General features: G+C 73.3%; 107 protein-coding genes, 4 pseudogenes and 1 riboswitch (2 of these 112 only partly in view). Of the genes and pseudogenes, 49 read left to right on the forward strand and 62 right to left on the reverse strand.

The genetic code is table 11. The features are described from left to right. A protein-coding gene (locus MicB006_RS25235; protein ID WP_116509464.1) for a hypothetical protein crosses the window boundary here: on the reverse strand, window positions 1–1295 show its beginning. Its footprint begins 1978 nt before the window's first position; only the first 1295 of its 3273 coding nucleotides appear in the window; the start codon lies at window positions 1293–1295; its stop codon lies beyond the left edge, outside the window. A gap of 240 nt (window positions 1296–1535) precedes the next feature. On the opposite strand from MicB006_RS25235, the gene MicB006_RS25240 reads away from it, so the two are divergent. Further along, window positions 1536–2411, forward strand: a complete 876-nt coding sequence (locus MicB006_RS25240; RefSeq protein WP_116509466.1) for a sulfotransferase domain-containing protein — start codon at window positions 1536–1538, stop codon at window positions 2409–2411. A gap of 21 nt (window positions 2412–2432) precedes the next feature. Beyond that, entirely contained in the window at window positions 2433–3143 is a 711-nt protein-coding gene (locus tag MicB006_RS25245; RefSeq protein ID WP_116509467.1) for a helix-turn-helix domain-containing protein, read from the forward strand. Here the strand turns inward: MicB006_RS25245 and MicB006_RS25250 are convergent. Together MicB006_RS25250 and MicB006_RS25255 are read right to left on the reverse strand one after the other, a co-directional pair. Continuing rightward, entirely contained in the window at window positions 3125–3703 is a 579-nt protein-coding gene (locus MicB006_RS25250) for a dihydrofolate reductase family protein (protein WP_116509468.1), read from the reverse strand. The genes MicB006_RS25245 and MicB006_RS25250 overlap by 19 nt on opposite strands. A 54-nt stretch (window positions 3704–3757) precedes the next feature. Next, window positions 3758–4222 carry a rhodanese-like domain-containing protein gene (locus MicB006_RS25255; protein WP_116509469.1) on the reverse strand — a complete coding sequence of 155 codons (465 nt, stop codon included), beginning with the start codon at window positions 4220–4222 and terminating at the stop codon, window positions 3758–3760. A gap of 62 nt (window positions 4223–4284) precedes the next feature. Between MicB006_RS25255 and ftrA the strand changes: the two genes are divergently transcribed. Then, a complete protein-coding gene (gene ftrA, locus MicB006_RS25260; RefSeq protein WP_116509470.1) occupies window positions 4285–5277 on the forward strand; it encodes a transcriptional regulator FtrA in 993 nt (330 codons plus the stop codon). On the opposite strand, the gene MicB006_RS25265 is transcribed toward ftrA, so the two are convergent. The 5 genes from MicB006_RS25265 to MicB006_RS25285 all read right to left on the reverse strand — a co-directional run bounded on the left by MicB006_RS25265 (window position 5250) and on the right by MicB006_RS25285 (window position 7742). Then, entirely contained in the window at window positions 5250–5612 is a 363-nt protein-coding gene (locus MicB006_RS25265; RefSeq protein WP_116509471.1) for a nuclear transport factor 2 family protein, read from the reverse strand. The genes ftrA and MicB006_RS25265 overlap by 28 nt on opposite strands. Further along, the gene (locus MicB006_RS25270; protein WP_116509473.1) at window positions 5590–6066 is read right to left on the reverse strand and encodes an SRPBCC domain-containing protein; all 477 of its coding nucleotides are present in this window, start codon (window positions 6064–6066) and stop codon (window positions 5590–5592) included. The genes MicB006_RS25265 and MicB006_RS25270 overlap by 23 nt, the downstream gene beginning before the upstream one ends. Further along, window positions 6063–6395 carry a helix-turn-helix transcriptional regulator gene (locus MicB006_RS25275; RefSeq protein ID WP_116509474.1) on the reverse strand — a complete coding sequence of 111 codons (333 nt, stop codon included), beginning with the start codon at window positions 6393–6395 and terminating at the stop codon, window positions 6063–6065. Before MicB006_RS25275 ends, MicB006_RS25270 begins: the two co-directional genes overlap by 4 nt. Before the next feature lie 85 nt (window positions 6396–6480). Further along, window positions 6481–7296 (reverse strand): NAD(P)-dependent oxidoreductase, encoded by an 816-nt coding sequence (locus tag MicB006_RS25280; protein WP_116509475.1) that lies wholly within the window; start codon window positions 7294–7296, stop codon window positions 6481–6483. Then, complete coding sequence (locus MicB006_RS25285) at window positions 7293–7742, reverse strand: MarR family winged helix-turn-helix transcriptional regulator (RefSeq protein WP_116509476.1); 450 nt, start codon at window positions 7740–7742, stop codon at window positions 7293–7295. Before MicB006_RS25285 ends, MicB006_RS25280 begins: the two co-directional genes overlap by 4 nt. Before the next feature lie 170 nt (window positions 7743–7912). Here MicB006_RS25285 and MicB006_RS25290 point away from each other — a divergent pair, with 170 nt between their 5' ends. Further along, window positions 7913–8650: a hypothetical protein gene (locus MicB006_RS25290; RefSeq protein WP_225980498.1), complete on the forward strand. Its 738-nt coding sequence runs from the start codon at window positions 7913–7915 to the stop codon at window positions 8648–8650. Here the strand turns inward: MicB006_RS25290 and MicB006_RS25295 are convergent. Both MicB006_RS25295 and MicB006_RS25300 read right to left on the reverse strand, forming a co-directional pair. Then, window positions 8544–9221, reverse strand: a complete 678-nt coding sequence (locus MicB006_RS25295; protein ID WP_225980499.1) for a hypothetical protein — start codon at window positions 9219–9221, stop codon at window positions 8544–8546. The genes MicB006_RS25290 and MicB006_RS25295 overlap by 107 nt on opposite strands. Window positions 9222–9239: 18 nt before the next feature. Beyond that, window positions 9240–10379 carry a zinc-dependent alcohol dehydrogenase gene (locus MicB006_RS25300; RefSeq protein WP_225980848.1) on the reverse strand — a complete coding sequence of 380 codons (1140 nt, stop codon included), beginning with the start codon at window positions 10377–10379 and terminating at the stop codon, window positions 9240–9242. Window positions 10380–10541: 162 nt separating this feature from the next. Between MicB006_RS25300 and MicB006_RS25305 the strand changes: the two genes are divergently transcribed. After that, complete coding sequence (locus MicB006_RS25305; RefSeq protein WP_116511793.1) at window positions 10542–11495, forward strand: FAD-dependent oxidoreductase; 954 nt, start codon at window positions 10542–10544, stop codon at window positions 11493–11495. 8 nt (window positions 11496–11503) lie between these two features. Here the strand turns inward: MicB006_RS25305 and MicB006_RS25310 are convergent, their stop codons facing one another. Further along, on the reverse strand, window positions 11504–11929 hold the full coding sequence (locus tag MicB006_RS25310; RefSeq protein WP_030499653.1) for an iron chaperone: 426 nt from the start codon (window positions 11927–11929) through the stop codon (window positions 11504–11506). Window positions 11930–12073: 144 nt separating this feature from the next. On the opposite strand from MicB006_RS25310, the gene MicB006_RS25315 reads away from it, so the two are divergent. Next, window positions 12074–12811, forward strand: a complete 738-nt coding sequence (locus MicB006_RS25315; RefSeq protein WP_116509480.1) for a VOC family protein — start codon at window positions 12074–12076, stop codon at window positions 12809–12811. 5 nt (window positions 12812–12816) lie between these two features. Here MicB006_RS25315 and MicB006_RS25320 read toward each other — a convergent pair whose 3' ends face one another. Next, window positions 12817–13194 (reverse strand): ADP-ribosylation/crystallin J1, encoded by a 378-nt coding sequence (locus MicB006_RS25320; protein ID WP_116509481.1) that lies wholly within the window; start codon window positions 13192–13194, stop codon window positions 12817–12819. Between the two features lie 160 nt (window positions 13195–13354). On the opposite strand from MicB006_RS25320, the gene MicB006_RS25325 reads away from it, so the two are divergent. Then, window positions 13355–13969: a dihydrofolate reductase family protein gene (locus tag MicB006_RS25325; protein ID WP_116509482.1), complete on the forward strand. Its 615-nt coding sequence runs from the start codon at window positions 13355–13357 to the stop codon at window positions 13967–13969. A gap of 59 nt (window positions 13970–14028) precedes the next feature. Here MicB006_RS25325 and MicB006_RS25330 read toward each other — a convergent pair whose 3' ends face one another. The 6 genes from MicB006_RS25330 to MicB006_RS25355 are packed head-to-tail and all read right to left on the reverse strand — an operon-like array spanning window position 14029 to window position 16852. Further along, window positions 14029–14565, reverse strand: a complete 537-nt coding sequence (locus MicB006_RS25330) for an SUKH-4 family immunity protein (RefSeq protein ID WP_116509483.1) — start codon at window positions 14563–14565, stop codon at window positions 14029–14031. Continuing rightward, window positions 14562–15098, reverse strand: a complete 537-nt coding sequence (locus MicB006_RS25335) for an SUKH-4 family immunity protein (protein ID WP_116509485.1) — start codon at window positions 15096–15098, stop codon at window positions 14562–14564. Before MicB006_RS25335 ends, MicB006_RS25330 begins: the two co-directional genes overlap by 4 nt. Beyond that, window positions 15095–15622, reverse strand: a complete 528-nt coding sequence (locus tag MicB006_RS25340; protein ID WP_073827408.1) for an endonuclease — start codon at window positions 15620–15622, stop codon at window positions 15095–15097. Before MicB006_RS25340 ends, MicB006_RS25335 begins: the two co-directional genes overlap by 4 nt. Next, window positions 15615–16109, reverse strand: coding sequence for a hypothetical protein (locus tag MicB006_RS25345; RefSeq protein ID WP_073827409.1), 495 nt, complete (start codon window positions 16107–16109; stop codon window positions 15615–15617). The genes MicB006_RS25340 and MicB006_RS25345 overlap by 8 nt, the downstream gene beginning before the upstream one ends. Window positions 16110–16112: 3 nt before the next feature. Continuing rightward, window positions 16113–16442, reverse strand: coding sequence for a hypothetical protein (locus tag MicB006_RS25350; protein WP_116509486.1), 330 nt, complete (start codon window positions 16440–16442; stop codon window positions 16113–16115). Next, the gene (locus MicB006_RS25355; protein WP_116509488.1) at window positions 16439–16852 is read right to left on the reverse strand and encodes a YbaB/EbfC family nucleoid-associated protein; all 414 of its coding nucleotides are present in this window, start codon (window positions 16850–16852) and stop codon (window positions 16439–16441) included. Before MicB006_RS25355 ends, MicB006_RS25350 begins: the two co-directional genes overlap by 4 nt. A 147-nt stretch (window positions 16853–16999) precedes the next feature. On the opposite strand from MicB006_RS25355, the gene MicB006_RS25360 reads away from it, so the two are divergent. Further along, window positions 17000–17944 carry an FAD-dependent oxidoreductase gene (locus MicB006_RS25360; RefSeq protein WP_116509490.1) on the forward strand — a complete coding sequence of 315 codons (945 nt, stop codon included), beginning with the start codon at window positions 17000–17002 and terminating at the stop codon, window positions 17942–17944. Between the two features lie 63 nt (window positions 17945–18007). Continuing rightward, window positions 18008–18547 (forward strand): hypothetical protein, encoded by a 540-nt coding sequence (locus MicB006_RS25365; RefSeq protein ID WP_116509492.1) that lies wholly within the window; start codon window positions 18008–18010, stop codon window positions 18545–18547. A gap of 40 nt (window positions 18548–18587) precedes the next feature. Here the strand turns inward: MicB006_RS25365 and MicB006_RS25370 are convergent, their stop codons facing one another. Further along, on the reverse strand, window positions 18588–19292 hold the full coding sequence (locus MicB006_RS25370) for a hypothetical protein (protein WP_116509494.1): 705 nt from the start codon (window positions 19290–19292) through the stop codon (window positions 18588–18590). 195 nt (window positions 19293–19487) lie between these two features. Here MicB006_RS25370 and MicB006_RS25375 point away from each other — a divergent pair, with 195 nt between their 5' ends. Genes MicB006_RS25375 through surE form a run of 3 tightly spaced genes read left to right on the forward strand, consistent with a single transcriptional unit; the run spans window position 19488 to window position 21507 of the window. Then, on the forward strand, window positions 19488–19700 hold the full coding sequence (locus MicB006_RS25375; protein WP_116509496.1) for a hypothetical protein: 213 nt from the start codon (window positions 19488–19490) through the stop codon (window positions 19698–19700). A gap of 42 nt (window positions 19701–19742) precedes the next feature. Then, window positions 19743–20684 (forward strand): 1-phosphofructokinase family hexose kinase, encoded by a 942-nt coding sequence (locus MicB006_RS25380; RefSeq protein WP_225980500.1) that lies wholly within the window; start codon window positions 19743–19745, stop codon window positions 20682–20684. Continuing rightward, window positions 20674–21507: a 5'/3'-nucleotidase SurE gene (gene surE, locus MicB006_RS25385; protein WP_116511795.1), complete on the forward strand. Its 834-nt coding sequence runs from the start codon at window positions 20674–20676 to the stop codon at window positions 21505–21507. The genes MicB006_RS25380 and surE overlap by 11 nt, the downstream gene beginning before the upstream one ends. A 52-nt stretch (window positions 21508–21559) precedes the next feature. Here the strand turns inward: surE and MicB006_RS25390 are convergent, their stop codons facing one another. Both MicB006_RS25390 and MicB006_RS25395 read right to left on the reverse strand, forming a co-directional pair. Further along, window positions 21560–21787 (reverse strand): hypothetical protein, encoded by a 228-nt coding sequence (locus MicB006_RS25390; RefSeq protein WP_043330397.1) that lies wholly within the window; start codon window positions 21785–21787, stop codon window positions 21560–21562. 66 nt (window positions 21788–21853) lie between these two features. Beyond that, window positions 21854–22681 carry an alpha/beta fold hydrolase gene (locus MicB006_RS25395; protein ID WP_116509498.1) on the reverse strand — a complete coding sequence of 276 codons (828 nt, stop codon included), beginning with the start codon at window positions 22679–22681 and terminating at the stop codon, window positions 21854–21856. A 95-nt stretch (window positions 22682–22776) separates the two neighbouring features. Here MicB006_RS25395 and MicB006_RS25400 point away from each other — a divergent pair, with 95 nt between their 5' ends. Then, a complete protein-coding gene (locus tag MicB006_RS25400; protein WP_116509500.1) occupies window positions 22777–23811 on the forward strand; it encodes a sigma-70 family RNA polymerase sigma factor in 1035 nt (344 codons plus the stop codon). A gap of 30 nt (window positions 23812–23841) precedes the next feature. Here the strand turns inward: MicB006_RS25400 and MicB006_RS32845 are convergent. Further along, window positions 23842–24168: pseudogene (locus MicB006_RS32845) on the reverse strand (hypothetical protein); the annotation flags it as partial. Window positions 24169–24336: 168 nt separating this feature from the next. Between MicB006_RS32845 and MicB006_RS25410 the strand changes: the two are divergent. Further along, a complete protein-coding gene (locus MicB006_RS25410; protein WP_225980501.1) occupies window positions 24337–24846 on the forward strand; it encodes a winged helix-turn-helix domain-containing protein in 510 nt (169 codons plus the stop codon). A gap of 198 nt (window positions 24847–25044) precedes the next feature. On the opposite strand, the gene MicB006_RS25415 is transcribed toward MicB006_RS25410, so the two are convergent. Continuing rightward, complete coding sequence (locus MicB006_RS25415) at window positions 25045–29442, reverse strand: S8 family serine peptidase (RefSeq protein WP_116509504.1); 4398 nt, start codon at window positions 29440–29442, stop codon at window positions 25045–25047. A 261-nt stretch (window positions 29443–29703) separates the two neighbouring features. Between MicB006_RS25415 and MicB006_RS25420 the strand changes: the two genes are divergently transcribed. After that, entirely contained in the window at window positions 29704–30294 is a 591-nt protein-coding gene (locus MicB006_RS25420; RefSeq protein ID WP_116509506.1) for a winged helix-turn-helix domain-containing protein, read from the forward strand. A gap of 209 nt (window positions 30295–30503) precedes the next feature. After that, the gene (locus MicB006_RS25425; RefSeq protein ID WP_116509508.1) at window positions 30504–33734 is read left to right on the forward strand and encodes an Ig-like domain-containing protein; all 3231 of its coding nucleotides are present in this window, start codon (window positions 30504–30506) and stop codon (window positions 33732–33734) included. Between the two features lie 64 nt (window positions 33735–33798). Here MicB006_RS25425 and MicB006_RS25430 read toward each other — a convergent pair whose 3' ends face one another. From MicB006_RS25430 to MicB006_RS25440, 3 genes are all read right to left on the reverse strand, one after another. After that, a complete protein-coding gene (locus MicB006_RS25430; protein WP_116509510.1) occupies window positions 33799–34845 on the reverse strand; it encodes a zinc-dependent alcohol dehydrogenase family protein in 1047 nt (348 codons plus the stop codon). A 554-nt stretch (window positions 34846–35399) separates the two neighbouring features. After that, window positions 35400–36119, reverse strand: a complete 720-nt coding sequence (locus tag MicB006_RS25435; RefSeq protein ID WP_225980849.1) for a hypothetical protein — start codon at window positions 36117–36119, stop codon at window positions 35400–35402. 5 nt (window positions 36120–36124) lie between these two features. Beyond that, window positions 36125–36628, reverse strand: coding sequence for a SigE family RNA polymerase sigma factor (locus tag MicB006_RS25440; RefSeq protein WP_116509512.1), 504 nt, complete (start codon window positions 36626–36628; stop codon window positions 36125–36127). Window positions 36629–36764: 136 nt separating this feature from the next. On the opposite strand from MicB006_RS25440, the gene MicB006_RS25445 reads away from it, so the two are divergent. Next, window positions 36765–37559: a DUF3152 domain-containing protein gene (locus MicB006_RS25445; RefSeq protein ID WP_116509514.1), complete on the forward strand. Its 795-nt coding sequence runs from the start codon at window positions 36765–36767 to the stop codon at window positions 37557–37559. Between the two features lie 128 nt (window positions 37560–37687). Here MicB006_RS25445 and MicB006_RS25450 read toward each other — a convergent pair whose 3' ends face one another. From MicB006_RS25450 to MicB006_RS25470, 5 genes are all read right to left on the reverse strand, one after another. After that, window positions 37688–38515: a DUF72 domain-containing protein gene (locus tag MicB006_RS25450; protein WP_116511801.1), complete on the reverse strand. Its 828-nt coding sequence runs from the start codon at window positions 38513–38515 to the stop codon at window positions 37688–37690. 29 nt (window positions 38516–38544) lie between these two features. Beyond that, window positions 38545–39174 carry a hypothetical protein gene (locus MicB006_RS25455; RefSeq protein WP_116509515.1) on the reverse strand — a complete coding sequence of 210 codons (630 nt, stop codon included), beginning with the start codon at window positions 39172–39174 and terminating at the stop codon, window positions 38545–38547. Continuing rightward, window positions 39171–39509: a hypothetical protein gene (locus MicB006_RS25460; protein ID WP_152037889.1), complete on the reverse strand. Its 339-nt coding sequence runs from the start codon at window positions 39507–39509 to the stop codon at window positions 39171–39173. The genes MicB006_RS25455 and MicB006_RS25460 overlap by 4 nt, the downstream gene beginning before the upstream one ends. A gap of 94 nt (window positions 39510–39603) precedes the next feature. Then, the gene (gene prfH, locus MicB006_RS25465; protein WP_116509519.1) at window positions 39604–40209 is read right to left on the reverse strand and encodes a peptide chain release factor H; all 606 of its coding nucleotides are present in this window, start codon (window positions 40207–40209) and stop codon (window positions 39604–39606) included. Continuing rightward, a complete protein-coding gene (locus MicB006_RS25470) occupies window positions 40206–41354 on the reverse strand; it encodes an RNA ligase RtcB family protein (protein WP_116509521.1) in 1149 nt (382 codons plus the stop codon). The genes prfH and MicB006_RS25470 overlap by 4 nt, the downstream gene beginning before the upstream one ends. A 218-nt stretch (window positions 41355–41572) precedes the next feature. On the opposite strand from MicB006_RS25470, the gene MicB006_RS25475 reads away from it, so the two are divergent. Both MicB006_RS25475 and MicB006_RS25480 read left to right on the forward strand, forming a co-directional pair. Continuing rightward, window positions 41573–42331 (forward strand): peptidylprolyl isomerase, encoded by a 759-nt coding sequence (locus MicB006_RS25475; protein ID WP_073827430.1) that lies wholly within the window; start codon window positions 41573–41575, stop codon window positions 42329–42331. Window positions 42332–42401: 70 nt separating this feature from the next. Further along, window positions 42402–43379, forward strand: coding sequence for a DUF2804 domain-containing protein (locus tag MicB006_RS25480; RefSeq protein ID WP_116509523.1), 978 nt, complete (start codon window positions 42402–42404; stop codon window positions 43377–43379). 45 nt (window positions 43380–43424) lie between these two features. Here the strand turns inward: MicB006_RS25480 and MicB006_RS25485 are convergent, their stop codons facing one another. The 10 genes from MicB006_RS25485 to MicB006_RS25535 form a co-directional block, all read right to left on the reverse strand. Then, entirely contained in the window at window positions 43425–44798 is a 1374-nt protein-coding gene (locus tag MicB006_RS25485; RefSeq protein WP_116509525.1) for a glycosyl hydrolase family 18 protein, read from the reverse strand. Between the two features lie 121 nt (window positions 44799–44919). Further along, a complete protein-coding gene (locus MicB006_RS25490) occupies window positions 44920–46020 on the reverse strand; it encodes an L-dopachrome tautomerase-related protein (RefSeq protein ID WP_116509527.1) in 1101 nt (366 codons plus the stop codon). Window positions 46021–46105: 85 nt separating this feature from the next. Beyond that, window positions 46106–48367 (reverse strand): catalase, encoded by a 2262-nt coding sequence (locus tag MicB006_RS25495; RefSeq protein ID WP_116509528.1) that lies wholly within the window; start codon window positions 48365–48367, stop codon window positions 46106–46108. A 321-nt stretch (window positions 48368–48688) separates the two neighbouring features. After that, window positions 48689–49513 (reverse strand): metallophosphoesterase, encoded by an 825-nt coding sequence (locus tag MicB006_RS25505; RefSeq protein WP_116509529.1) that lies wholly within the window; start codon window positions 49511–49513, stop codon window positions 48689–48691. Continuing rightward, on the reverse strand, window positions 49510–50514 hold the full coding sequence (gene pip / locus MicB006_RS25510) for a prolyl aminopeptidase (protein ID WP_116509531.1): 1005 nt from the start codon (window positions 50512–50514) through the stop codon (window positions 49510–49512). The genes MicB006_RS25505 and pip overlap by 4 nt, the downstream gene beginning before the upstream one ends. A 46-nt stretch (window positions 50515–50560) precedes the next feature. Beyond that, window positions 50561–50935: a hypothetical protein gene (locus MicB006_RS25515; protein WP_073827436.1), complete on the reverse strand. Its 375-nt coding sequence runs from the start codon at window positions 50933–50935 to the stop codon at window positions 50561–50563. A 123-nt stretch (window positions 50936–51058) separates the two neighbouring features. Continuing rightward, entirely contained in the window at window positions 51059–52531 is a 1473-nt protein-coding gene (locus tag MicB006_RS25520; protein WP_116509532.1) for a hypothetical protein, read from the reverse strand. Between the two features lie 135 nt (window positions 52532–52666). Further along, window positions 52667–53629 (reverse strand): sensor histidine kinase, encoded by a 963-nt coding sequence (locus tag MicB006_RS25525; protein ID WP_116509533.1) that lies wholly within the window; start codon window positions 53627–53629, stop codon window positions 52667–52669. Beyond that, a complete protein-coding gene (locus MicB006_RS25530; protein WP_116509535.1) occupies window positions 53626–54453 on the reverse strand; it encodes an MEDS domain-containing protein in 828 nt (275 codons plus the stop codon). The genes MicB006_RS25525 and MicB006_RS25530 overlap by 4 nt, the downstream gene beginning before the upstream one ends. A 23-nt stretch (window positions 54454–54476) precedes the next feature. Next, complete coding sequence (locus MicB006_RS25535; protein ID WP_073827783.1) at window positions 54477–55586, reverse strand: hypothetical protein; 1110 nt, start codon at window positions 55584–55586, stop codon at window positions 54477–54479. Between the two features lie 175 nt (window positions 55587–55761). Between MicB006_RS25535 and MicB006_RS32490 the strand changes: the two genes are divergently transcribed. Next, window positions 55762–55932 (forward strand): hypothetical protein, encoded by a 171-nt coding sequence (locus tag MicB006_RS32490; protein WP_225980502.1) that lies wholly within the window; start codon window positions 55762–55764, stop codon window positions 55930–55932. Then, window positions 55929–56234 (forward strand): GNAT family N-acetyltransferase, encoded by a 306-nt coding sequence (locus MicB006_RS32495; RefSeq protein ID WP_255419507.1) that lies wholly within the window; start codon window positions 55929–55931, stop codon window positions 56232–56234. The genes MicB006_RS32490 and MicB006_RS32495 overlap by 4 nt, the downstream gene beginning before the upstream one ends. Before the next feature lie 837 nt (window positions 56235–57071). Here MicB006_RS32495 and MicB006_RS31880 read toward each other — a convergent pair. Beyond that, entirely contained in the window at window positions 57072–57221 is a 150-nt protein-coding gene (locus MicB006_RS31880) for a hypothetical protein (RefSeq protein ID WP_161565957.1), read from the reverse strand. Window positions 57222–57279: 58 nt separating this feature from the next. Then, window positions 57280–57795, reverse strand: a complete 516-nt coding sequence (locus MicB006_RS25545) for a 2'-5' RNA ligase family protein (RefSeq protein WP_116509536.1) — start codon at window positions 57793–57795, stop codon at window positions 57280–57282. A gap of 101 nt (window positions 57796–57896) precedes the next feature. On the opposite strand from MicB006_RS25545, the gene MicB006_RS25550 reads away from it, so the two are divergent. After that, window positions 57897–58403: a DinB family protein gene (locus MicB006_RS25550; RefSeq protein WP_116509538.1), complete on the forward strand. Its 507-nt coding sequence runs from the start codon at window positions 57897–57899 to the stop codon at window positions 58401–58403. On the opposite strand, the gene MicB006_RS25555 is transcribed toward MicB006_RS25550, so the two are convergent. Next, window positions 58390–59361, reverse strand: coding sequence for a glycoside hydrolase family 88 protein (locus tag MicB006_RS25555; RefSeq protein ID WP_116509539.1), 972 nt, complete (start codon window positions 59359–59361; stop codon window positions 58390–58392). The two genes, MicB006_RS25550 and MicB006_RS25555, sit on opposite strands and share 14 nt — an antisense overlap. A 133-nt stretch (window positions 59362–59494) precedes the next feature. Here MicB006_RS25555 and MicB006_RS25560 point away from each other — a divergent pair, with 133 nt between their 5' ends. After that, on the forward strand, window positions 59495–59869 hold the full coding sequence (locus tag MicB006_RS25560) for an SCP2 sterol-binding domain-containing protein (RefSeq protein WP_116509540.1): 375 nt from the start codon (window positions 59495–59497) through the stop codon (window positions 59867–59869). Continuing rightward, window positions 59866–61944 carry a glycogen debranching N-terminal domain-containing protein gene (locus MicB006_RS25565; protein WP_116509541.1) on the forward strand — a complete coding sequence of 693 codons (2079 nt, stop codon included), beginning with the start codon at window positions 59866–59868 and terminating at the stop codon, window positions 61942–61944. Before MicB006_RS25560 ends, MicB006_RS25565 begins: the two co-directional genes overlap by 4 nt. A 56-nt stretch (window positions 61945–62000) precedes the next feature. Here the strand turns inward: MicB006_RS25565 and MicB006_RS25570 are convergent, their stop codons facing one another. Next, entirely contained in the window at window positions 62001–62732 is a 732-nt protein-coding gene (locus MicB006_RS25570; protein WP_116509543.1) for a Pr6Pr family membrane protein, read from the reverse strand. Between the two features lie 25 nt (window positions 62733–62757). Next, window positions 62758–63450, reverse strand: a complete 693-nt coding sequence (locus MicB006_RS25575; RefSeq protein WP_116509544.1) for a hypothetical protein — start codon at window positions 63448–63450, stop codon at window positions 62758–62760. Between the two features lie 145 nt (window positions 63451–63595). Between MicB006_RS25575 and MicB006_RS25580 the strand changes: the two genes are divergently transcribed. Continuing rightward, window positions 63596–64486, forward strand: coding sequence for a DUF72 domain-containing protein (locus MicB006_RS25580; protein ID WP_116509545.1), 891 nt, complete (start codon window positions 63596–63598; stop codon window positions 64484–64486). Window positions 64487–64522: 36 nt separating this feature from the next. Beyond that, on the forward strand, window positions 64523–64732 hold the full coding sequence (locus MicB006_RS25585; protein WP_073827448.1) for a GTPase activator: 210 nt from the start codon (window positions 64523–64525) through the stop codon (window positions 64730–64732). A gap of 9 nt (window positions 64733–64741) precedes the next feature. Here the strand turns inward: MicB006_RS25585 and MicB006_RS25590 are convergent, their stop codons facing one another. From MicB006_RS25590 to MicB006_RS25610, 5 genes are all read right to left on the reverse strand, one after another. Beyond that, window positions 64742–65161, reverse strand: a complete 420-nt coding sequence (locus MicB006_RS25590; protein WP_116509547.1) for a hypothetical protein — start codon at window positions 65159–65161, stop codon at window positions 64742–64744. Between the two features lie 103 nt (window positions 65162–65264). Then, a complete protein-coding gene (locus tag MicB006_RS25595; protein ID WP_116511803.1) occupies window positions 65265–65894 on the reverse strand; it encodes a hypothetical protein in 630 nt (209 codons plus the stop codon). Window positions 65895–65964: 70 nt separating this feature from the next. After that, the gene (locus MicB006_RS25600) at window positions 65965–66822 is read right to left on the reverse strand and encodes an alpha/beta fold hydrolase (protein WP_116509548.1); all 858 of its coding nucleotides are present in this window, start codon (window positions 66820–66822) and stop codon (window positions 65965–65967) included. An 80-nt stretch (window positions 66823–66902) separates the two neighbouring features. Then, window positions 66903–68120 carry a glycosyltransferase gene (locus MicB006_RS25605; protein ID WP_116509549.1) on the reverse strand — a complete coding sequence of 406 codons (1218 nt, stop codon included), beginning with the start codon at window positions 68118–68120 and terminating at the stop codon, window positions 66903–66905. A gap of 315 nt (window positions 68121–68435) precedes the next feature. Then, window positions 68436–69647: a globin domain-containing protein gene (locus MicB006_RS25610; RefSeq protein ID WP_116509551.1), complete on the reverse strand. Its 1212-nt coding sequence runs from the start codon at window positions 69645–69647 to the stop codon at window positions 68436–68438. Window positions 69648–69802: 155 nt separating this feature from the next. Between MicB006_RS25610 and MicB006_RS25615 the strand changes: the two genes are divergently transcribed. Beyond that, window positions 69803–70240: an Rrf2 family transcriptional regulator gene (locus tag MicB006_RS25615; protein WP_116509552.1), complete on the forward strand. Its 438-nt coding sequence runs from the start codon at window positions 69803–69805 to the stop codon at window positions 70238–70240. Further along, window positions 70240–70872, forward strand: a complete 633-nt coding sequence (locus tag MicB006_RS25620; RefSeq protein ID WP_116509554.1) for a methyltransferase domain-containing protein — start codon at window positions 70240–70242, stop codon at window positions 70870–70872. Before MicB006_RS25615 ends, MicB006_RS25620 begins: the two co-directional genes overlap by 1 nt. An 82-nt stretch (window positions 70873–70954) precedes the next feature. Here the strand turns inward: MicB006_RS25620 and MicB006_RS25625 are convergent, their stop codons facing one another. Continuing rightward, window positions 70955–72211, reverse strand: a complete 1257-nt coding sequence (locus MicB006_RS25625) for a hypothetical protein (RefSeq protein WP_116509555.1) — start codon at window positions 72209–72211, stop codon at window positions 70955–70957. Between the two features lie 289 nt (window positions 72212–72500). Here MicB006_RS25625 and MicB006_RS25630 point away from each other — a divergent pair, with 289 nt between their 5' ends. The 4 genes and pseudogenes from MicB006_RS25630 to MicB006_RS32860 all read left to right on the forward strand — a co-directional run. Then, a complete protein-coding gene (locus tag MicB006_RS25630; RefSeq protein WP_192900134.1) occupies window positions 72501–74615 on the forward strand; it encodes a type IIA DNA topoisomerase subunit B in 2115 nt (704 codons plus the stop codon). A 32-nt stretch (window positions 74616–74647) separates the two neighbouring features. Beyond that, window positions 74648–75059: pseudogene (locus tag MicB006_RS32850) on the forward strand (DNA gyrase subunit A); the annotation flags it as partial. Between the two features lie 56 nt (window positions 75060–75115). After that, a pseudogene (locus MicB006_RS32855) lies at window positions 75116–75949 on the forward strand (LAGLIDADG family homing endonuclease); the annotation flags it as partial. Window positions 75950–76342: 393 nt separating this feature from the next. Then, window positions 76343–78424 (forward strand): annotated as a pseudogene (locus MicB006_RS32860) (DNA gyrase subunit A); the annotation flags it as partial. Between the two features lie 577 nt (window positions 78425–79001). On the opposite strand, the gene MicB006_RS25640 reads toward MicB006_RS32860, so the two are convergent. The 3 genes from MicB006_RS25640 to MicB006_RS25650 all read right to left on the reverse strand — a co-directional run bounded on the left by MicB006_RS25640 (window position 79002) and on the right by MicB006_RS25650 (window position 82441). Further along, complete coding sequence (locus MicB006_RS25640; protein ID WP_116509558.1) at window positions 79002–80342, reverse strand: uracil-xanthine permease family protein; 1341 nt, start codon at window positions 80340–80342, stop codon at window positions 79002–79004. 95 nt (window positions 80343–80437) lie between these two features. Continuing rightward, window positions 80438–81049, reverse strand: a complete 612-nt coding sequence (locus MicB006_RS25645; RefSeq protein ID WP_116511807.1) for an alpha-ketoglutarate-dependent dioxygenase AlkB — start codon at window positions 81047–81049, stop codon at window positions 80438–80440. A gap of 66 nt (window positions 81050–81115) precedes the next feature. After that, complete coding sequence (locus tag MicB006_RS25650; RefSeq protein ID WP_116509559.1) at window positions 81116–82441, reverse strand: polysaccharide pyruvyl transferase family protein; 1326 nt, start codon at window positions 82439–82441, stop codon at window positions 81116–81118. A 156-nt stretch (window positions 82442–82597) separates the two neighbouring features. Here MicB006_RS25650 and MicB006_RS25655 point away from each other — a divergent pair, with 156 nt between their 5' ends. The 5 genes from MicB006_RS25655 (at window position 82598) to MicB006_RS25675 (ending at window position 87614) form a co-directional block, all read left to right on the forward strand. After that, a complete protein-coding gene (locus tag MicB006_RS25655) occupies window positions 82598–83806 on the forward strand; it encodes an acyltransferase (protein ID WP_116509560.1) in 1209 nt (402 codons plus the stop codon). A gap of 79 nt (window positions 83807–83885) precedes the next feature. Further along, window positions 83886–84218, forward strand: coding sequence for a hypothetical protein (locus tag MicB006_RS25660; RefSeq protein ID WP_116509562.1), 333 nt, complete (start codon window positions 83886–83888; stop codon window positions 84216–84218). Between the two features lie 140 nt (window positions 84219–84358). Further along, window positions 84359–85123, forward strand: a complete 765-nt coding sequence (locus MicB006_RS25665; protein ID WP_116511809.1) for a hypothetical protein — start codon at window positions 84359–84361, stop codon at window positions 85121–85123. Window positions 85124–85431: 308 nt separating this feature from the next. Next, window positions 85432–85572, forward strand: a riboswitch (cyclic di-AMP (ydaO/yuaA leader). 205 nt (window positions 85573–85777) lie between these two features. After that, entirely contained in the window at window positions 85778–86611 is an 834-nt protein-coding gene (locus MicB006_RS25670) for a C39 family peptidase (RefSeq protein ID WP_116511811.1), read from the forward strand. Between the two features lie 256 nt (window positions 86612–86867). Further along, window positions 86868–87614, forward strand: coding sequence for an alpha/beta fold hydrolase (locus tag MicB006_RS25675; protein ID WP_116509563.1), 747 nt, complete (start codon window positions 86868–86870; stop codon window positions 87612–87614). Window positions 87615–87621: 7 nt separating this feature from the next. On the opposite strand, the gene MicB006_RS25680 is transcribed toward MicB006_RS25675, so the two are convergent. The 4 genes from MicB006_RS25680 to MicB006_RS25695 all read right to left on the reverse strand — a co-directional run bounded on the left by MicB006_RS25680 (window position 87622) and on the right by MicB006_RS25695 (window position 92620). Next, window positions 87622–89298, reverse strand: coding sequence for a CDP-glycerol glycerophosphotransferase family protein (locus MicB006_RS25680; protein WP_116509564.1), 1677 nt, complete (start codon window positions 89296–89298; stop codon window positions 87622–87624). A 19-nt stretch (window positions 89299–89317) separates the two neighbouring features. After that, window positions 89318–90820, reverse strand: a complete 1503-nt coding sequence (locus tag MicB006_RS25685) for a bifunctional cytidylyltransferase/SDR family oxidoreductase (RefSeq protein WP_116509565.1) — start codon at window positions 90818–90820, stop codon at window positions 89318–89320. Window positions 90821–90924: 104 nt separating this feature from the next. Beyond that, window positions 90925–91725 carry an ABC transporter ATP-binding protein gene (locus tag MicB006_RS25690; RefSeq protein WP_073827467.1) on the reverse strand — a complete coding sequence of 267 codons (801 nt, stop codon included), beginning with the start codon at window positions 91723–91725 and terminating at the stop codon, window positions 90925–90927. Beyond that, on the reverse strand, window positions 91718–92620 hold the full coding sequence (locus MicB006_RS25695) for an ABC transporter permease (RefSeq protein ID WP_073827468.1): 903 nt from the start codon (window positions 92618–92620) through the stop codon (window positions 91718–91720). Before MicB006_RS25695 ends, MicB006_RS25690 begins: the two co-directional genes overlap by 8 nt. A gap of 154 nt (window positions 92621–92774) precedes the next feature. Here MicB006_RS25695 and MicB006_RS25700 point away from each other — a divergent pair, with 154 nt between their 5' ends. The 3 genes from MicB006_RS25700 (at window position 92775) to MicB006_RS25710 (ending at window position 95724) form a co-directional block, all read left to right on the forward strand. Next, on the forward strand, window positions 92775–93407 hold the full coding sequence (locus MicB006_RS25700) for a TetR/AcrR family transcriptional regulator (RefSeq protein WP_018784870.1): 633 nt from the start codon (window positions 92775–92777) through the stop codon (window positions 93405–93407). A gap of 149 nt (window positions 93408–93556) precedes the next feature. After that, window positions 93557–94666 carry a DegT/DnrJ/EryC1/StrS aminotransferase family protein gene (locus MicB006_RS25705; RefSeq protein WP_116509567.1) on the forward strand — a complete coding sequence of 370 codons (1110 nt, stop codon included), beginning with the start codon at window positions 93557–93559 and terminating at the stop codon, window positions 94664–94666. Between the two features lie 17 nt (window positions 94667–94683). Beyond that, on the forward strand, window positions 94684–95724 hold the full coding sequence (locus MicB006_RS25710) for a Gfo/Idh/MocA family protein (RefSeq protein WP_116509568.1): 1041 nt from the start codon (window positions 94684–94686) through the stop codon (window positions 95722–95724). 43 nt (window positions 95725–95767) lie between these two features. On the opposite strand, the gene MicB006_RS25715 is transcribed toward MicB006_RS25710, so the two are convergent. Beyond that, on the reverse strand, window positions 95768–97414 hold the full coding sequence (locus tag MicB006_RS25715) for a glycosyltransferase (protein WP_116509570.1): 1647 nt from the start codon (window positions 97412–97414) through the stop codon (window positions 95768–95770). 119 nt (window positions 97415–97533) lie between these two features. Between MicB006_RS25715 and MicB006_RS25720 the strand changes: the two genes are divergently transcribed. Genes MicB006_RS25720 through MicB006_RS25735 form a run of 4 tightly spaced genes read left to right on the forward strand, consistent with a single transcriptional unit; the run spans window position 97534 to window position 101321 of the window. Beyond that, entirely contained in the window at window positions 97534–98748 is a 1215-nt protein-coding gene (locus MicB006_RS25720; protein WP_225980503.1) for a glycosyltransferase, read from the forward strand. A gap of 28 nt (window positions 98749–98776) precedes the next feature. Continuing rightward, the gene (locus tag MicB006_RS25725) at window positions 98777–99340 is read left to right on the forward strand and encodes a hypothetical protein (protein ID WP_116509572.1); all 564 of its coding nucleotides are present in this window, start codon (window positions 98777–98779) and stop codon (window positions 99338–99340) included. After that, window positions 99337–100719 carry a glycosyltransferase gene (locus tag MicB006_RS25730; protein ID WP_073827473.1) on the forward strand — a complete coding sequence of 461 codons (1383 nt, stop codon included), beginning with the start codon at window positions 99337–99339 and terminating at the stop codon, window positions 100717–100719. Before MicB006_RS25725 ends, MicB006_RS25730 begins: the two co-directional genes overlap by 4 nt. Continuing rightward, complete coding sequence (locus MicB006_RS25735) at window positions 100716–101321, forward strand: hypothetical protein (RefSeq protein WP_116509574.1); 606 nt, start codon at window positions 100716–100718, stop codon at window positions 101319–101321. Before MicB006_RS25730 ends, MicB006_RS25735 begins: the two co-directional genes overlap by 4 nt. A 75-nt stretch (window positions 101322–101396) precedes the next feature. Here MicB006_RS25735 and wecB read toward each other — a convergent pair whose 3' ends face one another. After that, window positions 101397–102485, reverse strand: coding sequence for a non-hydrolyzing UDP-N-acetylglucosamine 2-epimerase (gene wecB / locus MicB006_RS25740; protein ID WP_116509576.1), 1089 nt, complete (start codon window positions 102483–102485; stop codon window positions 101397–101399). 176 nt (window positions 102486–102661) lie between these two features. Here wecB and MicB006_RS25745 point away from each other — a divergent pair, with 176 nt between their 5' ends. Then, window positions 102662–104122: a hypothetical protein gene (locus MicB006_RS25745; protein ID WP_152037890.1), complete on the forward strand. Its 1461-nt coding sequence runs from the start codon at window positions 102662–102664 to the stop codon at window positions 104120–104122. 11 nt (window positions 104123–104133) lie between these two features. Next, window positions 104134–106011 carry a hypothetical protein gene (locus MicB006_RS25750; protein WP_116511815.1) on the forward strand — a complete coding sequence of 626 codons (1878 nt, stop codon included), beginning with the start codon at window positions 104134–104136 and terminating at the stop codon, window positions 106009–106011. A gap of 9 nt (window positions 106012–106020) precedes the next feature. Here the strand turns inward: MicB006_RS25750 and MicB006_RS25755 are convergent, their stop codons facing one another. Then, window positions 106021–107187 (reverse strand): hypothetical protein, encoded by a 1167-nt coding sequence (locus MicB006_RS25755; protein ID WP_225980504.1) that lies wholly within the window; start codon window positions 107185–107187, stop codon window positions 106021–106023. A gap of 322 nt (window positions 107188–107509) precedes the next feature. On the opposite strand from MicB006_RS25755, the gene MicB006_RS25760 reads away from it, so the two are divergent. From MicB006_RS25760 to MicB006_RS25770, 3 genes are all read left to right on the forward strand, one after another. Next, complete coding sequence (locus MicB006_RS25760; protein WP_116509580.1) at window positions 107510–109075, forward strand: glycosyltransferase; 1566 nt, start codon at window positions 107510–107512, stop codon at window positions 109073–109075. Next, window positions 109072–110355, forward strand: coding sequence for a nucleotide sugar dehydrogenase (locus MicB006_RS25765; RefSeq protein WP_116509581.1), 1284 nt, complete (start codon window positions 109072–109074; stop codon window positions 110353–110355). Before MicB006_RS25760 ends, MicB006_RS25765 begins: the two co-directional genes overlap by 4 nt. A 185-nt stretch (window positions 110356–110540) precedes the next feature. Next, on the forward strand, window positions 110541–111555 hold the 5' portion of the coding sequence (locus tag MicB006_RS25770; RefSeq protein ID WP_116511819.1) for a CDP-glycerol glycerophosphotransferase family protein. It continues 734 nt past the right edge of the window; only the first 1015 of its 1749 coding nucleotides appear in the window; the start codon lies at window positions 110541–110543; its stop codon lies off the right edge, out of view.

A 111555-nucleotide genomic window follows, 5' to 3' on the forward strand; every position in this document is an offset into this window, starting at 1 on the left:
GCGGTGAGCAGCGGCGCCACCGTGGCGAGCGCGGTGAGCGCGGCGGCGCGTACCGGGTCCTGCTCGTTGCGCAGCCGGCCGAGCCGGACCACCACCTGGGCCACCGTGCGCGGGTCACGGGAGCGTCGCGCGGCCGCCACCAGCAGCCGCCAGCCGTCCGCCCGGTCGTCCGCGTCGCCCGAGCGCAGCGCCGCGCTGGCCGACGCGGACGCCGCCGGCCACGGCAGGTACGCGCTCCAGAACCGCACCTGCTCCTCCCGCTCGCGTACCGCCGGCAGGGTCAGCACCCGGGCCGCCTCGCGTGCCCGCACCTCCGAAGGCAGCACCTCCATCACCGCGGCGCCGGGTAGCAGCGCCGTGGTGTCGGTGTCGGCCAGCGCCCCGTCGTACAGCTCGGCGCGGCGGCTCGGCGCGACGGCGCGCAGCAACGCGGCGAGCGCGTGATCGTGCTCCCGCAGCCGGGCGGCAAGCGGGACCAGCTCGCCCGTGGGCAGCGCGGCGAGGCGGCCCAGCAGCGCCCGGGGCAGCGTGCTCCGTGCCAGCCAGGCCGCCCGGGCCGGCGGCGTGAGCAGGCGTACAACCCGGCGCGCGTCGTGCGCGGCGAGCCGCCCGTACGCGACGAGCGGGCCGGGCAGCGACTCCTCGGGCGCGTACCGGTCGAGCAGGTCCAGCGCCTGTGCCGGATCACCCCGCAGTACCGCGCCGGCAACCTCCGCCCAGATCCGCCCGCGCGACTCGGGCAAGGCCGCGGCCAGCCGCTCACCGGCGCGCGCCAGCACGATGCCGGGGTGTGCCCGCATCAGCCGTTCCGGGTTCAGCGCGTGTTCCAGGTCGGGCAGCCAGGCCCGTACCGTCTCGGGGCCGCAGGCCGGCAGCAGCGCGACGGCCTCGTGGTCGCCGAACCGGTCGCGCACCGCGGTGATCAGCGCGTCGGCGACGGCCGGCGCCGGGTTGCGGCGCAGCGCCCGGTAGACGCGCCGCCGCGCGTGCGCCGGCCGGTCGGTCAGGTCGGCGGGCGTCACGCCGGCGCGCACGGCGGCGGTCAGCGCGGTGGCGGCGATCGAGGGCTCCGGGTCGAACGTCGCGGCCAGGACGGCCGCGGTGTCCCGGGTCGCCAGCGCGGCGAGCAGCGCGAGACGCCGCTCGTAGGGCCCGTGCCGGCGCAGGTCGGCGCAGACCTGCGCACGGTCGGGCGCGGTGCGTGCCCACGCCACGAGGCGCCGCGCCCGGTCGCGGTGGGGCAGCGGGTCGAGGGCGGTGAGCAGATCGCGGGTGGCGGTGAGCACGGCGCTCATTGTGCCGGTGCGCGAGTCGCCGCGGGTGCCCGTGCCTATTCCGCAATTCCTATGGAAATTGTAGATTTTCAGCGTTCTCTCAGCCGCCCGGGATTGACATCAATCGGACCGTCGGGGATATTCCTAGCGGCGCGTCGGGGCGCGGGGCGGAGCAGGCGAGGTCTGCGGACTTCACCTGCGTGACGTGCGGAAAGGTGTTCGTGCTGCCCCTGCTCCGCGGGGTCCGGATGAGGTTGGGAAATGATTAATCGGGCCGTCGAATTCGCCAAGCACAATTCGCCGAATTCTCTGCGCGTAAAGGCCCGGCGGGCGCAGATGGAAGCGCGCAACGCCCGTATGCGACTCACCGTTCCGGTGGTGGCCCGTAGCGAGTTCGACAACATCTTCCACTGCACCGTCCGTAAGACCGGCAGCCAGTGGATCAAGGCGCTGTTCAGCGACCCGGCCGTCTACCGCCACTGCGGGCTGCTGCCCTACGACCCGCGCTTCTACTCCGGCGGGGCGACCGCGCCGGTGCCGGCCGGCCGTGTCGGCCTGGCCATCTTCCTCTCCCACACGCGGTTCGAGGCAGTGCCCAAGGCCGGCAGCTACCGCGCGTTCTTCGTGATCCGCGACCCGCGCGACGTGGTCGTGTCCAGCTACTTCTCGCTGCGCAACTCGCACGCCCCGATGGGCGACATCCCGCAGGCGCGCAAGGCCCTCCAGGAGCTGCCGAAGAAAGAGGGCATGCTCTACGTCATCGACCGGCTGCGCGACAAGAAGCAGTTCGGGCAGATGCGCTCCTGGGCGATCGCGCCGAGCGACGAGACGTTCCGGCTGTTCCGCTACGAGGACCTGACCGGCGAGCGGCAGGCCGAAGAGGTCGACCAGCTTCTGCGGCACTGCGGGATCACGCTGCCGCCGGCCGAGCTGGAGGCCCTGCTGAACCGCTACAGCTTCACGAAGATGAAGAAGTCGAAGGAGACCCCGGGGCGGATCTCCCACTACCGCAAGGGCGCGTCCGGCGACTGGCGCAACCACTTCGACGACGACATCTACGCCGCGTACACGGCCGCCGCCGGTGACCTCGCCGAGATCCTCGGCTACCCCGCCCGGGACGAGACCCCCGCCCGCTGACGATCGCCGTATGCTCCTGCCGTGGAGCTGCGGTTCACCACGCGGGCGTCGGACTCGGCCTGGATCGACACCGTGTGGACCTGCGTCAGCGACCGGGTCGACGAGATGACCTCGGTGGCGACGCCGTGCTGGGGACTCGTGTTCTGGCGGCGTGACGGGCGCTCGTACGCGGCCGTCTCGGGGCCCGAGACCGCGACCGGCACCGCGCCGGTGCCCGAGGGCGCCACATTCGTCGGCATCGAGTTCGCGGTGGGCACCTCGCTGCGGCTCGTACCCGCGCCCGAGCTTGTCGACCGCGGCGCCGAGCTGCCCGACGTGAGCCGCCGGACGTTCCGGCTCGACGGCGGGCGCTGGGAGACACCCGGCCCGGACGACGCCGAGGCCCTGGTCGAGCGGCTGGTCCGCGCCGGCGTGGTGGTCCGCGACCCGCTCGTCACCGAGACCCTGCGCGGCGGCCGTCCGCCCGCCTCACCACGGACCCTCGAACGCCGCTTCCGCGCGGCGACCGGGCTGACCCGGGGCGCGGTGCGGCAGATCGAGCGCGCGCGCCGCGCCGCCGTGCTGCTGGCCGCCGGCGGCCCGCCCGCCGACGCGGTCACCACCTTCGGGTACGTGGACGAACCGCACCTGGCCCGCGCGCTGCGCCGGTACGTCGGACGGACGGCCGGTGAGCTGCGCGCGGGCGCCGGTGGCGCGATAGCGCTGGACCCGGCTCAGCGGGTCACGTCGTAGATCAGCTTGACCACGCCGTTGGGGTAGGCGGCGCTGTCGCGCAGATGCAGCGTCTGCCGGTCCCGGTCGGCCTGGCTGAACAGGCCCTTGCCGGCGCCGAGCAGCACCGGGAAGACGAGCAGGTGGTACCTGTCGATCAGGTCCGCGTCGGCCAGACGGCGGGCGAGCTCCGCGCTGCCGTGGATGAAGATGTCGCCGCCCTCGCCCTGCTTGAGCGCGGCGACGTCGGCGGTCGAGCGCAGGATCGTCAGCGGTCCCCAGCCGTCGACCAGCGCGTCGTCGGGCAGGCTGGACGACACCACGTACTTCGGCAGGTCCCGGTAGGCGGCGTGGTCCTCGGAGTCGCGCCAGGTGGGCGCGAACGCCTCGTAGCTGCGCCGGCCGAACATCAGCGCGCCGGGCTGCGCCAGCTCCTCGCCCTTGAGTGAGAACGCCTCCGGCAGGAACTCGACGTCCTTGACGACCCAGCCGCCGCTGCGGTGCTCCTCGCCCGGGCCGCCGCCGGGGGAGTCCACCACGCCGTCGAGCGACATGAATCCGGTGTACACAAGATCACGCATGCGGCCATGCTAGGAACGCGCGCGACGTGGTGTCTTGTACGGAACCGACACGCCTCAGCAGCCGCACGACGCCCCGGCCGGCGCGGTGAGGTCGTCGGCGGGCCGCCGGATCAGCCCCGCCCCGGTGCGTACCGGGAAGCCCTCCCGCACCCAGTACTCGTATCCGCCGATCATCTCCTTGACCGGCCGCCCGAGCCGGGCGAACTCCAGCGCCGCACGGGTGGCGCCGTCGCAGCCCGGCCCCCAGCAGTAGGTGACCACTGTGGCCTCCGCCGGGACCAGCTCGGCGGCCCGCTCGGCGACCTCCGAGGTGGGCAGGTGGACGGCGCCGGGGATGTGCCCCTGCCGCCACGCCGGAAGGGAGCGGGAGTCGACCACGACCAGGCCGGTCACGCCCGCTTCCAGGTCGGCGTGCACGTCGCTGACGTCGGCCTGGAAGGAGAGCCGCGCCGCGTAGTGGGCGACGGCGTCGGCGGGGCGGGCGGCGGGGATGCGCAGGACGTTCGACATGGCACCCATCGTGCCGACCGTCGCCCGGCCGCCCCAGTGGCGTGAGCGCCGCCCTTCGCTAACATCCCGCCATGAACCGTGCCACCGTGTCGGTGCTGGCGTACGAGGGCATGTCGGTGTTCGAGACCGGGATCGTCACCGAAGTCTTCGGCCTGCCCCGCCCGGAGTTCGACGTCGGCTGGTACGAGCTGACCGTCTGCGCGGAGACGCCCGGCGCGGTGCGGCTGGTCGGCGGCGCCACGCTGCACACCGACCACGGCCTCGACGTGTTCGCCGCCGCCGACACGCTGATCGTGCCCGGCGTCGCCGACGTGCACGCCGACCCGTCACCCCGGCTGACCGGCGCGTTGCGTGCCGCCCACCGGCGTGGCGCACGGATCGTGTCGATCTGCTCGGGGGCGTTCGCCCTGGCCGGCGCGGGCCTGCTCGACGGCCGCCGCGCCACCACCCACTGGCGGTACGCCGACCTGCTCGCCCGGCGGTACCCGGCGGTCCGCGTCGACCCGGACGTGCTGTACGTGGACGCCGGTGACGTCCTCACCGGCGCGGGCAGCGCTGCCGGTCTCGACCTCTGCGTCCACCTGGTACGCCGCGACCACAGGTCGACGATCGCCAACGCGGTCGCCCGCCGGCTGGTCGTGCCGCCGCACCGCGACGGCGGCCAGGCGCAGTTCATCGAGGCGCCGGTCCCGGACGACCCCGGCGACGACCGGCTCGCCGCCAGCATGTCGTGGGCGCTGGCGAACCTGACCGCCGAGATCACCGTGGCCCGACTGGCCCGGCAGGCGCACATGTCGCCCCGCACGTACCTGCGGCACTTCGCGCGGGCCACCGGCACCACCCCGATCCGCTGGCTGATCGACCGGCGCGTCCAGGCCAGCCTTCCGTTGCTGGAGACGTCAGGCGCGCCGATCGAGGAGATCGCCGTCGCGGTGGGGTTCGAGACGGCGGTGACGTTCCGGCACCACTTCACCGCCGCGATGCGGACCTCGCCGTCGGCGTACCGCCGGGCCTTCACCGGGGCGTCAGGCGGTGCTTACGCCCCGGGCAGCGGGACGACGTAGGAGTCGACGCGGGCGATGAGCCCGTCCCGGAACGTGAACAGGTCGTTGAAGGCGAAGCGGAACGGCCCGTGCGCGACGCTGACGCCCCGGCCCTCGCCGGTGACCGCGACGACCGGCCCGTCCTCGATCACGCGCTCGACGTCGAGCCGCGGGCTGCCGGTGAAGGCCGGGTTCTCGATCTCGCCGTCGAACTCCGCCCGGCCCCGGGTGGTCCGGTGGCCGTGGATGACCCACTCCACGTCGTCGGTGAGGGTCGCGAGGATGCGCTCGTGGTCGCTCGCCCGGAAGCCGGCGAAGTACTCGGCTACCAGGTCACGCTGGGTCGTTCGGGGCACTGTCGCCTCCGTCGTCGTCGGGTCGCAGATGTGCGGCGAGCGCGTCGAGGATGGACGCGAGCCCGTCGGCTGCCTGGTCGGTACGCAGCTCCGGCGGAAGCTTGCGCTGGTGCACCGTGAGATCCGTGCCGTCGCGTGCCGGCCGGAGTGTGACTGTCGTGCGCAGGCCGGTGACCGGCTCGTCGAAGACCAGTTCGCGCGGCGGGTCCACGCTGACGTAGACGAACCGGAGTCGCCCGGTGCGGCCGTCCGGCGCGCGTGTGTCGAGAGCGAACTCCCCGCCCGGCCGCAGGTCGACGGTCACCGAGCCCGGCGGCACGCTGGCGTGCGAGCCGCCCCAGAACGCCGCGATGCTCGCCGGTGAGGTGAAGGCGGCCCAGACCCGTCCGGGCGCGGCGGGCAGGTGCCGCCGGGCGATCAGCTCGTCGCCGTGCCGCTCGGTGCGCGCCCTCACCGGGTCGCCTCCGGCCCGGCGAGGTGTTCCTCCAGCGCGTCGAGACGGTCGTCCCAGGCCCGGCGCTGCTCGTCGATCCACGTACTCAGCCGGGTGAGCCGGTCGACGCGCAGCCGGCAGGGCCGTCGCGTGCCCTCCCGCCGCTGCTCGACCAGCCCGCACCGGCGCAGGACGCCGACGTGGTGGGAGATGGCCTGCGGCGTCAGGTCGAACGGCTCACCCAGCTCGCCGACGGTGGCCTCACCACGGGCGAGCCGGGTCACCAGGGCGCGGCGGACCGGGTCGCCGAGCGCGGCGAAGGCGAGGTCGAGGTCCGGATCGGACTGCATGCCCTCACGCTACCGCAAACACCCGTTTGCGCAAACAATGCTTTGCAGATGAGCGTTCCACTGGCGGGCCGCAGCGCGGGTGGCGTCAGAGCGCGCCGATGCGGACGGCCTCGTAGATGGTGCTGATCGTCGGTGTGAAGCCGAGGCTGCGGGCGAGGCTGACGTCCATCTGCCCCCTCCACGGCTGACTGAGCGGTTCGGCGGAGGAGCCGTAGGAGTAGCCGACGAGCTGGGACACCTCGTAGATGCTCAGGGGCGACTCGTCGGCGATGTTGACAGTGCGGTTGTCGAACGCGCCCGTGAGGGCCAGTGCGAACGCCGTGGCGATGTCGGCGTGGTGGCAGACGCTCAGCCTCTGTGCCGGGTGCCACCCCATGCCGGCGGCGAGTTCGGGCAACGATTCGAGGTGCCCGTCCCGGTCTCCGTAGATGAAGGGAAGCCGCAGGATGCCCCAGGTGAGCCCGCTGGCCCGCAGCAGTTGCTCGGCTTCGATCTTGCTGGCGGGGTAGGCGAGCGTCGGCGCGACGGGGTCGTCCTCACGCCCGGGGTGCGTGCTGTCGGCGCCGTAGACGTTGGAGGTGCTGGCCAGCAGGAACCGGGCCTGGGGCGCGTGCTTCTCGACGGCGGCGATCAGGTTGCGGGTGCCGTCCCGGTTGATGGTCCAGATCTGGTCGTCGTCGCGGGTGCGGAAGACGGCGGCCAGGTGGATGATCGCGGTGATGCCTTCCACGGCTGCCGGCAGGGATTCGGGGCTGAGGACGTCACCCTCGACGCGCCGTACGCCCTGGGGCACCGCTTTTCCGGGACGGACGAGGGCGCGGCACTCGATACCCGCCGCGGTGAGTCGCCCGAGCAGGCGGGGGCCGACGAGGCCCGTTCCGCCGGTCACGAGAACGGTCATGATCCGTGCTCCTTCCGGTAGTCGATGAGTCGTCTGGTCGCGCCGCTGAGGACGCGATTCATGGTCTCGATGTCCGCGGGGTCGACTCCGCCGAAGGCGACTTCCGCGATCAACGCCATCGGATCGGGGAGCGAGTTCCACAGGTTCACGCCGGCCGGCGTGATGTGCAGCTGTTTCTGGCGCTGGTCGTCCGGGTCGGGCACCTGTTCGATCAGCCCTTTGCGTACGAGCGCTGCGATGACCGCGCTGAGGGTCGCCCGTTCGACCTCGAGTTCGCGGGTGAGGGTGCGCTGGCCGACCGGCCGGCCCTCACTGAGCCGGTACAACACGTACCACTGGGTGTTTCCGAGATCGTAGGGGCGCAGCACGGACTCCATGAGGGCCCGGCTGGCGAGGAAGTACTTCTTCGCCCAGACGCCCGGAGCGTCCAGCTCGTAGGCGTTCATTTCGTTAGGCACCTGACAACATTGTCAGGTGCCTAACGAGATGTCAAGAGGCGGTGCGCACCGAAACGCGGCAGGGTGCCCGGCAGTTGGGGGAGCAGGGGACGGGCGCGCCGTTTCGGGCGGCGTGGCATCGGGAACGTCGTCGGGACGGGCACGGGACGGAGGTCGACATGAGGACACCGAGTCGCCGTTGGCGGATGCTTGGCGTACCCCTGCTCGTCACCACGCTGCTGGCTGGCGCCTGCGGCGACGGCGGCGGGAACGACGGCGGCGCCGCGGACCCGGGCGCGACCCCGGCGACCACCCCCGCGACGCCGCAGGCGTCGCAGTCGTCCGGCGGACGCGTGACGATCCCGACGTCCGCCTTCGCCGACCTGCCGCCGGAACTGCGCAAGACCGACGCGCAGCCGATGGAGGTCACCGACGCGCTGCCCGAGTTGTGCGACCAGGAGTTCCGCAGCGGCGGCCGGTCGGTCACCGCGAGCGCCGCCATGACGAGCGCCTACAAGCAGCCGAAGGACCCGCCGGAGAACGTCCCCTACGGCACGCTGCACCAGACCGTCTTCGCCTTCGAGGGCACCGGCGCCGCCGACTACCTGCGCCGGGTCCGCGGTGCGATGGATTCCTGCCAGTCGTTCAAGGAGGCGGGCGGCACCGTCACCGTCCGGTCCGAGCCGATGGCCCGGACCGGGAGCGAGGCGCTGCTGGTGACTGTCACCCGGCCGGCGACCGGCCTCGACGGCAGCCCGGCCGAAGGGCAGGCCACCAGCCAGATCATCGTGATCCGGGTCGCCGACGCGGTCACCGTCGTGCACGACCAGGGCTGGGAGGGGACGAGCAACGACCCCGCCCTGATCGACGACATCGCCGCGGCCGCGGTCCGCGGCCTCGACTCCTGGCAGCGCTGACCGCCTGACCGCGTCGCGCCACCCGGCGTACGAGCAGGTACGCCACGCCGCCGGCCAGCAGCCACGGCGCGGCGACCACGATCGGGTCCAGCGGGTGGTGCACGCGGTCGACCCGGTTGCCGCGCCGGGACGACAGCCCGTGGTGGGTGAACTCGCTGCGTACGCCGGTCTCGGCCACCAGGTTGTCCGGGTGGCGGCGCAACAGCGACCCCAGCCTGCTCTCCGCCGTGTCGACCCGGTCGGCGGCGAGCAGCAGCAGCCAGTGCGCGGCGCGGCCCTCGCTGAACCGGCGGTACGAGTAGCGGCGGATCACACCGGAGAGCCCCTTGGGTGGGCAAGAAGTGCCGAAGACCGGGGTGAGGAACTTGTGCTCGATCGACCGCTCGCGCGGCCACTTCTCCGGCTGCCGCTCGGGGAACTCCCAGTGCGCGCCGGTGATCTCCGGTGCGTAGCGCTCCTGCGGCACGGAGGGCCGGTCCGCCGGGTCGAGGTCGGCGCCCCACCCGGGGATACGGGCCCGCAGCTCGTCCGGGGACTCGGTGAGTTTCGGCTTGTCCGGCGTGTACGGCATGGTCGGCCCCCGGTCCTCTCAGGCGGCGTTCGGGACGATGAGCGGCTTGATGCAGCCGTCGAGCTTGGCGGAGAACATGTGGTACGCCTCGGCGACGTGCTCCAGCGGGATGCGGTGGGTCACGATGTCGCTGGGCTTGAGGTAGCCGTTGCGGATGTGCTCGAACAGGCGCGGCCACTGCCGCTTCACCGGGCACTGGTTCATCCGCAGCGTCAGCCCCTTGTTCATCGCGTCACCGAACTTCACAGCGCTGAACATCGGCCCGTACGCGCCCATCACCGAGATCGTGCCGCCCTTGCGCACCGAGTCGATGGCCCAGTTCAGCGCCACCGGCGAGCCGCCCTGCAACTTCAGCTTCGCCGCGGTGACGTGCTGCAGCAGGTTGCCGTCCGCCTCCGCGCCGACCGCGTCGATGGCGACGTCCGCGCCCAGGTGGTCGGTGATCTTCTTCATGTGCACGACGATGTCGTCGTACTCGGCGAAGTTGTACGTCTCGGCGTGGGCGAAGGACGCCGCCTTCTCCAGCCGGTAGTCGAGGTGGTCGATGACCATGACCCGGCCGGCACCCATCAGCCACGCCGACTTGGCGGCGTAGAGGCCGACCGGCCCGGCACCGAAGACCACCACCACATCCCCCTCGGCGATGTCGCCGAGCTGCGCGCCGAAGTAGCCGGTGGCGAGCGCGTCGGTGAGCAGCACCGCGTCGTCGTCGTCCATCCACTCCGGAATCGGGCTCGGCCCGACGTCCGCGAACGGCACCCGCACGTACTCGGCCTGGCCGCCGTCGTAGCCGCCGCACGTGTGCGAGTAGCCGTAGATGCCGCCCACCGCCGTGGCGTTCGGGTTCACGTTGTGGCAGTTGCTGTAGAGACCCCGGGCGCAGAAGAAGCACGACCCGCAGTACACGTTGAAGGGCACCATCACCCGGTCGCCCGGCTTGACGTTGCGCACCGACGGCCCGACCTCGTCCACCACGCCGACGAACTCGTGACCGAACGTCATCCCGACGCGGGTGTCCGGCATCATGCCGTGATAGAGGTGCAGGTCGGAGCCGCAGATGGCGGCCCGCGTCACCCGCACGATCGCGTCGTTGGGGTGCTCCACGACCGGCCGGTCCTTCTCCTGCACCCGCACCCGGTAGGGACCGCGGTAGACCATTGCTCGCACTCGACGCCTCCCGGATGCCCGTGTCGTTGTTCGACTCGCCCCGGATCGTCCGGTGCACCGGAAGGGCTACCCCCGAAGATGAGGGGCAAACGGGAGCGGGATCGCCGGGCAGAATGGGCGGGCGACCGCAGCCGCGACGCGATGGGGGCCGCCATGACCGCACGTCCGGACGTCGTCGTCCTCGGAGCCGGCGTGAGCGGGCTCAGCACCGGTATCCGGCTGGCCGAGAGCGGCGCCCGGGTGCTCGTCCGCACGGCGGCGCCGCCCGCCCGGACCACCTCGGCGCTGGCGTCGGCGCTCGTCGGCCCGAACCTGTCGCCGCCCGGCGACCCGCAACGCGCCTGGACCGACGAGACGCTGCGGGTGCTCGGCGCCGAGCCGATGCCGGGCGTGACGTGGCGCGACGGCACGCTCGCCGCCCGGCCGGAAGGGGCCACGCCCCCGTACGCCGAGCAGACGCCGGGCTTCCGGCAACTGGACGACGACGAGCGGCCGGCCGGCTTCGGCACCGCGTTCACCGTCCGGCTGCCGCTGGTCGACATGCCGGTCTACCTCGCGTACCTCCTGGAACGCCTGCGGGCGGCGGGCGCCGAGGCGGGCCAGGAGCCGGTCGGCTCGCTGGACGAGGCGGCGACGCTGGCCCCGGTGGTGGTCAACTGCGCCGGGCTGGCGGCGCGGACGCTGACAGGCGACACCGGCCTGTACCCGGTGCGCGGCCCCCGGATCGTGGTGCGCAACCCCGGCCTGGAACGGTTCTTCATGGAGGCGCCGATGGCGCCGGCCTGGGCGTCGATCTTCCCGCACGGCGACCACGTGGTGCTCGGCGGCGGCCAGCGACGCAGCGACGACACCACCCCCGATTCGGCGGAGGAAGCCGACGTCCTCGCCCGGTGCGTCGCGATCGAACCCGCCCTGGCCGCCGCCGAGGTCCTCGAACACACAGTCGGGCTGCGTCCCGGCCGGGTGGCGCCCCGGGTCGCGGCCGAGCCGCGCGGCGACGCGCTCGTCGTGCACAACTACGGCCACGCGGGCAACGGCGTGATGCTGTCCTGGGGCTGCGCGCGCGCCGCCGCCGCGCTCGCCCTCGACGCCGCGCCGACCGCCTGACGGCACGGTCAGGACACGGCGGTACGCACCAGCTCGGCGACCTTCTTCTCCACCTCCGGGCTCCACCGCACCAGCGCGAACGACGCCGGCCACATGTCGCCGTCGTCGAGGTTCGCCGCCTCCTGGAAGCCCAGCGTCGAGTAGCGGTACTTGAACTTTCCCGCGTCCTGGAAGAACACGACGATCTTGCCGGCGGCGTTGGCGTACGCGGGCATGCCGTACCAGGTCTTCGGCGCCAGCTCCGGCGCGGCCGACATGATCGTCATGTGCACACGCTCGGCCAGCTCGCGGTCCTCCGGCGCCATCTGCGCGATCCGGTCGAGCACCGCCTGGAGGTCGTCGGCCTTCTTCGCGCCCTTCCTGCCCTCGGCGCGCAGCTCGGCGGCACGCTCCTTCATCGCGGCGCGCTCCTCGGCGCTGAACCCGTCGGACATCTCGATTCCCCCTCGCGACTCGCGGTCCGCGTGGTGCCGACCGCCTGGCAGCAACGCTATGGCCCGGCGGTGGGCGCCCGCTTCTCGATTCCTGATCACCTGTCGGGACCACGGCGACCCGGCGCCGCGCCTACCATCGCCGCCATGGCAACCCGGTTCGTACAGATCAACATGAAGGCCCACGACGAGGTGGCGCTCGGCGGCTTCTGGGCGAAGGTGCTCGGCTGGGAGATGTCCAGCGAGGGCCCCGGCGTGACCAACCTCGAACCCGAGGGCCTCACCTACCCGGACCCCCGCGCCCTCTACATCGACCTGGTCGTCTCCACCGAGCCCAAGACGGCGAAGAACCGGGTCCACGTCGACCTCGCGACCACCTCGCCCGCGCACCACGCGGAGCTGGTCGCGCGCCTGACCGCGCTCGGCGCCACCCCCGCCGACGTGGGCCAGGGCGACGTGCCGTGGACGGTCCTGGCGGACCCGGAGGGCAACGAGTTCTGCGTACGGGAGCCGAACCCGCTGTACGCGGACACCGGCCTCATCGGCGCCGCGGTGGTCGACTGCGCCGACCCGCGCGCCATGGCCGACTTCTGGGGCCGCGCCACCGACTGGACCGTGCACGAGGTGACCGACCAGGAGGCGGTGCTGCGCTCCGCCAAGGGCGTCGGCCCCTACCTGCGGTTCGTCCGCAGCGCCGACGCGAAGACCGGGTGGAACCGGGTCCACCTCGACGTCCGACCGTACCCGTCGGACGACCTGGACGCCGAGACCGCGCGCCTGCGGTCCCTCGGCGCCACCGACGCGGACCTGGGCGGGGCCGACATTCCGTGGCGGGTGCTGGTCGACCCGGAGGGCAACGAGTTCTGCGTCCTCACCCCGGCCTGACGGGATCACGGGCCGGCGGTCGGCCGGCCCGTCCCGTCCGGCCGGAACTCGTGGACCACCTCGATCGGTCCGACGATGTGCCGGTTGAACTCGTCCAGCTCCTCGGCCGGCACCCACAGCTCCAGGATGTCCCGGCCACCGACCTGCCGGACCGGGTAGCGGGCGGCGAAGGCCCGGTCGACGTGGAAACGGGTCACGTAGCCGACGCCGGACGCCGGCACGTTCCAGTCCCGGGCGATCATGACGGCGTACTCCTCGTTGAGCACCGGATAGAAGATCGGCTGGTCCGGCAGACGCGGTGGCCAGGCCCGCCAGCCGGAGGCGCGGACGAGGTCGAGCTCTCGGGGCCCAGTCGGGCGCCACAGCGTCGTCGTCTCCGTCATCGCGTACCCCCTTCTGCGACGGTCGTGGCACCGTACCGGCGGCGCGCCGCGACCGGCCATCGGGTTTCGGCAGCAGAATCGACAGCGGGTGCGATGAGTTCGCGAAGCCTCGGCGGTCCACCCGTCGACATCCCCAGACAGACAGGTAGGGAGCACCGCGATGGCCAAAGTCATCTCCACGCTGTTCATCTCGGCCGACGGTGTCGCCGAGATCGACCCCGACTGGCACTTCCCGTACTTCGACGACAACATGGGCCGCGCGGTCACCGAGGACTACGACACGTCCGACGTGCTGCTGATCGGCCGGGAGACGTACGACAGCTTCGCCGGCGCCTGGCCGGACCGGGAGGCCGCCGGCGGTGAGGACGCGCCGTTCGCCAAGCAGCTCGGTGACATGCGCAAGGTCGTCGTGTCCCGCCAGCCGCTGGAGTTCTCCTGGCGCAAGTCCGAGGTGATCCAGGGCGACCTGACCGACGCCGTGCGCGCGCTCAAGGCCGACGCCGGCATCAAGGGCATCCTCATCCCCGGCTCGATCTCGGTGGTGCAGCAACTGCTCGCCGCGGGCCTGGTGGACGAGCTGCGGCTGCTGGTGCACCCGGTCGCCGCCCGCAAGGGCCGCCGGCTGTTCGACGAGGGCGACGCGCCGTACCACCTGCGGGTGGCCGGGACCGAGACGTACCCGACCGGCGTGATCCGGGTGATCTACACCCCGGCGCCGGCGCCGGGCGCGGTCGGCTACGACGACGTCAAGGACCAGGTGCCGGCCGGGAGCTGACGATCACGGGGCGGCGCCGGCACCTGGTCGGCGCTCGCCCCGGCCGCGGCCGGTTGACCTCAGGCGGTCGACTCCAGCTCGTCGAAGGCCATGTTCCACCACGACTCCGGCTCGGCGAACGCGACCGGGTCGACCGGGCGCAGGTCGTCGCGGATCGCCGCCGCCCGGGCCGCGCGTTCCCGGCCGCCCGGGTCGGTGGCGACGAGCTGCCCGAGCCGGTAGAGGAACTCCACGAACGCGGCGAACGTGCTGTTCACCGTCTCCAGGTTCGGCGTCTCCAGGTCCAGCAGGATCACCGCGCCGGTGCCCGCGTCCAGGCAGAACAGCAGCGCCGCGTCCTCCGGCGAGGCGCCCAGCACGATGTACGGGCGGGGGCCCTGGTCGCCCAGCTCGATCGACAGCGTGGAGAACAGCTCGACGTCGGGCACCGTCACGTCCACGGTGAACAGGATCGGCACCTCGACCGGCAGCGCGCCGTCGGGCGGGAAGACCGCCGGCCCGAGCGGCCCGAGGATCGCGTCGAAACGCTGGTCGGGGAAGTAGATGACGCCCCGCTCACCCCAGAGCGCGGTGAGCTGTTCGCGGGTGACGGTCACGGCTGCGTCTCGTCCTCGTCCGTCTCGTCGAGCAGGCCCTGCCGGTCCAGGAACGCGTACCACCCGTCGTCGTCGGTGACCAGCTCGGCGTAGCCGGGGCCGAGCACGTAGTAGTGCACGAACGAGTCCAGGTCGGGCGCCAGCTCCTCGAACGCGTCGCCCATGAACCACTCGGTGCCGGTGGGCGGGAAGTACCACACCGCGCCGGTGGCGCGCTCCAGGAAGATCGGCTCGTCGCTGCGTGTGCCGACCACGAGCCAGCCGGTCTTGTCCTGGCCGACGGGGGAGAAGTCGGGCGCGTAGTCGAGGAAGTACTGGACCCCGGCCAGCCGGGCGGTCGAGGCCAGCTCGAACGCGCCGGCCCGCAGGCCGTCGGCGGCGAGCAGGAACTCGCGCAGGCCGGCCGGCAGCTCCGCCGGGACGTCGCCCTCGTCGGCCGGGTCGCCGATCTGCCCGTACGCGAGACTGGCCGGCTCGTCCGCGGCCAGGTCGGCGCGGAGTTCGTCGAGAAGCTGCGCGAGATCGGAAGTCAATCCACTACCTCTATTCGGATCGGGGTTCCGTCCGGCAGATTCTGGATCTGCCCCCAGATCTGGGAGCCGATGTCCGTGTTCGTTCTACCATGCAGCAGTTTGAGGTTGTCGACGGTGTCCGGCCCGCCGAGCTGCAGTTCCCACACGTGGTCGGGATGGTAGTCGCTGAGCCGTTGACTGAGCCGGTTGGCGAGATCCTTGTCGTGCGGCCAGTACTTGTCCCAGATCTTCTGCCGGATCCGCTCCTTGTACCCGTCGGTGATGCTCTTGTCGCGGGCCACCGGGTTGGTGGCCTTGTAGAGCTTGCCCTCGTCGCTGAGTTTCTTCAGCGCGGCCATCTTGCGCCGGAACTGGGCGGTGGCGTGGAAGTTTCGGCGTTCGACCCGGATCACCTTCGTGGGCAGGCTCCGGTTGGGCCCGGTGACCCGGACGATCGGCTTCTCCAGCTTCTCGACCGCCTTGCGGACGATCTTGCCGGCCGCCGGTTTCGCGGCGGCGCCGCGGCCGCGCCTCGGGCTAGGCATCGAGCAGTCTTCCGATGACCTGGTCGATGAGCGCGCCGACGATCTCCCGGGTGATGATCTGGAAGATCGGGATCTCGGCCAGCGAGGCGCCGAACGTGACCACGGCTGTGGCGATCGCCTGGGCCACCTGGAACGCCAGGATGGCCAGCTGCACGATCACCGCGATCTTCAGCGCCAGCACGATCGCCGCGCAGATGATCAGCCCGGCGCCGAGCAGCATGGCCGCGGGCATGCTGTCGTGCAGCACGAGCGGGCCGTTCTGCTCGCCGCCCCACCACTTCTGGAACGCCGCGATCGCCGGGCCGACGTTCTGCGTCCAGACCTGCGCGGCGGCCGCGTCCGCCGCACCGGCCGCCGCACCGATCCGGCCACCGAACTCGAGCCACGCCTGGCCCATCTCGAAGAGCTTCTCCTCGTCGGCCTGCGGCCAGGTGTAGCCGATCCAGCCGAGCGCGGTGATCAGCTCACCGGGTAGTTGCAGTCCCACGACTCACCCCAGCCCGCCGGCCAGCGAGCGCATCGTGCCCGCGCCGTCCTCGTCGACCCGCTCGTACGCGTCGGCCATCCCGGCGATGTCGGCGCCCGCCGAGGTGAACTCCTCGGCCGCCATGCCGACGCAGTCGAAGATGTAGTTCGCCACCTCGGTGTAGGCGATGCCGATCAGCGACCCGATGTCGTCGGTGCCCCACGGTTCGCCGTAGCCCCGCATCCGCGCCTCGAACGCCTCCAGCTCGCCGTTGAACCGCTTGGCCAGGTCGCTGACGCCGCGCCCGGCGGCCCGGATCAGCGGCGGGTGCACCTCGAAGCCGCCGCCGCTCATCGCTGCCCGCCGCGTGCCATCCGCTCCTGCGCCTCGGTCAGCGCGTCGAGGAACGACCCGAGCCGGGGTACGGCGGTGTCCCGCACCTCCTGCAACTGCTCCCGCAACTGCGCCATGTCAGCGACCTGCGGGGCCGGGCCGCTCCGCAGCCCGTCGATCGCCGCGTTGACAGCGGTCACGACGTGCGCGGTCAGCTCCTCGGAGCCGAGCCGCATCAGCCGCGGCTCGACGTGCAGCGCGTGGAGCTTGCCGTCGCGCCCCATCTCGGCGCGTACCTGCCCGTCGGCGGCCTCGCCGACCACTGGCGTCTCCGCCTCGTCGGCCGGCGGTGGACCCACCGTCCGAAGCGCCGCCATCGTCGCGTCGAGCATGCGGGTGAAGTCGCCGCTCATCGAAGGATCCGCACTCATGAGCCCTCCCCAAGGCCAAACGCCACGAGCGTAACCGAGACGGACAAAGCGATTTGTCCCGTGCGCGGCCCGATCCGTCTTGGACACCGCGCGCCCCGGCGGCCACCATCGGCAGGAACACGTCGGTACGGGTGACGGGAGCGGAACATGACCGAGGCGGACGTGGTGGTGGTCGGCGGTGGCGTCGTGGGGATGACCACGGCGCTCACCCTCCAGCGGCGTGGCGCCCGGGTCACCGTGCTGACCGCTCACGAGCCAGCCGACACGGTGTCCACGGTGGCCGCCGCGGTCTGGTACCCCAGCCACACCGAGGAGGACCCGAGGGTGCTGCGCTGGGCCCGGGACACCCACGCCGAGCTGCGCCGCCAGGCGGCCGACGGCGTGCCGGGAGTGGTCGACCGGCCCACCCGGATGTGGCTGCGCCACCGCTACGCCGGGCCGCCCTGGTGGGCCGACGCCTGCGGCGACCTGGTGGCCGAGCCGGCGGAGCCGCCGTACACCGCGCTGCTGCGGTTCACCGCCCCGGCGGCGGAGATGACCCCTTATCTCGCCTGGCTGCGGGAGCGCCTGGAGGCGGGCGGCGGCCGGGTCGTCCGCCGCACGCTGGGCGCGCTCGCCGAGGCGTACGACGTGGCGCCGGTCGTGGTGAACGCGACCGGCCTGGCCGCCGGGCGGCTCGCCGAAGACCCGGCCGTGTACCCGGCGCGCGGGCACGTCGTGCTGGTGGCGAATACCGGCCTGACCGTCTCGGTGCGCGACGAGGACCACCCGGCCGGCGTCACGTACGTGCACCCGCGCCGGCACGACGTGGTGCTCGGCGGCACCTACGAGGAAGGGGTGTGGCAGACCAGCCCCGACCCGGAGGAGGCGGCGGCGATCCGCCGCCGGTGCGTGGCGCTGGTGCCGCAGCTCGCGGACGCGCCGGTGCTGGGGGAGCGGATCGGGCTGCGGCCGGCCCGGCACGGCGGCCCCCGGGTCGAGATTGACCCGGCGGACGGGCGGCTGGTGCACGCGTACGGGCACGGCGGCGCCGGGATGACGTTGTCCTGGGGCTGTGCCGCCGAGGTCGCCGATCTCGCCTTGAGCGTCTGACCCTCCCGGCGCGGGCGAGCTGGCGGCCCACCGCCGGAGCGCGCAGCCGGTAACCTCGGCCCGGTGTCCGCCCGCCGCGCCGCGCTGTCCGCCCTCGTCGCCCTGATCACCGTCCACATCGGTTGCACGCTGGTTGCGCTCGCGGCGTACAGCCACCGGATCGGCCTGGTGACCCACGACGGCTCCGGCTTCCTGGTGGAGCTGCTCGACGCCGTGGTGCCGCTCCGTGACCTGCTGCCCGCCATGCTCTGGCTGCTGCCGGTCACGCTGCTCGTCACGTTCGCGGCCCTCGGCTGCTGGGCCGCCCGGCGGACCGTCCGTCCCGGCGACGAGCGGCTACCGAGGGCGGCCTGGACCGCCGGCATCGCCGCGGTGCTGCTCAACCCGCTCGCGGCCGTGCGCTACGCGTCCGCGACCGCGAGCGGCGGCGAGTACATGCGTACGGTGCAGGTGGAGACCACCCTCCTGGTGCTCGCCGCTGCCGCGGCCACCACGATGAGCGCGCTCGCCGTCGCCGGGTTCGTGCGGCGCTCTGAGACGGCGAGGCCGCCGTCGCGGATGCGGGTGGACGACTGGTCCGCGGGCACGGCGGGACGAGAGTGACCTGTCCGCTCAGGTCCTGACCGCCGATTGAGCGTCGTGCTCACCGCTCCAGGACGGTGAGCCATTCGGCTCCGCGGGGCCGGTATCCGTGCAGTTCGAAGAGCCCCCGCACGATCGCCGGCACGTGCCCGGCGCCGTACACGACCGCCACGTCGATGCGTTCCGCCGACCGGGTACGGATCAGCTCGGACAACGCGGCGAGCAGCCGCTCGTCGCGTTCGCCGCCGAACGCGCGCTCGGCGTGCTCGGTCAACTCGTGGTCGGCGTACCGCTCGTCGGTGGCCGACGGCAGGTCGTGCACTTCGATCTCCGGTGAGAGCAGACGCCGGGTGCCGCCGAAGAACTGCATCACCGTCACGAACGGGATCACCAGCCACATCTGGAGGCGGTACCGCAGCGGCATCGCCCGCCAGCCCTGGGCGAACTCGGCCGCCGTCACGTCCGGGTTGAGCACCTCGACGCCGAGGGACGCATACGGGATGGGGTCTGTCACCAGGCCGGAGCGCCGGTTGGCCGGCATGGCCCGGTAGGTGAGTGTCAACGCCGAGCCGACCGCCGACCGGCCGCTGACGCCCTCGACGACGAGCAGGTCGCACTCGCGCAGGCGCTTCGTCACAGCCGCGTAGAACCGCGGGCTCGCCACGTGCAGCATCGGGAACACCAGGAACTGCAACTGGCTGCCGGGACGGCGCAGGCGGAGAACGGCGGACCGGGTACCGACGACGCTGTGTTCGATGATCTGCATGCCTGCCCCCGTGGCTCGGCCGCTGTTGACGGCAGGGTAGGCGCGCCGGGCAACCCGACCGATGCCCGCGCCTGGGCCGCCGAGCGGCGGCGCGGACCGGTCAGGAATCGAGAAGCCTCGCGCGGGTGGGCGGACCTAGCGTCTGCGGTACGGGCCTCCCACCGGGGCGGCCACCGGGGAAAGGGGCACCGACCCATGGACCTCCGCATCCGCCAGCTCCACCGCTGGCTCTCCATCGCCTTCACGGTGACCGTCGTGATCACGTTCGTCGCGCTGGCGCAGAAGGACCCGATCGTGTGGATCTCCTACGTGCCGCTGCTCCCGCTCGCCCTGCTCCTGGTCAGCGGCCTCTACCTGTTCGCGCTGCCGTACCTGCGGCGCCGCCGCGCCGCCGCGCGTCCGCGCTGACCTGGGGGATTACCGGGGCCGGTCAGCGGGCAACACTGGCGGATGGACCAGAAGGTGATGGTGTTCGCCCCGGCCCCGCTGTTGACGGTGACGATCGAGCAGCAGGGCGAGGCGACCGAGCTGCATCTGCACCCGGGCGGTCAGGGGGTGTGGCAGAGCCGGATGATCGCCGCGCTCGGCGTGCCGGTGACCATGTGCGTGGGCCTCGGCGGCGAGGTCGGCGACGCGGTCCGCAAGCTGCTCGACGACGAGGACGTCACGGTACGGATGGTGCGCCGCGAGTCCGGCACCGGCTGGTACGTGCACGACCGGCGTGACGGCGAGCGGACCGAGATCGCCGAGCATCCGGGCGTGCCGATGGTGCGGCACGACATCGACGAGCTGTACACGGTGACGCTCACCGAAGGGCTGCGCGCGCCGGTGAGCGTGCTCAGCGGACCAGCCGACCCGCAGGTGGTGGACCCGGACATCTACCGCCGGCTCGCCGCCGACCTGAGCGCCAACGGCGGGACGGTGGTGGCCGACCTGTCCGGGCCGTACCTGGAGGCGGTGCTCGACGGCGGGGTGAGCGTGCTGAAGGTCAGCCACGAGGAACTGCTCGACGACGGCCTGGCCAAGGACGACAGCGTGGAGGCGCTGCGCGACGCCGGTCGCCGGTGCCAGGAGCGGGGCGCGCGGACGGTGCTGATCAGCCGCGCCGGGGAACCCGCGCTCGCGCTGCCGGAGGACGGCGAGGCGCTGCTGGTGCACGCCCCGCCGCTGGAGCTGGCCGACCACCGGGGCGCCGGTGACTCGATGACCGCCGGGGTGGCGGCGGTGCTGGCCCGGGGCGGGGACATGCGGGAGGCGCTGCACGTCGGCGCCGCCGCGGGCGCGCTCAACGTGACCCGGCACGGGCTGGGCACCGGGCGCGCCGAGGCGGTACGGGAACTCGCCGGCCGGGTCCGGCTGACCCCGCTGGACGGTGGCGACGATGACGGCTGACCGGCCACCCCGGGTGCTGGTCACAAACGACGACGGCGTGCACGCCCCCGGCATCCGCGCGCTGGCCCGGGCCGCGTACGAGCGCGGGCTGGACGTGGTGGTCGCCGCGCCGCGGCACGAGGCGAGCGGGATGAGCGCGGCGCTGTCCGCGGTGACCGACGACGGGCGGCTGGTGTTCGGTGAGACCGAGCTGGACGGGCTGCCCGGCGTGCCCGCGTACGCGGTGGCCGCCTCACCGGCGTACATCGCGATCCTGGCCGGACTCGGGGTGTTCGGGCCGGTACCGGACCTGCTGCTGTCCGGCATCAACCGGGGCGCGAACGCGGGCCACGCGGTCCTGCACTCCGGCACCGTCGGCGCGGCGCTGACCGCCGGCAACAACGGCATCCGCGCGCTCGCCGTGTCGCTCGACGTGCTCACCCCGGCGGCGGCGGCGAGCGCAGGCAGCGGCGGCGCGGCGATCGCGGTGCTGGACAGCGTGGACGACGAGTCCCGGCACTGGTCGACGGCCGCCGAGCTGGCCGGGAGGCTGCTGCCCTGGCTGGCCGGGGCGGACCCGGGCACCGTGCTCAACCTCAACGTGCCCGACCTGCCGGCCGATCAGGTGGCCGGGCTGCGCCAGGCGACGCTGGCGCCGTTCGGCCAGGTGCAGGTGTCGGTCGCCGAGCGCGGTGAGGGGTTCGTGCGTACGGCGGTGGAGGAGAACGCGGTCCGCGCGGTCCCCGGCACCGACATCGCCTGGCTGGCCGACGGGTACGCCGCGGTCACCGCGATCCGGGCGCTCGGGCACCTGCCCGACGTGGAGCTGCCGGTCGACGGCTGAGGACGGCTCCGCCCCGCCACCGTGACACGGGTGGCGGGGCGGAACCGGTCGTTCACTCGCCGGCGGCGCGCCGGCGGTCGGCCTCGGCGTCGGCGGCGCCCACCGGGGTGCCGTCGCTGTCCCGGTCGGCCCCGGACAGGTCCACGTCGGCGCCGGCCCGGGCGGCGTCCGCCGCCGCGTCGTCGGCGCCGACGACCTCACCGCCGCCGGTCTGTCCGTCGTCGGGGACCAGCTGCCCGGCGGTGGCCAGCCCGATCGGTGCGTACCTGGGGTCGGTCATCTCGTCCTCCTCACCGGTGTTCCTGACTCAGCGGTACCCCGGTACGGGAGGCGGCACACGCGCGGGTCAGCGGTCCCGGTCGAGGAAGGCCAGGGTGACCGCGGCGAACAGCGGCGACTGGTCGATGTCGTAGTGGGTCAGGCCGGGCAGGATCGCCAGCGCGTGCCCGCCCGCCGGGCGGCCCTCGCCCGTCCAGCCGCCGTCGCGCCGGCCGCCGTCGAGCAGCTCGAACACCTCCACGAAGTGGCTCGGCGGAGCCATGTCGGCGTCGGCGGCGACCACGAGCGTCGGCACCCGCAGGGCACGCACCTGGTCGGTGAAGTCGAAGTCCTTGCGCATCGCCTCGCCGATCTTGTCGAGCAGCCGGGGGAAGTCCTCCGGGCGTGGCGCGACCCGCTGGTACAGCTCGTACATCGGGGTGTCCTTCAGGTACTCGGCGGCCGCGGCGTCGACCTGGCCCTGCTGCGCCAGCAGCTCCGGGTAGACGGCGTCGCGGCGGATGTGCGCGGACGCGGCGACCAGCCGGCCGACCTTCTCCGGGTACCGGAACCCGACGTGCAGGGCGACGCCGCCGCCGAGGGAGAAGCCGACCACGTCCGGCCGGTCCAGCCCGAGGTGGTCGATCAGCGCGGCGACGTCGTCGGCCATCAACGCCATGTCGAGCGGCCGGTCCACGTCGGCGGTGCGGCCGTGGCCCTGGAGGTCCACCAGGATCACCTGGTGCTTCGCGGTCAGCGCGGGCAGGATCGGCGCGAACATCTCGCCGGAGCAGAGCCCGCCGTGCAGCAGGATCATCGGCCGTCCGCTGCCGTGCGTCTCGTGGTAGAGGCGTACGCCGTTGACGTCGGCGTACCGCCCCGGGGCGTGGGTCTCGTCGCGCTGGGCGGTGGTCATCGGTGCTCCTCTGGTGTGGTGACCTGACGACCGTTGGACCGGGCGCGCGGGGCTCACTCATCGCCGCGGGCCCGGGGTGCTCGCGTTCATGCAGCATGTGGGCTAGTTTCAGCCGGGTGAGCGAGGTGGCGAGCATTCCCGTCGAGGCGCAACTCGAGGCGTACCGGTCGGAGCTGACCGGCTACTGCTACCGGATGCTGGGTTCGGCCTTCGAGGCCGAGGACGCGGTGCAGGACACCTTCGTCCGGGCCTGGCGCAACTTCGACAAGTTCGAAGGGCGTTCCGCGCTGCGGACCTGGCTCTACCGGATCGCCACGAACGTCTGTCTCACCATGGCCACCAGCGCGCAGCGCCGGGTCCGGCCGATGGACCTCGGCCCGGCAGGGGTCGGCACCGCCACCCATCCCGGCGAGCCGCGCCCGGAGCAGATCTGGCTCGGCCCGGTGCCCGACGACCGGGTGCTGCCCGAGGCCGGTGACCCGGCCGAGGTGGTGGCCGGCCGGGAGTCGGTGCGGCTGGCGTTCGTCGCGGCGTTGCAGCACCTGCCGCCCAGGCAGCGGGCCGTGCTGATCCTGCGCGAGGTGCTCGCCTGGTCGGCCCAGGAGGTCGCCGACCTGCTCGACACGTCGGTGGCGAGCGTCAACAGCGCGCTGCAACGGGCGCGGGCCACGCTCGCCTCGGCCGACACCGAGGCAGACGCGAGCCGTCCGCTCGATTCCGAGCAGCAGGCGCTGCTCGCCCGCTACGTGCGCGCGTTCGAGGCGTACGACCTGACGGCGCTCACCGCGCTGCTGCACGAGGACGCGACGCTGTCGATGCCGCCGCTTCCGCTGTGGCTGCGCGGCCCCGAGCACATCGCGGCCTGGATGGCCGGCACCGGCAGCGGCTGCCGCGGCTCCCGGCTGGTGCCGACCGCCGCCAACGGGATGCCCGCGTTCGGGCACTACCGGCGTGACCCCGACGGCTCAGGGCACGTGCCGTGGGCGCTGATCGTGATCGGCGTCTCCGGCGGCCGGATCACGTCGCTCAACAACTTCCTCGACGTCGACCGCCTGTTCCCGCTGTTCGGGCTGCCCGCCCGGCTGGAGGAGGGCGCCGGCCAGCCCGAGCAGACCCGCGAGCTCGCGTAGGTCGTCGCCCGCGCCGCGTACCTCCAGCCGCCAGCCGAACCGCCGCGCGGTCAGGCGCAGCCGCGCCAGCACCTCGACCGTTACCAGGTCCGGCGCGGCCACAGCGGACACGTCGCAGACCACCACCCCCCGGTCGCGGCCGCGCAGCGCCTCGGCCAGTTCGGCGCAGCGGGCGGCGATGTCCGCGCGGGTCGGCGTCCCGCCGGCCAGGGAGAGCATGTGCGTGATCACACGCATTGGACCGGCGTACGTCCCGGCTCTCATCGGTACGCGCGTGCCGAAACCCGACCCTGCGCGACATGCCCCGGTCACGTTGTCGCATGCAGTTACATCGACGTTAACTGCTATACCAATCATCGGTGCTCGGCTATATGATCCCGGTAGTTCACCCCGAAGCCTCACGAAACCGCAGCTCCCGCACCCCTCGGGTCGAACTCCGCAAGCCAGGTGCCCCGCCTCGTCGTGCCTGGCGACCGCCCCGCGTTGCGGTTCAACCTGCCGGAAAGGTGGGAACGGATGACAGGGATGCCGTCCTTGGTCATCGGCGTCGCGTCCTCGTCGGCCGAGCGCCGGCAGCTCGCCCAGCTGCTCGGCGGCACCGAGGCGTTCCTGATCGTCTCCAGCGTCCACCAGGCCCGCCGCTTCCTCGATCTGGTCCGCCGTCCGGCCGGCCCGCCGGCACCCCGGCCGCAGCCCGCCGGCGAGCCGCCCGTTCCGTCGTCCGGCCCGTCGCCCGGCCCGTCGTCCGGGCTGGAGCTGGGTGTCGACTCCGACCGGCGGGTGCTGCGCTGGCGGGAGCGGGAGGTCGGGTTGACGCCGCTGGAGCACGACCTGCTGGTCTGCCTGGCCGGCACGCCCGGTCAGGTGTGGACGTACGCCCGGCTGCACCGCGAGGTCTGGGGCAACGACCACATGGGCCGGGGCTCGGACATGCACTCGGTGGTACGCCGCATCCGGCGCAAGCTGGCCCGCCTCAACGTCCCCGCGACCATCCACGCCGTCCGAGGCGTCGGCTTCCGCCTGACCCCACCCTGACCCACCCTCCCCACCCATCCCTCGCCCCGCCCTGCCTCGCGCCGCTGATCTTGCACTTGCGGCCCCTCGGGTGGGGCTTTTGTGTGCCTTGCCGGGGCGGTAAGTGCAAGATCGCGGGGGAGGGGGTGGGGAGGGAGGGCGTGGGGCGGCCCGCCCGGTGCGGAGCACCGGGCGGGCCGCCCTTGTCAGGTGCTGGGGTCAGCAGCGGGTGGGGGAGAGGGTGAAGTCCTCTACCGTGGGCGTGCTGCTGTTGATCTTCGTCTGGCGCGTCTGGGGCTTCCAGCCGTCCTTCGCGACGATCAACGTGAGCGGGTTGTTGCGCCGGTCCATCCAGTAGGCGTACCGGCCCTCGGCGTCGGTGGTGAAGGTGTAGGAGTTCGCCCAGGAGTCGACCTGCACGGTCACGCCCGCCAGCGGCGCGGTGGCGCCCTGGCAGCTCTTGCCGGAGACCGTGCCGGACAGCTTGCCCCAGGTGGTCGGCGGCTGCGCGATCATGGTCACCGCCACCGGCTCCACGGTGTACGGGGTGTCCTCCTTGATCGCCACCGACGCGGAGTACGTGCCCGGCTGGTCGACGTTCGCGGTCATCACGACAGTCACAGTGACCTTCTCACCGGGCGCCAGCGTGACCTTCGACTTGTCGACGGTCAGCCAGCTCACGTCGGCAGCGGCCTCCGAGCACTCGGAGAAGCCGGGCAGGACCTCGCTGTCCTTGGTGGCCGTGAAGCTGCCCGACGAGCCGCCGACCTTGTAGAACCCGCAGGCCGCGCCACCCCGGTAGCGGGCCGTGTTGGCGTTGGGCAGGTTCGCCCACGAGTTGGTCGCCGGGTCGAAGGCGAAGCCGGCGTTGGTGATGGCGCCGCCCTGCGACCCGCCGACGACCAGGAGCTTGCCGTTCGCCACCGCGTACGAGGAGGCCCAGCTGTCGGCCGGCGCGTCCGGGATGGCGGTCCAGGCGTTGGCGGCCGGGTCGAAGGCGTACCCGACCTTCTGCGACGTGGTGCCGTCGTTGCCGCCGGTGCAGTAGACGGTGCCGTCGATCCCGCCGCAGGACAGGAACGCCACCGACTTCGGGTACGCGGGCAGCGTCTCCCAGGTGTCCGCGCCGGGGTCGTAGCGGACCACCGAGTTGGACATCGGCGTGCAGCTGGCAGTGGTGCAGCCGCCGATCGCGTACAACTTGCCACCCGCGACCGCCTGGCCCGCCGCCGAGCGCGGCGCCGGGTTGTCGGCCTTGCGGGTCCAGGTGTTCGCCGCCGGGTCGTACGAGAAGGTGGCGACGTCCGGTCCGGCGGCGCCCCAGCCACCGGTGGCGACGATCTTCCCGTCGATCGCGCCGACCGTCATGGCGTTACGCGCGCCGGGCAGGTCGGCGATCCCGGTCCACGTCTGGGCGATCGGGTCGTACCGGTAGTTCTTGGCGCTCGACGCGGTGCCGTCGCCACCGGCGATGGAGTAGACCTTGCCGTCGACGGTGACGACCCGGTTGTCCATCACGTTCGACGGGTAGCCCGGGATAGCGGTCCACGGGTCCGCCTGCGGGGCCGCCGCCGCGATCGCGGTGGACGACTTGCCGGACGAACGGGCGGCGAACGACGTCGCGGCGGTCAGCCGCTGGACCGGCGCGCCGGTCGAGCCGAGCAGCGCCTGCTGGGACAACTGGGAACCGTCGGCCCGTTGCAGCACGAACCCGCCGTCGCGTTCGCTGAACTCCGCGGTGACCGGCGCCCCGCCGGTGTTCGTCACGGTGAAGGTCTTGCTGACCTTGCCGCTCGGCATCCGGACCGTGCCGGTGATCGAGGTCGGCTTCACCGACAGCCGGCCGGCGGCGAGCTGGAAGTTGGCCGCGGTGGCCCAGTCCTCCTCGACCGTGACCTGCTTGGTCTGGCTCACGTAGTTGCCGGCGCTGGCGGTGAACGGGTGCGTCCCGGTCAGCGACGAGAACATCCAGTAGAAGCCGTCGGGCAGCTCGGTGTCGTCCGGCGTGGCCACCGTGGTGGCCTTCTCCGCCGGGCGGTCCTTGCTGGTCACCGTGGCGCCGTTGACGTAGCCGTTGTCGTTCTTGTCACGGACGTGGCCGAGGACCAGGCCGCCGTTCACCGGCTTGCAGACGAGCTTGCTGCCGATGAGGACGTTGTCGACCTCCCACCACCACTCCCAGCTGGCCTCGTAGTAGTGGAAGCGCACCCGCACCTGCGACTGGCCGGCCGCCTGCGGGATCGGCACCTCGGTCACCCGCGGGCCGCGTACGTCGGCCGCCTGCCGCAGCACGTTGCTCCAGGTGGTGCCGCCGTCGAGGCTCAGGTCGACGTCCGCGCGGTCGCTGTTGAGCCAGTTGTAGTCCTGGTTGAACCGGATCACCGGCGCGGTCACGCCGGTCAGGTCGACGACCGGGCTGACCAGCGACGTGTCCTGCCGCCCGCCGCTGCCGTAGTTGTCGCTGTCGATGACGGCGAAGTTGCCGCTGCCGCCGGTCAGGTTGCCGCGCTCACCGGCGTCGGTGAACTCCCAGACCTGGCCGGTGCCGGCGTTGTCCACCACGGTCCAGCCGTCCGGCACGCCCGTGCCGTCGAACGTCTCGTACTCGCCGTCGGAGCTGACGGTGTAGCCGGGGGCGGTGGCGCACGCCTCCGGGTTCGCCTGCACGGCGATGTTGGCGACGGCGTTGCCCGTGCCGACGGTGACCTCCTTGGTGGTGGTCAGGTAGCCGGCGTACTGCGGCTCGACCTTGAGCCGGTAGGTCGCCCCGGACGGCAGCGACAGGCTGTAGCGGCCGGTGGTGGGCGTGGTGTAGTCGGAGATCGGCGTGCCCTCGACGCTCACCTTCGCGTACAGCGGCCAACCGTGCCCGGACCCGTCGGTGACCTGCCCGCTGACCGTCACGCTCGGCACCGCGGTGAGCGCGACGTCCAGCGTGGTGGTCGTGTTCGCGGTGACGGTCGCGGACAGCGTGCGGGTCGCGTACCCGAAGGACGAGACGACGACCTGGTAGTCGCCGGCCGGCAGGAGCGAGGAGTACGTGCCGTCGGCGCCGGTGGTCAGCGTGCGGTCCGCCGCGCCGGACAGGGTGACGGTGGCGCCGGCGATCCCCGCGCCGGTGGCGGCGTCGGTGACCTTGCCGGCCAGCGTGCCGTTGTCGCCGATCGGGGCGGCGGCGAGCAGCGCGAGCGCGTCCAGCCGGCCCTCGCCGTAGACGTTGTTGTCGTCGGTGGTGCCGCCGCACTGGGCGTCGGCCTTGTCGATCGCCGTGTCGTTCAGCAGCGCGCGGGTCGCCGTGACGTCGCCGACCAGGGTGGGCGCCGCCGACCAGAGCAGCGCGATCGCGCCGGCCAGGTGCGGCGCCGCCATCGAGGTGCCGCTGATGCTGGCGTACGAGTTGGTCGGCACGCTGGAGCGGACGTTGACGCCGGGCGCCGAGATGTTCGGCTTGATCTCGCCGTTCTGCCCGGTGCCCCGGGACGAGAAGCTGGCGATGTTGTTGTTGACGTCGTACGCGCCGGTCGAGTAGTTGCTGGCCAGGCTGCCCGGTGAGCCGCTGGTCTGGCAGGACGGGCCGTTGTTGCCGTTGGACCAGACGCCGAAGATGCCGGAGGCGGTCCAGGCGTTGGTGACGTCCTCCATGAACGGCTGGTTGGACGGCGCCGTGGTGCCCCACGAGTTGTTGATGATGTTCGGCCGCTTGCTGGCGTCCGGGTTCTGCCCGTTGAGGTCGGTGGGCTCCAGCATCCACTGGCCGGAGGAGATCAGCGCGGCGTCGGTCGGGCAGCACCCGTTCGCGGCGATCCACTTGACCTCGGGGGCGACACCGATCTGGTTGGCCCCGTCGGCGCCGGCCATGGTGCCCATGGTGTGCGTGCCGTGGCCGTCGGAGTCGCACGGCGCGGTGGCGCACTCGTCGGCGGCGTCGAACCAGTTGTAGTTGTGGTCGAAGGTGCCGTCGCCGTTGTTGCCCCGGTACGAGTTCACCAGCGCCGGGTGGTTGAACTGGACGCCGCTGTCGATGCTGGCCACCGTGATGCCGGCGCCCTTGACGCCGTACTGGGACCAGACGTCGTCGGCGTTGATGTTTGCGATGCCCCACTCCAGCGCGTTCGCCGACTTCTCGTCGGTGCCCGGGGTGGTCTCGGGGAGCTTGTACTCGACCGGCGCGTACAGCCCGTCCACCTCGGAGTGGGCGGCGAAGTTCTGCGCCATGGTGAGCGAGCCGTCGGTGACCTTGATGGCGTTGGTGGCCCAGAAGCTCTGGTACTTCGTGCCCGAGCGGTCCAGCTCGGCGCGGATCTTGGCTTGGCTCTCCGCGGCGGTCTTCTTCAGCGCCGCCGCGACGGCGGCGCCGCGCTCGTTCCAGTCCTTGGTCGCGGCGGCCTTGCCCAGGTCAGCCTTGCCCGAGAAGTGGATCCAGAAGTCGCCCTCGCTCTTGCCCTGCAGCTGCCGGGTGAGTTCGGGGCGGATCTTGTCGTCGGCCGACGCGCCGGCGCCCGTGCCGGCCTGCGCTCCCGTGCCGGTGGCGGCCAGCGCGGTCGCGGCGAGCACCAGGGCGGCGCCTGCGCTCACCAGCCGCCGGGCCGGGCCCCATCTGTGTGGACGTCTCAGCATCGGTGCTGCCTCCTACTCCGATGACCCGCGGATGATCGAGCCATGGCAGAAGGGCCAGGAGATGTGCTCTCCCGACTGGTCGCACCGGTATTACAAGAACCCCCCAGGCCCCCTAGGCGTCCGTGCGGGTCTGCGCCGGTCACCTGAATGGACACTATGATCGACATGAGGGAACGATCAATGACCGTACGTGAGCAACATGTCACCAACAGGCCCCCGGATCGGATGGCTTGTTGACAGTTTTTGTCACGGTGGGGCGCGGTGACGACTGACGGCACGAACGCGGCGAACTCCGGCACCGAGCCGCCGGAGCGGCCCTTCTCGCTCGTCATCGGAGTGACGTCGTCCCCGGCCGAGCGGCTGCGGCTGACGGAGCTGCTCGACGGCGTCGCGCCCCTGTTGATGGTCGCCGATCTGGACGAGCTGCGCGAGTTGATCACGGCGGACGCGCCGGCCCCGAACGACACGCCGGCCCCGGCCGACGCGCCGGCACCGCGGGACGCGCCGCCGTCGCCCGTACCCGGGGAGGAGCCCGCGCCGGACGGCGCCCTGGTGATCGACGCGGCCCGCTCCACCGCCCGGTGGGGCGACCGAGCGATCCCCCTGACCCGGCTGGAGCGCGACCTGCTGACCTGCCTGACCACCGAGCCGGTACGGGTGTGGAGCTACGCCGAGCTGCACCGGGCGGTCTGGCGCGACGCGCCGACGCACGGCCGGGCCGACGTGCAGTCCCTGGTGAAGCGGTTGCGACGCAAGCTCGACGAACTGGGCACCGGCGTCACCATCGCGGCGGTACGCGGTGTCGGCCTGCGGCTGACCGACCACCGTGACCCCCGGGTGCGGGGCGACTGACCGCCGCGACGGCCGGACGGCGGCGCGGGTGACCCGATCGGAGGAGCGGGGCTGCCGGTGTGGCCGAAATTGATGGCGACCGGTCGATTACCGGTGCGGCACGTATCGCGAGATGTCTTTGCCTCCTACGGTGGCGTCCGGCACGCGGACGGAGGGACCCGGGAATCACCCGAGGGGGGCCGTCCCGGCGGACAGGGAGAGTTGTCTCGATGCGAGTTTGGAGTCGCGCGGTGGCGGTGCTCGCCGCCGGCGCGGTCGTGGTGGTGGGCGTACCGGCGCTCGCCGGCACCGTCGTCGTGCGGGACGCCGGCGCAGCCGGCCGGACCGGCGCCCAGGCGACCGGCAGCAGCGCCGCGCTCGGCGCCGCGCGCACCACTGCCACCCGGGCACTGGTGACCCCCGGGGACACCCGGCTGATGCCGACCACGCCCCGCACCGACACGCCGCGGATCACCAACGGCGAGATCACCGACATCGAGGTGATCGGCAACCGAGTCTTCGTCGCCGGCACGTTCACCTCCATCTCGAACGTCGGCGGGACCGCGATCGCACAGAAGTCCCTGGCGTCGTACAACCTGGACACCGGCAAGGTGGACACCGCCTTCAAGCCGACGATCGACGGCGCGGTCGCCGCGGTGGAGGCGTCGCCGGACGGCTCGTCGCTCTACATCGCCGGCTCGTTCAACACGATCAACGGCGTCACCAAGCGCAAGATCGCCCGGCTGAACCCGGCCACCGGCGCGCCGGTCGCCGCGTTCACCGCCAGCGCGAACGCGCGGGCCACCGCGCTCGCGGTGAGCGCCAACGCGGTCTACGTCGGCGGCCAGTTCGCCACCGTCAACGGGGTCAGCCGCAGCGGCCTGGCCGCGCTCAACCCCACCACCGGCGCCGTCGACACCGGCTTCAACCTGCCGCTCACCGGCGGCATCGGCGTCGGCGGCATGCTCACCGTGCAGCAGCTCAAGCTCACCCACGACCGCAGCAAGCTGCTGGTCGTGCACACCGGCCGCCAGATCGCCGGCCAGGACCGCTACGGCGTGGCCCTGATCGGTACGGCGAGCAAGGCGCTGCTGCCGTGGCGTACCCGGCTGTGGGAGGACAACCTCTCCTTCGTCGGCGGCATCCAGCGCGTCTTCGCCGGCGACATCGCGCCCGACGACTCGTACTTCGTCGTCACCAGCGGCTCCGGCGGCGACCGCCCGCCGATCAACGACACCGCCATCGCGTACCCGCTGACCGGAAACGACAACGTCGAGCCACTCTGGATCTCCCGGCACTTCGACAGCATCTACTCGGTGGCGATCACCGACACCGCCGTCTACGTCGGCGGGCACTTCAGCTGGCAGGAGTCGCCCACCTCGAACGTGCCGTGGCCCGGCCTGGACAACGTCGGCTACGGCACCGGCCAGGGCCTCAGCGGCTACGGCCTCGGCGACCAGGTGGTCCGCCGCGACCACCTCGGCGCGCTGGACCCGCTCACCGGCACCGCGCTGGAGTGGAACCCCGGCTCCAACTCGTACGAGGGCGAGAAGGCGATGCTCGCCACCTCGCGCGGTCTGCTCGTCGGCGGTGACGGCAACGTCAAGGGCAGCAAGACCACCGGCCGGGTGGCCTTCTTCGACCTCTCCCAGCAGCCCGCGCCCGCGCCGCTGGACACCACGGTCACCACGCCGATCGAGGGCGCGGTGAAGCCGGCCGGCGAGGAGTTCACCATCAGCGGCCAGGCGCTCGCCCCGGCCGGCGTGGCCCGGGTGCAGCTGGAGATCCAGGACCGCAACAGCGGCAGGTACCTCCAGGCCGACCTGACCACCTGGGGCGCGTTCAAGGCGATCAACACGACGGTGGCCGCGCCGAACGCCACCTCCACCACGTGGAGCCTGCCGGTGACGCTGCCGGCCGGCGTCTACCAGTTGCAGGCCAAGACGTTCGATCGCAACGGCGCCGGCGACACCACCAAGGCGGTCAAGAAGATCGAGACGTTCCGCTTCGACGACCTGCCGCCGTCGACCCGGATCAGCTCACCGTCGGCCGGCCTGCTCGCCACGCAGACGTTCGTGGCCTCCGGCACCGCCACCGACGACAAGGGCGTCAACTCGCTGATCTACTCGTTCCGCACGGCGGACAACAGGTACCTCCAGGACGACGGCACCGTCGCCGCCGTCTACAACACCTTCCGCGGCGAGCCGGACGTGATCGGCGCGACGTCCGCCACCTGGCAGTACGAGGTCACGCTGCCGATCGAGGGGCAGTGGAAGATGACCGCCACCGCCGTCGACACGACCGGGCAGAGCGACCTGCGCGGCGACACCCGCGACTGGACCGTGTCCGCCAACGGCGTACCGCCGACAGTGGCGATCACCTCCCCGGTGGCGATGACCCCGCCGGGCAACCCGGCGCCGCTCACCGTCGCACCGGGCGGCACGATCACGTTCGCCGGCACGGCGAGCGACGACGACGCCCTCAAGTCGGTCGAGATCTACCTGCGCAACAACACCACCCGCGAGGCGCTCGCCACCGACGGCACCTGGGGCGCCGACTCGGTCGCCGGCTACCACCGGATCTCCCCGACCAACCTCGACGCGGCGACGTTCGACTGGTCGTTCACCACGGTGCCGCTCACCCCCGGCGTCTACGACTTCCGGGTACGCGCCACCGACAAGCTCGGCCTGACCACGTCCAGCAACAACATGGGCCGGCTCACCGTCACCGCCCAGGTGCCCGGCGACGCCTTCCCGAACGGGCTGCTCAGCTTCACCGGCACCAACCAGGACATCGACCGGCTGCACCTGGACCTGACCGGCACCGCCACCGACGACAAGGGCGTACGGGCGGTCCGGATCGCGCTGCGCGACCTGGACACCGGCCGGTACGTGCAGCCCAACGGCACCATGGCCGCCGCGTTCGCCACAGTCGACGCGACGCTCGCTTCGCCCGGCGCGACCAGCACCGGGTTCACGCTCTCGATCGACCTGCCCACCCGGGGCACGTACAGCGTCGAGGCGTGGGCCGTGGACACCGCGGGCCAGCAGGACAACTCGACCAGCGGCGCGACCGCCCGTTACCTGGTCTACCCGGGTGACACCGACCCGACGCTGGAGCCGAGCATCACGCCGGTCGAGGGACAGGCGTACACCGGCGGCCGGATCGTGGTCACCGGCCGGGCGGTGGACGACGGCGGGATGCAGAAGGTCGAGGTGCAGATCGGCAACAGCGCCGGGCAGGGCATGAACGCGGCCGGCACGTTCGGCCGGGCGGGCGCGCCGAGCAACTGGCCGTGGATCGCCACGTTCCTCACCAGCCCGGGCTCGCCGGGGTCGAACTTCGCGTACACGTCGCCGGTGATCCCGGCCGGCACGTACACGGTGACGATCCGCGGCATGGACAACCGCGGGCAGTACCAGCAGCCGCCCCGTACCGTCACGGTGACCGTCACCGACTGACCGGACGGCCTCGCGGGCCGGTCCGCGCCGGGTCTCCCGGCGCCGGGCCGGCCCGCGCCCGTTCTCAGGGCTGGATCAGGCACATCCCGGCGACGGCCGGCCGGTCCATCGTCGCCAGGGCGTCCGGCGCGGCGGCCAGGTCGACGATGCGGGTGACCAGCTCGGCGGGGCGCAGCACCCCGGCGGTGACCAGCCGCAGCATCTCCGGGTACGCGTGGGCCGGCATGCCGTGGCTGCCGAGCAGCTCCAGCTCGTACGCGATCACCAGGTCCATCGGCAGCGCCGGGCGGCCCTGCGCGGCGGGCAGCAGCCCGACCTGCACGTGCCGGCCCCGCCGGCGCAGGCCCTCGATCGACGCCACGCAGGTGGCGTGAGCGCCCAGCGCGTCCAGCGACAGGTGCGCGCCCCCGCCGGTGGCGGCCCGGACCGCGGCGGCCACCTCGCCCGGCCCGCCCAGCGCGCTGGCGTCCAGGCAGACCGCGGCGCCGCAGCGGCGGGCCAGCTCCAGCGCGCCGGGCGACACGTCCACCGCCACCACCCGCGCCCCGCTCGCCGCCGCGATCATCACGGCGGACAGGCCGACGCCGCCGCAGCCGTGCACCGCCACCCATTCGCCGGCGGCCACCCTGCCCTGCGCGATCACGGCCCGGAACGCGGTGGCGAACCGGCAGCCGAGCGCGGCGGCGGCCGTCTCGTCCAGCTCGTCCGGCAGCCGGACCAGGTTGACGTCGGCGTGCCGTACCGCGACCAGCTCGGCGAACGAGCCCCACCCGGTGAAGCCCGGCTGGGTCTGCCGCTCGCAGACCTGCTGGTCGCCCGCCAGGCACGAGGGGCACCGCCCGCAGGCGCAGACGAACGGCGCAGTCACCCGGTCGCCGGGCCGCCAGCCGCGTACGTCCGCGCCGGCCGCCACGACGACGCCGGCGAACTCGTGCCCCGGCACGTGCGGCAGGCGGATGTCCGGGTCGTGGCCCTGCCAGCCGTGCCAGTCGCTGCGGCACAGGCCGGTCGCGCCGACGCGGACGACCACTCCGTCCGGCGCCGGCGCCGGGTCGTCCACCTCCCGGACCTCCGGCCGCACCCCGAACCGCTCGAACACCACAGCACGCATGCCCCCGATCCTCACACCCCCCCCACCCGCCCTCCGCCCCACCCCCCCGCCCCTCCCGCCCCCACCCGCGCTCCGTGCCTCCCGCCCTCACCCGCCCTCCGCGATCTTGCACTTGCGGCCCCGTCGATGTCGTGAATGTCCCATCTGGCCGGTCAGAAAGCGCAAGATCGCGGAGAGCGGGCGGCGGGGTCGCCGGTGCCCGCCTCGCCTGCCCGTCTCAGGCGCCATGTCTCCCGTGACCTGAGATTCGTGGTCCGTATCCCGGGAGCTGTCGTAGATCTTGGTAGGAAAGTGCCCCTATAAGGGCCTTTTCGTACCAAGATCGGCGGGCAGCTCGGGCAGCTCGGGCAGCTCGGGCCGCCGGTGCGGGGGAGGGTGCGCGGGGCGGCTCAGAGCGGCGAATCAAGAAGTTCGGGGCGGGTTCGGCTCTCACGCCCCGCCCCCTGACGCCGGTGATCAAGGAGTTTGTGTCCTCACCAACGCGGTGTCAGCCCGCAAACTCCTTGATCACCGGGGGAGAGGCGAGGAGAAGGGGGAAAGGGGAGGGGTGCGGGCTACAGGCGGTGGCCCTGGGGGTCTCGGGCGGTGATGCCGTCGAGCGGGGTTCCCGGAGTGAGCGTCTTCGGGTCGAACCAGAAGATCACCACCTGGGGGTCCTCGCTCCACCGGGCCAGCTTCGCCTCGACCTGCCGGCCGTCGACTGTCCCGACGATGCGTGCCGCCGGGCCGACGAAGTAGCCGAACGTCGGTACCGGCGTGTCGGTGGGCGCCCGCTGCTGGTCGTACCCGATCTCGTGGAACCCGGCCCGGCGGTCGCTGCCGGAGACGTCGTTCACCAGGAAGTCGGAGGTCAGGCGGCCGTCCGGCGCGCGCCGTCCGGCGACCAGGCCGATCGTCACACGCGGCAGTTTCGGCACGTCGACCGGGACCATGAAGAACACGCGCGCGTCGGCGCCGTACCGGATGCCGCTGTCCACTACGGTCCCGAGCGGCCGCGGCGGCGACTCGGTCGGGGCCGGCGCGGCGGTCGGCGTGGGCGGGGGAGTGGCGGCGGACGCGGTGGCGCCCGGCTCCCCGGCCGGGAGGTCCGGCGGGCCGGGCCGCGTCGCCACGGCGTCGACCCCGACCGCCACCGCGACCGTCGTCACCGCCGCCGCGACCCCGGCGCCGATCCGTCGGCGACGGCGCAGCCGGCGTCCCCGGCGCATGATGTCCGCGATGTCCAGGCCGTCGGCCCGCTCGGTCACCCGCATCGCGCGGCGCAGCTCGTCCATCTCGGTCACCGGCACGTCTCCTGCGGTCGGGGCGCGGAAAGACCGGCGGTACGCAGCTTCTCCAGCGCGCGGGACGAGGTGCTCTTGACGGTGCCGACGGACACGTCGAGTTCGCGGGCCACCTGGGCCTCCGGCAGGTCGAAGTAGTGACGCAGGACGACGACGGCGCGTTCGCGCGCGGTGAGCGTGCCGAGCGCGGTGACCAGCCACCGCCGCGTCGCCACCTCCTCGGCCATGTCGCCGCCGGGCCGCTCCGGGAGGTCGTCGCTCGGGTACTCGCGGATCGGCCGCCGCCAGGTGTCGACGAGGTGGTTCACCAGCACCGACCGGGCGTAGCCGTACGGGTCGCCGTTGCGGATCCGGGACCAGGACGCGTACGTGCGCACGAGCGCGGTCTGGGCGGCGTCCTCGGCGTGATGGTGGTTGCCGGTCATGAGGAAGGCGGCGTGCGTCAGCCGCGCGGAGGACGCCCGCGCGAACTCGACGAACTCCGCGTCACCCCGGGCCATGCCGGTCCTCTGCACCTCTCACCCCGGTAGGGACGTGCGGGAAGCGGAAAAGGTTGAGTCCCGGCCGCACCAACTTTCGCCACGGGTCACCCGTCCTCATCCCCGCGCCCCCGACCGGGCGCCGAGGGGAGACGAGATGACCAGGACCGTGGACCGGACACGCGGCGGCGCGGCGGTGTTCGCGCTGGCGGTGTCGCTGGCCGGTTGCGCACCGGCGGTGGCCGACCAGCCCGCTGTCGCGCTGTCCGAACCGGCCGGGCCGTCCGCTGCCGCGCCGGTCGCGTCGGCGGCGGCGCCCGTCCGGCCCCGGCCGGCGCGGATCGGCTATCCCGCCGAGGGCGGCAACCGATGGCGGTTCGCCGCCGCCGAGCCGGCCACCACAAGGGGTACGGGCAAGCTGCTGCGCTACCGGGTGGCTGTGGAGCGCGACATCACGGGTCTGCCACCGGCCGAGTTCGGGGCGCAGGTCACCGGCATCCTCGCCGGCCCGGGTGGCTGGACGACGGACGGACGGATCGCCCTGCGCCGCGTCGGCGCCGACGGGCCCGCCGACTTCACCGTCTACCTCGCGACCCCCGGTACGCGCGACGACCTGTGCGGGGACGGGCTGGACCGGTACACGTCCTGCCGCAACGGGCACCGGGTGGTGGTGAACGTGGCCCGCTGGGTGCTCGGCGCGCCCGCGTACGGGAGCGACCTTGCCGCGTACCGCCGGTACGTGGTCAACCACGAGGTCGGCCACCGCCTGGGTCACGGGCACGAGCGCTGCCCGGGGCGGGGGCGTCCGGCGCCGGTGATGCAGCAGCAGACGCTCGGCCTGCACGGCTGCACCCCGAACCCGCTGCCGTTCCTGCGCGGCGAGCGGTACGCGGGCCGGTCCGGCGCGTACGACGACCGCCTGCCTCCGCCGGAGGGCGGCCGGCCGGGCTGAGGTCCGGCGCCGGGTCCGCGTGGCCGGGCTGCGCGGGCCGTCCGGCTGGGCGCGTGTGTGCCCGGCCGGGCGGCGATGCCACCCGGCGCTCAGCACAGCCTGGCCGGGCTGGCGATCCCGTCCGGCGCTCAGAACAGCGTGGCCGGGCCGACCGGTTCCGGCTCCGGCAGCGGCGCGAGCCCGGGCACCCGCTCGCGGACCTGGTCGTGGAAGCGACGGGCCAGCTCGGGCGCGTCCGCGTTGTCCGGCGTGTGCACGAACACCGTCGGCGAGCGGCCCTCCCGCAGCCAGCCGGTGACCACATTCAGCCACGGCTGCCAGCCCTCGACGGTGCGGGCCGGGTCGTCCCGGCCCAGGTAGCGCACGATGGGCCGGTCGGTCAGCGCCCGGGTACGCAGCGGCAGGCGCGGCTTGCGCGTCCACGCCTCCCGTTCCGCGTCGCTGGTCGGCGGCGTCCGGAAGAACGCTGTGGTGTCGAACGGGACCCACTCCGCTCCGTGCTGGTGCAGCGTGGCCTCCAGCGCGCGTACCGCGCCGGCCTCGGTGAAGAAGGCGGGGTGGCGGACCTCGACGGCGTACCGGTGACCGGCGGGCAGCGTGCGCAGGAACCGGTCGAGGTCGGGCACGTCACCGGGGCCGAACGAGCCGGGCAACTGGATCCAGAGCGCGTCCGCCCGGGGACCGAGCGGCTCCATCGCGTGCAGGAACGCCCGCAGCTCCGCCTCGCCGCCGGTGAGCCGGCGCTCGTGCGTGACCACCTTCGGCAGCTTCGGCAGGAAACGGAAACCCGGATCGGTCTGCTCGGCCCAGGACGCCACCGTCTCCCGGGCCGGGGTGGCGTAGAACGTGGTGTTGCCCTCCACGGCGTCGCACCACCCGGCGTACGCGCGCAGCCGCTCGTGCGCGGGCAGCGGGTGCGGCAGGAAGCGGCCGGACCAGGACTTGTGCGTCCACATCGCACAGCCCACGTGCAGGCGCAGCCCGGTCACCGGTAGGGCCAGCTCGTCGAGCCGCCGAGCCGCGCCGCCTCGCGGTTCCACTTCCGGGTGAAGTACAGCGCGAGGCAGCCGAGCCCGGCGAGCACCGGGGCGAGCAGCATGAGCAGCAGTCCGGCGTCGAGCCGGAACCTGTCGCTCTGGATGCCCTTGGCGGTGGTCAGCGCAAACGCCTCCGCACCGGCGCCGGTGCAGCTCACGAAGTCGGTCTCCATCCAGCCGATGCCCTCGGTGGCCAGCACCGGAGTGAACTGCCGCGAGTCGCCGCGATCGCGCATCACCGCCGCGGTCCCCTCGGGCCGGGCCCCGGTCAGATCCCTGGTCCGCTGCTCGCCGGTGGAGTAGACCCGGCTCTTCGTGGTGCACCGGACGGTGGCGGGGTCGACTGTGGCGGGGGTGGCGAGGATCAGGATGTTGCCGGGGCGTACGCCGGTGTCCCGCACCTTGATCTCGGCGCCGGGGGCGAACTCGGCGGCGGCGGAGAAGGTCGACGCGGCCGCGAACGGACCTGTCTGGGTGAGCAGTGCCAGGCCGAGGAACCCGGCCAGCAGGAACCCGCCCCCGCCGACGAAGATCCACATGGCGACCACGGCGCGGAAGCGCTGCACGAGCGGGTTCACTGGACGCGGTCCATGTCGCAGGCGCCCTCGGTGACCTGTCCGGGGTCGGCGGAGTACACGCTGCGCTTGGCGTCCGGCACGGACAGCTGCACGCAGAGCGCTGACGCGTCGTTGTTGGTGACGAACGTGACGACGCCGACGCCGTCGTAGTCCCCGACCGACAGATCGCTCACGCCCCGGGGGAACTGCCCGGTCTCCTGCTTGACGGACACGGCCTCGCGCATCGCGTCGCGAAGGTAGGTCTCGGGATCGGTGCCGGCATCGCCGCCGCAGGAGGCGAGCAAGAGAACCCCTGTCGCCAGCGCCGCCGTCAGACCGGTCCTTCTCCGTCGCATCCGTCCTCCTCGCGCGCCACGTCGGCGGGCTGGGGCCGCCCGTCCGCCGCGCCCACGGTAGCCGGACCGGTCAGCGACGGCGGATCGGGCCGCGTCAGGGCCGCTCCACCCGTACCGGGTCGCCGCGCACGAGGTCGTCGTGGATGCGCCAGCGGGCGTCGACGCCCGCGCGCCGGGCCGCCTCGTCGTCGGCGGCGACCCGCTGCCGCAGCAGCTCGACCGCGATACGGCGGTTGAGGTGCAGGTGCCGTTCGGTGTCCACCACCACGGTCCGGCCGGACGGGCGGTGCGTGGCCCGGACGGCGGTGCTGGCCTTGTTGCGGTGCTGGCCGCCCGGCCCGCCGGTGCGGCACGGCACGAACTCCACGTCCGCCTCGTGGAACGGCGTGACCACCACGTCGGTCCGGCACGGGCGCGCGGTGACGTACCAGTTCTTGCGGCCGTGGCCGGTCCGGTACGGGCTGGGCGCCTGCCAGCAGAGCGTGCCGGTCCACCCGGCCGCGAAGCCCTCCGCCCCGGCGCCGGTGATCCGGACCAGCACCGACCGGTAGGTGCCGGCCCGGTCGCCGGGCACCGTCTCGACCCGCTCGGTACGCAGACCCCGCCCGGACGCCTCGCGCTCCAGGCGGGACAGCAGCCGGGTCAGCGCCCACGCGCACTCGGCGGGTCCGCGCCCGGCGGACAGCAGCAGCTCGGTCACCGGCGGCCCTTCCGCCGCTCGTCGCGCCGGCCCACGTCCGGCGTCTTGTAGGTGACCAGCGGAACCGTTGTGGTGATCGGGGTGGCGAGGTCGTGCGCCACCAGGTCGCCGATGACCTGCTCGATGCGCTTGTACGCGGTGGGCGCCTCCTCGAACAGCAGCTGCCGGTCGCCGCACACCACGATCGAGCCGACCGGCGTACGCCGCAGTTCCTCGACGGTGTGCTTGGCCCGGCCGCGGCGCAGCGCGTCGGCGCGGGACATCTTGCGTCCGGCGCCGTGCGCCACCGAGTAGCCGGCGTCCGGCCCGGCGTGCGCGGCCACCAGGTAGGAGGGCGTGCCACGGGTGCCGGCGATCAGCACGTCCCGCCCGTCGCCCGGCGCCGCGCCCTTGCGGTGCAGGTAGTGCCCGTCGCGGATCTCGACCAGGTTGTGGCACTGGTCGACGACGGGCTCGGTCGGTTCGGCGCCGAGCGCGTACGCGACCCGTGCCGCCAGCAGCCGCCGGTTGAGCGAGCCCCAGCGCACCGCCGCGTCGTGCCGGGCCAGGTACGCGTCCGGGTCGGGCGCGGGACCGGCGCCGTGCGTCTCGGTGTGCTCGCGCAGGATGCGCTCGCCCAGCCCGCGCGACCCGGAGTGCACCACGAGCACCAGGTCACCGGTGGCCAGCCCGAGCCGCGCGGCGTGCTCCGCCGCGAGGACCGGCCCGACGCGGGCCAGCTCGACGAAGTGGTTGCCGCGCCCGACAGTGCCGAGCCCGTCGAGGTGACCGGCCGGGATCTCGCCGTCCAGCACCGACCACGCCGGGTCGTCGGCGTCCGGGTCGAGCGCCCGGTCCAGGTCGGGGAACCGGGCCGCGAGCCGTTCGGGTACGACCCGGCGCAGCGCGATCGGGAACACCGCGATGCCGCACCCGATGTCGGAGCCGACGAGGAACGGATACAGCACCGTGGAGGACATCGCTGCGCCGATCGGCGCGCCCTTGCCGGGGTGCAGGTCGGGCATGGCGGCGACGTGCGCCATGCCGTCCAGGGCGGCGACCTGACGGCACTGGTCGAGCGCGGCGGACTCGATCCAGCTGCCGGGGGAGGAGAAGACGGAGACGGTGGCGGGCACGACGGCCCGCCCGGAGGGGTACGCGGACACAGACGCTCGTTTCTGCGGAAAGAGAGGCGGGAACGGCAGGCGGCGAGGAGGGCCTGCGGGCTGGGGTGCGATCCGTCAGAACGTCATGCCGCTCACCTTCTCGGAAGCGGCGCGGGCCGGCAACCGACTTTCGACCCGCCGAGCGCCCGCGTCGACATCGGGTGACCCGATCCATAGACTCCGGTCGTTCTGGTACCACGAGTCCAGGGAGGACCACCGTGTCGAGCGAAACCCGAACGCACGCCGCCTTACCCCTGCTGGCCCGCCTCGCCGGGGTGAGCGTGGCCGCCGCGACGATCGTCGCCGCCGCCGGTGTCGCCGCCACCGCGGCACCCGCCGCCGACCCCGCGCCGACGAAGGGGCCGTGCGCGTACACGCCCACGCCGGACGAGCCCGCGGCCCGGCCGGTGTCGCTGCCGCCGGACCCGCGCCGGACGCCGGACCGCGGCACCGTGCGGGTCACGCTGCGCACCAACCAGGGGCCGATCGGGTTGACGCTGGACCGCGAGCAGGCGCCCTGCACCGTGCAGAGCTTCCTGCACCTGGTCCGCAAGCACTTCTACGACCGGACGCCCTGCCACCGGCTCACCGCGTACCCGACGCTGACGGTGTTGCAGTGCGGTGACCCGTCCGGCACCGGCGAGGGCGGCCCGGGCTACCGGTACCGCGACGAGCTGCCCACCGACCTGCCGCCCGCGCCGACCGACCCGACCGGCGTACGCCGCCTGTACGCGCGCGGCACCCTGGCCATGGCCAACGCCGGCCCGGACACCAACGGCAGCCAGTTCTTCCTGGTCCAGGCCGACTCGGCGCTGCGCCCCAACTACACCGTGTTCGGTCAGGTCGACGCGGCCGGGCTGGCCACGCTGGACCGGATCTCGGCCGGCGGCATCGCGCCCACGCCGGAGGACCCGGCTCCGGTCGACGGCGCCCCGGCGGTGCCGGTGGAGATCTGCCGCGCCAAGCAGGGCCGCTGACGCGACGGCCCGGCGGGACGGCTGACGAGGCCGCCCGCCGGGCCCGCGTCGCCGCCGGTAGCCTGCGGCGATGACGCATGAGCGGGAGATCACCGAGCCGGTGGACCTGTGCCGGCCGGACGGGCGGCTGAACCCGGCGGCGGTCGGCTGGAGCCGCCGGCCCCTGCACCGGGCGAACCTGCGCGGCTGGGGCCGGGCCAAGCGGTGGGAGCACTGGGGCGTGGTCACCCCGACGCACATCCTCGGCCTGGTCGCGTCGTCGCTGGACTACGCCGGGGTGCAGAGCCTCTACCTGCTCGACCGGCGCACCGGCCGGGAGACGACGGCGGAGGCGGTGGTGCCGTTCGCCCGGGGCACTGTGCTGCCCCCGGTCAGCGGCGACGGCCCGGTCCGGGCCCGGGGCGGGAACCTCACCATCGCCGTGGACCAGGGCCCGGACGGCAGTACGCTGCGGGCGAGCGCGCCCGGCGTCGAGGTGGACCTGACCGTGCCGCTGCGGCCGGGGCACGAGTCGCTCGGCGTGGTGGTGCCGTGGAGCACCCGCCGCTTCCAGTACACGGTCAAGGACATCGGCCGCCCGGTGCACGGCACGCTGACTGTCGACGGCACCGCGTACCCGGTGGGGGAGGGGTCGTACGCGGCGCTCGACCACGGCCGGGGCAAGTGGCGGTACGCGGTGCGGTGGAACTGGGCGGCCGGCAGCGGGCCGGGCCGGTCGATCCAGCTCGGCGGGAAGTGGACCGACGGCACCGGCTCGACCGAGAACGCGGTCTTCGTCGACGGGCGGCTGCACAAGATCGGCACCGACCTGACCTGGGAGTACGACCGCGTCGACTGGCTGCGGCCGTGGCGGATCACCGGCGACCGGGTGGACGTCACGTTCCACCCGTTCCACGAGCGGGTGGCGCGTACCAATCTGGTCGTGCTGGCCGGGGAGACGCACCAGTGCTTCGGGCACTTCACCGGCTGGGCCGCGACCGACGACGGCGAGCGCGTGGACCTGGACGGCCTGGTCGGCTGGGCCGAGGAGGCCCGCAACCGCTGGTGAGGCCGGTCCCCGCCGGGCGGGACGGCCCGGCGGGGACTCCCGGGGTCAGGCCGGCAGCCGCCAGACCTGGTTGGCGCCGCCGAAGCAGTCCCAGATCTGCAACCGGGTGCCGTTGGCGGAGCTGTTGCCGGTGGCGTCCAGGCACCGCCCCGACGCCGGGTTGCGCAGCGTGCCGTTGCTCTGGGCCGTCCAGACCTGGGCGCCGGTGCCGTTGCAGTCCCAGAGCTGGATCGTGGTGCCGTTCGCGGTGCCGGCGCTCGTCACGTCCAGGCACTTGCCCAGCGCGCGCAGCGTGCCGTCACCGGCGACGGTCCAGCTCTGCGCGGCGGTGCCGTTGCAGCCGTAGAGCTGGATCGCGGTGCCGTTGGCGGTGCTCGCGGCCGCCACGTCCACGCAGGCGCCGCCGATGCCGGTGATCGGCCCGGTGCGCCCGGACGGCGGCGGCGTGCCACCGCCGGTGACGGTGTCGTAGATCGCGCTGACCAGCGAGGTCGAACCGGTGGTGTCCTGCGACAGCTCCCAGTTCATCATCCCGCCGGCGTTCGCCATGGCCCACTGCGTCTTGCGCTTGACTGTCGGTACGCCGTTGTAGCACTGCTGCGCGCCGCCCACTGTGGTGCAGTCCCGGTTGGCGTTCGCCGGGTCCATGCCGACCAGCGCGGAGTAGGTGTAGTAGCCGGGCCGGCTGTAGAAGGGCACGCCCAGCACCGCCTTGGCGGCGGGCAGGCCGCGTGACTTCCACCTGTTGATGCTGGCGATCGACCAGTCGTAGTTGGCGTGCGGGCTGCCGCCGTCGTACGCCATGATGTTCAGCCAGTCCACCGAGCCGAAGACGGCGGTGGGCACGCCGTCGACGTAGTAGCCCTCGGAGACCACGGCGGCGGTGAGCAGCTTGCCGCGGCTGTGCAGGGCGCTGCCGAGCTGCTGCATCAGCAGCGTGTAGTTGTTCGCCGAGGCGCCCGGGTCGGGGTACTCCCAGTCCATGTCGACGCCGTCGAGGTTGTACTGGTTGACGAAGGCGATCAGGTTGTTGACGAACGCGGTGCGCGTGCCGGAGTTCGCGGCGAGCGCCTCGAACGCGGAGTCGTCGCCGTCGTTCCAGCCACCGACGGCGATGGAGACCTTGACGTTGTTGGCGTGCCCGAGCGACACCAGCGAGGAGAGCTTGCTCGGGTTCTCCACGGAGCGCAGGCTGCCGTCGCCGTTGGGGAGCACGAACGCGTAGTTGATGTGGGTGAGCTTGCCGTACTGGATGCTGTTGACGTTGCCGCTCCAGGACGGCATGTATCCGACGCTCTTGAAGTTGTTCGGCAGCACCACCGCCTCGGCGGCGGTCGGGGCGAGGGTGAGCGTCGCGGCGGTGGTGGCCAGCGCGAGCGCAGCGGCGGCCAGGCGCCGCCGGAGGTGAGGTCTGGGCATCGAGGGCCTTCCCGGGGACGGGGGCGGATGGGGGTCTTCCTCGAGGTGGCCCAAATATTAAAGAGTATTAACTAAGGCGTCAACGACACACTTCGATACGTGACACGGCATGCGCCCTCGGTCAGCGCAGCAGCACCGGCCCGGCGCCGATCGGCACCCGGAACAGCGCGTACGGCTTGCGCCGCAGATCCCGTCCACCCTGGTAGGTCGCCTGCCGGTGCAACTGGTTCGCGGTGACGTACAGGTGGCCGTCGACGGCGACCGACATGGTGTCCGGCCAGAGCAGGCGCGGATCGTGCGCCACCGTCTCGAACTCCCCGTCCGGGCGGCGCCGCAGCACCGCGTCGTGCTCGTACGCGGTCAGGTAGAGCGCTCCGGAGTCGTCGGTCTCCAGACCGTCGGAGCCGGTGCCCTTGTCGCCCTCGTCCACCACCGTGGCGGCGACCTGGTCGTCGCCGAGCGACCGGTCGGCGAGCGCGTCGGTGGCCACGCTGTACCAGCGGCGCGAGGCGAGCGGGCAGTAGTACAGCCGGGTGCCGTCGGCGGAGATCGCGATGCCGTCCGCGCCCATCGACACCGGCTTCGCCGGCCCGTCCGCCGGGCGTTGCAGGAACGGCCGCCCCTCCACCACCGGCCGGAACGCCGACAGCGGTTCGGCCTTGGTGGACGGATGCTCGTGCAGCCGGCGCCAGGACTCCCCGGTGGCGAGGTCCACCACGATGAGACCGTTCGGACCGGAGTCGGAGGAGTCGGTGATGTAGGCCAGGCCCGCCTCGCCGCGGCGCAGGTCGAACCGGACGTCGTTGAGGTACGTCGTGGGCAGCGCCACGTCGGCCGGGAAGGTGATCACCTGTCCGACGGAGTCGGTGTCCAGGTCGACGCGGACCAGCTTCAGCCCGCCCGGCTTCGTGGGCTGGAACATCGGGCTGCCGGTGTCGAGCACCCAGAGGCGGTCGGCCGGGTCGACCACGATGCTCTGCACCGAGACGAACGCGCCCGCGTCGTCGTCGCCGGACGGGTCGTTCCAGCCCTGATCGGGGAACGGCACCTCACGGCCGTCGCGCAGCTCGACCACCGTGGCCGGCACCTCGTCGCCCCACTTCGGGAAGTTGACGAAGATCCGGCCGGTGTGCGACACGCTCACCCCGGTCGGCATCGCCCCGGTGAAGGTGTGCACCAGTTCCAGCTCGCCGACCGGCTCATCGGCCACAGGCCCGTTCATCCACTGCTCGTTCCCGGGCGGGACCGCGGCAAACGTGGGCGTGGGGCGGTCCCGGATCCGGGACCGCCCCACGCACGGGACGAGATCAGGCGACCGAGGCCGGGAACCTCTCCCAGACCCGGTGCGCCGCCATCAGCCGCTGCACCTCGGTGAGCACCTCGGCGCCGGAGCCACCGGTGACCACGCCCGGCGTGCCGGCGACACCGGCCTGGCTCAGCACCTCGGCGCCCGCGCCCCAGGCGCCGATCACCTTGGCGTGCCGCCACGCCTCCTCGACCAGCAGCAGCACCCGCGGGTCGACGGTGGCCGCTCCCGGCTTGCCCGCCTTGGCGTCGCGGGCCGGCAGCGCGTCCGGCGCCGGGGCCGGGGCGCCGGCCAGCAGCACCGCGTCGAACTCGACCGAGCGGCCGGTGGCGAACGTGCGCTGCACCGGCAGCCCGTCGACGGTGCCGCCGTGCGCGGCGATCAGCAGCGGCACCATGCCGGCGGCGAACACCGCCCGGCGTACCTCGTGCACGTCGCCCAGGTCGGCCTGGGCGTCGACCACGATGCCGACCATCCGGCCGTCGGCCGGCCACTCCCGGCCCACCTGGGACAGCGCCGGGCTGGGCTGCACGTCCGCGAGCGGCGCCGTGGGCTGCGGCACGGGCAGGCCCAGGCCGATCGCCACCTGCTCGCACAGCACCGGGTCCACGTTCGCCAGGCACTGGAGCTGCCGCTCCTTGATCGCCTGGTGGTAGCACTTGCCCAGCTCGAACGTGTACGCCCGGATGATGTGCTCCTTCTCCACCGGCGACATGCTCTGCCAGAACAGGCGTACCTGGCTGTAGTGGTCGTCGAAGGAGGCGGGCGCGGCCCGCACCTTCGGCGCCTCGGCCACCGTCACCGGCGTGTCCACGAACGCGTGCTCCCGGTCGCCGGCCGGGAACGGGTTGCCGCCGTCGAGCGAGTTCGGCCGGTACGGCGCCACGCCCGCGTGCACCGCGTGCTGGTGGAAGCCGTCACGGAACATGTCGTTGACGTCGGCGTGCGGCCGGTTGATCGGGATCTGGGTGAAGTTCGGCCCGCCGAGGCGGGTGAGCTGCGTGTCCACGTACGAGAAGAAGCGGCCCTGCAACAGCGGGTCGTTCGTCACGTCGATGCCCGGCGGCAGGTGCCCGACGTGGAACGCCACCTGCTCGGTCTCGGCGAAGAAGTTGCGCGGCGTCTTGTTCAGGGTGAGCTTGCCGATCGGCTGCACCGGCGCCAGCTCCTCCGGCACGATCTTCGTCGGGTCGAGCAGGTCGATTCCGGCGAACGTCTCCTCCGGCGTGTCCGGGAAGACCTGGATGCCCAGCTCCCACTCCGGGTACGCGCCGGCCTCGATCGCGTCGTACAGGTCGCGGCGGTGGTAGTCCGGGTCGATGCCGCCGATGAGCTGCGCCTCCTCCCAGGTCAGGGAGTGCACGCCCAGCTTCGGCTTCCAGTGGAACTTGACCAGCACCGTCGCCCCGGCCTCGTTCACCAGGCGGAACGTGTGCACGCCGAAGCCCTCCATGGTCCGGTAGGACCGCGGGATGCCCCGGTCGGACATGTTCCAGATGGTGTGGTGCTGCGCCTCGGTGTGCAGCGAGACGAAGTCCCAGAACGTGTCGTGCGCGCTCTGGGCCTGCGGGATCTCCCGGTCCGGGTGCGGCTTGCCGGCGTGGATGACGTCCGGGAACTTGATCGCGTCCTGGATGAAGAACACCGGGATGTTGTTGGCGACCAGGTCGAACGTGCCCTCGTCGGTGTAGAACTTGGTGGCGAAGCCACGGGTGTCACGGACCGTGTCGGCCGACCCGCGCGAGCCGAGCACTGTGGAGAAACGGACGAAGACCGGCGTCTCGCGGCCCTTCTTCAGGAACCCGGCCCGGGTCACCTCCTCCGCGGTGCCGTACGCGACGAACGTGCCGTGCGCGCCCGCGCCCCGGGCGTGCACCACCCGCTCCGGGATCCGCTCGTGGTCGAAGTGGGTGATCTTCTCCCGCAGGTGGTGGTCCTGGAGCAGGACCGGGCCGCGCGGACCGGCCTTCAGCGAGTGGTCGGTGTCGCGCAGCCGGGCGCCGTTGGCGGTGGTGAGGTACGCGCCCTGCTGCCCCTTGGCGATCTTCGGCACGCCGGTCTCGGCGCCGGTCGGGGTCCGGGTGTCCGGCGCGCCCTGCTCGTCCTTGGGCGGCAGCGGCCCGTGCGGCGTGGTCGGCTCCTCCAGTGGCGGCGGCGCGCTGCCGGGAGCGCCCGGCACGTCCGGAGTCAGCGCGTCGCCGACCTTCTCGACGGCGGCTTCGACGACACCCTTGACGATCTGGGTGGGCTTGCTGGATTCCATCAGGACCTGTCCTCCTACAGCGAAATGTCCAGGCCCCTTCGGCCGTACCCCAGCTCAGGGCGGGCAAACCGGAACAATCGCGGAATCGCTGCTCAGGACCGGCGCGGCACGGCCACGGCGGTGAGGAGCAGCCCGCCGGCGACCAGCCAGCGGCCGTCCAGGACGTCCAGCGGCGGGCCGGGTCGGCGGCGCGCAGTGCGGCCAGCCGCTCCGGCTCGCCCGCCACGGTGACCACGCCGGCCACCCCGTCGGGCAGCGGCTCGTGCGGCTCCGCGTCGATGCCCAGACCGGCCAGCGCCCCGGCCGGCGCCACCGCAGCGATCATCCGAGGATCCGCTTCATCGGCGCCGGCTCGCCGCCGCGACGCCGCCACTCGCGCGGGTAACCCAGCGACACCTCCTCGAACCGCACCCCGTCGTAGTGCGTGGTGCGCGGGATGTGCAGGTGGCCGTAGACGGCGACCGCCGCGCGGTGCCGCACGTGCCAGTCGGCCGTCTGATCGGTGCCGCACCACTGCGCGAACTCCGGGAACCAGAGCACCTCGGTGGGCTGGCGCACCAGCGGCCAGTGGGTCACCAGCACCGTGGGCAGCGCCGGGTCGGTGGCCGCCAGCCGCCGCCGGGTCGCCTCCAGCCGCGCCCGGCACCAGGACTCCCGGTCCGGGTACGGGTCGGGGTGCAGGAGCATCTCGTCGGTGCACACCACACCGGCGTCGTACGCCGCGCGCAGCGACTCCTCCTTCGTGGTGGTGCCGGGGGCGCGGAACGAGTAGTCGTAGAGCACGAACAGCGGCGCCACGGTGACCGGGCCGCCGTCACCCCGCCACACCGCGTACTCGTCCTCCGGGGTCAGCACGCCCAGCTCGCGGCACATCGCCACGAGCGCGTCGTAGCGGGCCACGCCGCGCAGCGTCACCGGGTCGTTCGGGTGGGTCCACAGCTCGTGGTTGCCGGGCGCCCACACCACAGTGGCGAACCGGTCGCGCAGCAGCCGCAGCGTCCGCTCCACGTCGGCGAAGACCTCGCCCACGTCACCGGCCACGATCAGCCAGTCGTCCGCCGTCTCCGGCCGCAGGCCGTCCACCACCGCGCGGTTCTCCGCGTACGACACGTGGAGGTCACTGACCGCGTACAGCGCACCCGTCACCCGGCCGATCCTGCCAGCGGCGCTCCCGGATGACCAGGCTCGCCGGCCCGGCTCTCGACCCGCGCGGTCACCTCGTCCAGCGCGCGCAGCACCTCGCGGGTCACCCCCGGCTCGGCCGCCGAGTGCCCGGCGTCGGGCACGATGCGCAGCGTCGCCTCGGGCCACCGGTGGGCCAGGTCGTACGCGGACACCGGCGGACAGCACAGGTCGTAGCGGCCGTTGACGATCACGGCGGGCAGGTGCCGGATCCGGTCCACGCCGTCGAGCAGCTGGCCCTCGCCGAGGAAGCCGCCGTGCACGGCGTAGTGCGACAGGATCCGGGCCACCGGCAGCGCGTGCTCGTCGGCGGTGAAGTGGGCGAGCAGCTCCGGGTCGGGGCGCAGCGCCGAGTTGACCGCCTCCCAGCGTCCCCAGGCGCGCGCCCAGACCCGGGCCTGCGCCTCGTCCGGGCCGTGCAGCCGCCTGTGGTACGCGTCCAGCACGTCGTCGCGCTCGCCCGGCGGGACCGGGGCGACGAACCGCTCCCATTCCTCGGGCTGCAGGTGCCGCAGCCCGCCCTGGTAGAACCAGTCCCGCTCGCCGCGCCGCAGCAACAGCACGCCGCGCAGGACCAGGCCGGTCACCCGCTGCGGGTGCGCCTGCGCGTACGCCAAGCCGAGCGTGGTGCCCCACGACCCGCCGAACACCAGCCACGAGCCGATGCCCAGCCGCTGCCGGATGGTCTCCAGATCGGCCACCAGATGCCAGGTGGTGTTGGCGCGCACCTCGCCGTGCGGGGTGCTGCGGCCGGCGCCGCGCTGGTCGAACAGCACCGCCCGGTAGCGCCCCGGGTCGAAGAAGCGGCGCGCGGCCGGCACCAGCCCACCGCCGGGCCCGCCGTGCAGGAACACCACGGGTACGCCGTCCGGCCGCCCCACCTCCTCCACGTACAGGACGTGGCCGTCACCGACCGGGAGCCGGTGGGTGGCGTACGGTTCGGCGGGCGGGTGCAGGCCGGTCATGCCCGGTCATTCTGCCCGCCGCGGCCGGCGTCCGGCGGCCCGTCGTTCAGCAGGCGACGTTGCCGCCGAGGTTGTCCAGCAGCGCGTCGGCGACCCAGCCGGAAACACCCGTGGTGACATCCCGCAGGTACGTCCACGTGTAGGTGGTCTTGCCGTTGGCGGTGACCCGGTCGCCACTGGCGAAGCAGTGGAAGTCGACGTTGTGGTTGAGCTGCCCGTAACCCAGCGAGGCGCAGGTGGTGTGCGGGCCGGTGCGGATGTTGACGTTCGTCGCGTTGAACAGCTGGCCGAACTTGCTGTCGACGTTGGAGTGCGAGTGGCTGCACCCGGCGCTCGCCGGTCCGGCCGTGGCGGTCACCACGGCGCCCGCCGTGGCGACGGTCAGGACGACGGCGGCACCGATCGAGGAAATCTTCCGCATACCCGTCAACCCCCGGATAAAGATCGAGATGCACCAGCAGATCGATCCAAATATTTGCATAGAGCAAGGTCGATGGGCAAGATGCGGCGCCGCAGGCCCGGCCGGACCGGCGGCGCCGATCGCTCAGGCGGTGGCCGGCACGCCGTTGTCCGTACCCGTTGTCTCGATCTCGGGCACCCCGCGCGGAGCCGGCGTGCGGACCGCGAACGCGTCGAAGCTCGGTCCGTCCAGCCGCTCGACGATCGGCTCCACGGCGGGCGGCTCCGACCGGTCCGGCTCGCCCGCGTCCGCCTCGATCCGCCCGTCCCCGGTCCGAGCCGCCGCGTCGGCGTCGGCGGCGACCGCCGGACGCACCGACACCTGCGGGTACTCGGCGGTCTCCCCGCCGCCCGCGGCGGCCGCCATGACCGCCGCCGCGGCGAGGTCGGCGACCCGCTTGGCCTCCCGCTGCACCCGGGCCCGGGTGTCCTTGGCGTGCTGCTCGGCCAGGTCCGCCGCGCGCCGCGCCTCGTCGAGCCGCCTGGTCTCGGCGGTCAGCTCCCGGCGTACGCCGACCAGCCGCTCCTCCAGGTCCGCGCCGTTGCGCTCGATCGTGCCGATCTCCCGGCGGGTCTCCTCCAGCTTCCGGGAGACCGTCTCCAGTTCCGCCTTGAGCCCGGTGAGCGTCTCCTGCCGCTGCTGGATCTCCCGCTGCACGCCGGCGAGCTGCTCCTGGTGCGCCGCCGTCTCCTCGTCGGCCCGGTCACGGACCTCGGTGGCGTACTGCTGGGCCTCGGCGACGAGCGCGGCGATGTCCTTCTCGGCGGCCGCGGCCCGGTCGGCCAGCTCCTGCTCGGCGGCGGCCCGCCGCTCGTCCAGTTCCTTGGCCATCGTGGCCTGCCACTGGGCCAGCTCCTGCTGGGCCTTGCTGCGGTTGGCCTGGACCTCCTGCTGAATCTGCGTCCGCGCGGCCTTCACCAGCGCCTCGGACGCCGAACGCGCCTGCTCGACCTGCTGCGCGCTCTGCTCGCTGACCCGCTTCGCCTCCTGCTGGGCGCGGTCGTGCGCGGCCTGCCCCTCGACGCGCAGCTTCTCCGCCAGCTCCCGCACGGCGGTCAGCTCCGCCTGCGCGGCGGCCCGTCGCTCCTCGTCCACCCGCTCCTGCTCGGCCCGGCGCGCCGACAGCTCCTCGTCCAGCTCGCGCCGCTCCCGCGCGGCCTGCTCCTGCGCCGCGGCCAGCAGCTTCTCCGCCTGCGACTGGAACTCGTCCGCCCGCCGGGTGGCCACCTCGGTGATCTGCCCGGCCTGCTTCTCGGCCAGGTCCAGGATCTGGTCGACCATCGGGCCGAGGTCCCGGAAGGACGCCCGGTCCACCGCCGCCGCCGGACGCTCACGCAGCTCGGCCGCCTCGGCCTGCGCCCGCTGCGCCTGCGCGGTCAGCTCACGCACCTGCGCGTACGCCCGGTCCCGGGCGGTGGTGAGCGCGCTGACCTCGGCGTCGACCTGCTCGACGTACCGGTCCACCTGACGCTTGTCGTAGCCGCGCAGCGCCGGATCGAAGCGCGGGCGCGCGGACACGTCGTCGTGGGGAGCGAACGGATCGTCGCCGTTGGACATGCGCCATCCTCCGTCGGTTCGCCAGCGCCAGGCCGGCGGATGACCGCCCCGCAGGGCACGATGAGGCGCTACGGTACCGCGTCCGCGCGCGCGTCTCGCCCCGCCCCGCCCGCTGCCCGCCGACCGGCGTCGCGGTCAGACCGGGAAGTGCGGGTTCCCCGCCGTCAGACGGATGGTGAAGCCGCTCGCGTCGCGGTGGTGCGTCACGTGGTCGCAACTCTGGTGGCTGATCCAGAGACCCAGCCCGCCGTCGGAGCCGTCGCCGACGGGCAGCAGCCCGGCGTACGGGTCCTTCGGTCCGGGGCCCCGGTCGTGGACGGTGACCACGATCCGGTCGGGGGTGCGCCACAGCCGCATCCGCACCGGCGGCTCGCCGTGGCGCAGCGCGTTGCTGACCACCTCGCTCACCGCGATGACCAGCCCGTCGGCGCTGTCCGGCGGGAGCAGGCCGTTGTCGGCGGCGCGCACCTCCGCCCGGGCCCGGGCCGGCGTCGGGTCGACCAGCTCGACGAGCGGCGCCGTCCGCTGCACCGGGTCCAGCGGCGCCGGACGCGGCTCGGTCAGGTAGCTCATCGGGTCGGTGTAGAGATCGGCCGTCACGTGCCCGCCGTCCGGCCGGGCCACCCGGGGATGGGTACGCGCCACGTCGGCCAGCACGCGCGCGGGGGTGCTGCGGCGGTCGTAGGCGCAGATGCTCCAGAGCGGGAAGTCGTCGTAGGCGTGGTTGATGGCCGACTCGTAACGGGCCCACCAGTCCCAGGTCGCGCCGAGCAGCACCGGCGGCAGCTCGCCGACCACCCGGATCTGCGCCGCTCCCTCCGCCATGTACGAGGCGAGCAGTTCCCGGTAGACGCGCAGCGCGACGCTCGGTCGGGCGTAGAGGTCGCCGACCGGCAGGAACGTGACGTCGGCGCCGGCCGGCAGCGCCCGGCGCACCAGCTCGGCGTTGGGCTCGTCGAGGTTCACCGCCGTCGGTTCACCCGCGGCGAGCCCGTCCAGCAGGAACGGCACGGCCACGGCGAGCAGCTCCTCGTCGGAGTCGTAGAGGAACGCCTCGTGGAAGTAGCCCACGTGACCGGAGGCGGCGCCGGTCCTCATCGAAGCACCTCCACCCGCACCTCGGTCAGGCCAAGCAGCTCGACCAGCCGGGCCGGCGCCCGGTGCGGCGTGCGCAGCACCGCGACGGCGTCGTGGCGGCGGGCGTGGTCACGCAGGTGCAGCAGGCTGCGGTGATCCACGAAACGCAGCTCGGCGGCGTCGAACACGAGCCGGCCGGCCACCGGCCGCGGGTCGGCCCGCTCCAGCGCCACCGCGAAGCCCCGGTGGTTCGACGGGTCCAGTTCGCCGCCGAGCGCAACCACCGCGTCACCCCCGCCGGAGTGCAGCCGGAACAGCACATCGGCGTTGGTCTCCGGGTGCAGGCAGGCCAGCTCCTCGATCGCCGCGTCGCCGAGCTGCCGGCGGTCGTAGGCGCAGACCGCCGACATCGGCCGGTGCCGCATCCAGTGGTCGATGCGGTGCTCGTAGCGGGCGAAGGCGTCCCGCTGGGCGGGGGTGCGGACCAGGCTGGTCGCCTCGGCCAGCACCCGCAGGCCGGTGTGACCGGCGGCCAGCGCGTCGGTGGTGGCCCGCGCGTACGCCCGGACCTGCCGCTCCGGGTCGACGATCTCGTCGTGCCGGTACGCCTCGCCGACGGGGAGCAGGCGCAACGCGTCCCGCCGGCGTGCGGCGTCGACCCCGGGCACCGACCTCAGCCAGCCGGCCATGGTGGCGCGATCCTGCGGGCCCACCACCCATACCTGCTCCCCGGCGGCGAGGCCGGCGGTGACCTGCTCGACCGCCAGCGCGCGCAGCGTGGCCGGATCCTCGTAGGTGAGGCAGCCGTGGGAGTAACCCGGGTACGACACGCCCTCGCTGGTCACCGGCCCCGCCTCATGGGCACAGTCTATGCCGTGCCCACCTGCAGGTCCCGCCAGGCCGTGGCCTCGGGCGGCGGGTCGCCCAGCTCGAACTCGGCCCAGTTGTTCCAGTACGCGATCGCGTCCACGTCGTTCTGCTGACGCAGCCAGGTGACGTGCTCCCGGACGGTGCGCGCCCGGCCCGCGCCGGTGGTGTCGGCGGCGGTGCGGCTCAGGCCGTACTCCGGGACCAGCAACCGGATGCCCGGGTACGCGGCGCGCACCTTGCCGAAGGCCACCCCGAACATCCGCGAGGCCGGCCAGTACGCGGCGGTGTCCCGCGAGTAGCAGTCCACGCCGTAGTGGGTCATGCCCGGGTAACCCCAGTCGGTCGGGTTGCCGCGTCCCTCGTCCAGCCAGTAGCGCGTCACGATCGGGCCGTGCCCGAGCACCCAGCGCCGGTTGCGGTGCGCGGCCACGATCTGCGTCACCCGGCTCGCCGTCGCCCGGTACGTGGCCGGGGCCACGTCGCCCATCGGCTCGTGGTACCAGGTCAGGTAGATCGGGCGGTTCACGCCGTCGAGCCAGCCGGCCAGCTGCTCGACGTCGTCCTTCCAGCTCACGTGCATGACGGCCGACGGCGCGTCGGCGAACTTCCCGGTGTTGAGCGCGGGCAGCTCCGGCAGCGTGTCCGCGTCCGGACCGTCGGTGCCGAAGTCGCGCATGTAGCGGATGCCCGGGAAGTCGGCCACCGCCCGCTGCGTCCGCGCGCCCTTCTCGGCGCTCATCCCGACCAGCAGCGGCACGGTCAGCGTGGTGGTGCCCGTGCCGGTGCGGCCGGCGCCGTCACGCGCCGTCGCGGTCAGCGTCACCGTGCCCCGGCCGGCCAGCACGGTGACTGTGAAGCGGCCCGGTTCGGCGCCGGCCGGTGTGACAGTCACCCCGGGCGAGGCGCTGGCGAGCTGGACGGTCAGCGGGACGCTCAGATCCACCCGGACCGGGCTGTCCCAGGTGACGCCGGTGGGGTCGCTGACCCGGCCGGCGAGCGTCAGCAGCCGCGAGTCGGGGTGGTAGGCGTCGACCCGTACGGTGGTCGACTGCCCGGGCAGCAGGACGGTCTGGTCGGCGGTGACGGAGCGGACGACGGGTGCGGCCATGAGGATCTCCTTCGACGTGCTCGGCTGCCGCTCCAGCCGCACGTCTTCGGGTGGCCAGAATGGCTCTGACCTGCGCTTTTACCAGCTTGCGTCGGTTCGGCCGCGATCGTCAGGGCAGCCGCAGATGGCGCGAAACCCGGTCGCAGCCACGCTGTCACGCCCGCATCCTGGACCGATGTCGATCAGCGTGCGGGAACTTCGCGTGCCGGACTGGCCGGCGCTCTGGCCGATGATGCGGGACATGGGCGTCGGCGACGAGCCGCCGGAGGCGCACCGGCTCCGCTCGCCGCGCTGCTCGCCGACCCCCGCTGGGCGCTGCTCGGCGCCACCGGCGCCGACGGGTTGATCGGGTACGCCGCCGCCCAGGACCACGGCCCGCACCTGCGTTCCGGCGACGCGCACCGCACCGTACGCCTGCACGACCTGTACGTCCGTCCGGACCGTCGGCGTGACGGGGTGGGCCGGATGCTGTTCACGGCGGTCCGCCGCTGGGCGGCCGGCCGGGCGCGGCACCTGGAGTGGCAGGCCCACCACGAGCGGGCGGCGCCGTTCTACGAGCGGCTCGGCCACCGGGGCGACCCGTGCCCACAGCCGGACCACCCGACGTTCCTGCTCGACCTCACCCGCACTGACCCCACCCCGCACTGACCCTCCCAAGATCGTCACGAGTTCGGGGAGGTGGCTGCATCGGAGGGCCTCTGATGTCCCCACTTCCCCGAGCTGGCGTGGATCTTGGAGCGGGTTGGCGCCACTTCGGCGAGCTGGTGTGGGCCCTGCGGGTCGGGGGAGTTGTCGGAGGTGGGGAGAGGTGCGCGCCTCGGCTGGTTGGTGTCGTCTGGCTGGTGCCCGCGTAGCTGCGGTGGCCCGTCGCGCGCGCGGTCGACGGTCAAGATCGTCACCAGTTCGGGGAGGTGGCTGCGTCGGAGGGCCTCTGATGTCCCCGCTTCCCCGAGATGGTGTGGATCTTGGAGTGGGATGGCACCACTTCGCCAAGCTGGTGTGGATCACGGACGTCGGGGGACTTGTCGGAGGTGAGAGAGGTGCGCGCCTCGGCTGGCTGGTGTCGGCTGGCTGTTGCACGCGTAGCTGCGACGGCTGCCGCGCGGGGGCGAGCCTCAAGATCGCCACCAGTTCGCGGAGGTGGCTGCGTCGGAGGGCCTCTGATGTCCCCACTTCCCCGAGCTCGTGTTGATCATGGGCCGGGATGGCACCACTTCGGCGAGCTGGTGTGGATCACGGACGTCGGGGGAGTTGTTGGCGGTGGGAGAGGTGCGCGCCTCGGCTGGCTGGTGTCGTCTGGCTGTTGCACGCGTAGCTGCCATGGCCGCCGTGCGGGGTCGACGGTCAAGATCGTCACCAGTTCGGGGAGGTGGCTGCGTCGGAGGGGGTCCCATGCAGCCTTCTCCCCGAGCTGGTGTTGATCATGGGTCGGGATAGCACCACCTCGGCGAGATGGTGTGGATCACGGCCGCGGGCCGGGCCGGGTCACTCGGCGAGGTGGCTCGTGGTGGGCCGGGGTGGGGCCAGGCGCTCGGCGGGTGGTGGTGCGAGCGGGTCCCCGTTTCGGTGCGGGATGTCCATGATCGGCACCAGGTCGGGGAAGTAGCGCCGTCGGAGGCGGTCTGATGCAGCCACCTCCCCGAGCCGGCGTGGGAGCTGGGGGAGGGAGCTGGGGAGGGATCAGGGGAGGGGGTCAGGGGAGGGGGTGGGAGATGTCGCGGGCGTGGTCGGCCACCGCCGCGCCGACCACCGTCGCGGTCAGCGGCAGCACCTCCAGGCATCGGCGTACGGCCGCGCCCATCAGCGGGTTCGGCACCCGCATGGACAGCGTGCAGTGCGGCACCCAGCGTCCCGGCCGGTAGTGCTCCACCACCTCGACGCCGGCCCGCGCCAGCCGGTCGTGCACCTCGGCGTGGTGCGCCAGCAACTCGGGCGTCGGTGCCGGCCCGAGCCAGAGCACCCGCCCGACGAACTGCCCGGCGTGCTGGAACTCCAGCCGCAACGGCGCGGCCACCACGGTTCCGGCCAGCGCCTCGGCGACGCGGTGCGGGTCCAGGCGGGGCGCCACCGCGAGCGAGACGTGCGGGCGGTGCCGCTGCGCCAGCAGTGACCGCAGGCTCGGTACCCCGTCGGACTCCAGGAGGTCCCACAGCACCCGGATGCGCCGGGTGGCGTCGGTGTCGAGATACAGCTCCAGCGCCGCGACCACCCGATCACCCTAGATGTCGGGTCCCGCGACGAGGTTTGCCGGGCACGCTGGGCGGTACTGCCCGGGGAACGGCAGCAGACGGGCGAGGGGAGTGAGGCCGCGTGGACGCGACGGACGTGCTGATCGAGGCGTACGGCCGGTTGCCCGACCTGGTCGCCGGGGCGCTCGACGGGCTCGACGCGGCCCAGCTGCGGCGGGCGCCGGCCGAGGGGGCGAATCCGGTCGGCTGGCTGGTCTGGCACCTGACCCGGATCCAGGACGACCACGTCGCCGACGTGATGGGCGAGCCGCAGCTCTGGGCCGGCGGCGACTGGGCGGCGCGGTGCGGGCTGCGGGCCGAGCCCGCCGACACCGGCTTCGGGCACGGCCCGGAGCAGATCGCCGCGGTACGCCCGGAGAGCGGCGGCGTGCTGCTGGACTACCACCGGGCGGTGGTGGACCGGAGCCTGGGCTACCTGCGCGGGCTGCGCCCGGCCGACCTGGACCGGGTGGTGGACGAGAACTGGGATCCGCCGGTGACGCTCGGGGTGCGGCTGGTCAGCGTGCTCGACGACGACTTCCAGCACGTCGGTCAGGCCGCCTACGTGCGCGGGCTCATCCTGGGTTGAGCGCCGCCCGGCGCAGCGCGGCGTGCCCGAGCAGGTGGCACGCCTGCGCCTCGGGGGAGGTGCCCGGTCCGGCGAAGTCCGGCGCCCCGCTGACCCCGGTGACCCGGCCGTACCCGTCGACCCGCCGGCCGGCGGCGGCCAGCAGCTCCGCTCCCACGTCGAACCAGGACCGGGGCAGCCATGCGTCGGCCACTCCGGTGAGGGCCGCGTACCCGAGCAGCTGGGCCGTGTTCGCCTCGCGGAACGCGCCGGGGTCATCCAGCACGTCGGGGAAGAGGCCGTCGGCGCCCCGGTACGCGAGGCAGGCCGTCAGCACCTCCTCGACGTGCCCGGCCAGCTCGGCGCGGAGCGGGCCCGGCCAGTCCGGCGCGAGGCGCAGCGCGCGGGCGATCCCGGCGACCACCCAGCCGTTGCCGGTGCCCCAGGGTTCGGGCCGGTCCAGTTCGCCCCGGTCCTCGTCCCAGCGGGCGGCGTACAGGCCGGTGCGGCTGTCGTGCAGCCGCTCCCGGTGCCCGGCCACCTGCGCGGCGGCCGGTCCGGCGTGCCCGGTCAGCGCCAGCAGCGGGACCACCATGTAGACCGTGTCCGCCCAGACCTGGCGGCCGTCGAGCAGGTGGAACAGCGTGCCGTCGGCGGCCCGGGGCGCCCGGCGGGTCAGCCAGTCGAGCTGGGCGTCCAGCGCCACGGCGTACCTCGGGTCGCCGGTGCTCCGCGCGGCGTGCCGGACCACCTCGCCGCACGCGGCGCCGTTCACCGCGCCCACCGAGCCGGCCGTCTCGCCGAGCCGCCCGTCCGGCCGCTGCCGGGTCACCGCGGCGTCGGCGACCAGCACGGCGGCCTCGTCCAGGCCGAGGTCGAGCAGCGCGTGGCCGAGGATGCCCTGCTCCCAGGACTCGCGTTGCATCGTCAGCAGCGCGAGCAGCACCCGGTCGGCGGCGGCGTTCCCGGTCGTCACCATGGCCGGTGGTTACCCGGCGCGCCGCCGCGCCTCACCCGGACCGGGTGAGTTCGCCTCACCCGGGGCACGGGGATCCTCGCGGCACGGGCGGCGCCGTCAGGCGGGTGGCCGCGACGACCGACGAGGAGGCCCGATGAGCGTCTCGGCCGCGGAACACCTGGCCCGGGAAGCCGCCGGCCGGAACCCGGAGCTGCCCGAGACCACCTGCGGCACCATTCGGCTGGACCTGCACGACGACGGCCGCACCGAGCACTGGTACCTGACCATCGACCGTCAGGACGTCCGGGTGGACCGGCTCTCCGAGGACGCGGACCTGGTGGTCCGCGCGGACCGGGAGGTGTTCGACCGGATGGCGGCGGGCCTCCTGCATCCGGCCGCCGCGCTGCTGCGCAACGACATCGCCGTGGAGGGTGACCTCAAGCTGCTGATGGCGCTGCGCCGGATCTTCCCCGGGCACCCGGACGCCCGGCATCCCCGGGAGGCGGCCGGGCAGGCGGTGGCCCGATGAAGCAGGAGCTGGTCCACGTCCTCGCCGGAAACGCCTTCGCGGTGAGTGACGCGCAGGGCGACATGGAGATCGACCCCAGCGCTCCGATCGGCCTCTTCTCCTTCGACACCCGGTTCCTCAGCCACTGGGTGCTCACCGTCGACGGGGAGCGGCTGCACGCCTTGTCCCGCGACGACCTGACCTACTTCGAGACGCGTTTCGTGCTGGTGCCCGGCGCGGCCAGCCATTACGTGGACGCGGACGTGTCGGTGATCCGGCACCGCTTCATCGACGAGGCGTACCACGAGAGCATCACGGTGCTCAACCACTCACCCGAGCCCGCCGAGTACACGGTGCGGCTGGAGATGGGCAGCGACTTCGCCGACACCTCCGAGATCCTGCGTCCCGGCCCGCGCCGTCCGACGATCATCACCGACCCGGCCGGGCAGCGGTTGCGGATCCGGTACGAGCGCGGGCGGTTCACCCGGGAGACGTGCGTCTCCAGCTCGGCCCCGGCGCAGGTGGACCGGAACGGGATGACCTTCCGGATCCGCGTCGAGCCGCAGGACACATGGCACGTCGACCTGCACGTCGCCATGATCATCAAGGGGGCCCGGGGACGGGACCTGCGGGCGAACATCGACTCCCACCGCGAGCAGGTCCGGCAGGACATGCGCGAGGACATGCGGCGCTGGTTCGACCGGGCGCCGCACCTGGTCACCGACCGGCCGGCGCTGACCGCCGCGTACCGGCAGGCGCTGAGCGACCTGGCCGCGCTGCGGTACACGCCGCTGGCGTACGTCGACCAGGTGCCGGTCGGCGGGCTGCCCTGGGCGATGACGCTGTACGGGCGGGACGCGCTGATCACCTGCCTCCAGACCCTCCCGTTCACGCCCGAGCTGACCCCGGCCACGCTGCACATGCTGGCCATGTTGCAGGGCGGCCGGCTCGACGACCTGCGCGAGGAGGAGCCCGGCAAGATCCTCGCCGAGCTGCGGTACGGCGAGGCGGCCGCGTTCGACGAGCAGCCCACCGCGCTCTACTACGGCGCGGCGGACACCACGCCGCTGTTCGTGATCCTGCTCGACGAGTACGAGCGGTGGACCGGCGACGTCGACCTGGTCCACGAGTTGCGTCATCCGGCCCGCATGGCGCTGGACTGGCTGACCCGCTACGGCGACCTGTGCGGTGACGGCTACCTGCGCTACCACCCGCGCAACACGGCGAGCGGGGTGATCAACCAGACCTGGCGCAACTCCCCGGACTCGGTGGTCGACCGGCACGGCGTCGTGCCGCCGCACCCGCGGGCCACCTGCGAGCTTCAGGGGTACGCGTACGACGCGCGGATCCGGGGCGCCCGGCTGGCCCGGGAGTTCTGGGGCGACCCGGGCTACGCCGACCGGCTGGAGGCCGACGCGGCACGGCTGCGGGAGCGGTTCGACAGGGACTTCTGGCTGCCGAACCGGGGCTACTACGCGCTGGCCCTCACCCCGGACGGCGAGCCCGTCGACGCGCTCACCTCCCACCTCGGCCACCTGCTGTGGAGCGGCATCGTCGAGCCGGAACGCGCCGACTCGCTGGCCGGGCACCTGTGCGGACCGGACCTGTACTCCGGCTGGGGCGTACGCACCTACGCCCAGGGGCAGACGCCGTACAACCCGGTGGGCGCGCATCTCGGCGCGGTCTGGCCGTGGGACAACGCGATCGTCGCGGCGGGCCTGCGGCGGTACGGCTACGAGGCGGAGGCGGGCGACATCGCCGCCGGCATGTTCGCGGCGGCGGAGACGCTCGGCGGCTCGATCCCGGAGGCCTTCGCCGGCTACCCGCGCGGGGTCACCAAGTACCCGGTTCAGATGCCTGACGCCGGGCGGCCGCAGTCGTGGGCCGCCGGGGGCCTGCTGATGCTGCTCTCGACCATGCTGGGGCTGCGCCCCTGTGGCCCCAACCTGCTGGTGAGCCCGGCGGTCCCGGCCGGTTACGGGCGGATCGAGCTGCTGGACGTGCCGGGCCGGTGGGGACGGGCCGACGCCTACGGCCGGGAGCGCAGCAGGAGCCGGCGGCTGCGGGCGGGCGAGGACGCGCGGCGGGCCGCCTGACCCGCCCACCCCCGGGCGCGGCCGTGCCCGCGCCGCGTCCGACCGGCCGACAGCGGTCAGCCCGAGCCGGTGGGCTCCCGCGAGGCCGGCCGGATCGGCGCCGGCGAATCCGCCGGTGTGGGCGGCGGCGCGGCCGGCGGGGACTGCGGCGCCCCGGACCGGCCGGTCCGGGCGAGCAGCCGGTCCACGCCCACGAACAGCAGGCCCAGCAGCCAGAACGCCAGGGCGAACCCGACCGCGCTCACTGCCACCCCGTCGTACCCGAGGCGGCCCGCGTCCAGGAACGGGTACGGATAGCGGTCCACCACCAGGCCGCGTACCAGCGCGAACCCGAGGTACGCCAGCGGGAACGCCAGCCACCAGGCGGCGTAGCGGGGGCGCAACCGGCCGCGCCTGTCGAACAGCGCCCAGTCGGCGACCGCCAGCAGCGGCACCACTGTGTGCAGGAACTGGTTGCCCCACCACTCGCCCGGCTGCCGGTCCGGCTGCGCCATGGCGAACGGGCTGGCCGGGTTGGCCAGCACCAGGTGGTAGACCGTGCCGGTGATGGTGATGTAGAGGGTCACCGCTCCCTTGAGGACGCTCGGCGGCTCCGCCCGGCCGCGCAGCGCGCACCAGGCGGCGTAGCCGGCGAGGACGCCGACCGCCACGTTGCTCTGGATGGTGAAGTACGGCAGCAGGCCGGTCACGGTGGCCGGGCCGAGCGCGGTGAGCACGACGCCTGCCACCACGGCGAGCACCACTGCGAGGCGGAGGGGGATCGCCAGTCGGCGACGCCGGGGGGTCACGGGGGCAGAAGCTACCAGCCGGTCGTCAGCCGGTACGCCGCCCGGGCGGGGTGCCGGAGGGCCGCTTCGCCTGCCCCGGCGGGAGGACGTCCGTGCCCGGCGGGACACCGGACGGCTGGACCGGATGAACGGATCTGCCGCCGCCCCGCCCGCCGTGGGCCTTCCCCGGCGGGTCGTCGTCGCCCAGCAGCGTGGCGCAGTAGTCCGGCACGCGCTCGCGGCCCCCGGCCGCGGCGACGAGGTCGCTGAACGCGGGTGTGGCCAGGGCGCGTCCCCGGTCCGCTTCGACGAGGGCCCGGTACGCGACGCAGAGGCCGGGCGGCGCGGACTGCTGCGGCGCCCGGGTCGCCGGTGAGACGGCCGGCAGGGCCGGGCGGGCCGACGGCGCGGGCGGCGCGGTGCCGACCGGCGGCGCCGCCGGGCGCGCGGCGTGCGGCAGGTTCCCGGTCGCGGCGAGCGCGACGCCGCTGGTGAGGGATGCGGCGAGCGCGGACACGGCCACCCGGACACCGAAACGGACGCGGCGGCGACGGCGTGCGCGCCGGGCCTTCCGGAACGCCGCGACCGCTGCCGCCTCCCCGTCGAGTTCGCCCGTGCCGGGCGCGGTCCGGACGGCGGCCAGTACGGCCATCAGCCCCGGCGGAGCGGACGACGTGTCGCCGGGTCGGCCGGCGAGCAGCCGCTCGACGGTTTCCTGGTCCAGGCCGGATGCGTCCATCTCGTGACCCTCAGCGCCGCCACCCCGCCCCGCGTCACACTTCGCCCGGCGGACCGCCGGTGAGGTCGGTCACCCCGGTGCCGGTCCACGGCCCGGATCGCATCTCCGGTTGCCGATGTCCGGCGGTCGCGGTGAACTGAATTACATGGGTGTCATCAAGGTGGGCACGTCCTCGTGGGCCGACCAGATGCTGGTCCGCTCCGGGTGGTATCCGCGCGGGGTCAACACGCCCGCCGGCCGGCTGGGCTTCTACGCCGAGCGTTTCGGCCTGGTCGAGGTGGACACGTCGTACTACGCGGTGCCGGCGCCGGAGACCACGGCGGGCTGGGCGGCGGCCACCCCGCCCGGCTTCACCTTCGACGTCAAGGCGTTCCGCCTCTTCACCGGCCACCACACCCCGGTCGACGCGCTGCCCAAGGACCTGCGCCCGGCCGGCGGCCCGAACCGGGTCCGGTGGCGCGACCTGCCCGCCGGGGCGTACGACGAGCTGTGGGACCGGTTCCACGCGGCGCTGGCGCCGCTCGCGGCGGCCGACCGGCTCGGCGCCGTGCTGTTGCAGTTCCCGCCCTGGCTGGCCCGCACCGACGCGGCCCGGCGGCGGATCCTGGACGCCGCGCGGCGCTGCCGCCCCTGGCCGGTCACCGTCGAGCTGCGGCACTCCTCCTGGTTCACCGAGGACGCGATGGCCGACACCGTGACGTTCCTGCGCGAGAACGACCTCGGGTACGCCTGCGTGGACATGCCGCAGGGGCACGTCTCCTCGGTGCCGCCGATCCTGGTCGCCACCACCGACCTGGCCGTGATCCGGTTCCACGGGCACAGCACGGCCTGGGAGAGCGGGGACAAGCAGGAGCGGTTCCGCTACGCGTACGGCGAGCGGGAGCTGCGGCACTGGTCGGTGCTGCTGCGCGAACTGGCCGGCCAGTGCGCCGAGCTGCACGTGCTGATGAACAACTGCTGCGGCGACCAGGCCCAGCGCGATGCCGCGAGCCTGGCCGACCTGCTCGGCGTGGCGGCCGCCGCCGCGCGCGCCTGAGGTTTTCCCGGCTTCCTCCCGGGTACCGCCGGGTTCGTGGACGACCACGAAGGGGGATCAGTGGAGCAGCGGCGCGGCGAGGACGAGCGGGACCCGCGGGCGACCCGGGAGGCCGAGGAGGCGCACGGCGGCAGCATGGCGCCGGGCCTGGTGGACGACACCGGGCATCCGGTGGCGGAGTCGCCGGTGCCGGACAACGAGCCGTCGGCGCCGGGCCGGCCGGGCGAGGACGGCACCGGCTCCTGACGGCCGCGCTCAGGGGCGGGTCTCCGGGCGCATCCCGGTCGCCTCCTCCAGCGCGTTGTCACCGAGGTCGCCGTCGGCGCGGCCGTCCGGGAACGTCCGCGCCGACGGGGCCGGATCCGGCGGAGCGCCCGGTCCGGCCTCCGGCGTCCGGGTCGGCTCGACGGTGCCGAACCCGTGCCGGCCCGCCTTCGGCCCGCCCGGTCCGGCACCGGCCGCCCGGCGCTCACCGAGCCGCCCCTCGGGCACTGCCGTCTCCTCGCTGCCCTCGTCCATCGGGTCGTCGTCACCCGCGCCCCACGGCGCGTCGGCGTCGAAGCCGCCGGTGGTGCCCCACGGCGCGTCGGCGTCGAAGCCGCCGGTGGTGCCCCACGGCGCGGCCGACTCCGGCCCGCGCCCGTCGCCCGTACCCGTGCGGTCCCTGCTGGTCATGGTCACCTCACCTTGGCTGCTGGCCACCGGCGTGGCCGGTCCGGTCCCGGGGCACCGCGCGGCCGACGGCCCACCCCGATGTGGGCCGTCGGCCGCGCGGTGGTCAGCGGGCGGCCCCGACCAGATGACGGCCGGCCGCGCCGACGGCGGCGACCTTGCCGATGTTCTTCGGCGCGGACATGATGCCGCCCGCGCGGTCCAGCATGCCCCGGAACACCTGCCCCGGCTTCTGCTGCTCACCCATGTACGCCGACACCACGACCAGCGCGCCGGTCATCGCCGGCACCGCCCACTGGAGCAGCTTCATCTGCCGCTGGCTGGCCGCGACGTTCGCCGGTGTGTGGTGGTTCGGCTCGGTAATCCCCTCGACCGGCGGACCGCCGGCCCGTTCCAGCCGCCTGCCGACCATCCGGCTGTAACCGGTCACCGCCAGCGCGCCGAGCGTCAGCGCGGTCTTCACCGCGCTGATCTTCCCCACGCCCGCCTGGCGGGCCATCCGCGGGCTCTCGGTGACCAGCTCGCCGACCGCGCCGGCCAGGTGGGCCCCGATCGCCGCCGCGTTGACCGGCGTCCATCGTGCCCAGCCGGCCGAGGCCACCGGCAGCCGCTGGGTCGTGTCGTTGATCCGTGCCGCCGCGCCGTTGACGCCGAGCGCCCCCATCAGGGAACCGCCGAACCAGGCCGCCAGGCCCAGGTCGTGCATCGAGCGCAGCGTGGTGTGCCGTTCTGACATCAGATCCCCCTCCGCCGTGTTCGGGCGGTGCGGCATACCCACGATCGGGCGACTCACGCCCGGGCGTGGCTCAGCGGCGGGGGAGCGTGCCCGCGAACGCGGCGATCCGGGCGGCCAGCGGCGCCGACGCGCGTACCCAGGTGAAGTGGTCCAGCGGCGCGCCCGCCTCGGCGACCGTGTAGCGGTGCCGCGTCACCGGGGCCTCGGCCAGCTTCTCGCAGAGGTGGTCGAGCGTCTCGTGCGGCGTGTACTGGTCGTCGTCGACGCTGACGGCGAGCACCGGGGTGCCGATCCGCCGCACGGCGGTCTCCGTGTCCACGCCGTCCAGCGCCGGGAACCGGCCGGTGCGGGCGGTGTGCGCCCAGTCGCGGATCACGCCGGCGGCCTGCCGGCCGCCGAAACCCCAGCCGGGCCAGACGCCGAGCAGCCGCGCCGTCGCGGCGATCCCCTGGGTGTACGGCAGCACGCCCCACCCGCGCAGGCCCGGGTACCGCCGCCACCACGGCAGCCCCACCGCCACCAGGGCCAGCCCGTCCACCCGGTCGGCGTCGTGCAGCGCCTGGTGCAGCACCGCCACCTGGCCGCCGAGGGAGTGCCCGAGCAGCAGCCGGGTCCGCCCGTCCAGCCGGGGCTTGAGCGCGTCGAGCACGGCGCCGACGTCGGCGGCCATCTCCTGGTAGCCGTACCGGCAGGCGCGCGACGGCGCCGGGGTGCTCTCGCCGGTGCCGCGCAGGTCGGCCACGATCACCGCCAGCCCGGCGTCACGCAGCGCGGCGGCGAACGGCCGGTAGTAGCGGGCGCGCACGCCCATGGCCGGCCAGATCAGCACCACCGGCGCGCCGGGCGGACCGGCCGGCTCCGGGTAGATCTGCACGCCGAGGCGCGCGCCGTCGACGTCCACGAACTCCTGGGTGTAGTCCCCGCTCACCCGGATCAGGGTACGGCCCGGACCTTACCGGTGGGTAGCAAGGGTGGCCGGACCCGTTGCGCCGGCACACGTGCGCGGCCTCACGCCACCGCCGGTGCGGGCCGGGCCGCGTTCGTCAGCGCGCCGTAGACGGCGACGAGCTGCTCCGCGCAGCGCCTCCAGGAGTACCGGCTGCGGACGCGGTCGAGCGCGGCGGTGGCGTACGTGAACCGGCGCACGTTGTCGCCGAGCAGCCGGCGCAGCGCGGTGCCGAGCGCGCGGGGGTCACGCGGCGGCACCAGGTCGCCGGTGAGCCCGTCCACCACGCTGTCGGCGATGCCGCCCACGTTCGTGCCGATCACCGGCACGCCGCAGGCCATGCCCTCCAGCGGGGTGAGCCCGAACGGCTCGTACCAGGGGGCGGCCACGAGCACGTCCGCCGACCGGTACCAGGCGGCCATCTCCTCGCGCGGCACGCCGCCGAGCAGCCGTACCCGGTCGGCCACGCCGCACGAGTCGGCGAGCGCTGACAGCCGGCGGGCGAACGTGTCGGCGGGCAGCAGGTGGGCCGGTGGGCCGCCGACCACCACGCACTCCGCGTCCGGCACCGCTGGTAGCGCCCGGACCACGTCCAGGAAGCCCTTGCGTTCGACCATCCGCCCGACAGTGAGGATGCGAGGGCGGACCGGGTCGCGGGGCGCGACCGGGCCGTCCGGGCGGAACACCGCCTCGTTGACGCCGGACGGCACGAGGGCCATCCGGGACCGGGGTACGCCCATCCGGACCAGTTCGGCGACCTCGTCGGAGCACTGCACGACGATCCGGTCCGCGGCCCGGCCGAGCGCCCGCTCGTAGCCGGCGCGCCCCGGGGGACTGGTGTCCCGCACGCCCTGGTGGCGACGCTTGACCGCGCCGAGCGAGTGGTACGTCAACACGGTCGGCACGCCGGTGCGACGGCTCGCGTGCACGGTGGCCAGCCCGCTCATCCAGAAGTGCGCGTGCGCCACGTCCGGGGTCCAGCCGCCGCGCCGCCAGGTGTCGGCCAGCCGGCTCCCGAACTCGCCCGTGTACGGCAGCAGGTCGTCCTTCGGCACCCGGTGCGCGGGACCGGCCGGCACGTGGCACACCTGGTAGCCCTCCGGCGCGTCGACCGCCTCGGGCAGCGCGGGGGAGTCACGGCGGGTGTAGACGCGGACGTCGTGGCCGGCAACGGTGAGCGCGGACGCGAGTTCCGCCACGTGCGTGTTCTGGCCGCCCGTGTCCTCCCCGCCGGGGGCGGCGAGCGGGCTGGCGTGCTGGGAAATCATCGCGATGCGCATGTTCTCGTCCTCCAGGATCCGGCCCCACTCGGCGAGGAGCGGTCCGGACCGGACCGCTCCTTCGCCACCTCGCGTGCCCGTGCGCCGAGTCGGTACGCGGCGTCGGCGTCCTCGGTCAGCCGGCGCGCCGCCTCCACGGGCGTGTCGATGCGCATGGAGGACCCGTACCCTCGGCTTGCGCCCCTAACCAGGAGATCGTCGACTTCTCCGCGGGCCCGCCTCCTCCGCTGTGGAGGCTCCCGGCCCTGGCCAGGGCATCGACGCGCGTCCCGGTACCGAAAACGGTTCCGCGGAGTCCTGTTTGGCCTCGGGCCGTCAGCCCGGCAGCATCCCGGGGCCGAACACCTCGTAGGCGATCTGCTCGTCCGGCACACCCCGGCGCAGCAGGTTGGCCCGGACCAGGTTCATGAACGCGACCGGGCCGCACAGGTGCGCGGTCACCCCGGCGGGCAGCGGGACGCGGTCCGGGTCGATCAGCCCGGCGGACACCTCCGCCTTCAGGCCCGGCAGGTCGGCTCCGGCGGCGTCGAGATACCAGAGGCGGACGGCCAGGTTCGGCAGCCGCTGCTGCAGCGCGGGCAGCTCCTGGCGCAGCGCGTGCGCCTCGGCGGCGCGGTCGGCGTGCGCCAGCGTCACCCGTCGCCCGGGGTCCCGGTCGGCCAGGTGGGCCAGCGCCGCCATCGCCGGGGTGAGCCCGATGCCGGCGCTGACCAGCAGCAGCGGTCCGTCGCCGCCGGCCGCGTCCACCTCGCCGAACGCCGGGCTGAGCCGCAGCGTGTCGCCGACCGCGACCCGCTCGTGCAGGTGACCGGAGACCATCCCGTCGGGCGCGCCGCCCGCGCCGCGTACCCGCTTCACGGTGATCCGCCACTCCTGCGCGCCGGGGCGGCCGGAGAGGCTGTACTGGCGGATCTGCTGCCCCCGGCCGCCGTCCAGGTCGACAGCGACCGAGACGTACCGGCCGGGGGTGAAGCCGGGCGCGGCGCCGCCGTCGGCCGGCGCGAGGGTGAGCGAGACGACGTCGGCGCTCTCCCGGGCCCGGCCGGTCACCCGCCAGTCCCGCCACACCGGGCCGCCCTCGGGCACGCCGGCGCCGGCGTAGAGCCGCGCCTCGCGGGCGATCAGCTCGCAGGCCAGCAGCCAGTAGACCTCGTCCCAGGCGGCGGCCACCTCCGGGGTGACGGCGTCGCCGAGCACCTCGCCGACGGCGGCGAGCAGGTGCCGGCCGACGATCGGGTACTGGGTGGCGGTGATGCCGAGCGAGGCGTGCTTGTGCGCGATCCGGTCCAGGACCGGCCCCCATGGCATGCCGGTGTCGCCGGTCAGGTGGGCCGCGTACGCGACCACCGCCGAGGCGAGGGCGGCCTTCTGCGCCCCGGTGGCCTGGTTGCCCCGGTTGAACAGGTCCAGCAGGTCCGGGTGGGCGTCGAACATCCGCTGGTAGAAGCGGCCGGTGATGGCCTCGCCGTGTGCCCGTACGACGGGCAGGGTGGCGGTCACGACAGCTGCTGAGGATTCCGTGAGCACTACCGAATCTCCTTCCGGGGCTCGAACAGGTCGATCCCCACAAAACAGGATTCTTGGAGTCCTCTTTTAGGGTCGAAGGTCCCGGGAGCGCGGTGGCATGGGTCACCGTGAATCTGCTTGTGTCGCGGACGGCACCGAATGGCTAGGGTCGGTGCGTGAGGCTCAACCGGTCGACCGACATGGCGTTGCGGATCGCCATGCTCACCGCCGCGTCCCCGGTCCGGGCCACAGTCGACGAACTCGCCACCCGGCTCGCGCTGCCCCGCAGCCACGTCGCCAAGGTGGTGCAGCGGCTGCAACGCATCGGCGTCCTGGTGACCATCCGGGGCCGCTCCGGCGGCGTCGCCTTCGCCGAACACGCCGGTGACCTCACCGTCGGCCAGGTGGTCCGCGCCTTCGAGGGCGACGGCGAGGTGGTCAACTGCGCGCAGCCGGCCTGCCCGCTGATCGCCGAGTGCCGGCTGCGCGGTGAACTGCGCCGCGCGCAGGCCGCCTTCCTCGCCGTGCTCGACGGGGTACGCCTCGGTGCCCTCGTGGACGGATCCGCCGGCCCGCTCCTGCTCAGCCTCGGCGCCCCACCGGCCGGTCGCTGATGGCCGTCTCCCACCCGATCTTCGCCCGGCTCTTCGCCCGCGCCAGCGTCGCCATGGACCAGGCCGGCATGGCGGAGCACCGCCGCCGTCTGGTCGCCGGGCTGAGCGGCCGGGTGGTCGAGGTCGGCGCCGGCAACGGGCGCAACCTGACGCACTACCCGTCGGGGGTGAGCCGGGTGGTCGCCGTCGAGCCGGAACCGCGCCTGCGCGCGCTGGCCCGCGCCGCCGCGCCCACCGCCCCGGTGCCGGTCACAATCGCCGCCGGACTGGCCGAGGAACTGCCGGTCGCCGACGCCGCCGCCGACGCGGTGGTGCTGTCGCTGGTGCTCTGCTCGGTGCCGGACCAGGCGTTGGCGCTGCGCGAGGCGCGCCGGGTGCTGCGGCCCGGCGGCGAGCTGCGCTTCTACGAACACGTGGTGGCGCAGACGCCGGGCCTGCGCCGGGCCCAGCGCCTCGCCGACGCCACGCTCTGGCCGCTGTTCTGCGCCGGCTGCCACACCGCCCGGGACACGGTGGCCGCAATCGGGGCGGCCGGGTTCACGGTGACCCGGCTGGACCGGTTCCGCTTCCCGCCGACCGGGCTGCCGGCGCCGGCGTCGCCGCACGTGCTCGGCACCGCGATCCGGGCCTGACTCGGCCGGACCGGGCCCGGCCCCGCGTTCCGGCCGGGCTCGGTCCGGCGCCCCCGGGCTGCGGGGGCGCCGGACGTCGCTGTCAGCTCACCCGCACCGTGCCGTCCGACGCGCGGACGCAGGAGACCGCGCGGGCCCCGGTCGCCGCCGCGCCGGCCAGGCACCGGCCGAGCACCTTGTGTCCGGCCGCGTTCGGGTGCCACGACTCCTGGCAGGTCTGGAAGTACGTGCCGCAGGCGTTGGCGATCCGCTGGATGTCGAGCTTGTCGTACCCGGAGAGGCTGGTGACGAACGTGCCGGTCGGGCCGTCCATCAGCCGGATCGGCGTGGCCAGGGCGTTGCCCGGGCTGCCTGTCGACTCGCAGAGCCGGGCCCCGTCGAACGCGCGCTGCACGTTCAGGTAGACCAGGTCGTCCTGCGGGAACTCACCGGCGAGCGTGCCGCGCACCGAGCTGACCAGCGTGCCGAGTCCCTGCGAGAAACGGTGCCCGGGCGCCAGGCTGGCCCGGTGGATCGGGCAGCCGGCCGCGTACCGCTCGGCCCCGAGCGCGCGGAACTTGTCCCGGGTGTCGTCCCGGCTGTCCTCGGTCCAGTAGCTCTGGTCCAGCTCCGGCGGCAGCGGATTGGTGTAGTCCTGGAACACCACCCGGTGCTGGCCGTCGGCGTCGATCTCGTCGAGCGTGGTGAGCAGTTGCCGCAGCGCCGTGGTGGTCTCCGCGGTCGCGGCGGCGAACTGCGCGGCCGTGCCGAGGTCGGCGTCCGTGCACGGCTTCTGCTCCACCGGCCCGCCCAGGTACGCCCAGAACTCCCACCAGCCGGTCCAGGCGTCGGCGATGAACCGGTTGGCGCACTTCTCCGCCACGCTGCCGAAGGTGAACGAGCTGTTGTTCGAGCCGAGGCCGACGAGCACCAGGTCGATGTCGTGGGTCCGCGCCACCGTCCGGAGCTGGTCGAGCTGGGCGGCCACCTGCCGTCCCTTGGCCCGGGCGGCCGAGGCGCCGGCGATGTCGTACGGCTGCCCGCCCGAGCAGGCCAGGTTGAACCGCGCGGAGATGCCCGGCAGGTCGGCCTGGAACAGCGACGCGTTGGGCGAGCGGTGGCAGAAGTAGGCGTTGGCGTTGGCGGCGGACCAGCCAGGGAAGCCCTGGGCCACCCCGTTGACGTCCACCACCGGCGCGTACGCCCCGGCGCCCTCGCCGCTGATGAAGCTGTCACCCAGCGCCACCGCGGCGGTGGGCAGCGCGGCGGCGGCCGGCCGGGCGGGCGCCGCTGCGGCGGGTAACGCCACAGCGGCGAGCGCCAGCGCCGCCGCGAGCACGGAACGACGGAACACGGACATGCCCGACCTCCCAGACATCGAAATGTGAAAGATTCTTTGGGATGGCGATCAGATCACGCGCGTGTGACGGACGTCAATGCCCTGACACCTGGGAACCTCCGTCGGGGAAGACATCGGGTGTGCGGATCGTTGTGCCGCCTGGACGCCCCGTCCGCCCGCCGGGCCGCCGTACGCGGCGGCGGCGCGGACCCGGACGCGAGGTCGATCGCGCAACGCACCGCCCCGGTACCGCCGACCTGTCAGGGCATCCGGCTAGGCTCGCTCCGGCGCGCCGCGCCCGGCGATCATCGTGGGGGAGTCACACGGTGAACGGCACCACACCGCCGAGACCTGGGAGTACGACCAGTTGACCGCACAGCCTGAGACCCTCTACGGGGCCGACGACCTGACGCACCTGGAGGGCCTCGACGCCGTCCGCAAGCGCCCCGGCATGTACATCGGCTCGACCGACAGCCGTGGCGTGGGTCACCTCGTCAACGAGATCCTCGACAACTCGACAGACGAGGGTGTCGCGGGTCACGCCACCACTGTCGACGTGATCCTGCACGCCGACGGGTCGGTCCAGGTCGACGACGACGGCCGGGGCATCCCCACCGACGTGCACGCCAAGTCCGGCATCTCCGGCGTCGAGCTGGTGCTCACCCGCCTGCACGCGGGCGGCAAGTTCGGCGGCTCCGGCTACAAGACCTCCGGCGGCCTGCACGGCGTCGGCGCCTCCGCGGTCAACGCGCTGTCCCGCCGCTTCGACGTCACCGTGCGGCGCGGCGGCAAGATCCACGCGATGTCGTTCCGCCACGGCGTACCGGGCGTCTTCGACGCAGCCGGCCCCGACGCGGCGTTCACCCCCGGGCCCGGCCTGCAGATCGTCGGCGCCATGAAGCGCGGGCAGCGCACCGGCACCTCGATCCGCTGGTGGCACGACCCTCGCTACTTCGAGACCGGCGCCGCGCTCGACACCGAGGCGGTCCGGCTCAAGCTGCGCAACACCGCCTTCCTCGTCCCCGGCGTGGCCTACCGGCTGCTCGACGAGACCGGCGAGGAGCCCGTCGAGGAGCGCTTCCACTTCCCCAACGGCCTGACCGACATGGTGGAATACCTCGCCCCGGCCGGCGACCGGCCGGTCTCCGGCACGCTGCTGGTCACCGGCGAGGGCACCTACCGGGAGAATGCCGCCGACGCCAACGGCGTCATGCAGTCCAACGTGCAGCGCCGCGCCGAGGTCGAGGTGGCGTTCCGCTGGGGCACCGGCTACGAGCGCACCGTCGAGTGCTTCACCAACACCATCCGCAACGCCCACGGCGGCACCCACCGCAAGGGCTTCGAGCGGGCGCTGGCGCGTACCCTCGCCGACGCCGCCCGCAACGCCCGCGGTCTGCTCAAGCCCAAGGAGGACGCGCCCACCCTGGACGACGTCCTGGAGGGCATGACCGCCGTGGTGCACGTGCGCATCCCGGAGCCGCAGTTCACCTCGCAGACCAAGGACGAGCTGTCCACCGCCGGCATCACCAAGGTGCTCCAGGGCCTGGTCGAGGCGCACCTCAAGAGCTGGCTGGACGACCGGCGCACCAAGGCCGAGGCCCGTACGGTGCTCCAGAAGATCGTCGACGCCGCCCGGGTGCGCCTGACCCAGAAGCAGCAGAAGGACGCCGCCCGCCGCAAGACCGCGCTGGAGGGCGCGGCCATGCCGGCCAAGCTGGTCGACTGCCGGGCCACCGGCGTGGAGCGCAGCGAGCTGTTCATCGTGGAGGGCGACAGCGCGCTGGGAACGAGCCGCATGGCCCGCTCCTCGGAATACCAGGCGCTGCTACCGATCCGCGGCAAGATCCTCAACGTGCAGAAGGCCAACCTCCAGCAGGTGCTGGACAACGCCGAGTGCGCCGCGATCGTGCAGGTGCTCGGCGCCGGCTCCGGGCGGACGTTCGACCTGTCCGCCCTGCGGTACGGCCGGGTGCTCATCATGGCCGACGCGGACGTCGACGGCGCGCACATCCGTACGCTGCTGATCACGTTGTTCGCCCGGTACATGCGGCCGCTGATCGAGGCCGGGCGGCTCTACGCGGCGATGCCACCCCTGCACAAGATCACCACGAAGGGCCGCAACGCGCAGACCGTCTACACCTACACCCAGGCCGAGATGGAGGCGACGGTCCGCAAGCTGGAGAAGGCCGGCAAGCAGATCGTCACGCCGATCCCGCGCTTCAAGGGCCTCGGTGAGATGGACGCCGACGAGCTGTGGGAGACCACCATGAACCCGGCCACCCGGGCGGTCCGCCGCATCACGCTCGACGACGTCGACGCCGCCGAGCGGATCCTCGAACTGCTCATGGGGGAGAAGGTCGAGCCCCGCCGCAACTGGCTGATCGACTCCGCCGACCGGGTCGACCGCGACGCCATCGACGCCTGACCACCGGGTTCGTTTCGGAAGGAAACCGCACCATGGCACGCCGCAAGGACGACCGCGCGAAGGCGGATCTGGCCGCCTTCGACCAGGCCGGCGCCCGGGTCTTCGACAACCCGCTGGTCACCGAGGTCTCGGACTCCTATCTGGAGTACGCGTTCTCGGTCATCCACTCCCGAGCCCTGCCCGACGCGCGCGACGGGCTCAAGCCGGTGCACCGGCGCATCCTGTGGTCGATGTACGAGCAGGGCTACCGGCCGGACCGGGGCCACGTCAAGAGCGCCCGCATCGTCGGCGACGCAATGGGCAAGTACCACCCGCACGGCGACACCGCCATCTACGACGCGATGGTACGGCTGGCCCAGGACTTCTCGCTCAACGTCCCGCTCATCGACGGGCACGGCAACTTCGGCTCGCCGGACGACGGCCCGGCCGCGGCGCGCTACTGCGTCGTGGGTGACACCCGGATCCGCCTGGCCGATGGCAGCAGCCCACGGATCGGTGATGTGGCCGGCCTGCCGCCGAACAGCGAGGCGGAGGCCGATTTCGAAGTCCTCGACAAGGACGGCAAAGCGGTTCGCGTCAACAAGGTCTTCAACTCGGGCGTCCACCCGACGCTCCGGATCACGACTGAGACCGGATTCTCCCTCCGTGGTAGTGAGAATCATCTGGTTCTCTGCCTCGAAGCTCCGATGGGCGTCCCTGTCTTCCAGTGGCGTCGGCTCGATGAGGTGACGCCGGGCTCGGTGGTCTGTGTCGCGCGGAACGCATGGAACCAGGTCGTCCCCACCGCTCGCGAATACATGCTCGGCGTGCTCGGTGGCGCCTGGGTCTCTGAAGGCTTCGCGAGCGAGTCGCGGGCAGGATTCAGCAATACCGATGAGCATTTCTTCGGCGAGGTCCTGCATGCCTACGACCAGGTCGTGGGTGGACGACGCTACGTCAGCGACCGGCACACGCGCCGAGACCGTCGCCGCATACACGAACTTGACGTCCAGGACGTCGCCGGCGGGATGGAAGCCTTCCGGGCGAGTCCACTCGCCGAGCTGATCGGTCACCAGGCGAGGGACAAGTTCGTGCCGGAGTTCGTGTGGGCAGGGGGGTGGGGTATCAAGCGGGCCTTCCTGATGGCCCTCTTCGAAGGCGACGGCGGAGTCCGCGTCGCCAACAGCAGCTTCACCATCCAGTACACCAGCTACAGCGAGCGTCTGACTCGGGAGGTCCAAGAACTGCTCGCGGAGTTCGGCGTGATCGCCTGTCGGCGCCACTACACCCGGCCCAGTGGCTCGGTGGAGCACCGCTTGGTGGTTTCCGGGACGCGAAACATCAGGGCTTTCGCAACTCGTGTCGGCTTCCTCCGTACCAAGCAGGCGGTGCTGGCCAAGATGCTGCGGCATGCGCCGCTGCGTTCGCACCGGCTCAGTCAGGACCACGTCCCCTTTGTGGCCGACTACGTGCGCAGCAGCATCGACTTCGATCGTCGGGGCAGCGGACGCAAGTGGCTCACCAGCCACAACTTCGATCGTGTCGAGCGGTGGGAAACCGAACGACTCCGCATCATCGACCGCATCAAGGACACCGAAGTCCTCGCCACGATCCTGCCCGTGATGGATGCGGGCTATCGGTACGAGAAGGTCGTCGCGGTCTCGCCCGACGAGCCGGCGGAGGTCTATTCCGTTCGAGTGGAATCCGCCGACCACTCCTTCCTGGCCGGTGGCTTCGTCAACCACAACACCGAGGCGCGGATGTCCCGGGAGGCGATGCTGCTCACCGGCGAGCTGGGTGAGGACACAGTCGATTTCGAGCCGAACTACGACGGCTCGCTGACCCAGCCCACGGTGCTGCCGGCGGCGTTCCCGAACCTGCTGGTCAACGGCGCATCAGGCATCGCGGTCGGCATGGCCACCAACATGATCCCGCACAACCTCGGCGAGGTGGTCCAGGCCGCCCGCTGGCTGATCAACCACCCGGACGCCACGCTGGACAAGCTCATGGAGTTCGTCCCCGGCCCCGACCTGCCCACCGGCGGGCTGCTGCTCGGCCTGGACGAGGTGCGCCGCGCGTACGAGACCGGGCGCGGCGTGGTGCGCATGCGCGGGCGGGTGGAGATCGGCCCGCTGGAGGGCAGCCGCGGCCGGCAGGCCATCACCGTCACCGAGCTGCCGTACGGCGTCGGCGCCGAGAAGGTCATCGCGGCCATCACCAACGAGGTGAACAAGACCAAGCGGCTGACCGGCATCGCCGACGTCAAGGACCTCACCGACCGGGAGAACGGCACCCGCCTGGTGGTGGAGTGCAAGGTCGGCGTGAACCCGCAGGCCCTGCTGGCCGACCTCTACCGGCTCACCCCGCTGGAGCAGTCCTTCGGCGTGAACAACCTGGTGCTCGTCGACGGTCAGCCGCGCACGCTCGGGCTCAAGGAGCTGCTCGACGTGTTCCTGGCGCACCGCTACGAGGTGGTGACCCGCCGCACCGCGTACCGCAAGCGCAAGCGGGAGGAACGCCTGCACCTGGTCGACGGTCTCCTGATCGCCCTGCTCGACATCGACCGGGTGGTCAAGCTGATCCGCGCCAGCGAGGACGCCCAGGCCGCCAAGGACGGCCTGATGCAGAAGTTCAAGCTCTCCGAGATCCAGGCCGCGTACATCCTGGACACCCCGCTGCGCCGCCTGACCAAGTACGACCGGCTGGAGCTGGAGGCCGAGCAGGAGAAGCTGCGCGGCGAGATCGCCGAGCTGTCGAAGATCCTGGACGACCCCAAGGTGCTGCGGAAGGTGGTCTCCGACGAGCTGGCCGCCGTGGTGAAGCAGTTCGGCGCGCCGCGGCGCACCACGCTCGTCGACGGTGACCTCAAGGAGGTGCTCGCCGCCTCGGTGCCGGCCGGCCCGCTGGAGGTGGCCGACGACCCGTGCCAGGTGATCCTCTCCGCCACCGGGCTGGTCGCGCGGACCGCGGCCGAGTCGGAGGAGGCCGCCGAGGCGCGCCGGCGCAGCGGCCGGGTCAAGCACGACGCGGTACGCGCGGTGGTGCACTCCACCGCACGGGGACGCGTGCTGCTGGTGACCAGCGCCGGTCGCGCCTTCAAGATCGACGTGCTGCCGCTGCCGGTGCTGCCCGAGCAGTCCGGCACGGTGTCGCTGCGCGGCGGCATGTCGGCGGCGGAACTGGCGCCGCTGGAGCCGGGCGAGACAGTCGTCGGCCTGGTCCCGCTGGGGCCGTCCGCGCAGGGGTCGCCCGGGCTGGCGCTCGGTACCCGGGCGGGCGTGGTCAAGGTGTGCGCGCCGGACTGGCCGGTCCGCTCCGACGAGTTCGAGGTGATCTCGTTGCGTGACGGCGACGAGGTGATCGGCGCGACGTGGCTGACCGACGGCGCCGAGACACTGGCGTTCGTCTCCTCGGAGGCGTCGCTGCTGCGCTTCGCCGCATCGGTGGTACGCCCGCAGGGGCTCAAGGGCGGCGGCATGTCCGGCATCAACCTGCCCGCCGGGGCGCGAGCGGTGTTCTTCGGCGCGATCCGCACCGACGACGCGAAGCACGGTGAGCCGATGGTGGTCACGTCGACCGGCGCCACGGTGAAGGTGACGCCGTTCAAGGCGTACCCGGCGAAGGGGAGAGCGACCGGCGGCGTACGCGCGCAGCGGTTCCTCAAGGGTGAGCTGGAGCTGTCGGTGGCCTGGATCGGCCCGCGGCCGGTGGGCGCGACCGCGACCGGCGACCCGGTGGACCTGCCGCCTGCCGACCCGCGCCGGGACGGCTCCGGCTTCGCCGTGATGCTCGGCCCCACCGTGGTGGGCCACCACATCGACCGCGACTGACCACCGGGACGGAGGGCGGGTCCCGAGCCCGCCCTCCGCCCCTCGACTCCTTGATCAAGGAGTTTGCGGGCTTCCCACGCCCTCCACGACCCCAAACTCCTTGATCACCGAGGTGGGCGCAGGGCGCTCAGGACCCCCGGGCGGAACCTGTGCGCCCGAATGCCCGGAGGCACCCCATCGCGCGTTGACCAAGGGGTTTGTGGCCAATTCGCGCCTCCTGCCGACCCCAAACTCCTTGATCACCGCGACGAGTGTCCTGCCTGCTGGGGCGATCGGGCGTCGGGCAACCCCGTCCTGTCCCCGCGCGGTCGATCATGAGGTTGGCTGCGACAAAGCGGACAACGAGTGCCGTCAACCTCATGATCGATGCGGCTCCAGCGGTGCGTGCCGCGTAGGAACGGTGGCAGGAACCTCGGGCGTGAAGATGCCGCTGTCCGGGCAGGGCTTGATGAGGGGACCAGTGGTGCGCGATCTTGCAGGTCGGGCTCGTGCAGCCCGTTGATCATGAAGTTGGCGGGCTGGAATCGCGCAAAGTGTGCCGCCAACTTCATGATCAACGGGGCAAGGGGTGAACGGGTCAGAGTTCGGGGTCGGGGGACTGGCGGGACTCGGGCGTGGTGCCGCGCAGGCGGGCGATCAGGCGCATCCCGTGATAGATGATCAGGGCGGCCGCCGTGCCCAGCGCGATGCCGTTGAACGACAGGTCACCGGCGGTCAGCGTGTAGTTGGCGGCTCCGATGATGACGGCGACCGCCGCGGTGAACAGGTTGATCGGGTCGTGGAAGTCGACCCGGCTCTCGATCCAGATCCGGGCGCCCAGGATGGCGATCAGGCCGTACAGCGCGGTGGTGGCGCCGCCGAGCACGCCGGCCGGGACGGTCAGGATCAGCGCGCCGAACTTCGGGCAGAGTCCGAGCAGGATCGCCGTGGCGCCGGCGATCCAGTACGCGGCGGTGGAGTAGACGCGGGTCGCCGCCATCACGCCGATGTTCTCCGCGTACGTGGTGGTGCCGGAACCGCCGCCCGAGCCGGCCAGCACGGTGGCGACGCCGTCGCCGAGCAGCGCCCGGCCCATGTCGCGGTCCAGGTTGCGGCCGGTCATCGCGGCGACCGCCTTGACGTGCCCGGCGTTCTCCGCGATCAGCACGAGGATCACCGGGATGACAAGCACGACGGCGCGCGCGTCGAAGCTCGGCGTGTGGAACTCGGGGAAACCGACCCAGGCGGCCTGCCGTAGCCCGCGTACGGCCTGCTGGTCGAGGTTGCCGGTCAGCGCGGCGAGCACCCAGCCGACCACCACGCCGACGAGGATCGACAGCCGGGCCACGAAGCCGCGGAAGAGCACTGTGGTGAGCAGGATCGCGGCGAGGGTGACCACGGCGATCAGCGGCTGCGCCTTGACGCCGGTGCCGGCGCCGCCGCCGTCCCAGGCCACCGGCGCGAGGTTGAGGCCGATCAGCATGACGATCGCGCCGGTGACCACCGGCGGCATCAGCGCGTCGATCCAGCGGGAGCCGGCCACCTGCACCACCACGCCGACGATCGCCAGCGCGACGCCCGCGACGACGATGCCGCCGAGGGCCGCGCCGATGCCGCCGTCGGTCTTCGCCGCGAGCACCGGCGCGATGAACGCGAACGACGAGCCGAGGTACGAGGGCAGCCGGTTGCCGGTGATCAGCAGGAACAGCAGCGTGCCGAGCCCGGAGAAGAGCAGCGTGGTGGCGGGCGGGAATCCGGTGATCAGCGGGACGGTGAAGGTGGCGCCGAACATGGCGACCACGTGCTGCACGCCCACGCCGACGGTGCGCGGCCAGGAGAGCCGTTCGTCGGGCTGGACCACGTCGCCGGGGCTTACCTGACGGCCGTCGCCGTGCAGCGTCCACGGGGACCAGCGGGAGGAGGTGGGGGACTGGGTCATCGGTCGCCCTTCGCGTCATCGGGTGACGGGGGCGTGATCGACCCTGGGAGTTGTTTCTAGCACGTGCCCAGCGCAGATGTGGGCCCGGCCCGGGCTCAGGCGACGCCGGTGGGACGGAACTGGACGCTGACGCGGGGACCGACCGGGCGGGTGGTCTTCGGCACCGCGTGTTCCCAGGTGCGCTGGCAGGAGCCGCCCATCACCACGAGGTCGCCGTGGCCGAGCGGGAACCGCAGGCTGCCGCCGCCTCCGCCGCGGGGCCGCAGCAGCAGCGCGCGCGGGGAGCCGAACGAGACGATCGCCACCATGGTGTCGGTGTGCGCGGAGCGGCCCAGGGTGTCGCCGTGCCAGGCCACGCTGTCGCGGCCGTCGCGGTAGAGGCACATGCCGGCGGTGACGAACGGCTCGCCCAACTCGGGCGCGTAGTGCCGGGTGAGCGCGTCGCGGGCCTCGGTGAGCACCGGGTGCGGCAGCGGCCGGCCGGCGGCGTACCAGCAGAGCAGCCGGGGCACGTCGACCTCGGTGTCGTACATGGTGCGGCGCTCGGCCCGCCAGGGCACGTCGTGGCGCAGCGTGTCGAGCACCGCGTCGGAGCCCCGCACCCAGCCGGGCAGGTGGTCGACCCAGGCGCCCCGGCTCAGCTCGTGGCGGCGCACCGCCCCGGCGAGCGGGCCCAGGGTGGGGCCCTGCTCGGCCAGGTCGAGCATCGAAGGCTGGTACGCGACGTCGGGCACGCCGCCGATCGTACCCTGTTTAGAACAGGCGTGCGACTGTCAGCGCCGCAGCATCCGGCGGACCTTGCCCGGGACGGCCTGCTTGATCCGCTCGCGCAGCTGCTGCGAGCGCAGCGCGTCGATGGTCGCGGTGAGCTTGGCGTTCTCGTCGCGTAGTCGCTCGATGCGGGTCAGCAGTTCGGCCGGCGGGGTGGCGGCGGCGGGCCCGACGGCCGGCGGGAACACCGTCTCGCTGACCCGCCGGTCGAAGCGGGCGGCGCTTTCGTCGTCGTCGAACGAGATGCCGAGGTCGTGCTTGCGCAGGAACGCGGTGATGGTCTCGAAGCGGGCCTTGTGGCCGTCGGTGAGCGCGGTGTAGTCGGCCTCGGCGTAGAGGTCGGCGGCGTCGACGTCGGCCGGCACGTCGCGCATGATCCGGTGCGGGATGTCGAAGTAACGGGCCAGTTCCAGGGTGCGCGAGTCGTGCGCGAACAGGTAGCCGGGCGTGCCGGCGGCCAGCGCGGTGATGGTGCCGTGGATGCGGGTGCCGAACGCGAAGTCGTAGCCGGACAGGTGCGACATCCAGGTCCACGGGTCGACGAACATGCGCACCTTGTCCTCGGCGAACAGCGGGTGCGAGGTGTGCAGCGGGATGTCGCTGCTCTGACCCCGGTGCTCGGGCGCGTCGCCGTAGAGCAGGGTGCCGAGGGTCCGCAGGTCCTGCGGTACGTAGCACAGGTTCGGGTAGCGCTCGTGGTGGTGGCGGACCACCGAGGCCATCGAGCGGACGTACGGGGAGATGGTGAGCGCCACCTTCGACTCGGCGGTCAGCTCCGGCTGCTTCTTGGCCAGCGGGAACGTGTCGCCGTGCAGGAACATCGACGGGCAGCCGATCTGCTCCACGTCGGAGAAGCCGAGCGTGTTGAGGTAGCTCTGGGTCACCTCGCCGCGTACGCCGATGCTGTGCGACCGGTCCAGCACGGCCTTGCAGAACGCGCGCACCGGCTCGTCGATCGGCCGCAGGTACTCGCGGTCGCCGTCGACGTTGGTCTGCACGCCGACGCCGAGCACCACCACCGGGATCTTCAGCCGTTCGATCAGCCGGGTCAGCGGGGTGAGGCGGTGCACGAAGCTGCGGCGGAAGGCGTTCGCCAGCGGCACGACGAACACGTCGTACCGTTCGTTGATCTCGTCGGCGACGCGCGGATCGGCCGGGGTGCGGGTCGGTGTGATCTCCGCCGTGGAGGTGGCCAGCAGCTTGTGCGCGGCGTGGCTGAAGACCAGGTTTCCGCTGTTGTCCCCGATCCAGTTGCCGGCGAACGTCTCCTCCGGCGTGAGGACGTCGAACGGGCCCTTGCGGGCGCGGAGCAGGATCCGCTGGTGCATCCGGTTCGCTCACCTTCCGTACGGCACGGCGTGCCGGCGGGCGCCGGTCGGGCGCTCGCGCGTGCAGGAACGGAAATCCTATCCGCCGCCCCTGAGTGACCCGGCGGCCGTCGGCTCGCCGGGAACGTCCCGGTACTCCGGGGTAGGGTGCCCGGAATGACCAGCGCGCCGACCGTCACCCGTGCCCCGCGTCTGCCGTCGCTGACCGGTTTGCGGTGGGTCGCCGCGCTGCTGGTCTTCGGCTTCCACGCCGGGACCATGGGGATCGTCGCCGAGCCGCACCTCAAGGCGGTGGTGGACAAGGCGTTCAGCCTCGGCCTGTCCGGCGTCGAGTTCTTCTTCATCCTCAGCGGGTTCGTGCTGGTCTGGTCGTACCGCGACGGGGAGCGGGCGTGGACGTTCCTGCGCCGCCGGCTCGCCAAGATCTACCCCAATCACGTGGTGACGTTCGTGGCGGCGCTGGCGGTGGCGGCGTGGTTCGCCGACCCGGTGCTGCCGTGGGCGGCGATCGGCAACTTCTTCCTGGTCCAGGCGTGGATCCCGCTGAACGGCTACTTCTACAGCGTCAACAACGTGAGCTGGTCGCTCTCCTGTGAGCTGGCCTTCTACCTGTGCCTGCCGCTGGTGGTGCCGCGGCTGCGCCGGGCCCGTACCGGGGTGCTCCGGGCCGTGCTGGTCGCGGCGCCGCTGCTCATCCTGGCGCTGTGGCCGGGCCAGGAGCTGGTGCCGGAGGAGCAGCGGTGGTGGTTCACCCAGATCTTCCCGGTGACCCGGTCGCTGGAGTTCTGGATGGGAGTGGCCGCCGCCGAGCTGATGCGCCGCAACCGCTGGCGCGGACCGAACCTCGCGGTCGCCACCGGCCTGTTCGTCACCACCTGGGTGGTCGCCGCGCTGTGGATTCCGGCCGAGTTCTGGGCGGCGTTGCTCGCCGTGGCGTACCTGCTGGTCATCGCCGCGGCGGCGGACGCCGACGTGCGCGGCCGGCCCACCCCCTGGCGGTCCCGGCCGATGATCTGGCTCGGTGAGGTCTCGTTCGCCTTCTACCTGGTGCACGTGCTGGTCATGGTCACCGTGCTGCGGCTGACCGGGGACTGGGGCACCGGCCTGCCCGGCTGGCGGGGGCCGCTCGCGGTGCTCGGCTTCCTGCTGCTCACGCTCGCGCTCGCCGCCGCGCTGCACCGCTGGGTGGAGCTGCCGATGATGCGCCTGCTCGGTCCGTCCCGCCGGGCCCGCGCGGCGTCGCGCGCACCGGCCGTGCCGGCTCCGCGCGGGCCCGCCGAGGGCGCGGCCGCCGACGGCGGCGCGCCGCCCGTCGCCGGTCCGGCCGAGGGCATCGAGTACGCCGGGCGGCGTCGACCGGACTGACCGCTGCGTCCCGGTCCGGCCGATTCGCGACACGCCGGGCGGCGGTGCGTCCCCGGGGGATCGGCGGTAATTTGTACCCGTGCTTCCGATCGCGCTCACCTGCCCCGTGTGGTGGGTGGCGCGCTGGACCGCCCGGATGCTGGCCAGTCTCGCCGTGGTCGTCGCCTGTTCGTTCGGCGCGGCCACCCTGCCGGCCGGCGCCGCCCCGGCCGCCGCAGCCGGCCCGACGTACGTGAGCACGCCGGCCGCCCCACGACCGGAACCCGACCGCGCCGCCGAGCGGCAGGCCCGTCCCGCCGCCGCCCCCGCGCCCGCCGCACGGGCGACCGACACGCTCCCGGCCGGCCCACAGCCGGTCCCGGCCGGCCGGATCACCGCGCCGGTCGGCCTGCGGGCCCCGCCCGCCCGCTGATCCGCCCACGGGCGCTCGCCCGTCACCGCACCCACCGAACGTCATCCCGCACCCGCCCCTCGACGGCCCGGCGCACGCGCGCCCCGCCCCGACCGGCCGCGCGGAGTCTCCCGCCAGGTTCTTCCCGTGAGGTGCCGACCATGTCGCAGACCGCTCTCTACCACTTCCTCACCGCGGTCCCCGAGGCCGCCGCCATCTGGTCTTTCCTGATGCTGCTCGCGTTCGGCCTGCTCGCCGTGCTGGTGGCCCGGCCCGAGCGGGACGGTGCCGCCGAGGTCGCCGCCGATCCGGTGGACGCGGACGCCGCGCGCCGCGACGACCTCGTCCGGTACGCCGAGGAGGTGGCGGTGGCCGCCACCGGGGCCGCCCAGACGGCCCGTCGCCGCCGGGAACGGTGGCTGGCCGCGCAGGACGAGGCGGAGCGGGCCTGGACCGCGTACGACGAGGCGGACACCGCCGCGCGCCGCCTGGCCGGGGCCGCCGCGCTGGCCGCCCCGCGGACCCCGCGCACCCCTGCGGAGTACGCGGCCCGGGAGCGCTGGCTGCACCACGCCGCCATGACGGCGCACTGGCGTGGCGACCTGTCCGCCCGCCAGCTCGCCGACGTGCTGGCGCGCCGCAACGGGTGGGACCCGCGCCGGCACCCGGCCGAGCAGGAGATCGTGCTGGCCCGCACCATCCGGGACCGGCGCCGGGCCGGGTGGGAGAGCGCCGCCGAGCGGGAGCGGCTGGCCTGGCGGGACGCCGAACTGGCCGCCGAGGCCGCCCGGACGCTCGCCGCCGAGGCGTACGCGGCCACCCTGGCGCTGCGGCCCGCCGCGGTGTCCCGCGGCGCGGCGACGATGCCCCTGCCCGTGGGCGCGTCCGTCCGCAACGCCCGGTGGCGTCCGGCCCGGGTCGGCTGAGCCGCCGCCGTCGACCGAATTGTTACCCGGAATGTGGTGACCCCGCTCACCCGGGACGCGGAAACGGGCGTCCGGCGCAGAACAGGGCAGCCGACCGCGCAATTGCCGGTCACCCGCTCGCCGTCTGTCCCCTTTCCGCCGCCAGGTCACGCCACCACCGCTTGTCCCATTGAGTGAAGTCAGTAACCGGCTGTTCCGAAATCCGTTACCGAGGATCACGTTTACGCAGGTGGGAGCGCTTGGCAGGGGCAATACCCACCGGTAGTGTCGGCGCGTCCGGTGCGGTAACCGATCGCAGAAGGCGACGCCGCGCCGACCCGCCTAATCGTGTCAACACGAACCGGGGAACCATGAGCACCATCGGGGTGAATCCGCGGCCACTGCCGCGGTAGGGCGTACTTCCCGCCCGAATCCGTCAGCTAACCCGGTCGGCGGCCACGGAAGGAGTGCCATCCTCGTGCCCACCCCTCGATCGTCCCCCCGCCTCCACGGCTCCGCGGTGCCCGCGCTCGCCTGACGCGACCGGCAAACCGCCCCTGGGCGCCCGGCATCACGGGCGTACCGCCCCCCGGCCCATCCGGCCCTGCCAGCACGTGTGGATCCCTCCGCGTGCCGGGCCGGCGTGTGCCGATCACGCCCCCCGTGGAGGATTTCGTGAAGCACCACCTGAAGCGTCAGCTGCGGCGGATCGCCACCGAGCGCCCGTACCAGATCATCGCCGGATCGGCCGCGGCGCTCGTGCTGGCCGCCGGCGCCGGCACCGCCCTTGCCGTCGGTGACGACGCCCCGGCCCACCAGGAGAACACCGCCTCGGTCGCCGAACTCGGCGCACGCCTCGGCGAGCCCGCCAGCCGCGGCGAGGCGCGCATCGTCGTCCCGCCGGCGTCGCCGAGCGCCGAGCCCAGCAAGTCGCCCAGCGCCTCCCCGTCGGCGAAGAAGGCCGCGGCGGACCCGGACGTCACCAAGGCCGCGCCGAAGCCGCCGTCCAGCAAGACCCTGGACTACGACTACCAGGCGCAGATCAACTACTACTACTGCGGCCCGGCCGCCGTGCGCAACGCGCTCAGCGCCACCGGCATCGAGCGCAGCCAGGACGCGCTGGCCGGCCCGCTCGGCACCACCGAGATGGGCACCAACTCGGCCGAGGACACCACGCGCGTGCTCAACCAGCAGGTCAAGGGCAACCCGTACAAAACCCGGATGATTCCCGGCTCGGCCAGCCCGGCCCAGATGGACCGGCTCCAGGCCGACGTGGTCGAGGCGATCAGCAACGGCCGCGGGGTCGTCGCGAACGTCGCCGGCACCGCCACCGACACCAACGGCGGCTGGCACTCGTTCCCCGGCGGCCACTACGTCGCGGTGATCGGCTACAAGGACGACGGCCGGACCGTCCGGATCGCCGACTCGGCCGACCCGTCGCTGCCGTCGTACTGGCTCACCACGATCGACCTGGCGCACTGGATCGCCAGCCGCGGCTACTCCGCCTGACCGTCCCGCACGTCCGAAGGCCGGCACCCCTCCCGGGGCGCCGGCCTTCCCCGTCCCCACCCGCCCTCGCCCGCCGCCCTCTCGGCGCGTCGATCTTGGACTTGTGGCGCCTGGTATGCCCGGCTCGCCCGCTATGGAAGGCACCACAACTCCAAGATCGGCGGCGAGGGCGAGGGCGAGGGCGGGCGGCGTGGGTGGGGCGGGTCGGTCGGGTTTGGTCTCGCGTGTCCGGGGCGGGCGGTGGCAGACTGCGCCAATGGGTGATGCGACGGGGAACCGGCACCTGATTCTCCTGCACGGCATGGGTGCCACCGGCGAGGTGTGGCTGCCCTGGGCGCCGCTGCTGGAGCGCCGCTGGCCCGGGCGCTGGCTCGCCCCCGACCTGGCGGGCCACGGCTGGTCGCCGCCGCTCGACGGCTACTCCTTCGAGGCCCTCGCTCAGCGCGTGGCCGACGGGCTCGGCCCGGTCCGGCTGGGCCCGCACGACCGGCTGGTGCTGCTCGGGCACTCGCTCGGCGGGGTGGTGGCGCTGGCGCTCGCGGCCCGGCAGCGGGCTCTTCCGGTCGACGCGGTGGTGGGGCTCGGCATCAAGGCGGTCTGGTCCCCGGCCGAGCTGGCGAAGGCCGGCGAGCTGGCCGCCCGGCCGGTCACCTGGTTCGCCACCCGGGACGAGGCGGCCCGCCGCTACCTGCGCGTCTCCGGGCTCGCCGGGCTGTTCGCCCCGGACCACCCGGTGGTGGAGGCGGGGCTGCGGCGGGTGGACGGCCGCTGGCGGCTGGCGATGGACCCGGCCGCGTTCGCGGTCGGCGAGCCCCTGCTGCCCGCCCTGCTGGCCGCCACCGGCGTGCCGGTGCTGCTGGCCCGCGGCGAGCAGGACCCGATGGTGAGCGACGAGCAGCTCAAGGAGCTGGGCGTACCGGTCGCCACCCTGCCCGGTCTGGGCCACAACGCGCACGTCGAGGACCCGGCCGCCGTGCTCGCCCTGCTCGACACGTACCTCTGAGCGGGGTCTACACCACCGCGCGCTGCGCCGGGACCGCCCAGTCGGCCTCCAGCTCGCGGCGGGCGGCGGCGAGGAACGCCTCGGCGTAGGCGTCGGCGGGGAAGTCGCCCAGGTAGCGGGTGCGCGCCGCCCAGCGCTGCGCGGCCTTCGGGTCGGCGTCGAGCAGGTCGGTGAGCACCTCGTCCACGTTGGACATGTCGCGCCGCAGCACGTAGCCGGAGGCCGCGAGCGGGAACCGCTCGACGAAGTGCTCGCCGTCGGCGCCGGTGTCGGTGACCGCGTACGGCTTGCCGGAGTAGAGCCAGTCGGAGATGACACCGGAGACGTCGGAGACCAAGGCGTCGGCCCGGTTGACGCACTCGGTGAGCGTCAGCTCGCGGGCCGCGGCGGCGCCCCACAGGTGCGGGCGGCCGGTCTTGGCCCGGTCGGCGGCGAGCAGCTCGGTGAGCCGGGCGAGCTGGCGGGCCGAGGCCGGGTTCTTGTCGGTGTACGGGTGGGCGCGCAGGATCACCGCCGCCCCGCGGTCGATCAGCCGGCGGATCAGCGTCTCGGCCACCGGCAGCGAGCAGTAGTTGGCGTCGGCGTGGTGCCCGGTCCAGGTCGGGGTGTAGAGGACCGTCGGGTGCGCCGACGCGGCGACCGGCTCCCGGCGTACCTCGATGGCCTCGACCTGGGGCCGGCCGACCACGACGAACTTGTCGGCGGGGATCTCCACGCCGGCGCGGGCGTACCTGTCGATCGCCGCCTGCCCGGCCACGAAGATCTTGTCGAAGATGGCCGAGACCGGGTTGGCGCTCGGGGCCTTGTCGCTGTCGCCGTGGTGCAGCTGCACGTGGGTGAGCTGGTTGAACCGGATCAGGTGGGCGTTCTTCGCGCCGTGGTTGACGTAGAACGCGACGCGCAGGCTGGGCACCAGCGCCTCGTCGAGCGCCTTCAGGGTGGGGCAGAGGACCACCGGGGCGCGGGTGGCGGCGGCCACGGCGGGCAGAAGCTCCGGCTCGCGCAGCACCACCACGAACGGGCGGCCGATCCGTTCCAGGTACGGCAGCCACATGGTGACCTGGTACTCCGAGCCGGGCGGCGCGGAGAAGTGCAGCACGAACTCGGGCTGGTGGCGGCGTAGCGCGCGGCCGACCGGGCCCCCGCCGGCGGGCGGCCGGAACCGCCGCCGGGCGAGGTCGAGCGCGATCGCACCGCAGCCGGCGCCGACGAGCAGCGTGGCGGCGAGCGCCGACCAGGCGGGCAGGGTCAGGACGGCGGCGAGCGCCACCAGGGCGAGCAGCACCAGCAGCGCGTCGCCGAGCCGGGCGGCGACCAGCGGCGTCCACGTGCGGACCGGGAGGTTCGCCGCCCGGATCTCCAGCGCGCCGGCCTGCCGCAGCGGGCCGACCAGCAGTACCAGGCCGAGCAGGACGAGCGCGGTGGCCGCGAGGGCCGGGTCGAAGCCGTCGTCGAGGCGACGGGCGTAGCCGGCGAGGATGCCGGCGGCGACGAGCACCGTCTCGGCGAGCCCGTCGGCCGACGGCCGGACGCGGCGCTCCCAGGCGGTGGCGGCGAGCGCCGCGACGGCCAGGGCCAGGCCCCAGCCGGTGGCTCCGGTGAGCGCCACGACGAGGAAGGCCAGCACCGCCAGCCCGGTGGTCAGCACCCGGGCGAGCAGCTTGCGGACCAGGTCACCACGCATCTGACACGTCCCGTCGGTCTCAGGCGCCGGTGGACAGCTCGGACCGGTCGGCGCCGGGCTGCGCCGGTACGGCGGCGGCCTGCTCGGCGGGGGCCCGGCGCACGTCGACCACCTGACCGGTCAGTTCGGAGATCAGCACGTCCAGGGACGCCTGCGCGACCGCCTCGGAGGAGAGCAGCGTGTGCTCCGGCTCCTCGCCGAACGCCCGCGTCCGCATCGGGGTGGCGGTGCGCTCCGGGTTGACGCAGTTGACCCGTACGCCGAACTCGGCCCACTCGTCGGCGAGCGCCTGGGTGAGGTTGACCAGCGCGGCCTTGGTGGCGGAGTAGAGCGCGTAGCGGGCCCGGCCCCGGGTGTACGAGCTGGACGTGTAGAGCAGCAGCTGACCCTTGGTCTGCTGCAGGTACGGCAGCGACTGGCGGGCGATGGTGACCGGGCCGACGAAGTTGACGTGCAGGAGACGGTCCATCGTCTCGGAGTCCATCTCGGCGAGCGCGCCCTTCTCCAGGATGCCGGCGGTGACCACCACGTGGTCGATCCGGCCGGTGGCCTCGAACGCGGTCTTCAGGGCGGCGGTCACGTCCTCGGCGCGCTCGACGTGGGTGCCGGTGGTGGAGCGGCTGAACGGGAAGACCTGGGCGCCGTAGGAGCGGGCCAGCTCGGCGAGGTCGTGGCCGATGCCGTAGCTGCCGCCGAAGACCACGATGGTCCGGCCGGTCAGCTCCTCGGCGTAGCTGCGGCGGTCGGTCAGGCGGGGCGCCTGCGCGGCGGCGAGCTGGAACAGCTTGTCGGCCAGGTGCACGTCGACCGGGTGGGTGACCTTGATGTTCTCGTCCGAGCCGTCGATCACCTTGATCGGCGTGCCGGGCAGGTAGCGCAGCACCACGCCGCAGTCGTCGGTGGCGGCGAAGTCGGGGTCGCCCTCGGCGCGGCGGTACGCCTCGCGGATGGTGCCGGAGCGGAACGCCTGCGGGGTCTGGCCGCGGCGTAGCCGGGAGCGGACCGGGATGTCGGTGATGCACTCGTCCGCGTCGACCTGGATGATCGTGTCGGCGGACGGGATGGCCACGTCGACGGCCGAGTACGTCCAGAGCGCGTTGACGCACTCGCGCACGATCCGGGCGCTGACCAGCGGGCGCACCGCGTCGTGGAAGAGGATGTTGACGTCGCCCTCGCCGACCGCGTCGAGCGCGATCCGGGTGGTGTCGTTGCGGGTCTCGCCGCCCTCGATCACCTTGGTGACCTTGCGAAAGCCTGCGTCGGCGACGATGCGCCGCGCGTCGTCGACGTGGCCGGTGGCCATCAGCACGATGATCTCGTCGATCTCGGGCGCGCCCTCGAAGACGGCGAGGGTGTGCTCGATGATCGGCTTACCGGCGATCTTGAGGAGCTGCTTCGGGATGCCCAGCCCGAGGCGCGTGCCGGTCCCCCCGGCGAGGATCACGGCCACCGTACGCGCGGGGCGCCAGGGTGCCGGGCTCGCCGGCGCGGCGTCCGGTGCGGTGGTGTGGTCCTGCGTCATTGCCGTACCTCACTCTGGGTGAAAGGGGATGGGTCCGAAAACCTTAACGCGGACGCCGGAGCGCACCGATCCGGGCGATCCCGGGACCGGTGCGCTCCGGCGGGCTACTTCTGGCCCTCGTACGCGTCGCAGACCTCCTTGGTGGGGCCGTCCATCTTCAGGACGCCGCTCTCTAGCCAGATGGTCCGCTCACAGGTGTCCCGGATCGAGCCGATCGAGTGGCTCACCAGGAACACGGTGCCGGCGCTCTCCCGCAGCTCGCGGACCCGCTGCTCGCTGCGGGACCGGAACTTGCGGTCACCGGTGGCGAGCGCCTCGTCGATGAGCAGCACGTCGTGCTTCTTCGCGGCGGCGATGGCGAAGCGCAGCCGGGCGCCCATGCCGGAGGAGTAGGTGCGCATCGGCAGCGAGGCGAAGTCGCCGCGCTCGTTGATGCCGGAGAACTCGATGATCTCCGGGGCGAGGCGCTTGACCTCGTCCGGGTGCATGCCCATGGCGAGGCAGCCGAGCACCACGTTGCGCTCGCCGGACAGGTCGTTGAGCAGCGCGGCGTTGACGCCCAGCAGGGACGGCTGGCCCTTGGTGTAGACCGCGCCGCGGGCCGGCGGGAGCAGCCCGGCGATGGCCCGCAGCAGCGTCGACTTGCCGGAGCCGTTGCTGCCGATCAGGCCGATCGCCTCGCCCTGGTACGCGGTGAAGCTCACGCCCTTGACCGCGTGCACCTCGCGGATGTTCGGCGCCTTGGTGCGCGAGACGATCCGCTTGAGCGCGGAGACCGGTGTGGTGCCGCCGCTGGCTCCCTTGTGGATCCGGTAGATCACGTGCACGTCGTCCACCACGACGGTGGGGATGCGACCCGAGTCGGTCACCGGGCCGGCGTTCAGCGGCAGGGTCTGCTCAGCCACGGCCGTACTCCTTCTCTCCGCGCCAGAAGTAGAGGAACCCGCCGATGCCCATGACGACCGCCCAGAACAGGCCCAGCGCCCAGAGCTTCGGCGGCGAGCTGACCAGGTTGGCCTGGTGCGAGTCGAGCAGCGAGAAGCGGGCCAGCTCGATGAAGACCAGTGGCGGGTTCCACTCCAGGAGGCTCGCGGCCCAGTGCGGCAGGTGCTGGCGGAACAGCGCCACCGGGTAGAGCACGCCGGAGGCGTACAGCCAGGTGCGCATCACGAACGGCATGATCTGCTTCAGGTCGGTGACCTTGGAGCCGATCCGCGCCATGATCATGGTGAGGCCGACGTTGAAGATCGACTGGAGCAGCAGCGTCGGGGCGAGCAGGATCCAGCGCCAGGTCACCGGCTCGCCGGTGAACAGCACGATGGCGGCCAGCACCACCATCGACATGAGCAGCTGCTGGAGCTGCACCAGGGTGACGGTGATCGGCAGCGCGGCCCGGGGGAACTGGAGCGCCCGGATCAGGCCCAGGTTGCCGGTGATCGCGCTGGTGCCGTTCGACACGGCGGTCTGGGTGAACATGAAGATGAACACGCCGGTGCACAGGTACGCGATGAAGTTCGGCACGTTCCGGCTCTGCGACAGGATCACGCCGAAGATCAGGAAGTAGACCGCCGCGTTGGTGAGCGGTGTCAGCACCTGCCAGAGCTGCCCGAGCTGTGTGTTGCTCAGCGAGGAGGCGACCTTCGCCCGCGAGTACGCGGTCATGAAGTGCCGGTACGCCCACAGACGGCGGGCATACTCGCCCAGGGGCGGTCGTTCCCCGGCCACCCGCAACCCGTACCGCCGGGCCAGTTGGGCCCGGGTGAGTCCGGATTCGGGGTCGGCCACCGCGGTGTTGGCCATGATCAGGCGCTCCGATCTTTCGTGCTGATGGGGAGCAGTGCGGTGAACAGATCCAGCGTGGCCCGGCGGGGAGGAGCCGCCTCGCTGCTGCATGGAAGGTAGTCCACCGAACGTCGGGACGCAACCGTACCGTCGTTGCGCTACATTGTTCCACGTGACGACCGAGAAGAGGCGTGCCCCGGCCGGCGCGGCGGTGCTGCGCGGGGAGATCACCAGCGCCATCCGTGCCGCCGTGATGCAGGAGTTGGCCGAGGTCGGCTACGGTCGCCTCTCCATCGAGGCGGTGGCCCGCCGGGCCGGTGTGAGCAAGACCGCGATCTACCGCCGCTGGCGGTCCAAGCTCGACCTGGTGCTGGACATGGTCTCCGCCGTGGCGGGCCGCAACATCCCGCTGCTGGACACCGGCAGCCTGCTCGGTGACCTGGAGATCCTGCTGCACGTGATGGCGCGTGCGCTGCGTCACCGGCTGGCCGCGCAGATCATCCCGGACCTGCTGGCCGAGGCGGCCCGCAACCCGCAGATCGCGGAGAAGCTGCAGGCCGCCCTGGACGACTACCAGCAGGCGGTGGGCCGGATCCTGATCGGCCGGGCGGTCGAGCGCGGCGAGCTGTCCCCGGACACCGACCGGCGCGCCGCCGTCGATCTCATCGTGGGGCCGGTCTACTGGCGGATGGCGATCTCCCGGGCCCCGCTTGAGCCCGCCGAGGTGCCCCGGATGGCGGCCGCGATAGTCGCCGCCCTGCGGGTAGCATGCGTGGGGCCTGTGCGCGACGAGGTGGAAGTCTGACCCGGGTCGTCCCCGGAGGGTCGTCGTCGATCATGAACAGAAGGTCACATCCAGTCGGACAATCAGTGCAACCCGGCTGTTTTCCTGACAGAGCGGTACCATCCCCCGAAATGTCTCCCATGAATCACGCGTCGACAGGAGGAAGCCCCATGGCCGGGCCGCATCCAGAGTTCATTCCCCCCGCACGGCCGATCATCGGCGAAGCCGAGATCGAGGCGGCCGTCCGGGTGCTGCGGAGCGGCCGGGTCGTGCAGGGCCCCGAGGTCGCCGCGTTCGAGGAGGAGTTCGGTGACCTGGTCGCCGGCCGGCACTGCGTCGCCGTCAACTCCGGCACCTCCGCGCTGCAGCTCACGCTGATGGCGCTCGGCTTCGGCCCGGGCGACGAGATCATCGTCCCGTCGTTCTCCTTCGCCGCCAGCGGCAACGCGGTCCGGCTGGTCGGCGCCGAGCCGGTCTTCGTGGACATCGAGCCGGGCAGCTTCTGCGTCGACCCGGAGGCGGTCGCCGCCGCGATCACGCCGAAGACCGTCGCCATCATGCCGGTGCACCTCTACGGTCACCCCGCAGCGATGGACCGGATCATGGCGATCGCGCAGCAGCACGGCCTCGCCGTGGTCGAGGACGCCGCGCAGGCGCACGGCGCCGAGCTGAACGGCACCCCGGTCGGCGCCTTCGGCACCGCCGGCTGCTTCAGCTTCTACCCGACGAAGAACATGCACTCCCTTGAGGGCGGCATGATCACCACCGCCGACGCGGAGCTGGCACGCATCCTGCGGCTGCTGCGCAACCAGGGCATGGAGCAGCGGTACGCCAACGAGATCGTCGGCGCCAACATGCGCATGACGGACGTGGCCGCCGCCATCGGCCGGGTGCAGCTCACCCAGCTCGGCGAGTGGACCGAGCAGCGCCGCGCCAACGCCAAGTACCTCGACTCGGCGATCACCGGCATGGTCACCCCGCCGGTCGCCGACGGCGCCAAGCACGTCTACCACCAGTACACGGTGCGGGTGCGGGGCGACCGGGACGCCGCCCAGGCCCGCCTCACCGAGCTGGGCATCGGCAACGCGGTCTACTACCCGACCCCGATCCACCGGCTCAAGCCGTACCTCACCGAGGCCGGCACGCCCGGCCCGTGGGACCTGCCGGAGACCGAGCGGGCCGCCGCCGAGGTGGTCTCGCTGCCGGTGCACCCGTCGCTGAGCCAGGCCGAGCTGGAGCGGATCGCCGAGGGCGCGAACCTGGCCGGCGGTGCCCGGTGAGCGCGAAGGAGAGCCCAGTGAGCGGACGCAAGCTGCGGGCCGGTCTGATCGGCCTCGGCGCCATGGGGCGCAACCACGCCCGGGTGCTGTCCAACCTCGACGGCGTCGAGCTGGTCGGCGTGGTCGACCCGGCCGGCGACGTCACCGGGACGCTGCGCGCGCCCGTCGTACCCGAGCTGAGCGACCTGCTCGCCCTCGGCGTCGACTACGCGGTGGTGGCCTGCCCGACGGCACTGCACGAGCCGATCGGCATGGAGCTCGCCGCCAACGGCGTCTGCGCGCTGATCGAGAAGCCCCTCGCGCAGTCCGTCGATGCGGCAACCCGGCTGGTCGAGGCGTTCGAGACCGCCGGCCTGGTCGCCGGCGTCGGCCACATCGAGCGCTACAACCCGGCGCTGCAGAGCCTGCGCACCCGCCTGGAGGCCGGTGAGCTGGGCGAGGTGTTCCAGGTCGTCACCCGGCGCCAGGGCCCGTTCCCGCACCGCATCGCCGACGTCGGCGTGGTGATGGACCTGGCCACCCACGACATCGACCTCACCGCCTGGGTGACCGGCCAGGAGTACACCTCGGTCTCCGCCCGCACGGTTTCGCGCAGCGGCCGGCTGCACGAGGACATGGTCGCTGTCGTCGGTCAGCTCGCCGACGGCACGATGGTCAACCATCTGGTCAACTGGCTGAGCCCGCTCAAGGAGCGGTCCACTGTCGTCACCGGCGACAAGGGCTGCTTCGTGGCCGACACGCTCACCGCCGACCTCACGTTCTACGCCAACGCCGCCATCGACACCGAGTGGGAGGCGCTGCGCGCGTTCCGTGGCGTGGCCGAGGGCGACATGGTCCGCTACGCCATCCCGAAGCGGGAGCCGCTGCTGGTCGAGCACGAGCGGTTCCGCGACGCGGTGGAGGGCAAGCAGAGCGACATCGTCACCCTGCGGCAGGGCCTGCGTACCGTCCAGGTCGCCGCCGCCCTGCTGGAGTCCGCCTCGGACGGCCGTACCGTGGCCGTCGGCCCGGCCGCCGCCGACCGTGACGGGCGTGGCCTGCAGCCGACCCCGGCCTGACACCGGCTCCGGCCGGGCGTCACCGACGCCCGGCCGGACCCGGTCACACAGTGTCGATCCCCAGCAGACTGTCGAAGGACTGTGCGTTCACCGACCAGTCCCAGGTGGCCGCGGCGTGCTTGGCCGCGGCCTCGCCGGCGGCCCGCCAGACCTGCTCGTCCGCGGTGACCGCACGGACGCGGGCGGCGGCCTCGGCCGGCGTCCCGACCACCCAGTCGGCCGGGAAGACGGTACGCGCGCCGTGTTCCCCGCCGGCGAAGAACGGCCAGTCCCGCACCACCGGCACCGCGCCGCTGGCGGCGCCCTCCACCACGGCACAGTGGAAGCTCTCCCGCACCGAGCTGCTGAGCACCACGCCGACGCCGGTCAGCACCCCCGGCACGTCGTCGGTGTGGCCCAGCCGGGTCACCGCGCCGGAGGGCGCCAGCTCGGCCAGCTCCGCCTCCAGCTCGGCCGCGTAGTCGCGTGCCGCCCGGCTGAGCCCGGTGTCGATCCCACCGCCGACCAGCAGCAGGCGGTACCGCTCGTCGGTGGCGCGCAGCAGCCGCAGCACCTCGACCGCCCACCGCGGGTCCTTGGCGACCGCGCTGGTGCCCACCAGGCCGAGCGTGAACCGCGCCGCGGGGTCCTTCGGCCGCGCGAACGGCGCCAGGTCCATCGCGTTGCACAACACATGGGTACGCGGCGCGTGCGCGCCGGTGAGCCCGGGCGCCACCCGGAGCGTGAAGTCACGCAGGTGCTCGGAGACGAAGACGACGTCGTCCACCCGGCTGAAGTCGATCAGGTTCGGCCACCTGCCGAACGCCTCGTAGCTGTGCAGCCGGACCACCACCCGGGTGTCGCCGGGATCGACCAGGCCGACCATGACAGCGGTCGCCACTGCCCAGTCGACGAACACCGTGTCGGCCCAGTCCAGGTGCGGGCGCAGCCAGGCCTCGACCTGCCTGCCGTACTCGGTGTCGCGCAGCAGCGCCTCGGCGGTCATGCGCCTGGACGCCCGGATCAGCGGCCCGGCCACCGGGTCGTCGTCCAGCCGCACGTAGCGCAGCTCCACACCGGGGTGTGCGGCGTACCGCTCCCGGATCGCCTGCACGAAGTGGGCGCTTCCGTTGAGCAGCAGCAGCACCCGTTGCGGCCGGTCCGTCGGCGGCGGCGCGGCCGGCTGCCGGCGGCCGCGCGGCGTCAGCAGCGCCTGACCCACGGCGCTGCCGTGCAGCGGCGCGAGGAACGCCGCCGGATCGTCCACCAGCGGCGAGTCGAGCTGGTCGAAGTGGATCACCCGGTGGAACTGGGTGTGCAGCACCCGGTGCAGCCGCCGGGCCGCCGCCTCGCCGTCACCCCGGGCGTACGCCCGGTCCGCCTCGGCCAGGTCGGCCTCGACGGCGGCCGTCAGGTGGGCCGGGGTGCGTCCCTCGGCGATCTCGTCGGCGGCCTCCTGCGCGAGCAGGTCGGCGCGGGCGGCCGGGCCCACGCCGGCGGCCACCGCGGCCAGCGCGGCCCGGGACTCCGCCGCCGGCCAGCCGGCCCGGACCATTCCGGCGCGCAGGCGGCGGGCCAGCGACGACCGCGCGCCGGCCGGCAGCAGCGGCGCGGCCGCCAGGCCGTGGATCAGACGGGCCGCCGCGCGGTGACGCACCACCCGGGGGGCGGTGACGCGACGGAGCACGCCGGTTGCGAGCTTGCTGCCCATCTGGGCTGGGTCCTTCCGATCGCGGAGGCGGGCGCCGCAACGCCGACCCGCGTGGTCGGCGAGCGCGGTTCGTGCATGTTAACGTGGCGCGGTCCCTACTTGCGGCGAGGAAGGTTCGGGTGCCGGCAACTTCTGCACGGGACGTCGTCGTCATCACGCCCTGGTTCCCGACCCGCGAACTGCCCTTCCGCGGCTCGTTCGTCCAGGCGATGGTCGACGCGACCGCACCGGTTTCCGACCGGATGACCGTCTATCACTGCGACGCCTGGGTGGCCGCCCTCGATCCGGCGGCTGAGCGCCGGGTCCGCGACGCCCACCGCGTCCTGCTCGGCCACGCGCGGCACCGCACCCCGACCGTCGGCGGCGCCGACCTGGTCTACGTGCCGGTGCCGGTGCCCCGCGGGCTGGGGCACGCGGAGATCGCCGACCGGCACGACGAGGCGCTGCGCGCGGCCCTCGGCGGCCGTCCGCTCACCGCCCCGGTCGTGCACGCCCACGTCGGGCTGCCCAGCGGCTGGGCGGCCATCCGCAACGCCGGCCCGGACACCCGGGTCTACGTGACCGAGCACGCCAGCTTCCTGGACAAGGTGCTCGAGACCGCCCGCGGCCGGGAGATGTACGACGAGGTGCTCGACCGGTGCGCCGGTTTCCTCGCCGTCGGCGAGGGCGTCCGTGCCCCGCTGGTCGAGGCGTTCCCGCACCACGCGGACCGGATCGGGGCGATCGCCAACCCGATCTCCTTCGACCGGCCCCGTCCCACGCCGATCACCGCGCTGCGCCGGTGGCTGTTCGTCGGCGCGCTCTCCGAGCTCAAGGGCGTACCGCTGCTGCTGGAGGCGTTCGCGCGGTGCCGGCAGGACGACCCGGCCCTGACGCTGACGCTGGTGGGGGAGGGCGCGCTGCTGGCGAGCCTGACCGCACGGGCGGCCGAGCTCGGGGTGGCAGACGCTGTCACGTTCACCGGGGCGGTTCCGCCCGAGCGGGCGCTGGAGCTGATGCGGGAGCACGACCTGCTGGTGCACCCGAGCCGCCGCGAGACCTTCGGGGTGGCGGTCATCGAGGCGATCGCGGCCGGGTTGCCCGTCCTGGTCACCCGGTGCGGCGGTCCGGAGCGGACGCTGGCCGGCATCGAGGACGCCGCCGGTCAGATGATCGACGTGACAGACGACCCGGAGACGATCGTCGCCGGATACCGGCGGCTGCGGTCCCGGTTCCCCGACGACCTCGAACCGGCCCACGCCCGTAAGGCGCTCGCCGACCGGTACGGCTACGCCGCCGTCGCCGAGACGCACCGCCGCCTGTGGTTCTCCGACGAGGCCGACCCGGCGGGCTGACGCCGGGCGCCGCAGCTGATGGAGTGAGATGCACGTCCTTTTCCTGTCCGTCGGGTCGGTCCGGCGGCGCGCCGTCGTGGAGGAGTCCCGCCAGGTGATCGCCGACGGGGGCGCCGCCACCGTGGTGGTCGACCGGATGGGCCCCTGGAGTCGTGAGACGTTCGCCACCGGCGTGCGGGTGATCGACCTGGCCGCCCTGCAACGTCGGCTGCCGGCCGACCGGGTCGAGCAGGCGGCGCTGTACAAGGCGCCCCGCAAGCTGCTGCGGACCATCGGCCGCGGTCCGCTGCGGAAGGTGTCGAAGCGGGCCGAGCGGGCGTTCCAGCGGCGCCTCGCCGACCCGGCACACCGGGCGTTCGTGCGGATGCGCGGCGACCAGCGTGACCGGCTTCTCGCCCGCGCCTGCGCGCGCCCCGCGGTGGATGTGCTCGTCGTCACCGATCCGGTGGCGATGCCGTACGCCGTGCGCCTGCTGGAGCGCCGACCCGGTCACGCGAGCCCGAGGGTCTGCTTCAGCTACGACTACTCTGGAGTGGCGACCGATGGCCAGAACCGACCCGACCCGGATTCCGCCCAGGGGGACAATCCATGACGCGCCCGACGCGCCGACCGCGCATCCTGTACCTGTCCTTCTACTTTCCGCCGTCGCGGGCCAGCGGCGTGTACCGGGCCCGGGCCACCGCGAACTACCTCGCCGAGCACGGCTGGGATGTGACCGCCTTCGCGTCGCCGCTGTCGTTCCTGCACCGCGTGATCGGCTCGGTCGACGAGCAGCTGGCCGAGACCGTGCACCCGTCGATCCAGGTGGAGCGGCCGAACATCAGCCACTTCGCCTGGGAACGTGACCTGCACGCCTACGGCCGGTTCCGGGGCATGTCGCCGATCCTGGCCCGCAACCTCTACAACTTCGGGTTGAAGAAGTTCTTCCCCGAGCACTACCTGTCCTGGGCGCTGGCGTCGGTGCGCAAGGCGCTGCGGATGCACGCCCGGCGGCGCTTCGACGTGGTGCTCGCCACCGGTAACCCGTTCGCCTCGTTCGCCGCCGCCTGGATGATCCACAAGGCCACCGGCGTGCCGTTCGCCGTCGACTACCGCGACGCCTGGACGCTCAACATGTTCACCGAGGAGCCGGGGTACGAGCCGGGACACCCCGCCTGGCGCTGGGAGCGCCGGATCCTGCGCGACGCCTCCGCCTCGATCTTCGTCAACCAGCCGCTGCTGTCCTGGTACGCCGACCGCTACCCGAACGCCGCGGACCGGATGATGGTGGTCCCCAACGGCTGGGACCCGGACCTGCTGACCCAGCTCGACGCGCCCGCGCCGCCGTCCGAGTCGGACCGCGACCGTCCGCTGCGCTTCGGCTTCCTCGGCACGATGAACAGCACCCAGCCGGTGGAGCAGCTGGCCGAGGCGTTCCAGATCGCCCGGCGGCATCCCGACCTGGCCGACGCGGAGCTGAACATCCACGGTCACCTCGGTTACTTCAAGCAGGGCAAGACCGACCTCATCGCGCGGCTCGGGCTGGTCGAGGGCGAGCAGGGGCACGCGCTGCCCGAGTACGGCATCCACTACCGGGGCCCGGTCTCCAAGACCGAGGTCGGCCGGGTCTACCAGGAGAGCGACGTGCTGGTCTTCCTGGCCGGCGGCGCGCGGTACGTCACCTCCGGGAAGATCTTCGAGTACATGGCGAGCGGCAGCCCGATCGTCTCGGTGCACGCGCCCGGCATCGCCGCGCAGGACGTGCTGGCCGGCTACCCCCTCTGGTTCAACCCGGAGAGCCTCGACGTGCACGACATCGCCGAGTCGATGATCGCCGCCGGCAAGGCGGCCCGGGACATGTCGGCGAAGCAGCGTGCCGAGGCGCGCGCGCACGCCGACACGTTCACCCGGCAGGCGGTCACGGCACCGCTGGAGGCCAGGCTGCGCTCGATGGTCAGGCGCAAGATCGAGGCGGGAAGGATCGCATCGTGACGTTCGACGACGCAGCCGGGAACCAGCCGCCCACTGTGGGCGCGGCCCGAACGCCGCGGGCGCTGCTGCTGGCGTTCAACCACAAACCGCACGAGAAGGTCGTGGCGCTGGCCGAGCGGCTCCTCGACGAGGGCGCCCGGCTGGACGTGGTGGTCCTCAGCGACACGAACTGGGCGGACCTGGCCGGCCGGCCCAACGTGCGGCTGTTCACCCTCGGCGCCGCCGAGAAGCGGCACCCGCTGCTGCGCACCGAGCGGATCGTGGTCACCAGCGGGCCCCGGCGAGTGGCCCGCGGGCTGAGCCGGCTGACCGGCGGCGGCCCGGCGAGCGGGCTCAGCCGGCGGCAGGAGCGCCTGAGCCGGGCGTTCCACAAGCGGGTGTTCATGAAGGCGTACTCGAACGTGCGCCCGCTGGTGCTGTCCCGGCTGGCCGACAAGCGGCTGTCCGAACTGGACCTGGAGCACGACCCGGTCGACCTGATCGTGGCCTCCGACGCGCTGTCCATCACGCTCGGCTGGCGGCTGGCCCGCCGCTTCCCGAAGGTGGTCGCCACCACCTCGCTCGACCCGCCCCCGTTGGCACAGCTCACCGCGGCGGCCTGACGCCGTCCGCGGCACCATCGGAAACGGCCCGCCGGGCACCGTCGATCGCGACGGCGCCCGGCGGGCCGACCCGGTTCAGCGGACGTGCTCGGCGAGCACCCGGACCACGTTCTCGGCCGCGCGGCCGTCACCGTACGGGTTGCCCCGCGCGGCGGCCGGCCGGGCCCGGGTGGCGGTCTGCACCCAGCCGGCGGAGCCCAGCGCCGACGGGTCCGGCACCAGCCGGTTCCAGTCGTCGGCGAGCGTCTCCACCCACTCCGTCTCCGGGCGCAGCGTGGTGCAGGGCCGGTCCAGCAGGTAGGCCTCCTTCTGCAGGCCGCCCGAGTCGGTCACCACCCCGACGGAGCCGAGCACCGCGGCCACCATGCCGCCGTACGGCAGCGGCCGGCCCACGTGCAGCGCGCCGCCACCGAGCTTGATGCCGTGCTCCTCGGCCCGGGCCAGCAGGCGCGGGTGCGCCAGCAGGGCGACCGGCACCGGCAGCTCGGCGAGCGCGCCCACCAGCGCGGCCAGCCGCGCCGGGTCGTCGGTGTTCTCCGCCCGGTGCAGCGTGGCCAGCAGGTACGGCGCGTCCGGGTCGATGCCCGCCGGCAGCTCGGGGCGGGGCTGGTCACCGGCCAGCACCGCGTCGCGTACGCGCAGGCACACGTCGACCATCACGTCGCCGACCAGCACCGAACGCGCGGCCAGGCCCTCGGCCGACAGGTGGCGCACCGCCTCCTCGGTGGGCGCCAGCAGCAGGTCGGCGCAGTGGTCGGTGAGGACCCGGTTGTGCTCCTCCGGCATCCGGCGGTTGAACGAGCGCAGCCCCGCCTCCAGGTGGGCCACCGGCAGGTGCATCTTCACCGCGGACAGCGCCCCGGCGAGCGTGGAGTTGGTGTCGCCGTACACCAGCACCCAGTCGGGTCGTTCGGCCGCGAGCACCGGGTCCAGGGCGGCCAGCGTCTTGCCGGTCTGCACGCCGTGGCTGCCGGAGCCGATACCCAGGTGCACGTCCGGGTCGGGGATGCCGAGCCCGGAGAAGAAGACGTTGGAGAGGTCGGCGTCGTAGTGCTGCCCGGTGTGCACGATGACGTGCTCGTGCTCCGTGGCGGCGAACGCCGCGGCGATCGGTGCGAGTTTGACCAGCTGGGGCCGGGCGCCAACGATGCTGACGACCTTCATGTGGGTGATCCCTCCGATTGACTGTCCGTCCGACCGGGGCGGCGTCCGTGGGCGCCCCGCGGAACCGGCTGAGCCGGCCGGTGAGGGGAACCCCCACGCGGGCGATCCAGGCTAACATCGGGGCATTCCGCTTCTGGACGCCGACAAGGCCGGCACGAGCGCGAGGAAATCCCGTCATGGTCGAGTCGTCGGTCGTTCAAGAGCGCCCGCAGGAGCCGGCTGAGCCGTCCGCTGCTCGGCGGTCGCGTTCCCGGCCGCGCCCCGCGCAGCTCGTGCTCGCGGGCCTGGTCGTCGCGTTCGTCGCCGCCCGGCTGAGCATCGCCGCGCGGGCCGAGGCGTTCCGCACCTTCGACACCCGGTCGTACGCCGGGCTGCTCGACGGGCCGAACCCGACCGCGACGCTCTCCTTCACCGGGCACGCGCCGCGCCTGTGGGGCACCCCGCTGCTCTACACGCTCGCCGGCACCGATTCCGCCCGCGCGTGGGCGCAGGCCCTGATCAGCACCGCGGCGTGGGTGGTGCTCGTGCTGGCGCTGTGGACGCTGCTGCGCGGCACGACCGCCCGGGTCTGCGCCGGGGTCGCGCTGTTCGTGCTGGCGCTGACCCGGGCGGTCTACGTGTGGGACCACACGCTGACCGCCGAGTCGCTGTCCATCAGCCTCGGCCTGCTCGCGTTCGGCCTGCTGGTGCTCTGGGTGCGCCGGCGGTCGTGGCCGCTGCTCGCCGCCACGGTAGTGGTCACCGTGTGGTGGATGTTCGTCCGCCAGGACATGCTGCTGTTCATCGCGCTGGTGCCGGCGGTGCTGGCGGTGCTGGCGTGGCGCAGCCGTCCGCACCGCTGGGCGGCGGTGGTGGCGCTGGTCGCGATCGTCGCCGGGCTGGGCTGGAACGCGGCGCTGCTCGGCCCCACCGACGAGACGTTCGCCAGGTGGAGCGCCTCGGGCCGTTCGCAGACCGACGAGACGTTCCTCTACCGGCTGATGGTCGAGGTGCAGCGCGACCCGGAGATGCGCCAGGTCTACCACCGTGAGCTCGGCATGCCGCGGTGCGTGGCGATCGAGGACCCGAGCCTGGTCCGGCGGTGGAACGTCCGCAAGTTCTCCGAGGCGTACGCGAACTGCCCCGAACTGCAGCGGTGGGCAGAGGAGCACGAGATGGCCATCGGTTTCCGGTACGCGGTGGCCGAGCCGGATCACTACCGCGAGATCATGGTCGGCCGGATCCTGCCGATGGCGCTGGGCAGCACCGAGTTGCACACGTACGGCCGCCCGGTGTCGATGCTGCCGGAAGCGGTCGAGAAGGTCTGGTACCCGCGCCGGGGCCTGGTGCTGCCAGTGCTCGCCGGCGCCGTCGGGGCGATGGTGCTGGCGTGCGTGCTCACCGGCGCGGTCCGCCGGCGGCCGTGGCTCGTCCTGGCCGGCGTGCTCGGTGTGGTGGTGAGCCTGGTCAGTGTGCTCGCCAGTCTCATGCTGTCCGCCGGGGAGTACAGCCGGTTCGGCATCCAGGAGGCGATCTACCTGCGGATCAGCCTGGTGGTGCTGGCCGTGGCGGCGCTCGACGCGGCGCTGACCAGGCCGTGGAGACGCGCCGGGCGGGCGGCCCGGGGGGTGCCGGGCGACGACGCCGCGCGGCCGTAAACTCCTGCCTCATGACCGTTCCGGACACCCGTCCCACCGACCCCGCTGCGGCCACTCCCGGCGACAGTTCGCCCGGCGACACGGCGGTGAGCCGGGCGACGGAGCCGGCGGAGACCGCGACGGACGACGGCGGCCGCGCCGAGGCCGGCGACGGGGCCGGTGACCGGCCGGCCCGGCGGTGGAGCCGGTGGGACGCCGTGGTCGCGGCGATCTATCTGGCCTGGGCGCTCCTGGTGACCGCCCGCGGGTGGCGCAACCCGGACGGGCGCCTGCTCGGCAGTCGCCCGGACGACCAGGGGTTCAACGAGTGGATGCTGGCGTACGCGGCGCACGCGGTCCGGCACCTGGAGAACCCGTTCTTCACCACCGCGCAGAACGCCCCCGACGGCGTGAACCTGATGACCAACGTCGGCATGCAGCTGCCCGGGATCCTGCTGTCGCCGGTGACGCTGCTGTTCGGCGCCCCGACGGCGTACGTGCTGCTGATGACGCTCAACCTGGTCGGCACCGGCTACGCCTGGTACCACGTGCTGTCCCGGCACGTGGTGCGGTCCCGCGCCGCCGCGTTCGTCGGCGGCCTGTTCTGCGCGTTCGCGCCGGCGTTGGTGTCGCACAGCAACGGGCACCCGCACATGACCGCGCAGTGGCTGGTGCCGCTCATCGGCTGGCGGGTGCTGGCGCTGGCCCGGGGTGGTCGGGTGCTGCGGGACGGGCTGGTGCTCGGCGCGCTCATCGCGGCACAGTTCTTCATCAGCGTGGAGATCCTCTTCCTGCTCGCGCTCGGCTGCCTGCTCGCCGCGCTGGCCCATCTCGCGCTGGCGCCGAAGGTCGCGTTGCGGCGCGCCCCCCGGCTGCTGGGCGGGCTGGGGGTGGCCGGAGCGCTGGTCGCTGTGGTCACCGCGTACCCGTTGTGGATGCAGTTCTTCGGGCCGCAGCACCGGATGGGGCACCCCGGCGGCCCCGACGTCTACGCCCTGAAGCTCGGCTCCTACGTGCGCTACGCGACCGAGTCGATCGCCGGCAGCCCGACCAGCGCCGGCGGGTGGGGCCCGAACACCACCGAGCAGGTCAGCTTCTACGGCTGGTCGCTGGTGGTGGTGGCGGTCGCCGCCGCGTGGTGGCTGCGCAAGGAGATCACCGTCCGGGTGCTGACGCTGGTCGCCGTGGTGTGCGCGCTGCTGTCGATGGGCACCACTTGGACGTGGGGCACCGAGCGGACCACGATCCCGGCGCCGTTCGCGTTGCTGCAGCACCTTCCGGTCTTCGACGCCGTGGTGGTGGCCCGCTTCGGGTTCATCACCACCATGGCCGTGGGTGTCCTGCTGGCGCTGGCTCTGGACCGGGTTGCGCGTCTCGCGCGCGCCGGGGACCGGCTGCCGGCCCGGATCGCGGCCGTGGCGGTGGCTGCCGCGCTGGTGCCGATCCTGCCCACCCCGCTGCCGGCCCAGGGCCGTCCCGCGGTGCCGGACTTCGTCACCGCCGGCACCTGGCGTGACCATGTGGCTCCCGGCCGGACCCTGGTGCCGGTGCCGGTGGCGAACATGACCTCGGTCTACTGGGGTTCGGCGGCGCTGGCCGAGTTCGCGGTCCCGCAGGGCTACTTCCTCGCTCCCACGTCCAAGGACGACCCGACCGGGCGGTGGGGCGTCGAGCCGCAGCCGACGGCGAAGCTGCTCACGCTGGTCGCGGAGGGCAAGCGCGGCACCGCGGTGACGCCGGCCGAGGTCGCCCAGGCCCGCGCCGACGCCCGCTACTGGCGGGCGGACGCGGTGGCGCTGCCCAAGCACCGCCGGCAGGACGACCTGCGCGTGGTGCTCGACGCCCTGTACGGGCCGGGCCGCCAGGTCGACGACGTGTGGCTCTGGGACGTGCGGCCCTTCAGCAGCTGAGCGGAGCGGTCACGGCGACCGGTTCCAGATGATCAGGACGTAGCCGCCGAAGTAGGCGGAGAGGATCAGCAGCGGGGCCAGCACGGTGACCGCCCGGGCCCAGCCGGCCCGGGCCAGCGCGACGGCGACTGGTAGCAGGAGCGGGAACGCGGGCAGCAGGAAGCGCGCCTTCGCGTGGTAGTAGCCGGCCGCGCCGAGCGTGGTGAGCAGGATGAGGCCGCTGTAGAGCAGGAGCTGCCAGGGCTGCCGGTCGAGGGCGCTGAGCACGAACAGCGCCAGCGCGATCAGCACCACGAGCGTCACCACGTACATGGTCAGCGCCGAGGGCTGCGCCAGCACGCGCTGGGCCACCCGGACCGTGTCCGCGCCGAAGTCGAAGGTGGTGCCCCAGCCGGCGTCCTGGATGTGGAACCAGCCGTCCGGCCGCCCGGTCTGCCGGCCGACCCAGGCCAGGTACCCGACCCAGCCGGCCGGGGCGATCACCAGCGCGGCCCACGGACGCCAGCCGTCGCGGCGGCGCAGCGCCGCGATCAGCGCCGCGAGACAGACCACGGCGAGCAGCGCGCCGCCGGTCGGCCGGGTCAGACCGGCGCACAGGCTGAGCACGGCGGCGAGGAGCCACGAGCGCCGCAGCAGGGCGTACAGGGACCACGCGGCGAACGCGGTGAAGATCCCCTCGCTGTAGCTCATGTTCTGCACGATGCTGTGCGGCAGCACGCCCCACAGCACGGCGAGCAGGATGCCGACGCGACGGTCGTACAGCCACTCGCCGACGGCGAACAGGCCCCACGCGGCGGCGAGCGCGGCGAGCGCGGCGACAGCCAGCGCGGTGGCGCGCGCGCCGAGCGGGGTCAACGGCTCCAGCGCCCCGACCAGGCGGGGGTAGAGGGGGAAGAAGGCCATGTCGCTCTGGACCCGGGCGTAGCCGTCGTAGCCCTCGCGCGCGATCCGCAGGTACCACACGCCGTCGGACTCGGTGAGCAGCGCGGCCGGCCGGGCCCCGGTGGCGCGGGCCCAGAGCCAGAGCGTGACCAGCCCGACGGCCCGGACGGCGGCGTAGCCGACGAGCGCGGGCAGGGCGTTGCGGAAGGCGGTCGCCAGCCGGTGCCCGAAGGAGGCCCGGTGCTGGGAAACCGTCTCCGCGGGCGGCTGGTGGCCGCGCGTCGGTGCGGTCATGCGTGGTCCTGTCCGAGTGATCTTCGCCCCCGGCGTCGGGCGTCCGGGGCGTCGGCGACCGGCTCCGGAACCGGCGGGAGCGCCCGCCCGGAGCCGGGTGCAGGGTAGCAACGGCGACACCGGTTTCCCGGCGCGGCCGGGCATCGGCCTCCAGCGCGGCGCTTGTCGTACACTCGCTCGGGTCGCACGTGCGACAGTGGTTGACACGGAGACGGACGGGCATGGGTTCTGACGGGGCGATCTCTGCGGCGGACCTGGGGGCGGCAGCCGCGGCACGGGGCGCCGTCACGATCGACAACTCGGCCCGGACGGCGGCCGGGCGGTGAGCGGACCGGACGTCACGGTCGTCGTCGCGGTGTACAACACCATGCCGGACCTCACCACCTGCCTCGAATCGCTCGTCAACCAGACGATCGGGCACGACCGGCTGCAGATCGTCGCGGTCGACGACGGCTCCACCGACGGCAGCGGCGCGGAGCTGGACCGGTTCGCGGCGGCGTACCCCTCGGTGCTGACGGTGGTGCACCAGCCCAACTCCGGCGGGCCGGCCGCTCCGAGCAACCGGGCGCTGGACCTGGCCACCGGCCGGTACGTGTTCTTCATCGGGGCGGACGACTACCTGGGCCGCGAGGCGCTGGAGCGGCTGGTGTCGGCGGCCGACCGCTGGGGCTCGGACGTGGTGCTCGGCCGCATGGTCGGCGTGAACAAGCGCTACGTGCACCAGGAGATCTACGACCGCACCCGCTCGGACATCGACCTGTTCGACTCGCCGCTGCCGTTCTCGCTGTCGAACACGAAGCTGTTCCGGCGGGACTTGGTCGAGCGTCACCACCTGCGCTTCCCGGAGGACATGGCGGTCGGCAGCGACCAGCCGTTCACGTTGGAGGCGTGCCTGCGGGCGGCCCGCATCTCGGTGCTCGCCGACTACGACTACTACTTCGCGGTCAAGCGGCTCAACTCCACGAACATCACCTACCGCAGCGACCATCTCGCACGGCTGGAGTGCGTGGAGCGCATCGTCCGGTTCGTGGCCGACATGGTGGAGCCGGGGCAGCGGCGCGACGCGGTGCTGCGGCGGCACTTCGCCTGGGAGATCGCCAAGCTGTTCCGCCCCGACTACCTCAAGCTCGACGCCGAGACCCGGGAGCAGGTCCGGGCGCGGGTCGGCAAGCTGGTCCGGGAGTACCTCACCGACGGCATCCGCGCCCGGCTCGACGCGGCCACGCGCGTGCTCGTCGGAACTGCCGCGTACGGCCGGCCGGAGGACCTGCTGGCGATCATCCGGCTGACCGCGACGGACGGCCTGCCTTCGACAGTGGTCCGCGACCAGCGCTGGTTCGCCGCGTTCCCGGGTTTCGGCGAGGCGGGTGGCCTGAGTGACGAATGGTACGAGCTGGAGCCGGCCGCGAGCCGTTGGCTCGCCGCCCTGACCGCGGTTTCGGTACGCTCGGTGACCGGGCCCGACGGTGATCGGCGGGTCCAGATCTTCGCCCGCAGTCCCCGGCCGGATCTCGCGGACCTGGTCGGCGGGGACATGTCCGTGCGGGTGGGTGAGGCGGACGCGGTGGTGCGGCTGCTGCCCGCCGACCCGATGGGCACGACAGTGGAGGCCACGTTCCGACTCCAGGATCTGGCAGCCGACCTCGGCCCGGCGGGCACGACCCGGGCGGTCCGGGTCCGGGTGGCCGACAGCGCCGCCGTCCCGGTGCGGGGCTTCCGGCCGCCGCTGATCCACCGGGTGGTGTACCGCGACGGCACCCGACTGCATCTGGTCACGATCAACAACAACCACAAAGGTCACTTGGCGTTCACCGTCTGGCCGGTGACGCTTCGCCGGGTCGCGGCCCGTCTTCGGCGCCGGCTCCCCCGAGGAGGAAGTAGTTCATGAACATCTGCGTCGTCGCGCTCGGCAAGATCGGTCTGCCGCTGGCCGTGCAGTTCGCGTCCAAGGGGCACCGGGTGATCGGCGCCGACGTCTCCGAGCGGGTCGTCCAGCTGGTGAACGACGGTGCGGTGCCCTTCCCGGGTGAGGCGGACCTGGACGTCAAGCTGAAGGAGACGGTCGCCGCCGGCCTGCTGTCGGCCACCACCGACACCGCCGCCGCGGTCGCCGAGTCGGAGGCGGTCGTCGTGGTCGTGCCGCTGTTCGTGGACGCCGACGGCGTGCCGGACTTCGGCTGGATGGACGACGCCACCCGGGCCATCGCCCGTGGGCTGAAGCCGGGCACGCTGGTCAGCTACGAGACCACGCTGCCGGTCGGCACCACCCGCGACCGCTGGGCGCCGATGCTCGCCGAGGGTTCCGGCCTCACCGCCGGCACCGACTTCCACCTGGTGTTCAGCCCCGAGCGGGTGCTCACCGGCCGGGTCTTCGCCGACCTGCGCCGCTACCCGAAGCTGGTCGGCGGCATCGACGAGACGTCGGCCGCGCACGGCGTCCGGTTCTACGAGGCGGTGCTCGACTTCGACGAGCGGCCCGACCTGGACCGCCCCAACGGCGTGTGGGACCTCGGCTCGGCCGAGGCGTCCGAGCTGGCCAAGCTCGCCGAGACGACCTACCGGGACGTGAACATCGGCCTGGCGAACCAGTTCGCCCGCTTCGCCGACACCGTCGGTGTGGACGTCACCAAGGTCATCGAGGCGTGCAACACGCAGCCGTACAGCCACATCCACTCGCCGGGCATCGCGGTCGGCGGCCACTGCATCCCGATCTACCCGCGGATGTACCTGTGGAACGACCCGGCCGCCACTGTGGTGCGTTCGGCCCGCGAGGCCAACGCGGCCATGCCGGAGTACGCGGTCGACCTGCTCGCCGCCGCGTACGGCGACCTGACCGGGGTCGGCGTGCTGGTGCTCGGCGCCGCCTACCGTGGTGGCGTCAAGGAGACCGCGTTCTCCGGCGTCTTCCCGACCGTCGAGGCGCTGCGCCGCCGGGGCGCGGTGCCGTACGTGTCGGACCCGATGTACACGAACGAGGAGCTGGCCGCGCACGGCCTGCCCGGCTACGACGGCGAGCCGCTCGGCGCCGCGGTGATCCAGGCCGACCACGCGGAGTACCGCACGCTCTCCCCGGCCGACCTGCCCGGCGTGACGGTGCTCGTCGACGGCCGGCGGGTCACCGACCCGGCGCGCTGGACCGGCGTGCGCCGGGTGGTCATCGGGGGCTGACCGCACCGACACCCGGGCCCCGGCCGTGCTCACGGCCGGGGCCCGTCGCGTGCCGCCGTCGGGAGATCGTGGTCCGCCGTTCACCTGCCGGACACCCCGGCAATACTTGTGTCATGTGACCCGTTTAGGGTCGCAGCGGTCCGAATCGAACCTGGCCGAGGTCGGGGCAGACAGGGAGCGTGTCGTTGTTGAGCAGAATTCGCAGCCAGCAGGGTCTCGCCGCGGTGGGCGCGACGCTCCTCGGCTACGCGGTCATGGTCCTCTCCGGAGTGCTCGGCCTGGTGGTGCCGTACGCGGTGGCCGCCGTGGTCGCCATCGCCGGTGAGCTGGCCCTGGCCGGGCGGCACAGCGGGACCGCCGAACTGCTCGACAAGGCCGGTCTCGGCGAGACCTTCCGGCGGCTGGTGCGGGACCTGTCGGTGGTCCTGCTGGTGGTCGTCTCGGCCCGTCCCGGCGTGGCCGGCACGATCGCGGTGCTGCTGCTGCCCGCCGCGCTCTGGACCGTGGCGGTCGCCACGAACGCGGTGACCAAGGTGATCGACGGGCGGGTGGACCCCCCGGCGTACACCCGCAACATCGACCTCGGCGCGCTGCGCCGCGTCCCGGTGCCGCCGGGCTGGGCGCGGCGGATGGCCGGGCTGCGCATGCCGCTGCTCAGCGTGCTGCTGGTGCCGGCGGCGGTGGTCGCCGCCGCGCTCGACCGGGTCACCCCGGTGGTGGTCACCGGCCTTGTCACGCTCGCTGCCGGCCTGCTCACCGCCGCGGTGCTGGCGCTGACCGCGCTGCGCGGCCGGGGCAGCCAGCCGGGCGTGCTGCCGGCCGTGCACGACTGGCTCGCCCGGGAACGGCCCGAGGTGGCGCTCTACTTCGCCGGCCCGGCCAAGGACGTCTACCAGGCCAACATGTGGCTCGCGCCGGTCGAGGCGACCGGCCGCCGCGCGGTGGTGCTGCTGCGCGCCGCGGACGCGTTCGAGCAGCTCGCCGACACCCGGCTGCCGGTGGTCTGCGTGCCGGCCGGCGTCGACTTCATGAACCTCGACCTCAGCTCGCTGCGCGTGGCCCTGTACGCCGCGAACGTCGGCGCCAACATCCACCTGCTGCGCGAACCGGGCGTGAAGCACGTCTTCGTCGGCCACGGCGACAGCGACAAGCAGGCGAGCGTGAACCCGTACAGCAAGGTGTACGACGAGGTCTGGGTGG

This window comes from Micromonospora sp. B006, from assembly GCF_003408515.1.
Classification (GTDB): Bacteria; Actinomycetota; Actinomycetes; order Mycobacteriales; family Micromonosporaceae; genus Micromonospora; species Micromonospora echinospora_A.

Bases quoted from the DNA above. Each gene is read 5' to 3' on its own strand.
- MicB006_RS25240 (WP_116509466.1), top strand. From the start codon at position 1,536: ATGATTAATCGGGCCGTCGAATTCGCCAAGCACAATTCGCCGAATTCT.
- MicB006_RS25250 (WP_116509468.1), bottom strand. From the start codon at position 3,703: ATGCGTGATCTTGTGTACACCGGATTCATGTCGCTCGACGGCGTGGTG.
- MicB006_RS25255 (WP_116509469.1), bottom strand. From the start codon at position 4,222: ATGGGTGCCATGTCGAACGTCCTGCGCATCCCCGCCGCCCGCCCCGCC.
- ftrA (WP_116509470.1), top strand. From the start codon at position 4,285: ATGAACCGTGCCACCGTGTCGGTGCTGGCGTACGAGGGCATGTCGGTG.
- MicB006_RS25275 (WP_116509474.1), bottom strand. From the start codon at position 6,395: ATGCAGTCCGATCCGGACCTCGACCTCGCCTTCGCCGCGCTCGGCGAC.
- MicB006_RS25280 (WP_116509475.1), bottom strand. From the start codon at position 7,296: ATGACCGTTCTCGTGACCGGCGGAACGGGCCTCGTCGGCCCCCGCCTG.
- MicB006_RS25285 (WP_116509476.1), bottom strand. From the start codon at position 7,742: ATGAACGCCTACGAGCTGGACGCTCCGGGCGTCTGGGCGAAGAAGTAC.
- MicB006_RS25290 (WP_225980498.1), top strand. From the start codon at position 7,913: ATGAGGACACCGAGTCGCCGTTGGCGGATGCTTGGCGTACCCCTGCTC.
- MicB006_RS25295 (WP_225980499.1), bottom strand. From the start codon at position 9,221: ATGCCGTACACGCCGGACAAGCCGAAACTCACCGAGTCCCCGGACGAG.
- MicB006_RS25300 (WP_225980848.1), bottom strand. From the start codon at position 10,379: ATGGTCTACCGCGGTCCCTACCGGGTGCGGGTGCAGGAGAAGGACCGG.
- MicB006_RS25305 (WP_116511793.1), top strand. From the start codon at position 10,542: ATGACCGCACGTCCGGACGTCGTCGTCCTCGGAGCCGGCGTGAGCGGG.
- MicB006_RS25310 (WP_030499653.1), bottom strand. From the start codon at position 11,929: ATGTCCGACGGGTTCAGCGCCGAGGAGCGCGCCGCGATGAAGGAGCGT.
- MicB006_RS25315 (WP_116509480.1), top strand. From the start codon at position 12,074: ATGGCAACCCGGTTCGTACAGATCAACATGAAGGCCCACGACGAGGTG.
- MicB006_RS25320 (WP_116509481.1), bottom strand. From the start codon at position 13,194: ATGACGGAGACGACGACGCTGTGGCGCCCGACTGGGCCCCGAGAGCTC.
- MicB006_RS25325 (WP_116509482.1), top strand. From the start codon at position 13,355: ATGGCCAAAGTCATCTCCACGCTGTTCATCTCGGCCGACGGTGTCGCC.
- MicB006_RS25340 (WP_073827408.1), bottom strand. From the start codon at position 15,622: ATGCCTAGCCCGAGGCGCGGCCGCGGCGCCGCCGCGAAACCGGCGGCC.
- MicB006_RS25350 (WP_116509486.1), bottom strand. From the start codon at position 16,442: ATGAGCGGCGGCGGCTTCGAGGTGCACCCGCCGCTGATCCGGGCCGCC.
- MicB006_RS25355 (WP_116509488.1), bottom strand. From the start codon at position 16,852: ATGAGTGCGGATCCTTCGATGAGCGGCGACTTCACCCGCATGCTCGAC.
- MicB006_RS25360 (WP_116509490.1), top strand. From the start codon at position 17,000: ATGACCGAGGCGGACGTGGTGGTGGTCGGCGGTGGCGTCGTGGGGATG.
- MicB006_RS25370 (WP_116509494.1), bottom strand. From the start codon at position 19,292: ATGCAGATCATCGAACACAGCGTCGTCGGTACCCGGTCCGCCGTTCTC.
- MicB006_RS25375 (WP_116509496.1), top strand. From the start codon at position 19,488: ATGGACCTCCGCATCCGCCAGCTCCACCGCTGGCTCTCCATCGCCTTC.
- MicB006_RS25380 (WP_225980500.1), top strand. From the start codon at position 19,743: ATGGACCAGAAGGTGATGGTGTTCGCCCCGGCCCCGCTGTTGACGGTG.
- surE (WP_116511795.1), top strand. From the start codon at position 20,674: ATGACGGCTGACCGGCCACCCCGGGTGCTGGTCACAAACGACGACGGC.
- MicB006_RS25390 (WP_043330397.1), bottom strand. From the start codon at position 21,787: ATGACCGACCCCAGGTACGCACCGATCGGGCTGGCCACCGCCGGGCAG.
- MicB006_RS25395 (WP_116509498.1), bottom strand. From the start codon at position 22,681: ATGACCACCGCCCAGCGCGACGAGACCCACGCCCCGGGGCGGTACGCC.
- MicB006_RS25400 (WP_116509500.1), top strand. From the start codon at position 22,777: ATGTGGGCTAGTTTCAGCCGGGTGAGCGAGGTGGCGAGCATTCCCGTC.
- MicB006_RS25410 (WP_225980501.1), top strand. From the start codon at position 24,337: ATGCCGTCCTTGGTCATCGGCGTCGCGTCCTCGTCGGCCGAGCGCCGG.
- MicB006_RS25415 (WP_116509504.1), bottom strand. From the start codon at position 29,442: ATGCTGAGACGTCCACACAGATGGGGCCCGGCCCGGCGGCTGGTGAGC.
- MicB006_RS25425 (WP_116509508.1), top strand. From the start codon at position 30,504: ATGCGAGTTTGGAGTCGCGCGGTGGCGGTGCTCGCCGCCGGCGCGGTC.
- MicB006_RS25430 (WP_116509510.1), bottom strand. From the start codon at position 34,845: ATGCGTGCTGTGGTGTTCGAGCGGTTCGGGGTGCGGCCGGAGGTCCGG.
- MicB006_RS25435 (WP_225980849.1), bottom strand. From the start codon at position 36,119: ATGGACGAGCTGCGCCGCGCGATGCGGGTGACCGAGCGGGCCGACGGC.
- MicB006_RS25440 (WP_116509512.1), bottom strand. From the start codon at position 36,628: ATGGCCCGGGGTGACGCGGAGTTCGTCGAGTTCGCGCGGGCGTCCTCC.
- MicB006_RS25445 (WP_116509514.1), top strand. From the start codon at position 36,765: ATGACCAGGACCGTGGACCGGACACGCGGCGGCGCGGCGGTGTTCGCG.
- MicB006_RS25450 (WP_116511801.1), bottom strand. From the start codon at position 38,515: ATGTGGACGCACAAGTCCTGGTCCGGCCGCTTCCTGCCGCACCCGCTG.
- MicB006_RS25460 (WP_152037889.1), bottom strand. From the start codon at position 39,509: ATGCGACGGAGAAGGACCGGTCTGACGGCGGCGCTGGCGACAGGGGTT.
- MicB006_RS25480 (WP_116509523.1), top strand. From the start codon at position 42,402: ATGACGCATGAGCGGGAGATCACCGAGCCGGTGGACCTGTGCCGGCCG.
- MicB006_RS25485 (WP_116509525.1), bottom strand. From the start codon at position 44,798: ATGCCCAGACCTCACCTCCGGCGGCGCCTGGCCGCCGCTGCGCTCGCG.
- MicB006_RS25490 (WP_116509527.1), bottom strand. From the start codon at position 46,020: ATGAACGGGCCTGTGGCCGATGAGCCGGTCGGCGAGCTGGAACTGGTG.
- MicB006_RS25495 (WP_116509528.1), bottom strand. From the start codon at position 48,367: ATGGAATCCAGCAAGCCCACCCAGATCGTCAAGGGTGTCGTCGAAGCC.
- pip (WP_116509531.1), bottom strand. From the start codon at position 50,514: ATGACCGGCCTGCACCCGCCCGCCGAACCGTACGCCACCCACCGGCTC.
- MicB006_RS25515 (WP_073827436.1), bottom strand. From the start codon at position 50,935: ATGCGGAAGATTTCCTCGATCGGTGCCGCCGTCGTCCTGACCGTCGCC.
- MicB006_RS25520 (WP_116509532.1), bottom strand. From the start codon at position 52,531: ATGTCCAACGGCGACGATCCGTTCGCTCCCCACGACGACGTGTCCGCG.
- MicB006_RS25525 (WP_116509533.1), bottom strand. From the start codon at position 53,629: ATGAGGACCGGCGCCGCCTCCGGTCACGTGGGCTACTTCCACGAGGCG.
- MicB006_RS25535 (WP_073827783.1), bottom strand. From the start codon at position 55,586: ATGGCCGCACCCGTCGTCCGCTCCGTCACCGCCGACCAGACCGTCCTG.
- MicB006_RS32490 (WP_225980502.1), top strand. From the start codon at position 55,762: ATGTCGATCAGCGTGCGGGAACTTCGCGTGCCGGACTGGCCGGCGCTC.
- MicB006_RS25555 (WP_116509539.1), bottom strand. From the start codon at position 59,361: ATGGTGACGACCGGGAACGCCGCCGCCGACCGGGTGCTGCTCGCGCTG.
- MicB006_RS25560 (WP_116509540.1), top strand. From the start codon at position 59,495: ATGAGCGTCTCGGCCGCGGAACACCTGGCCCGGGAAGCCGCCGGCCGG.
- MicB006_RS25565 (WP_116509541.1), top strand. From the start codon at position 59,866: ATGAAGCAGGAGCTGGTCCACGTCCTCGCCGGAAACGCCTTCGCGGTG.
- MicB006_RS25575 (WP_116509544.1), bottom strand. From the start codon at position 63,450: ATGGACGCATCCGGCCTGGACCAGGAAACCGTCGAGCGGCTGCTCGCC.
- MicB006_RS25580 (WP_116509545.1), top strand. From the start codon at position 63,596: ATGGGTGTCATCAAGGTGGGCACGTCCTCGTGGGCCGACCAGATGCTG.
- MicB006_RS25590 (WP_116509547.1), bottom strand. From the start codon at position 65,161: ATGACCAGCAGGGACCGCACGGGTACGGGCGACGGGCGCGGGCCGGAG.
- MicB006_RS25595 (WP_116511803.1), bottom strand. From the start codon at position 65,894: ATGTCAGAACGGCACACCACGCTGCGCTCGATGCACGACCTGGGCCTG.
- MicB006_RS25605 (WP_116509549.1), bottom strand. From the start codon at position 68,120: ATGCGCATCGCGATGATTTCCCAGCACGCCAGCCCGCTCGCCGCCCCC.
- MicB006_RS25620 (WP_116509554.1), top strand. From the start codon at position 70,240: ATGGCCGTCTCCCACCCGATCTTCGCCCGGCTCTTCGCCCGCGCCAGC.
- MicB006_RS25625 (WP_116509555.1), bottom strand. From the start codon at position 72,211: ATGTCCGTGTTCCGTCGTTCCGTGCTCGCGGCGGCGCTGGCGCTCGCC.
- MicB006_RS25640 (WP_116509558.1), bottom strand. From the start codon at position 80,342: ATGACCCAGTCCCCCACCTCCTCCCGCTGGTCCCCGTGGACGCTGCAC.
- MicB006_RS25645 (WP_116511807.1), bottom strand. From the start codon at position 81,049: ATGCTCGACCTGGCCGAGCAGGGCCCCACCCTGGGCCCGCTCGCCGGG.
- MicB006_RS25650 (WP_116509559.1), bottom strand. From the start codon at position 82,441: ATGCACCAGCGGATCCTGCTCCGCGCCCGCAAGGGCCCGTTCGACGTC.
- MicB006_RS25655 (WP_116509560.1), top strand. From the start codon at position 82,598: ATGACCAGCGCGCCGACCGTCACCCGTGCCCCGCGTCTGCCGTCGCTG.
- MicB006_RS25665 (WP_116511809.1), top strand. From the start codon at position 84,359: ATGTCGCAGACCGCTCTCTACCACTTCCTCACCGCGGTCCCCGAGGCC.
- MicB006_RS25675 (WP_116509563.1), top strand. From the start codon at position 86,868: ATGGGTGATGCGACGGGGAACCGGCACCTGATTCTCCTGCACGGCATG.
- MicB006_RS25680 (WP_116509564.1), bottom strand. From the start codon at position 89,298: ATGCGTGGTGACCTGGTCCGCAAGCTGCTCGCCCGGGTGCTGACCACC.
- MicB006_RS25685 (WP_116509565.1), bottom strand. From the start codon at position 90,820: ATGACGCAGGACCACACCACCGCACCGGACGCCGCGCCGGCGAGCCCG.
- MicB006_RS25695 (WP_073827468.1), bottom strand. From the start codon at position 92,620: ATGGCCAACACCGCGGTGGCCGACCCCGAATCCGGACTCACCCGGGCC.
- MicB006_RS25705 (WP_116509567.1), top strand. From the start codon at position 93,557: ATGGCCGGGCCGCATCCAGAGTTCATTCCCCCCGCACGGCCGATCATC.
- MicB006_RS25715 (WP_116509570.1), bottom strand. From the start codon at position 97,414: ATGGGCAGCAAGCTCGCAACCGGCGTGCTCCGTCGCGTCACCGCCCCC.
- MicB006_RS25725 (WP_116509572.1), top strand. From the start codon at position 98,777: ATGCACGTCCTTTTCCTGTCCGTCGGGTCGGTCCGGCGGCGCGCCGTC.
- MicB006_RS25730 (WP_073827473.1), top strand. From the start codon at position 99,337: ATGACGCGCCCGACGCGCCGACCGCGCATCCTGTACCTGTCCTTCTAC.
- wecB (WP_116509576.1), bottom strand. From the start codon at position 102,485: ATGAAGGTCGTCAGCATCGTTGGCGCCCGGCCCCAGCTGGTCAAACTC.
- MicB006_RS25745 (WP_152037890.1), top strand. From the start codon at position 102,662: ATGGTCGAGTCGTCGGTCGTTCAAGAGCGCCCGCAGGAGCCGGCTGAG.
- MicB006_RS25750 (WP_116511815.1), top strand. From the start codon at position 104,134: ATGACCGTTCCGGACACCCGTCCCACCGACCCCGCTGCGGCCACTCCC.
- MicB006_RS25755 (WP_225980504.1), bottom strand. From the start codon at position 107,187: ATGACCGCACCGACGCGCGGCCACCAGCCGCCCGCGGAGACGGTTTCC.
- MicB006_RS25765 (WP_116509581.1), top strand. From the start codon at position 109,072: ATGAACATCTGCGTCGTCGCGCTCGGCAAGATCGGTCTGCCGCTGGCC.